Source organism: Paenibacillus sp. Dod16, from assembly GCF_049893405.1.
In the GTDB taxonomy this organism is placed as follows: Bacteria; Bacillota; Bacilli; order Paenibacillales; family Paenibacillaceae; genus Paenibacillus_AQ.
In genome coordinates this window covers 57,672-173,014 of the sequence record NZ_JBNDYG010000001.1, presented here as the reverse complement: position 1 = coordinate 173,014, position 115,343 = coordinate 57,672, and the positions used below count along the sequence as shown (strand labels likewise).

Annotated in this window: 95 protein-coding genes, 2 pseudogenes and 1 riboswitch (2 of these 98 cut by a window edge); of the genes and pseudogenes, 27 read left to right on the top strand and 70 right to left on the bottom strand. The window is 50.9% G+C overall.

The annotated features are described in order from the left end of the window. From ACPV3A_RS00730 to spoIIR, 6 genes are all read right to left on the bottom strand, one after another. On the bottom strand, positions 1-565 hold the 5' portion of the coding sequence (locus tag ACPV3A_RS00730; protein ID WP_339220347.1) for a TIGR01440 family protein. The gene continues 20 nt to the left of window position 1, outside the view; 565 of the gene's 585 nt are visible here — the first part of the coding sequence; its start codon is at positions 563-565; its stop codon lies off the left edge, out of view. An 81-nt stretch (positions 566-646) separates the two neighbouring features. After that, the gene (gene rpiB, locus ACPV3A_RS00725; RefSeq protein WP_194539941.1) at positions 647-1,111 is read right to left on the bottom strand and encodes a ribose 5-phosphate isomerase B; all 465 of its coding nucleotides are present in this window, start codon (positions 1,109-1,111) and stop codon (positions 647-649) included. 114 nt (positions 1,112-1,225) lie between these two features. Continuing rightward, positions 1,226-1,307, bottom strand: a riboswitch (ZMP/ZTP riboswitch). A 91-nt stretch (positions 1,308-1,398) separates the two neighbouring features. Then, complete coding sequence (locus tag ACPV3A_RS00720; protein WP_071218861.1) at positions 1,399-1,986, bottom strand: low molecular weight protein arginine phosphatase; 588 nt, start codon at positions 1,984-1,986, stop codon at positions 1,399-1,401. Positions 1,987-2,039: 53 nt separating this feature from the next. Further along, entirely contained in the window at positions 2,040-2,603 is a 564-nt protein-coding gene (locus ACPV3A_RS00715; RefSeq protein WP_426197972.1) for a manganese efflux pump MntP family protein, read from the bottom strand. Between the two features lie 82 nt (positions 2,604-2,685). Further along, positions 2,686-3,831, bottom strand: a complete 1,146-nt coding sequence (locus ACPV3A_RS00710) for an L-threonylcarbamoyladenylate synthase (protein WP_426197971.1) — start codon at positions 3,829-3,831, stop codon at positions 2,686-2,688. A 453-nt stretch (positions 3,832-4,284) separates the two neighbouring features. Beyond that, positions 4,285-4,980: a stage II sporulation protein R gene (spoIIR, locus tag ACPV3A_RS00705; protein WP_426197886.1), complete on the bottom strand. Its 696-nt coding sequence runs from the start codon at positions 4,978-4,980 to the stop codon at positions 4,285-4,287. 459 nt (positions 4,981-5,439) lie between these two features. Between spoIIR and ACPV3A_RS00700 the strand changes: the two genes are divergently transcribed. Then, positions 5,440-5,964, top strand: coding sequence for a hypothetical protein (locus ACPV3A_RS00700; protein ID WP_426197885.1), 525 nt, complete (start codon positions 5,440-5,442; stop codon positions 5,962-5,964). Positions 5,965-6,510: 546 nt separating this feature from the next. After that, positions 6,511-6,747, top strand: a complete 237-nt coding sequence (locus ACPV3A_RS00695; protein WP_426197970.1) for a transposase — start codon at positions 6,511-6,513, stop codon at positions 6,745-6,747. Between the two features lie 163 nt (positions 6,748-6,910). Here the strand turns inward: ACPV3A_RS00695 and ACPV3A_RS00690 are convergent, their stop codons facing one another. From ACPV3A_RS00690 to fni, 5 genes are all read right to left on the bottom strand, one after another. Beyond that, entirely contained in the window at positions 6,911-8,098 is a 1,188-nt protein-coding gene (locus tag ACPV3A_RS00690) for an FtsW/RodA/SpoVE family cell cycle protein (RefSeq protein WP_426197884.1), read from the bottom strand. Between the two features lie 449 nt (positions 8,099-8,547). Beyond that, positions 8,548-9,426 (bottom strand): peptide chain release factor N(5)-glutamine methyltransferase, encoded by an 879-nt coding sequence (prmC, locus tag ACPV3A_RS00685; protein WP_426197969.1) that lies wholly within the window; start codon positions 9,424-9,426, stop codon positions 8,548-8,550. Between the two features lie 13 nt (positions 9,427-9,439). Continuing rightward, positions 9,440-10,507 carry a peptide chain release factor 1 gene (gene prfA, locus ACPV3A_RS00680; protein ID WP_071218854.1) on the bottom strand — a complete coding sequence of 356 codons (1,068 nt, stop codon included), beginning with the start codon at positions 10,505-10,507 and terminating at the stop codon, positions 9,440-9,442. A gap of 213 nt (positions 10,508-10,720) precedes the next feature. Next, a complete protein-coding gene (gene ychF / locus ACPV3A_RS00675) occupies positions 10,721-11,821 on the bottom strand; it encodes a redox-regulated ATPase YchF (RefSeq protein WP_216534426.1) in 1,101 nt (366 codons plus the stop codon). Between the two features lie 185 nt (positions 11,822-12,006). Continuing rightward, positions 12,007-13,122 carry a type 2 isopentenyl-diphosphate Delta-isomerase gene (gene fni / locus ACPV3A_RS00670; protein WP_426197883.1) on the bottom strand — a complete coding sequence of 372 codons (1,116 nt, stop codon included), beginning with the start codon at positions 13,120-13,122 and terminating at the stop codon, positions 12,007-12,009. A 372-nt stretch (positions 13,123-13,494) separates the two neighbouring features. On the opposite strand from fni, the gene ACPV3A_RS00665 reads away from it, so the two are divergent. Further along, entirely contained in the window at positions 13,495-14,973 is a 1,479-nt protein-coding gene (locus ACPV3A_RS00665; protein WP_426197968.1) for a phospholipase D family protein, read from the top strand. A gap of 71 nt (positions 14,974-15,044) precedes the next feature. Here ACPV3A_RS00665 and cls read toward each other — a convergent pair whose 3' ends face one another. Continuing rightward, on the bottom strand, positions 15,045-16,547 hold the full coding sequence (gene cls / locus ACPV3A_RS00660; RefSeq protein ID WP_216534420.1) for a cardiolipin synthase: 1,503 nt from the start codon (positions 16,545-16,547) through the stop codon (positions 15,045-15,047). A 204-nt stretch (positions 16,548-16,751) separates the two neighbouring features. On the opposite strand from cls, the gene ACPV3A_RS00655 reads away from it, so the two are divergent. The 5 genes and pseudogenes from ACPV3A_RS00655 to ACPV3A_RS00635 all read left to right on the top strand — a co-directional run bounded on the left by ACPV3A_RS00655 (position 16,752) and on the right by ACPV3A_RS00635 (position 22,463). Next, entirely contained in the window at positions 16,752-17,348 is a 597-nt protein-coding gene (locus ACPV3A_RS00655) for a TetR/AcrR family transcriptional regulator (RefSeq protein WP_426197882.1), read from the top strand. Between the two features lie 105 nt (positions 17,349-17,453). Further along, positions 17,454-17,795, top strand: coding sequence for a DMT family transporter (locus ACPV3A_RS00650; protein WP_194539951.1), 342 nt, complete (start codon positions 17,454-17,456; stop codon positions 17,793-17,795). Beyond that, positions 17,795-18,109: a DMT family transporter gene (locus ACPV3A_RS00645; RefSeq protein ID WP_194539952.1), complete on the top strand. Its 315-nt coding sequence runs from the start codon at positions 17,795-17,797 to the stop codon at positions 18,107-18,109. Before ACPV3A_RS00650 ends, ACPV3A_RS00645 begins: the two co-directional genes overlap by 1 nt. A gap of 151 nt (positions 18,110-18,260) precedes the next feature. Beyond that, positions 18,261-19,196, top strand: coding sequence for a TetR/AcrR family transcriptional regulator (locus tag ACPV3A_RS00640; protein WP_426197881.1), 936 nt, complete (start codon positions 18,261-18,263; stop codon positions 19,194-19,196). Positions 19,197-19,242: 46 nt separating this feature from the next. Then, positions 19,243-22,463: pseudogene (locus ACPV3A_RS00635) on the top strand (efflux RND transporter permease subunit). Positions 22,464-22,541: 78 nt separating this feature from the next. Here ACPV3A_RS00635 and ACPV3A_RS00630 read toward each other — a convergent pair. Next, the gene (locus ACPV3A_RS00630; RefSeq protein ID WP_194539955.1) at positions 22,542-23,219 is read right to left on the bottom strand and encodes a TorD/DmsD family molecular chaperone; all 678 of its coding nucleotides are present in this window, start codon (positions 23,217-23,219) and stop codon (positions 22,542-22,544) included. Positions 23,220-23,560: 341 nt separating this feature from the next. Between ACPV3A_RS00630 and moaA the strand changes: the two genes are divergently transcribed. Further along, a complete protein-coding gene (gene moaA, locus ACPV3A_RS00625) occupies positions 23,561-24,565 on the top strand; it encodes a GTP 3',8-cyclase MoaA (RefSeq protein WP_426197880.1) in 1,005 nt (334 codons plus the stop codon). Between the two features lie 147 nt (positions 24,566-24,712). Here the strand turns inward: moaA and mobA are convergent, their stop codons facing one another. Beyond that, a complete protein-coding gene (mobA, locus tag ACPV3A_RS00620; RefSeq protein ID WP_426197879.1) occupies positions 24,713-25,369 on the bottom strand; it encodes a molybdenum cofactor guanylyltransferase in 657 nt (218 codons plus the stop codon). A 146-nt stretch (positions 25,370-25,515) separates the two neighbouring features. Here mobA and ACPV3A_RS00615 point away from each other — a divergent pair, with 146 nt between their 5' ends. Then, on the top strand, positions 25,516-26,796 hold the full coding sequence (locus ACPV3A_RS00615; protein ID WP_426197878.1) for an MFS transporter: 1,281 nt from the start codon (positions 25,516-25,518) through the stop codon (positions 26,794-26,796). A 141-nt stretch (positions 26,797-26,937) separates the two neighbouring features. Here the strand turns inward: ACPV3A_RS00615 and ACPV3A_RS00610 are convergent, their stop codons facing one another. Together ACPV3A_RS00610 and ACPV3A_RS00605 are read right to left on the bottom strand one after the other, a co-directional pair. Continuing rightward, the gene (locus ACPV3A_RS00610; protein ID WP_220687285.1) at positions 26,938-28,656 is read right to left on the bottom strand and encodes a glutamine--tRNA ligase/YqeY domain fusion protein; all 1,719 of its coding nucleotides are present in this window, start codon (positions 28,654-28,656) and stop codon (positions 26,938-26,940) included. Further along, a complete protein-coding gene (locus tag ACPV3A_RS00605) occupies positions 28,653-28,820 on the bottom strand; it encodes a hypothetical protein (RefSeq protein ID WP_220687284.1) in 168 nt (55 codons plus the stop codon). The genes ACPV3A_RS00610 and ACPV3A_RS00605 overlap by 4 nt, the downstream gene beginning before the upstream one ends. A 112-nt stretch (positions 28,821-28,932) precedes the next feature. Here ACPV3A_RS00605 and ACPV3A_RS00600 point away from each other — a divergent pair, with 112 nt between their 5' ends. Both ACPV3A_RS00600 and ACPV3A_RS00595 read left to right on the top strand, forming a co-directional pair. Continuing rightward, on the top strand, positions 28,933-29,187 hold the full coding sequence (locus tag ACPV3A_RS00600; RefSeq protein ID WP_071218900.1) for a DUF2164 domain-containing protein: 255 nt from the start codon (positions 28,933-28,935) through the stop codon (positions 29,185-29,187). A 39-nt stretch (positions 29,188-29,226) separates the two neighbouring features. Next, complete coding sequence (locus tag ACPV3A_RS00595; protein WP_113059576.1) at positions 29,227-29,775, top strand: GNAT family N-acetyltransferase; 549 nt, start codon at positions 29,227-29,229, stop codon at positions 29,773-29,775. A gap of 123 nt (positions 29,776-29,898) precedes the next feature. Here ACPV3A_RS00595 and ACPV3A_RS00590 read toward each other — a convergent pair whose 3' ends face one another. From ACPV3A_RS00590 to ACPV3A_RS00515, 16 genes are all read right to left on the bottom strand, one after another. Further along, positions 29,899-30,558, bottom strand: coding sequence for an MOSC domain-containing protein (locus ACPV3A_RS00590; protein ID WP_426197877.1), 660 nt, complete (start codon positions 30,556-30,558; stop codon positions 29,899-29,901). 229 nt (positions 30,559-30,787) lie between these two features. After that, positions 30,788-31,285, bottom strand: coding sequence for a GNAT family N-acetyltransferase (locus ACPV3A_RS00585; protein WP_216534402.1), 498 nt, complete (start codon positions 31,283-31,285; stop codon positions 30,788-30,790). 83 nt (positions 31,286-31,368) lie between these two features. Then, a complete protein-coding gene (locus ACPV3A_RS00580) occupies positions 31,369-34,746 on the bottom strand; it encodes a GH36-type glycosyl hydrolase domain-containing protein (protein ID WP_426197876.1) in 3,378 nt (1,125 codons plus the stop codon). Between the two features lie 40 nt (positions 34,747-34,786). Next, entirely contained in the window at positions 34,787-36,952 is a 2,166-nt protein-coding gene (gene bglX, locus ACPV3A_RS00575) for a beta-glucosidase BglX (RefSeq protein WP_426197875.1), read from the bottom strand. 198 nt (positions 36,953-37,150) lie between these two features. Then, positions 37,151-37,912 carry an alpha/beta hydrolase gene (locus tag ACPV3A_RS00570; RefSeq protein WP_426197874.1) on the bottom strand — a complete coding sequence of 254 codons (762 nt, stop codon included), beginning with the start codon at positions 37,910-37,912 and terminating at the stop codon, positions 37,151-37,153. A 24-nt stretch (positions 37,913-37,936) separates the two neighbouring features. Then, a complete protein-coding gene (locus tag ACPV3A_RS00565; protein WP_426197873.1) occupies positions 37,937-38,938 on the bottom strand; it encodes a LacI family DNA-binding transcriptional regulator in 1,002 nt (333 codons plus the stop codon). A gap of 41 nt (positions 38,939-38,979) precedes the next feature. After that, the gene (locus ACPV3A_RS00560; RefSeq protein WP_100540992.1) at positions 38,980-39,798 is read right to left on the bottom strand and encodes a carbohydrate ABC transporter permease; all 819 of its coding nucleotides are present in this window, start codon (positions 39,796-39,798) and stop codon (positions 38,980-38,982) included. A gap of 51 nt (positions 39,799-39,849) precedes the next feature. Beyond that, positions 39,850-40,737: a carbohydrate ABC transporter permease gene (locus tag ACPV3A_RS00555; RefSeq protein WP_374198260.1), complete on the bottom strand. Its 888-nt coding sequence runs from the start codon at positions 40,735-40,737 to the stop codon at positions 39,850-39,852. A 128-nt stretch (positions 40,738-40,865) separates the two neighbouring features. After that, positions 40,866-42,119, bottom strand: a complete 1,254-nt coding sequence (locus ACPV3A_RS00550; RefSeq protein ID WP_426197872.1) for a sugar ABC transporter substrate-binding protein — start codon at positions 42,117-42,119, stop codon at positions 40,866-40,868. Between the two features lie 447 nt (positions 42,120-42,566). After that, positions 42,567-43,820 carry an MFS transporter gene (locus ACPV3A_RS00545; protein WP_194539966.1) on the bottom strand — a complete coding sequence of 418 codons (1,254 nt, stop codon included), beginning with the start codon at positions 43,818-43,820 and terminating at the stop codon, positions 42,567-42,569. 388 nt (positions 43,821-44,208) lie between these two features. Continuing rightward, entirely contained in the window at positions 44,209-46,044 is a 1,836-nt protein-coding gene (locus ACPV3A_RS00540; protein ID WP_426197871.1) for a cache domain-containing sensor histidine kinase, read from the bottom strand. Beyond that, positions 46,041-47,621 carry a response regulator gene (locus ACPV3A_RS00535; protein ID WP_426197870.1) on the bottom strand — a complete coding sequence of 527 codons (1,581 nt, stop codon included), beginning with the start codon at positions 47,619-47,621 and terminating at the stop codon, positions 46,041-46,043. Before ACPV3A_RS00535 ends, ACPV3A_RS00540 begins: the two co-directional genes overlap by 4 nt. 94 nt (positions 47,622-47,715) lie before the next feature. Further along, positions 47,716-49,395, bottom strand: coding sequence for an extracellular solute-binding protein (locus ACPV3A_RS00530; protein ID WP_426197869.1), 1,680 nt, complete (start codon positions 49,393-49,395; stop codon positions 47,716-47,718). A gap of 67 nt (positions 49,396-49,462) precedes the next feature. Further along, positions 49,463-50,362 (bottom strand): carbohydrate ABC transporter permease, encoded by a 900-nt coding sequence (locus ACPV3A_RS00525; protein WP_339220386.1) that lies wholly within the window; start codon positions 50,360-50,362, stop codon positions 49,463-49,465. A 27-nt stretch (positions 50,363-50,389) separates the two neighbouring features. Next, positions 50,390-51,367 (bottom strand): ABC transporter permease, encoded by a 978-nt coding sequence (locus ACPV3A_RS00520; protein WP_426197868.1) that lies wholly within the window; start codon positions 51,365-51,367, stop codon positions 50,390-50,392. Positions 51,368-51,710: 343 nt separating this feature from the next. Continuing rightward, the gene (locus tag ACPV3A_RS00515; protein ID WP_426197867.1) at positions 51,711-53,798 is read right to left on the bottom strand and encodes a molybdopterin-containing oxidoreductase family protein; all 2,088 of its coding nucleotides are present in this window, start codon (positions 53,796-53,798) and stop codon (positions 51,711-51,713) included. A 257-nt stretch (positions 53,799-54,055) separates the two neighbouring features. On the opposite strand from ACPV3A_RS00515, the pseudogene ACPV3A_RS00510 reads away from it, so the two are divergent. After that, positions 54,056-54,235, top strand: a pseudogene (locus ACPV3A_RS00510) (hypothetical protein); the annotation flags it as partial. A gap of 150 nt (positions 54,236-54,385) precedes the next feature. On the opposite strand, the gene ACPV3A_RS00505 reads toward ACPV3A_RS00510, so the two are convergent. From ACPV3A_RS00505 to ACPV3A_RS00480, 6 genes are all read right to left on the bottom strand, one after another. Beyond that, a complete protein-coding gene (locus ACPV3A_RS00505) occupies positions 54,386-55,246 on the bottom strand; it encodes a formate/nitrite transporter family protein (RefSeq protein WP_339295061.1) in 861 nt (286 codons plus the stop codon). A 377-nt stretch (positions 55,247-55,623) separates the two neighbouring features. Beyond that, positions 55,624-56,871 carry an MFS transporter gene (locus ACPV3A_RS00500; RefSeq protein WP_426197866.1) on the bottom strand — a complete coding sequence of 416 codons (1,248 nt, stop codon included), beginning with the start codon at positions 56,869-56,871 and terminating at the stop codon, positions 55,624-55,626. A gap of 119 nt (positions 56,872-56,990) precedes the next feature. After that, entirely contained in the window at positions 56,991-57,575 is a 585-nt protein-coding gene (locus tag ACPV3A_RS00495; protein ID WP_426197865.1) for a TetR/AcrR family transcriptional regulator, read from the bottom strand. Between the two features lie 246 nt (positions 57,576-57,821). Continuing rightward, positions 57,822-58,415: a DUF4352 domain-containing protein gene (locus ACPV3A_RS00490; protein ID WP_426197864.1), complete on the bottom strand. Its 594-nt coding sequence runs from the start codon at positions 58,413-58,415 to the stop codon at positions 57,822-57,824. Between the two features lie 131 nt (positions 58,416-58,546). After that, positions 58,547-59,908 carry an FAD-dependent oxidoreductase gene (locus ACPV3A_RS00485; protein ID WP_426197863.1) on the bottom strand — a complete coding sequence of 454 codons (1,362 nt, stop codon included), beginning with the start codon at positions 59,906-59,908 and terminating at the stop codon, positions 58,547-58,549. A 486-nt stretch (positions 59,909-60,394) separates the two neighbouring features. Continuing rightward, complete coding sequence (locus ACPV3A_RS00480; RefSeq protein WP_426197862.1) at positions 60,395-60,874, bottom strand: glutathione peroxidase; 480 nt, start codon at positions 60,872-60,874, stop codon at positions 60,395-60,397. A 288-nt stretch (positions 60,875-61,162) separates the two neighbouring features. Here ACPV3A_RS00480 and ACPV3A_RS00475 point away from each other — a divergent pair, with 288 nt between their 5' ends. Then, a complete protein-coding gene (locus tag ACPV3A_RS00475; RefSeq protein WP_216534370.1) occupies positions 61,163-61,699 on the top strand; it encodes a hypothetical protein in 537 nt (178 codons plus the stop codon). Positions 61,700-61,723: 24 nt separating this feature from the next. Here ACPV3A_RS00475 and ACPV3A_RS00470 read toward each other — a convergent pair whose 3' ends face one another. From ACPV3A_RS00470 to ACPV3A_RS00460, 3 genes are all read right to left on the bottom strand, one after another. Further along, positions 61,724-62,977 carry a hypothetical protein gene (locus ACPV3A_RS00470; protein WP_426197861.1) on the bottom strand — a complete coding sequence of 418 codons (1,254 nt, stop codon included), beginning with the start codon at positions 62,975-62,977 and terminating at the stop codon, positions 61,724-61,726. 908 nt (positions 62,978-63,885) lie between these two features. Next, positions 63,886-64,236, bottom strand: a complete 351-nt coding sequence (locus ACPV3A_RS00465) for a DUF3243 domain-containing protein (protein WP_071218826.1) — start codon at positions 64,234-64,236, stop codon at positions 63,886-63,888. A gap of 94 nt (positions 64,237-64,330) precedes the next feature. Beyond that, the gene (locus ACPV3A_RS00460; RefSeq protein ID WP_426197860.1) at positions 64,331-66,025 is read right to left on the bottom strand and encodes a DEAD/DEAH box helicase; all 1,695 of its coding nucleotides are present in this window, start codon (positions 66,023-66,025) and stop codon (positions 64,331-64,333) included. A 192-nt stretch (positions 66,026-66,217) separates the two neighbouring features. Between ACPV3A_RS00460 and ACPV3A_RS00455 the strand changes: the two genes are divergently transcribed. Then, a complete protein-coding gene (locus ACPV3A_RS00455; RefSeq protein WP_426197859.1) occupies positions 66,218-66,784 on the top strand; it encodes a hypothetical protein in 567 nt (188 codons plus the stop codon). Here the strand turns inward: ACPV3A_RS00455 and ACPV3A_RS00450 are convergent. The 12 genes from ACPV3A_RS00450 to ACPV3A_RS00395 form a co-directional block, all read right to left on the bottom strand. After that, positions 66,781-68,451 (bottom strand): ABC1 kinase family protein, encoded by a 1,671-nt coding sequence (locus ACPV3A_RS00450; protein ID WP_220687269.1) that lies wholly within the window; start codon positions 68,449-68,451, stop codon positions 66,781-66,783. The two genes, ACPV3A_RS00455 and ACPV3A_RS00450, sit on opposite strands and share 4 nt — an antisense overlap. Beyond that, positions 68,452-68,769, bottom strand: coding sequence for a phasin family protein (locus ACPV3A_RS00445; RefSeq protein WP_071218823.1), 318 nt, complete (start codon positions 68,767-68,769; stop codon positions 68,452-68,454). A gap of 277 nt (positions 68,770-69,046) precedes the next feature. Beyond that, complete coding sequence (locus ACPV3A_RS00440; protein ID WP_426197858.1) at positions 69,047-69,709, bottom strand: PepSY domain-containing protein; 663 nt, start codon at positions 69,707-69,709, stop codon at positions 69,047-69,049. Positions 69,710-69,833: 124 nt separating this feature from the next. Beyond that, positions 69,834-70,496 (bottom strand): PepSY domain-containing protein, encoded by a 663-nt coding sequence (locus ACPV3A_RS00435; protein WP_426197857.1) that lies wholly within the window; start codon positions 70,494-70,496, stop codon positions 69,834-69,836. A gap of 88 nt (positions 70,497-70,584) precedes the next feature. Beyond that, positions 70,585-71,937, bottom strand: a complete 1,353-nt coding sequence (locus tag ACPV3A_RS00430; protein ID WP_426197856.1) for a sensor histidine kinase — start codon at positions 71,935-71,937, stop codon at positions 70,585-70,587. After that, positions 71,934-72,632: a response regulator transcription factor gene (locus tag ACPV3A_RS00425; protein WP_194539985.1), complete on the bottom strand. Its 699-nt coding sequence runs from the start codon at positions 72,630-72,632 to the stop codon at positions 71,934-71,936. Before ACPV3A_RS00425 ends, ACPV3A_RS00430 begins: the two co-directional genes overlap by 4 nt. A gap of 36 nt (positions 72,633-72,668) precedes the next feature. Beyond that, positions 72,669-73,307 carry a ThuA domain-containing protein gene (locus ACPV3A_RS00420; RefSeq protein WP_071218819.1) on the bottom strand — a complete coding sequence of 213 codons (639 nt, stop codon included), beginning with the start codon at positions 73,305-73,307 and terminating at the stop codon, positions 72,669-72,671. 110 nt (positions 73,308-73,417) lie between these two features. Next, complete coding sequence (locus tag ACPV3A_RS00415; protein ID WP_220687264.1) at positions 73,418-74,233, bottom strand: uroporphyrinogen-III synthase; 816 nt, start codon at positions 74,231-74,233, stop codon at positions 73,418-73,420. Positions 74,234-74,460: 227 nt separating this feature from the next. After that, positions 74,461-76,443 (bottom strand): methyl-accepting chemotaxis protein, encoded by a 1,983-nt coding sequence (locus ACPV3A_RS00410; RefSeq protein ID WP_426197855.1) that lies wholly within the window; start codon positions 76,441-76,443, stop codon positions 74,461-74,463. A 249-nt stretch (positions 76,444-76,692) separates the two neighbouring features. Then, positions 76,693-78,153 (bottom strand): catalase, encoded by a 1,461-nt coding sequence (locus tag ACPV3A_RS00405; RefSeq protein WP_426197854.1) that lies wholly within the window; start codon positions 78,151-78,153, stop codon positions 76,693-76,695. Between the two features lie 189 nt (positions 78,154-78,342). Next, positions 78,343-79,161: a winged helix family transcriptional regulator gene (locus tag ACPV3A_RS00400; protein ID WP_194539989.1), complete on the bottom strand. Its 819-nt coding sequence runs from the start codon at positions 79,159-79,161 to the stop codon at positions 78,343-78,345. Next, positions 79,137-79,532 (bottom strand): Fur family transcriptional regulator, encoded by a 396-nt coding sequence (locus ACPV3A_RS00395; protein ID WP_071218814.1) that lies wholly within the window; start codon positions 79,530-79,532, stop codon positions 79,137-79,139. The genes ACPV3A_RS00400 and ACPV3A_RS00395 overlap by 25 nt, the downstream gene beginning before the upstream one ends. A 201-nt stretch (positions 79,533-79,733) precedes the next feature. On the opposite strand from ACPV3A_RS00395, the gene ACPV3A_RS00390 reads away from it, so the two are divergent. The 4 genes from ACPV3A_RS00390 to ACPV3A_RS00375 all read left to right on the top strand — a co-directional run bounded on the left by ACPV3A_RS00390 (position 79,734) and on the right by ACPV3A_RS00375 (position 83,874). Beyond that, a complete protein-coding gene (locus ACPV3A_RS00390) occupies positions 79,734-80,747 on the top strand; it encodes a D-alanyl-D-alanine carboxypeptidase family protein (RefSeq protein WP_194539990.1) in 1,014 nt (337 codons plus the stop codon). Positions 80,748-80,861: 114 nt separating this feature from the next. After that, positions 80,862-81,557, top strand: coding sequence for a response regulator transcription factor (locus tag ACPV3A_RS00385; RefSeq protein WP_071218812.1), 696 nt, complete (start codon positions 80,862-80,864; stop codon positions 81,555-81,557). Continuing rightward, a complete protein-coding gene (locus ACPV3A_RS00380; RefSeq protein WP_194539991.1) occupies positions 81,550-82,647 on the top strand; it encodes a sensor histidine kinase in 1,098 nt (365 codons plus the stop codon). The genes ACPV3A_RS00385 and ACPV3A_RS00380 overlap by 8 nt, the downstream gene beginning before the upstream one ends. 114 nt (positions 82,648-82,761) lie before the next feature. Beyond that, positions 82,762-83,874, top strand: a complete 1,113-nt coding sequence (locus ACPV3A_RS00375; RefSeq protein ID WP_194539992.1) for a GGDEF domain-containing protein — start codon at positions 82,762-82,764, stop codon at positions 83,872-83,874. Here ACPV3A_RS00375 and ACPV3A_RS00370 read toward each other — a convergent pair. From ACPV3A_RS00370 to ACPV3A_RS00355, 4 genes are all read right to left on the bottom strand, one after another. After that, the gene (locus ACPV3A_RS00370) at positions 83,871-84,821 is read right to left on the bottom strand and encodes an aldo/keto reductase family protein (RefSeq protein WP_194539993.1); all 951 of its coding nucleotides are present in this window, start codon (positions 84,819-84,821) and stop codon (positions 83,871-83,873) included. The genes ACPV3A_RS00375 and ACPV3A_RS00370 overlap by 4 nt on opposite strands. Before the next feature lie 80 nt (positions 84,822-84,901). Then, complete coding sequence (locus tag ACPV3A_RS00365) at positions 84,902-86,011, bottom strand: Ger(x)C family spore germination protein (RefSeq protein ID WP_220687260.1); 1,110 nt, start codon at positions 86,009-86,011, stop codon at positions 84,902-84,904. Next, entirely contained in the window at positions 86,008-87,117 is a 1,110-nt protein-coding gene (locus ACPV3A_RS00360) for a GerAB/ArcD/ProY family transporter (RefSeq protein WP_426197853.1), read from the bottom strand. The genes ACPV3A_RS00365 and ACPV3A_RS00360 overlap by 4 nt, the downstream gene beginning before the upstream one ends. Next, positions 87,110-88,471 (bottom strand): spore germination protein, encoded by a 1,362-nt coding sequence (locus ACPV3A_RS00355; RefSeq protein WP_426197852.1) that lies wholly within the window; start codon positions 88,469-88,471, stop codon positions 87,110-87,112. The genes ACPV3A_RS00360 and ACPV3A_RS00355 overlap by 8 nt, the downstream gene beginning before the upstream one ends. Positions 88,472-88,680: 209 nt before the next feature. Here ACPV3A_RS00355 and ACPV3A_RS00350 point away from each other — a divergent pair, with 209 nt between their 5' ends. Both ACPV3A_RS00350 and ACPV3A_RS00345 read left to right on the top strand, forming a co-directional pair. Beyond that, positions 88,681-90,234, top strand: coding sequence for an FAD-dependent oxidoreductase (locus ACPV3A_RS00350; RefSeq protein ID WP_426197851.1), 1,554 nt, complete (start codon positions 88,681-88,683; stop codon positions 90,232-90,234). 174 nt (positions 90,235-90,408) lie between these two features. Further along, complete coding sequence (locus ACPV3A_RS00345) at positions 90,409-90,597, top strand: hypothetical protein (protein WP_071218804.1); 189 nt, start codon at positions 90,409-90,411, stop codon at positions 90,595-90,597. 126 nt (positions 90,598-90,723) lie between these two features. Here the strand turns inward: ACPV3A_RS00345 and ACPV3A_RS00340 are convergent, their stop codons facing one another. From ACPV3A_RS00340 to cidR, 10 genes are all read right to left on the bottom strand, one after another. Continuing rightward, positions 90,724-91,176, bottom strand: a complete 453-nt coding sequence (locus tag ACPV3A_RS00340) for a hypothetical protein (protein ID WP_426197850.1) — start codon at positions 91,174-91,176, stop codon at positions 90,724-90,726. A gap of 185 nt (positions 91,177-91,361) precedes the next feature. Continuing rightward, on the bottom strand, positions 91,362-93,233 hold the full coding sequence (locus ACPV3A_RS00335) for an ABC transporter ATP-binding protein (RefSeq protein WP_426197849.1): 1,872 nt from the start codon (positions 93,231-93,233) through the stop codon (positions 91,362-91,364). Next, the gene (locus ACPV3A_RS00330) at positions 93,230-94,957 is read right to left on the bottom strand and encodes an ABC transporter ATP-binding protein (protein ID WP_426197848.1); all 1,728 of its coding nucleotides are present in this window, start codon (positions 94,955-94,957) and stop codon (positions 93,230-93,232) included. The genes ACPV3A_RS00335 and ACPV3A_RS00330 overlap by 4 nt, the downstream gene beginning before the upstream one ends. A gap of 11 nt (positions 94,958-94,968) precedes the next feature. Continuing rightward, entirely contained in the window at positions 94,969-95,529 is a 561-nt protein-coding gene (locus ACPV3A_RS00325) for a MarR family winged helix-turn-helix transcriptional regulator (protein ID WP_426197847.1), read from the bottom strand. A 122-nt stretch (positions 95,530-95,651) separates the two neighbouring features. Beyond that, positions 95,652-96,764 carry a ribosome small subunit-dependent GTPase A gene (gene rsgA, locus ACPV3A_RS00320; protein ID WP_426197846.1) on the bottom strand — a complete coding sequence of 371 codons (1,113 nt, stop codon included), beginning with the start codon at positions 96,762-96,764 and terminating at the stop codon, positions 95,652-95,654. 398 nt (positions 96,765-97,162) lie between these two features. Further along, the gene (locus ACPV3A_RS00315; protein ID WP_194540001.1) at positions 97,163-99,451 is read right to left on the bottom strand and encodes an ATP-dependent DNA helicase; all 2,289 of its coding nucleotides are present in this window, start codon (positions 99,449-99,451) and stop codon (positions 97,163-97,165) included. 147 nt (positions 99,452-99,598) lie between these two features. Continuing rightward, positions 99,599-100,393, bottom strand: a complete 795-nt coding sequence (pdaA, locus tag ACPV3A_RS00310) for a delta-lactam-biosynthetic de-N-acetylase (protein ID WP_194540002.1) — start codon at positions 100,391-100,393, stop codon at positions 99,599-99,601. Between the two features lie 146 nt (positions 100,394-100,539). Beyond that, the gene (locus tag ACPV3A_RS00305) at positions 100,540-101,583 is read right to left on the bottom strand and encodes an oxidoreductase (protein WP_194540003.1); all 1,044 of its coding nucleotides are present in this window, start codon (positions 101,581-101,583) and stop codon (positions 100,540-100,542) included. Positions 101,584-101,779: 196 nt separating this feature from the next. Beyond that, positions 101,780-103,411, bottom strand: coding sequence for a catalase (locus ACPV3A_RS00300; RefSeq protein ID WP_426197845.1), 1,632 nt, complete (start codon positions 103,409-103,411; stop codon positions 101,780-101,782). A 99-nt stretch (positions 103,412-103,510) separates the two neighbouring features. Beyond that, positions 103,511-104,401 carry a cidABC operon transcriptional activator CidR gene (cidR, locus tag ACPV3A_RS00295; protein ID WP_071218794.1) on the bottom strand — a complete coding sequence of 297 codons (891 nt, stop codon included), beginning with the start codon at positions 104,399-104,401 and terminating at the stop codon, positions 103,511-103,513. A gap of 126 nt (positions 104,402-104,527) precedes the next feature. Here cidR and ACPV3A_RS00290 point away from each other — a divergent pair, with 126 nt between their 5' ends. The 6 genes from ACPV3A_RS00290 (at position 104,528) to ACPV3A_RS00265 (ending at position 112,299) form a co-directional block, all read left to right on the top strand. Next, on the top strand, positions 104,528-104,899 hold the full coding sequence (locus tag ACPV3A_RS00290; RefSeq protein WP_100541038.1) for a CidA/LrgA family protein: 372 nt from the start codon (positions 104,528-104,530) through the stop codon (positions 104,897-104,899). Further along, complete coding sequence (locus tag ACPV3A_RS00285) at positions 104,896-105,585, top strand: CidB/LrgB family autolysis modulator (RefSeq protein ID WP_071218792.1); 690 nt, start codon at positions 104,896-104,898, stop codon at positions 105,583-105,585. The genes ACPV3A_RS00290 and ACPV3A_RS00285 overlap by 4 nt, the downstream gene beginning before the upstream one ends. A gap of 269 nt (positions 105,586-105,854) precedes the next feature. Beyond that, entirely contained in the window at positions 105,855-107,714 is a 1,860-nt protein-coding gene (locus ACPV3A_RS00280; protein ID WP_220687253.1) for an LTA synthase family protein, read from the top strand. Positions 107,715-108,528: 814 nt separating this feature from the next. Next, positions 108,529-109,881, top strand: a complete 1,353-nt coding sequence (locus tag ACPV3A_RS00275) for a hemolysin family protein (protein ID WP_194540006.1) — start codon at positions 108,529-108,531, stop codon at positions 109,879-109,881. Between the two features lie 150 nt (positions 109,882-110,031). Next, positions 110,032-111,621, top strand: a complete 1,590-nt coding sequence (locus ACPV3A_RS00270) for a PTS sugar transporter (RefSeq protein ID WP_426197844.1) — start codon at positions 110,032-110,034, stop codon at positions 111,619-111,621. A gap of 123 nt (positions 111,622-111,744) precedes the next feature. Continuing rightward, on the top strand, positions 111,745-112,299 hold the full coding sequence (locus ACPV3A_RS00265; protein WP_426197967.1) for a hypothetical protein: 555 nt from the start codon (positions 111,745-111,747) through the stop codon (positions 112,297-112,299). Positions 112,300-112,410: 111 nt separating this feature from the next. Here ACPV3A_RS00265 and ACPV3A_RS00260 read toward each other — a convergent pair whose 3' ends face one another. The 3 genes from ACPV3A_RS00260 to ACPV3A_RS00250 all read right to left on the bottom strand — a co-directional run. After that, positions 112,411-113,445, bottom strand: a complete 1,035-nt coding sequence (locus tag ACPV3A_RS00260; RefSeq protein WP_426197843.1) for a hypothetical protein — start codon at positions 113,443-113,445, stop codon at positions 112,411-112,413. Between the two features lie 182 nt (positions 113,446-113,627). Further along, the gene (gene fumC / locus ACPV3A_RS00255) at positions 113,628-115,016 is read right to left on the bottom strand and encodes a class II fumarate hydratase (RefSeq protein ID WP_194540010.1); all 1,389 of its coding nucleotides are present in this window, start codon (positions 115,014-115,016) and stop codon (positions 113,628-113,630) included. Positions 115,017-115,255: 239 nt separating this feature from the next. Continuing rightward, positions 115,256-115,343: the end of a DUF2332 domain-containing protein gene (locus ACPV3A_RS00250; RefSeq protein WP_426197842.1), read on the bottom strand. 938 nt of this gene lie beyond the right edge of the window; only the last 88 of its 1,026 coding nucleotides appear in the window; its start codon lies off the right edge, out of view — the gene reads right to left on this strand; its stop codon occupies positions 115,256-115,258.

Below are 115,343 nucleotides of genomic sequence, written 5' to 3'. Positions count from 1 at the left end.
CATCCCTCTGCTCGAGTCGGTACACCGCACGTTCTCCGCCGATCAGCTTGGGGCGGGTATAAGCCGCAGTTACGCGCGCCTCCCCGATATAACGCTCGGTCGGCCGGAATGGAACCGCCACTCTCCGCAAATGCATGCCGATCAGCGTCTCGCCGATATCGACACCCGCATGGGCTTCAATCGATTCCGCAAGGCAGGGCTCCTTCATGCTGCGGTAAGCTGCAGAAGCCATCGACCCGCCCGCACCCGGAATGGGAACTGCCGCCACTTCCGTCAAGCCCAGCCGCTCGAGCAGCTCGCGTTCCATGACAAGCGCACGGTTCAGATGCTCACAGCATTGATAGGCCACCGCGAAACCGAATTCCGCTTGAACCGCGGCAATGCCCTGGAGAAGCTGCTGCGCCGTTTCAAGAGCGCCGCCCGTACCGATTCGGCGTCCAACCACTTCACTGGTGCTGGCTCCGATGACCAGCACTTTACCCGGGCCTAAATCGGCCGCTTCGGCCAGTTCGCGGACAATACGCGCTGTCTGTTCGTTCAAGGAAACCTTGGAGATATCCGTCATGTCACAGTCCTCCCGATGATTTTTTCACAGAAGATGCTTCAATCCCATATCACGATAGCCGCAGCTGTATTACGCGTTCACTTATCGCGATTCATTCTTCAGGTAACGCTCCTCGATGGCCTTGATCTTGTTCACGCGGCCGACATGGCGCTCGCCATGACTGAAATCCGTCGTCAGCCATGCGCTGACGATTTCGGCAGCAAGTCCGGGACCGACGACACGCTCACCCAGCGCAATCACGTTGCTGTCGTTATGCTCGCGCGTCGCTTTAGCTGAGAACACATCATGTGTCAGCGCGCAGCGAATGCCCGGCACCTTGTTGGCCGCAATGCTCATGCCGATCCCCGTACCGCAGATCAGAATGCCGCGGTCCGCTTCACCCGAGACGACCTTCTCGCACACCGGAAGGGCATAATCGGGATAATCCACGGAGTCGGAACAGCCGCAGCCCAGATCCTCCACCTCGTGTCCAAGACCCCGAATGACTCCCACGATTTCCTCTTTCAGACGAATGCCGGCATGATCCGTACCCAATGCAATTTTCATCTATGAAAAACCCCCTCGTATGTTCGCTTTTGCGTTTTAGCTTGTTTCATTATAACCCAAATCGGGCGCAAAAGACGAAAAAAGAGCAGTCGGCGCACGTATTGTGCTCCAAATGCTCTTTGCCCAGGCGACCGGCCGTATATTCCGATGCTCCATCGTGGTTTCATCCACTTCGTCGCCAGTTACACCGGATCATTTGTTTTTCAACTTCATCTTAAAGCAATACCATGCGAAAGGCAAGTGGCTTTTTAGCCCAATGGCAGGCTTTATATCTCTAAAAGCTAGACTTAATTATGTCGATCCGCTTCCAGCTTGTCCAAAAGACGGAACAACGCTGTCCGTATCTCTGCGGCCGTCGCTTCATATTCCTCCCGCGAGCCTCCGAAAGGATCGGAGATATCGAAGCTCGGGATGCGCTGACGCAGCTCGATCAGACGCTCCCGGTCACGGTCGCTGACATCGTGGCCCAGAGATCTGGCCAGCTCAAGCGCTGCATACAGACTATCCTGCTCCCGCAGATCGTCCAGCACCCGGCGGTCATCCTCAACAAACTCTTTCAGCGTGTGCATCTTGTCTGCGGCGTGCGGGAACTGCCTTATAGCATACTGCTTATGCGACTGGGTCAGCGTCAGAATCAGATCCGCCCATTCCACCAGGTTCGCGGTCAACGGCTTGGACACCAAGCGTTCCTGGATATCCTGGTCTCGCAGGATGGATTCCGCATGATGGGACACCGGCATTCCGTCCACGGCCGAGACGCCGGCGGACTTCGTTTCCAGCGGAATGCCCCGTTGTTTGGCAAGCTTGCGCAGCATGCCTTCCGCCATTGGACTGCGGCAGGTATTTCCCGTGCAGACAAACAGTATATTTTTCACGGTCCGTTCCTCCCGTTCGTAGGTTCTTTGGGGCTATTGTAACAAATATTGCGTCAAAAAATAAACATGGTGCCAAAGATAACCAAAATCAGTCCGCCCAGCATTTCACCGTACTCCCCCAGCTTATTGCTTACCTGACGGCCAAGCAGCAAACCGAGAATGGACAGCAAACCGCCCACGACCCCGAAGGAAATTACGATTAACAGCACATCATCCACAAACATTCCGAGCGAAACGCCTACCGAGAAGGAGTCGATGCTGACGCTAAACGAAAACAGCAGCATGCCTAAAAATGCGGTAGGATGTATTCGCTGCCCTTCTCCGCCCCGCAGGGCGTTATACATCATATGCCCGCCCAGTAAAAGCAGCAGCCCGCCGGCAGCAAGCCCTGTGACGTGGCCCAGTAACATGCCAACGTAGCGGCCGGCAAATAAGCCCAGCAGCGGCATCAGCATGTGAAACAACGCGATCATGAAGCTGATGCCCAGCATATGGCCTAAGCGCATACCGCCTCTCATTCCAACTCCGATTCCAAGCGAAAATGCGTCTAGCCCGAGTGCAATTGCCATCAGCAGAATCGCCGCAAGCTGTCCCGATTGGACAGACGCCTCCAGCATGCCCATTCCCCCAAGTCCCATGGTCTTGTACACCATATGCGGACAAGGGGTAAATGATGCCAACAGCGTTCATGCGGCTGCTTTAATTCACGTCGATGATGTGGTGTCCCGCGGCCTTCAGCAGCCGGTTCATGACGGCTGCTCCGAGGCCCTGCTCCGGGCACGCTTCGGCCAGGATGAAGGTTGCGCCTTCGTCATCGAACCGGCGCAGGCCGGCGTACAGCCGGCGGGCCGCTTCCTCCGGCGCGGCCAGGCTGCCGAGCGAGACGGCAACGTCCGCGCGGTAGTGACCGATGCGCTCGTCGAACGACAGCACGCCGGTCACCTCCCCGCGCCGGGCAGCCGCCTCAAGCTCGGCCGCGATGCGTGCCGACACGGCGTCGGCACGCGGGCCCTGCACCACGCACATCGCACCCTTCGGTGCGTAGTGCGTGTATTTCATGCCCGGCGAGCGCGGCGCCGGGCTCTCCGCCTCCCCGGCGGCGCGATGCAGCGCCGGGTCCATGCGCACGCTTGCCGCAACCGCGGCAAGCTGCTCGGCCGTGACGCCGCCCGGGCGGAGCACCGTGACGGCGCCGTCTTCGCCGACTTGCACCACCGTCGACTCGACGCCCACCCCGGCAGGGCCGCCGTCGAGGACGCCGTCGATCGCCCCGGCCAAATCCTCCAGGACATGGCTGGCCAGCGTAGGGCTTGGCCGACCGGAACGGTTCGCGCTCGGCGCAGCCAGCGGACGCCCGGCGGCACTGATCAAGGCCAGCGCCACGTTGTGATCCGGCATCCGCACGGCAACGGTATCGAGCCCCGCCGTCACACGAGGGGATACAGCACCCGGTTTAACGGGCAGTACCAGTGATAGCGGCCCAGGCCAGAACCTTGCCATCAAGGCCCTTTCCGTCTCATTCACATGAAGGACCAAACCGTCAAGCTGAGTAAGCTCCGAAATATGCACGATTAATGGATTGTCCGACGGCCGGCCCTTCGCAGCAAAGACACGCTCGACCGCTTCCGTATTACCGGCGTCTGCACCAAGCCCGTAGACTGTTTCCGTCGGAAAGGCCACCGTTCCGCCCCGCTCGAGCACCTGCCCCGCTTCCTCCAGCGCCTGCTTCGCTTCTTTCTCCAAACTCAAGCTCTCCCTGGAAAGCAAGTTCGATACATGCCACACTTGGGTTGATTTTTGAGCAGCCTGGCGGAAGCCGTTATCCCGCTGCTGGCTAGGCTCCATGCCATTCCCGTTCTGTTCCATTCCTATCCCAAACTTTCTGTATATGAAATATATAAACTCTAACGTGTGTGTTGCCTATGCCCCAAAATAAAAAGCGCTTTTCGTTCTTCAGTCCCGTGCCGGTTCCCATTCAAACCAGTCGCGCCAAAGAGAAAGCACTCTTCTAGAGGTTGTTCAAAAAGTCCGCTTTTGATAAGAAAACCAATCGAGGTCAATTCAAGGACGAGCGACCGCGATTTAAAGATAGGTTTTCTTGCGATATAGAATTTCATCAACTCCGTTGATAACTTATAAATTCTATATCTAACACGAAGCGAATCAGGTAGCAGCTCGGCATCGAATCTTGAATTCAGCTGGGCCTTCCGGTGCTGAAAATCCGACTTTTTGAACTCGCACTTCTACATCAAAGTTTATCATACCCGATCAGGATTGAAAATCAACTCGCTTATAATCCTAAAACAAGCTTACCACCCAGTTCCAAATGCCAAGGAACATATCCCACAAGAAGAAGCGGACCTCCGGTTCACTGTCGCCTGCATTCTTCGGAGCTTCCTCTTGGGAAGCCTCGCCGGCCTCTGCTGAAACCGTTTGGATACCTGCGTCAACAGGCTGCGCCGCCGCATCCCCGCTGCCACCATCGATGAAACAAAGCGGCGGGAACAAGACGCACCACCAGTTCTGCCCTTGACCTTCGCCTAACGTAATACGCAGCGCATCGTAATCGCCGGCCGGATACACCGTGCCCCCGTATAACTTCGTCGGGAACGGCACAACGCCAAGCTCTACGGTGTAACTGTATGTAATCCCTCTTTTCTTCAACTCTTCACCCACCAATTGGCGGATTTCCGGAAGATGCTGCCGGGTTAATTCTTTGGCGTCTTCCAGGCTTTGCGGGTTCTCCAGCTGCAGGACCCAGAGCTGCATTTGCTCAACGACCGAATCACGAATCTCTCTTTTGACCAGCTGATCGGACGGGCTATCGGAATTCGCCAGTATGCGAAGTCGTATCGATTCCTGAGGGATCGGACCGCCAACAACGGAAGCATCAATCTGCTGTCCTTCCCAAGCCATGATGACCATAAACATACAGGATAAGAGCACAACCATTTTTTTTGCGATAATACGGAGGGTTTCACTATAATTTTTCATCTCGGACAACCGCCTCTCTATGAACGAAACTCTATGATGCTATCAGTATGTCCGAAGTTAAGAGATTTAGACCTGCAAATATACAATTTTCATTTTAAAAATTCTGTTTTATACAAAGTTAGTCCAACTGTTATCTTTTAACCATTTCACACCTAAAGAAGCTGTGTCCGTTAAGGTATTCTGCTAAGGATGAAAACTATCAGTTTCATAAAATTATGAAAACTTTACTATAGCGATGAAGCCAATAAGGTCTATATAAACTAAGAACACGCTTTTCTAAATCTCAAAATAAATCTTTAGTTATATAAGTCGACAATCAATGTACAATTCAACCCTCCCTTTGACAACTATGTCTATAATTGTTAACCTATTAATAGGGAATATATACCAAAAAATATAATATAGAGGAGGGCAGGGTTTTATTTCAAAATAAAAAAATGTAGAAAGAGGTAGATTTTCATGAAATCAAAAAAACTTCTAATTTCTTGTATGATGGCTCTTTCAGTGATGACTATTTCGACTCACGCAGCTGATACTGAGATCGTTAGCCTTAAAAGCAGTCCTACTTCAGTAGAGACCAATAACTATTCATCAGGGATTGAAATAATTCCATATGGGACTAGTGCCCCAACATCTCTATGGAACTTAGGAAATGGCCCCTATGATGCAGAATTCGGAGCTTTGCGTAATATTTTATATACAAACTATTATTTCACACCCAATTCAAATGGAGAATTATTTATGCATGGACGTATATGGGAAGAAACAGGTGATTCTAGCGGCACCTACAAATATAAAATCATTTGTTATGATGCATCAACAAAGAGAGCAGTTACTGAGACTAGTGGAGTAACTAACGGATATGGAACTGATGTTAACATTCGCTTCTATAATCTTGACAAATCTAAGAATTATTACTTTGGATATCAGAATCTTGACGGCTCCTGGTCGACCTTAGGGGGCTATACAACAATTTCTCGTTAAAAAAGTACTTTCATTTGAATATAAATACTTAATTTGCTTTAATTATTATTAAAAGGAAAATAAGGGGGCGTCCCGAAAGATCTTAGATCTTGCGGGACACTCCCTTATTTTTTGCGTTGAAAGACGCTTCGTGTACGAATCGGCCCTTCCATCGCTAATATGAACGAGATCTGTCAAGTGGTTGTTTGAAACTCCCTTAGTCTTCCCAACAGTCGGGAAGATCCGTTGCAATCCAAAATGAAAAATAACCCCCCTCCAAAAATCCGTTTGGGTACTCCGTAAAGATCTATTGCGCCGGTTGCAAACCTACGAGTAGCATCAAGAAAGACTCGGGGATCGAACCAACTACAGCAAACCGACCCTGACGCGACCTTTATGCGTATGAAAGAAGACCACAAGCGCAATAGTCAACATAAGCCGGGGTACAGAAGAAGTGTGAAGAGAAGTCCGCTGGATCGACAACTGGACCTATGACGAAAATAGTGATACTAGCAACGCCTGGGCGGAAAGCCCAAGGAAACCGTGAGATCCGTGTGAGCCTGAAGTATTTGCTCCAGAAACAAAAAGCTCGGCAGCAGCTTAAAAGCGAGGAAGGATACCGTAATCACGGTACATGATCGAGCCGGAAAGTGTCTCTGGCAAATAAAGAACAACCGAAAACTCCGCCGGTTTCTGCTTCGAGGATTATCCAAAGTGAGTTTGGAGATCGTATTGCCTTCGCTTGCCCACAATTTGCTGAAGCGAGCAACCATTAAACAAAAAGGTCGAAGACCAGCGCTCTAATTGAGTCTGTCTTCGACCTTTTTTATGGGTACATGAATGAATTTATAGCTGTCTTTTAAAAAACAATATATATTTAGGACAGCCACTTCTTGGATAAATGATTATTTAGTTCGGTTGATATAGATCAACTCACATTCATTACACTAATCCCCGAGGAAAATACCTAAGCATGCTTAGGGGTCCGTGGGCGGTGAGCATGCGGATCCGGCATATCTTCCTCCACTTCCTGTCCATGCAGCTTCACGCTCATGGCTACTCCCAGACTGGCCATACTGATCACAAGGGAAGTTCCCCCGTAACTGATGAAGGGCAGCGTAATCCCGGTCAGCGGCATTAAGCCGATAAACATGCCGATGTTCTCGAAGATCTGATATAGGAACATGGAGACGATCCCAATTATGAGAAACGGACCGGCACGTTCGCGAGACTCGAGAGAAATCAGTATCATACGGTGAATCAAAATAAAATACAGCAGGAGTAGTATAGAAGAGCCAATAAATCCATATTCCTCAGCTATCTGCACGAAAATTGAATCCGAATAGGTGTACGGTACTCGGCCCGATTGCACCGATGACCCCTGCATATAACCTTCTCCACTCATCCCCCCGGAAGCAATAGCCAATTTAGCATTATGCGTATGATAGCCAGCACCAGCTATATCAGACTCTTCAGGCATAAGCCATGGATCAATTCGATCCAGCCAGTGCGAACGGCTCCCTTCCTTCATGAATGCTGAAATTTCGTCATGATAATGAATGTATGCTTGTATTCCACCGAAAGCTGAACCAGCTAGGAGAACCAAGCCAATCAAAGCGTGGGAAATTTTTACATTCCCAATCCAAAGCAATCCAAGCAGAATAATAACATAACTGAGCGCATTTCCGAGGTCATTGATCCCCATAACGAGTGCAAAGGGAATGAATGCAAGCAGACCGATCGGGATCACATCCTGAAAAAAAGACAGCTGCTGTTTATTTTTACGAACCAATACATATGTTAAAAAAATTATCAGGACTAGCTTGAACATCTCGGCAGGCTGCAAGCTCGTAAAACCGAGTTTAATCCATCCCTTTGATCCATTTATTTCTGCCCCAAAGAACATTACAAACACCAGCAATGCCAATCCTCCAAGGTAAATATATAGAGCATACTTCGTGAGAACCCGGTAGTCCAGCAAGCTCATTCCAAAAAAGGCTATAAACCCCACGATATAAAACAGAATCATATTTATATGATAGCCGTCCCATTTCGTTCCCTGGGTCGCACTGTATAATGACGTAATGCTGATACCCATCAACAAAACCAGTACAAAAACAATAACGTAATCCATCTTCTTAAATTTCCGAAGCATGCTTTTGGTCCCCCTGTGCCCGGAGCTTTTAATACTCCGATTTGCCTGTCCAGGCTATATAACGATTATTCGACAAGAAAGTTTGCGTGTATTTCTAGTGGTTACAGATTTTATGAACAACCCGGGAAACAGTGTGCCATTAAGAGTTTTCAGGGAACATGCCCATACAGCCCCTATTGATATTCTAAAAGATTTCTACCATGAACACAATTCATAAGCATCCTGTGGTTATCCCACTCCAAACACAAAAGAGATGCTGCTGTATTCGATAGCATCTCTTGATTTCCATAACATCGGCCCCCATAAATGTACTAAGCGTATATGATTAACAGCCTGTAATCCTATGAAGCCCACATTATAGAACAGAATCAATCCGTCCTCAACATAATTCGTAAGAGTTAGGAGACAAAATTCTCAGCACCCGAGAGAGCCTGAATTGGCAAAAACGTTCAGCGTAAAATTCCCAAGACATGCCTGTCAATGCCCGCCAAATCCGGCACCGTGACGATTTCCTTCCAGTGCCCTGCACTCCGTAAAAGCTCTGCCACATCCCTGGCTTGGCCTATGCCCAGCTCAAAGGCAATCAGCCGCGGCGGCGCTGACAGCAAGGGAAGCTGCGCCATCATGATCCGGTACGGATTCAAACCGTCCGACCCGCCATCCAGTGCCGTTCGCGGCTCATAGTCGCGGACTTCGGGCTGGAGCCCCTCAATATCCTCCGCCGGAATGTAAGGCGGGTTGGAGACGAGGATGTCCGGCGCCATGCCGGCGAACGGCTCCAGCAGGTTCCCCTGCCGGAACTCTACATCGGCATTCAGATGCTTCGCATTACGCGCAGCAACCTCCAGCGCATCAGGCGAAATATCGCTCGCCAGCAAATCCCACGCCGCCTCCTGCAATGCCAGCGTAATAGCAATGGCCCCGCTGCCGGTGCCGATGTCTATGGCCTTTAACCTTTTTGATCGCGGAGTGAGCTCCCGTCCATATTTCAGCACCGCTTCCACGAGCAGCTCCGTTTCCGGACGCGGAATGAGAACCGCCGGCGTAACTTCAAACGGCCGGCCGTAGAACTCCTGCTCGCCGATAATATACTGCGCAGGGACGCCCTGCGCCTTGCGATTGATGACGTCCTCCAAGGCGTGGCGGCGGTCCGCCGGAAATGGCTCCGCGAGCGCCATATAATATGAGGTTCCCGACAATTCCAGCACATGCTCCAGCAGCAGCTGCGCATTCCGCTGCGGCTCCATCACCCGCATGGCGTCTAAAAAAGAAGAAGCCTCCACAAAGGCTTCTCTTATGCTGCGCTGCGGCGTCAATTCAAATATCATCCGCTTCAAAGCGTTATACTCCTTTTTCCATCGCTTCAGCCTGCTCCGCAAGGGTCAGCGCCGAAACGATCTCTTCAATCTCCCCGTTCATCACTTGATCCAGCTTGTGAACGGTAAGTCCGATCCGGTGGTCAGTTACACGGCTTTGCGGGAAGTTGTACGTACGGATCCGCTCACTGCGGTCACCTGTACCTACTTTGCTCTTCCGCTCACCGGCATACTTCGCTTCTTCCTCTTGGCGCATCATATCAAAGATACGGGCCCGAAGCACCTGCAGCGCCTTCTCCTTATTGGAGTTTTGCGATTTGCCGTCTTGGCACGTAGCCACGATCCCCGTCGGGATGTGCGTTACGCGTACCGCCGACTTGGTGGTGTTAACGGACTGACCGCCTGCACCACTGGAGCAGAAGGTATCTACGCGGATGTCCTTGTCATGGATTTCGATGTCCACTTCTTCCGCCTCCGGCATAACCGCCACGGTGGAGGTGGAGGTATGGATACGCCCGCCGGATTCCGTTGCCGGAATACGCTGAACACGGTGCGCGCCGCTCTCGAATTTCATTTTGCTGTATGCGCCGCGGCCATTGATCATGAAGATCACTTCCTTGAAGCCGCCCAGATCGTTCGTGTTGACGTCCATCAGTTCAACCTTCCAGCCTTGAGTATCCGCATAACGGGTATACATCCGGTACAGGTCGGAAGCAAACAGCGCCGCCTCGTCGCCGCCGGCAGCGCCGCGAATCTCGATGATCACGTTCTTGTCATCGTTCGGGTCCTTCGGCAGCAGCAAAATCCGAATCTTCTCCGCCAGCTCTTGCTCGCGCTGGGTAAGCTCCTCGATCTCCATTTTCACCATTTCGCGCATTTCGTCATCCAACTTTTCGCCCTGCATGGTTTTGGCAGCTTCGAGCTCTTCAATTACATTTTTATATTCAACATAAGCCTCATAAGCAGGCTGTAAATCGGATTGTTCTTTGGAATAATCCCTGAGCTTCTTGGAGTCATTAGCGACATCGGGATCGCACAACAGCTCACTTAACTTCTCATAACGGTCCGCAAGGGATTGTAATCGGTCCAACAAAGGAATTCACCTCTCTAAGATATATTCCTGAAGATATGCCTTTTTGCACTCCATTTCGCATCACAATGAAGTGTAAACGACTTTTTATTTTACCATGAAACGACGCATTTGACTAGCAGGCAGTTGACCGCACGGAAAGGTTCTCCCCTTCAAAAAAACCACGGTCCCATGCACAAAGTGACATGGAGCCATGGCCTTTGAATACTTCAATTCCTACACATTGAAACGGAAGTGCATCACATCGCCGTCATTCACAACGTACTCTTTGCCTTCCAGGCGAAGCTGTCCGCGTTCCTTCGCGCCGTTCATCGATCCGGCTGCAACGAGGTCATCGTAAGCTACAACCTCTGCACGAATGAAGCCGCGTTCGAAGTCGGTATGAATCACGCCTGCCGCTTGCGGAGCCTTCGTTCCTTTGCGGATCGTCCAGGCACGTACTTCCTGCACGCCTGCCGTAAAGTAGGTGTACAATCCCAGCAGACTGTACGCCGCCTTGATGAGACGGTTCAAACCAGATTCCTCCAGCCCCAGCTCCTCAAGGAACATCGCTTTGTCCTCGCCCTCAAGCTCGGCAATCTCGGCTTCAACCTTCGCGCTGATCGGAACCACGAGTGCGTTCTCCGCAGCCGCGAAATCACGAACCTGCTGCACGAAAGGATTGCTGTCGGCTTCCGTAACGCCGTCTTCGCTCAGGTTAGCCGCGTATAGCACCGGCTTCAATGTCAGCAGGTGCAAATCACGAACAATCAGCTTCTCATCATCGCTCAGTTCCACGCTGCGTGCCGGTTGATCGTTGTAAAGAGCTTCCTTCAGGCGCTCCAGCAATTCTACTTCCTGAGCATACTGCTTGTTGCCGCCCTTCATGTTCTTCTTCGCGCGGTCAATCCGCTTCTCCACGCTGTCGAGGTCCGCAAGGATCAGCTCCAAATTAATCGTCTGGATATCGCTGACCGGGTTCACTTTACCGTCAACGTGGGTAATGTTCTCGTCTTCAAAGCAGCGAACAACATGAACGATGGCATCCACTTCACGAATATGGGCAAGAAACTTGTTCCCAAGACCTTCCCCTTTGCTCGCCCCGCGGACCAAGCCCGCGATGTCCACGAATTCAAAAGCGGTTGGTACCGTTTTGTTCGGTTGAACCAGTTCGGTCAGCTTGTCGAGGCGCTCATCCGGCACTTCCACAACACCGACGTTTGGATCAATCGTACAGAACGGATAGTTGGCCGATTCGGCTCCCGCTTGCGTGATCGCATTAAACAATGTTGATTTGCCGACGTTTGGCAAACCGACGATTCCTGCTTTTAAAGCCATTTATGTGACAACTCCTTATCAGGTTTACTTCTATATTTGTAAGTATTACACAGCTTCGGTTCTTACCGCCGAAGCTACTAATGGTAAGCTAAACAATCTTATTAATTATAGCAGATACCCGATAGACTTCAACACGAATATACTGCCATCGCTATAAAGTAGATCCCGCCAATCACCCCGGCCATTCAAACGCGAATCAGCCGTTGGGTTGACTTCAGCGCATCGATATTCTCCGCGCCGATTCCGAACATCGCCGTCCGCAGCTCCAACTCCACCTGGGCAAGCCGCTGATCCAGCGCTTCCACCGATTCGACGGCCGATCCCAGGAGTCCACGCCCGAAGCCTGCCAGATCGGCGCCAAGCGAGAGCGCTTTAGCCGCATCGACGCCGCTTTGCAGCCCGCCGCTGCCGATAAGCGCACAGGTTGGCGCAGCTTCACGCACCTCCACGATACATTCCGCGGTAGGATTGCCCCACCCGGCGAAAGCCTCAGCCGCAGCGCGGCGAACCGGATCCGGGCTGCGGAATTTTTCAACCTGGCTCCATGAGGTACCGCCCGCACCAGCCACGTCGATGAAGGCCGCCCCGATATTCAGCAGGCTCCGCGCCGTTTCACCATCGATGCCCCATCCAACTTCTTTAATGCCGACCGGTACCGAAAGCGTACGGCACAGATCCTCAATTCGCCTAAGCAAACGGCCAAACCGTGTATTCCCTTCCGGCTGAAACACCTCTTGAAGTCCGTTTAAATGAAGGACCAGCATGTCCGCCCCCGCGATATCCACCGCCCGCTGACAATCGTCAAGGCCAAAGCCATAGTTCAGCTGCACCGCTCCAAGGTTGGCGATAACCGGCACGCTCGGCGCACTCTCCCGGACACGGAAAGTGGGAGCAAGCTCCTCCTTCTCCACCGCTGCCCGCACGGAGCCTACCCCAAGTGCCCAGCCGCGCCGCTGTGCGGCTTCAGCCAGACGTCTATTGATCTCTCCGGTGGCCTTGCTTCCCCCAGTCATGGAGCTGATCAGAAATGGGGTTCGTACGGAAAAACCAAGAAATGCAGTGTCCAGCTTAATATCTTCAAAGTCGATTTCAGGCAGTGCGGAGTGACGGAAGCGGTAACGTTCAAAACCGGTGGTTACCCCTACGGAGCCAACTTCTTCATTCAGGCATAAGCGTACATGCTCTATTTTTCGCTCGCCCGTAGGCACTTCCGGCACCAGCCTGCCCTCGGGTCTTTCCAAACCTCTGCCTGAAATGGTTTCAGCTGGTTTACCCGCAGTCTCGTTATGTTCTGAATTCATCCCGTGCCTCCTTATCCACTACGCTCATCCTTTAGATAAGCCATATATAAGCATATCATTGGCATCAGGTTATCCCGCCTGCATGATATGCACATCATCCATTGCAAAAATATAAACGACTCGGTCTTGACCCATTCTACCGCATGTTTTGAAAAAACAAACCCGAATATCATTCTACCCCGGCTTCCTAGGATCAACTCCGTCTCCATATCTCACACTTGCTGAATTGCAGAAACGAAGAGTGCGTCAGAACGGGACTTTCAAGTTAATTAACGGTATACAACAGCGATAGGAGGATGGGCTATCTTGGGTTTCCGCCATTTCATTCATAACCGCAATTCAGAAAATCTACCTACAACCGATTCAGGCACGCTGTTCGTGTCAGGGAAACCGAATACCAAAAGCTCCCGAACGCGAACAACGATTTTCATCTGCCTTGTCCTTCTTATACTATGGCTCATCGGCGTGATGATCTATCAGACTCATAAGCCACTACCGAAAGGGATCTCCTATGAAAGCCCGCTGTACCAGAGCGACGTTAAAATGTGGACCGACCTGACCTACCCCGGACCGGATGGTCAACCGGTACATGATCGCGAAATCGGACCGCGCATCGGTCAAATTATCGACGAATCCCGAAAATTCCTGGTTATCGATATGTTTCTGTTCAACGGCTACGCTCATAAAGATCAGGATTTCCCCAAAGTTAGCGAAGAACTTGCCCATCGCCTTGTTGCCCATAAGAAGAAATATCCCGATATGGATATCTTCTTTATTTCCGATGAAGTGAATACCGGGTATGGCTCCTATTCGCTGCCGGAATTCGAGGCCATGAAGGCTGCCGGCATTCATGTAATCATGACCGATGTCGACCGGCTGCGAGACTCCACGCCCGCCTATTCTGCCGTATGGCGCACATTCTTCCAGTGGTTTGGCCAGTCGGGTACGGGGACACTCCCCAATCTGATGGCCAACGAAGCACCCGATATTACGGTGCGCTCCTATCTGAAGCTGCTGAACGTGAAGGCCAATCACCGTAAAGTCGTCATCAGCGAGAACACCGCGCTGGTCACATCAGCCAACATCCATGACGCCAGCGCGTTCCACTCGAACATCGCCTTCGAAACGAGCGGGGACATCATCGGGGATATGCTTGCAGCCGAGCAAGCCGCCGTTAACCTTACAAGCCCGATCAAACTGCCGGAGTATGAGCCGGGCTCTAAGCCACCCGTCCAGCCTTCAGGTCAAGCTAACGATGTCGATGTTCGTTATTTGACGGAAGGGAAAATTTATAAATACGTTCTGGAGGCCATCGAGCAATCACAGCCCGGGGACACGCTCTGGATGGGGATGTTCTATCTGGCTGACAGCAAAGTCATGGGCCAGCTTCTAAAAGCTTCGGACCGCGGCGTTGATATACGCCTCATCCTGGATCCGAACCAGAACGCCTTCGGCCGGGATAAGATCGGCATCCCCAACCGTCCGGCTGCGGCCGAGCTCATCAAGAAATCCAAAGGGAACATCTCCATTCGCTGGTACAACACCGGTACGGAGCAGTATCATACCAAGCTCATGTACATTGCCAAACCGACGGGAAAATCCGTCATTACCGGCGGGTCGACCAATTTTACCCAGCGGAATCTGGCCGATCTCAACCTGGAAAACAACTTGTGGATAGCCGCGCCTAAAGATCATCCGCTTACCCGGGATCTGGACCGTTACTTTCATCGAATATGGTTCAACGAAGGCGCAGCCTTTAGTCTCGAAGCCGAGGCTTACCAAGGAGAAACGACATGGATGAAGGACATCCTGTTTAAACTGCAAAAATGGCTGGGCTTCACAACCTTTTAACAATTCCTTCAATAGTATGTATGTACTCGTATGAAGGCGGTCTAGGCCTGAATGGCCAACCTCCGCTTGGCCTACAGCAGAGGTGACATCAGTCGGGCGGCCGACTCCAGCAGCCGGGTCATGATTCTCTTTTTACGGGTATGATTGCGATCGTATAGGAGGGCGGATTCCAGATCCTGCTCGAAATCGGATACCAGCCTGCCAACACTTTCCGTATGAACGAGTAAAGCGTTAACCTCAAAATTAAGGTGGAAGCTCCGCATGTCCATGTTAGCCGTGCCAATGGTTGCAACCTCGCCGTCAACAATCAGCAGCTTCGAGTGCATGAACCCTTTTTCATATTCATATACCCTTACCCCGGCGTCCAGCAGATCCGGAAAATAGGAATGGGAAGCCAGGAAGGGCAGCCATTTGTCCGGCTTCGACGGAAACAGAATCCGCACATCAAGACCGGACAGGGCAGCAACCCTGAGCGCGGTGAATATGTCTTCATCCGGTATAAAATACGGCGTAGCCAGCCATACCGACTTTCGAGCCGACACAATCATGGAGAAGAAAATGTTCTTCAGGGCTCTTCGCTCATTGTCCGGTCCGCTTGCGATAATCTGAACGGCACCGGCACGACTCTCCAGTAAATCCGGTGAATAATAGATCGGCTCACTCGGCTGCTCTCCCGTCATGTACTGCCAATCCTGCAGAAAGACAACCTGGAGCGTTCTGACAGCCTCTCCACGAACAAGCATATGGGTGTCACGCCAGAAACCGAATGCCTTGCTGCGGCTTAAATACTCATCCCCTACATTCAATCCCCCAACAAATCCGACACTCCCGTCAATCACAACGATTTTGCGATGATTGCGATAATTTACACGGCTCGTGAAGAAAATCGTTTTTGGACTGCCGAATACGGCGACCTGTACACCTGCATCCCTCATCTCCTGCAAAAAGGAAGGCGGCAGCTGCAAGCTGCCAACGGCGTCCACCATAAACCGCACGGCAACCCCCTCTCTCGCCTTCCGAATTAATATTTCCTGGATCTGCGTTCCGATCGCATCCGGACGGTAAATGTAATATTCCATATGAATGTGATGCGCCGCTTGCTCCAGCTCCGCAATCAAAGCTGCAAATGTCTCTTCCCCGTCGGTCAGCACCTTGGTATCGCTCGAGAAGGAAATCGGCGTGCGTGCCAGGCGGGTAGACAGCTGAAGGAGCTGCTGCACTTCGGGCTTAAAGCAGGAGATGTCCGGGGTGTTCTTGCGGAGCACTTCGCTGGTGTATACCAGAACGTCCTTACGTGCCTTTTTGTCGTATTTTCTTCGCTTGAAATAATTCTGTCCAAACAAAAAATAAAACACAAGCCCCACGATAGGGACTAACGCCAAGAGCAGAATCCAGGCCATCGTGCTGGTGGGATGACGGTTCTCCATAAAAATCATGAAACCGATGGATACTACGGTTAGCGTGGAGAATATCCCGATAATGGTCCCGGTCGTCTTCCCGAAATAATCCAGGCCAAAATAATAAAACGCGAACAAAAGCGCGGTAATCAATACAGCCTGTATTCCCTTTCTCATATCGTATACCCCTTGTTCTTCATCGTTAAATGTCTCTATGTATGTACGATGCTGGTCACACCATATTCTACATGATCTCCCCCAGGAACTAAAGACTGTTCTCCGCGAGCTGACAAGGGACCGATGCCCCTAAAATAAAATATTGACAATGGTAACGCCATTTGTTAAAAATATAACTAACGACCGTTAGTTAGGAGGAATGTTATGAGTGCCGCCGATATTAAACAATCCGCCCTTGCCCACTTTGCCAAAAACGGTTACGAAGGGGCATCGCTAAAACATATTGCAGACGACTGCGGGATCAAAAAACCGTCGATTTATGCCCATTTTTCGAGCAAGAACGATTTGTTTCTGCAAGTACTTCAGGACGTATTCCAGCGTCAAGAGGAGTCGATGGTGGCCTATTTTCTAAACCATGCCGATTGGCCGCTGGAGCAGCAGTTGCACGGATTTCTTGAAAGCCGTCTCCAAGCTTATCGTCTGGATGATGAAGTGCGGTTCTTCATGCGAATGGCCTTCTTTCCGCCAAGTACGCTGTATGACGAAGTGATGGCGATGGTGTATCCGGTGCTGGATCAACAAGAGCAGAACTTGTCGAGGCTGCTTGCCGCGGGCTGTCCGGAGCATGGACGTATCATCCGTCATCCGCGCAATGCGGCGATTGCCTTTATGACCTTGGTGGATGGAATCCATCTGGAAACCGTGTACGGCGGGGAAGAACGGGCCATGAGACGTCTTGCAGCTGCTTGGCCAGTGTATTGGTTAGGGGTAACAAAGCAAAGATATAACCACAAGAGTTAATGTCTCCTATTTTACGCATAATGAAGAGGCTTAAGGAGAATAGGAACAGGAATCGGTAACCGTGAGGGGTTACTGTTGTTTTCATAAAAGGAGTGAACAATCATAATGAATCGCAACTGGATTTTTGTGCTGCTTGGTGGATTGGTTGAAATCATATGGGTTATGGGTTTGAAGCATTCCTCTAACATCTGGGAATGGATTGGAACCATAGCCGCCATTGCAGTCAGCTTCTATCTTATTATCGAGGCAGCCAAACGGCTGCCGGTCGGAACGGTGTATGCCGTATTCACGGGAATCGGTACAGCCGGAACGGTCGCGTCGGAGATGCTGTTCTTCGGGGAACCGTTTAAACTAGTCAAGGTGCTTCTGATCTGCGTGCTGCTGGCAGGCGTCATTGGCCTTAAGCTGGTTACGGCTGATCATGCGGAACCGGAGGTGAGCAAGTAATGGCTTGGATTGCACTTGTGTTTGCAGGATTGTTCGAAATCGGCGGCGTCATCGGCATCAAAGGCGTGTCGGAGCGCAAGGGATGGCAATATGTACTGATTTTGGCCTTATCTTTTGCCGCCAGCTTCTCCCTCCTCTCCTACGCCATGACCGTACTGCCTATGGGTACCGCTTATGCCATCTGGACGGGAATCGGGACGGTGGGCGGCGCCATCACAGGGATGCTCCTGTTCGGTGAACCGAAGGAATGGCGGCGCGTGCTCTTTATCGCCATGATACTGTGCTCGGCTGTCGGTCTAAAATTGATCAGTTAATTACTTTTGTAAAATTTCATGAGTTTTCAGAACCTAACGTAAAGGACGACCGTAGTAAAGTTGAAACGGTCGTTCTTTTTCATATATAATAATTCTTGACCTTATGGTCAATCCAAGAACCACAAAGTTCTCAAGTGAGGTGAGCTATTGATTGGCTGATAAAACGGCAGAAAAACGACAGCAAATTCTCATCACTGCGATGCAGCTGTTTTCCGCGAAGGGCTCTTCGGTTACCTCCATGCAGGAAATCGCCGAAGTATGCGGGATGTCGAAAGGCAGCCTCTATCTTCATTTCAAGTCCAAAGAGGAACTGGAAAAGAGCATTTACGAGCATATCGCAAGCCGGATTAAGGACGAGATTCTCCGGGTCGACCACGATCCGCTTCTCGGACCCAAGGAGCAGCTGCGCAAGCAGACGGAAGTGCTTCTAATCCATTTTCTGGAGATCCGGGAATTTCTCCTGAAGCAGTTCCATGATCAGATGCCGGGGAAACCGCCTTTTGACAAGGAAAACATGCGACAGGAAATGCTGGCTGCATTGCAGTGGTTTAACAATAAGCTGAAATCCATTTATGGGCCCGAAGTAGAGCCATACACATTGGAAATCGGCATGTTTATGGGCAGTATGCTGGGTTCGTATATCCGCTTCCTGTTCATGCCCGGGTTCCATTTGAATGTGGGAATCACCGCCGATCACCAGATTCAGCTGCTCGATGATATTGTGGACAGTATTCTGCGCAGACGGCCCGAGCCCCTGATCCCGATGGAGGCGGTGGGGCAGTTGGGCCAATTATGCCAAACCGACATTCGTACAACTCGTCACCCGCTCATCGTCATTAAGGCGATGAAGAATGAACTAAAGAAGATTCAGGTAGAGACGGATGTCCGGGAAGATGCAATGGAGTCGCTCAATATTATGGAGAAGGAACTACTTGCCCTCCAGCCCAGCCGGGCCGTTCTGAAAGGAATGCTTGCTAACTTGGAGGGGATCGAGGACCTTGAAGCATTGTTTGCGGAGCTGAAGGGCACCATTGTTACCGTGCTTGAAAGCTATCTGACACCCGGTGGAATGATGCAGAGAAATTAGTCTAAGTTAGAGACATAGAGTTTTGGAGAGGAGAGAGAATCGCCTAATGAAAGGAATTATCAATTTCTCGCTGCGCAACAAGTTTGCGATCTGGCTGCTGACCATCATCGTCAGCTTCGGTGGGTTATACAGCGGACTGACGATGAAGCAGGAAACCATTCCGGATATTAATGTCCCGTTCTTAAGTGTCACCGCGATCTATCCGGGCGCAGCCCCTGAAGGTGTTGTGGAGGATGTTACCAAACCGCTCGAGACGAGACTCCGCAATATCGACGGCGTCAAGACCGTAACCTCCACTTCCATGGAGAATGCAGCCAATGTCATGGTTGAGTTTGATTATGGTAGTGATCTGGACAACGCTACGGCTGCTGTTCGTGAAGCCATTAACGAGGTAAAGCTGCCCGACGACGCTCAGAAACCTACCATATCCAAATTCAGCATGAGCTCCATGCCGGTTGTCTCCCTAAGTATTGCGAACAAAGACAACATGGCATTGGATGAATTGACACGCATCACAGAGAATGACATTGTTCCGGAGCTGGAGGATTTGGACGGCGTTGCTTCCATTCCATCCAGGTAGCCGGACAATTCGTGAACGAGGTACAGCTTAAGTTTAATCAGGACAAACTGAACGAGCTTGGCTTGTCGGAGGATACCGTCAAAGGTATCGTGCAGGGTTCCGCGCTGTACGTTCCGCTCGGCATGTTCGAAATGGACAAATCCCAGAAGGCCGTTGCTATTGATGGCGGCATTATCGGCATTGACGATCTAAAAAACATCGCTATTCCGGTTGTTCCGGGCGGCGGCGGTGCAGATGCAGCTGCCGGAGCCGGCGCTCCGAATACCGGGGCAGGTCAACAACCATCGCAGCAGCCTTCCGGTGATGCAGCTGGGGCAGGCCAACAAGGCGCTCCTGGAGCCGGTGCTGCTGCAGGCGGACCAAGCGGTGCTCCTGCCGTTCCAAGCGGCATTCCAACCGTAAAACTCAGCGAGATTGCCAAAATTGAAGTTATTGGAACCTCGGAATCCATCTCCCGCACCAACGGGAAGGAATCAATCGGTATCCAAATCGTGAAAGCCAACGACGCCAATACGGTGGACGTTGTCAATCAGGTGAAAGACAAGGCCGAGGAATTGAGAGGCCTCTATCCTGGCATGGATCTGACGATCATGCTGGACCAAGGCAAGCCGATTGAAGACTCTGTTCATACGATGCTCTCCAAGGCATTATTCGGCGCATTGTTCGCCGTTCTGATCATAATGGTCTTCCTGCGCAACATCCGTTCGACGATTATATCGATTATTTCGATCCCATTGTCCTTGCTGATTGCTGTGCTCTGTCTGAGACAAATGGATATCACCCTGAATATGATGTCACTCGGTGCCATGACCGTTGCCATCGGCCGGGTTGTCGATGACTCGATCGTCGTTATCGAGAATATCTACCGGCGCATGTCCCTCTCGACCGAGAAATTAACGGGCCGGGAGCTCATCAGCGCCGCTACACGCGAAATGTTTGTACCGATCATGTCCTCCACTATCGTAACCATCGCGGTATTCCTGCCGCTTACCCTGGTCAGCGGTATGGTCGGAGAGCTGTTCATGCCATTTGCATTGACGATGGTCTTCGCACTGCTCGCTTCTCTGGTCGTAGCGATCACACTCGTGCCCGCTATGGCGCACAGCCTGTTCCGCAAAGGCTTGAAGAACAAACATGATCATGCGGAGAAACCGGGCGCAATGGCCCGCGGGTATCGTTCCATTCTGAAATGGACGCTGAATCACAAAGCCATTACATTCCTGGCAGCCATCGCGTTATTGGCAGGAAGCTTGTTCCTGACGAAGTACCTTGGCGTTAGCTTCATTCCGGAACAGGAAGACAAATATGCCATGGTGACTTATTCTCCTGAGCCCGGCGTCATGCTGGAGGATGTGGAGGAACGTGCATTAAAAGCGGAGAAATTGATTCTGGATCAACCTGGAGTCGAAACGATGCAGTACTCCATCGGCGGAAGCAATCCGCTTGGTATGGGATCAGCGAATTCCGGATTGTTCTATATTATGTATGACCCGGACACGAAAAACTTCGAAGATGTTAAAAAAGCCCTTGTCGAGGATCTTGCCAAGGAAGTACCGGACGGTACTTGGTCCAATATGGACATGGCAGCCGGCGGCTTTGGCGGCAGCCAGTTAACGGTTAACGTCTTTGGCGATTCTCTGGAGCAGATCAAGCCGGTGGCTGATCAAATTGCTGAGCTTGCCAACAAGGATACAGCCACCTTCGAGAATGCAGAAACCAGCTTGTCCGAAGCGTTCGAGCAGTATACGCTGGTTGCTGACCAAGAGAAGCTGAGCTCCCTTGGCCTGACCGCAGGACAATTGGCAATGAAGCTGTCTCCCGTACGGGAACGTCCGGTCTTGACCGAAGTCAAAATTGAGGACAAGACTTACAATGTTTACATTGAAACGGACAGCAAAACCTATAAGAGCATCAAAGAAATTGAGAACGAAACCGTCACCTCTCCACTCGGTATCGAAGTGCCGATCAAGGATGTGGCCAAGGTGGAAAAAGGAACAACTCCTGACTCCATTATGCGCATCGACGGGAAAATGGTTGTGACCGTCACAGCCGATATCCTGTCCAGCGATGTTGGATCGGCCTCCACCAACCTGGAGACTGAAGTGAACAAGCTTGAGCTTCCAGACGGCGTATCCGTCCAGTTCGGAGGCGTTACCGAGCAAATCAACGAAACCTTCGGACAGCTTGGACTCGCCATGCTGGCAGCCATTGCGATTGTATACTTTGTGCTTGTGGTTACATTCGGTGGCGGTCTCGCACCGTTCGCCATCCTGTTCTCGCTGCCGTTCATTGTCATCGGAGCCATTATCGGTTTGCTTGTTACAGGCGAGACACTGAACGTGTCTGCACTCATGGGCGTACTCATGCTGATCGGTATCGTCGTGACCAATGCGATTGTATTGATCGACCGCGTGATCCATATGGAACGCGAAGGCATGAGCACCCGCGAAGCCCTGCTTGAAGCCGGCGCTACCCGTCTTCGTCCAATTCTAATGACGGCACTCGCAACGATCGGCGCTCTCCTGCCACTCGTATTCGGTTGGGAGAACAGCGCAGGCATCATTTCGAAAGGACTTGGCATCACGGTTATCGGCGGTCTGATCAGCTCGACGCTGCTCACACTCGTGGTGGTACCTATCGTGTACGAGTTCCTGATGAAGTTCAGCAAGAAAAGAATCGAAGATTAATTAGAACATCAAAGCCCCGGCTTCCTACATTAGGAGGCTGGGGCTTTTTTTGGATGACTATGATATTGTCCTGGCTCGCTAATGTACCAGCACAGCTTCCCTGGAATGCTTCCACGTCTTCAGCATGTTCAGATCCTGTGCGAGGAACTCCTCGAGCAGACTGAATACCGACTGATAAAGCGGGCTTTCCGTGGAGCCTTTTAGATCCTTGCAGAGGGATGGCACCCATGACAACAGATGCTCCTCCAGAAACTTCTCTTGAACCTCCATCAATTGCAGCATGCTATGTTCACAATACGTATTGTTCAGCATACGGTCATGAAGCAGTGTCATAAATTCCAGTTCAATGGCTATATGATCGTCCGCTTCCCCGTGCAGTTTATTAAAGGCAACACCGACGGATGCATAACAATCGGCTAAATCCTGAGCGCATCCATCCTTCGTGTAATGAGACTTTGCCGCCTGACGCTGTTTGGACTGCTGAAGCAATCGGCGGTATTCCGCCCCTTCGTATTCGCAAATCCGAACCAATTCCTCAGGTGAGCGTCCACATAAATAGGTCATCAGGTCCGTACCGGCCTTCGAACACTCCGCAGCCTTGCTAATTCCGCTTCCGCGGCTCCATTCCGCAATCATAGACAAGCTGGGCCAATTGCCCAAAAAATCGATGAGCAGCTCGTAGACCGTACCCCGGTTTTCAAGCCATCTGTGACAGACGTCAGGCACCTCCAAAGTTTGAACAGGTGATATCGCCAAATCGAACCTCCTATTGGTAACCTTTCTTGTTGGATGTGATATCCTTGACAGTATATCTTAGATGAACGTCTAATGAAAGCAGTTTGAAATGATTTCCGAAAATTTCGGAAAAATCAGGAAACTTTCGGAAATCTAGAATGTCACTACTCGCTTTCAAGGGGAGAAAGCTTTTGTCCACAGCTTCAATATACTGGATCCCGAAAGCGTTTTCTGTGATTCTTCTCACAAATCCTTGAACTTATCCACGCAGCTTGTCCGGCTGACATGACCCTTACAATGCATTGACTCCCGTTCGGGGAATGGCTACAATGTGACCATGCATGCTATAAAGGGGGATTTCCATGATCGAACCGCTTAAAGATTCTTTCGGTCGGGTCCATGATTATATTCGTATCTCGGTGACGGATCGATGCAATCTTCGTTGTGTCTATTGTATGCCGGAAGAAGGGATGGAATTCCAACCTCCCGATCAGATTATGAGTTATGAAGAGATCGCAGCGATCATGCGCGTCCTTGCCCCAATGGGTGTCTCCAAAGTACGCCTTACCGGCGGCGAGCCGCTGGTACGCAAGGACCTGGAATCCTTGGTCCATATGATTGCTTCCATTGAAGGAATTCAAGATATATCCCTGACTACCAACGGGATCATTCTCCCCTCCAAAGCTCGCCTGCTTAAGGAAGCCGGACTTACCCGAATCAACATCAGTCTGGATTCGCTTCATGAGGATCGCTACGCGCGCATTACGCGCGGCGGTCAAGTGCGTAAAGTGCTGGAAGGCATTGAAGCCGCTTATGAAGCCGGCCTGGATCCCATCAAACTGAACATGGTGCTAATGAAGGGCTTCAACGAAGACGAAATTCGCGACTTTATCGCGCTGACGCTCGATCGTCCCCTACATGTCCGCTTTATTGAATACATGCCGATCGGGCAAGCATCCGATGCCTGGCGAGATTCGTATCTGCCGCTCAGCCGGGTATCCGAAGTGTGCCAGGAGGCGGGTTGGACCATTCAGGAAGAGCAGGGGCCATCCGGCAACGGACCTTCACGAAATATGAAGGTGGTTGGAGCTACAGGAACCTTCGGTCTGATCCATCCGGTCAGCGATCATTTCTGCGATTCCTGCAACCGCCTCAGGCTGACGGCTGACGGCCACATCAAGGCTTGCCTGTACTGGTCCGACGAATTTAACGTGCGCCGCGTCGTCGATGATCCTTCCGCGGTGGCAAACCTGTTCCGCAAAGCGCTGGGTTCCAAACCGTTGAATCATGAAATGGCGCTCGCGCTCGAGAAAAAAATGCAAAGCCATACCCCAACCGTCCGGCGTATGTCACAGATCGGCGGATAAACCGTCGGCTGTGCGTATAATAGCCGAAGGCAGTCATATGGTTGATATTAAAATCCCCGCCAAGCATTTAGCTGGCGGGGTTATTTTTTTATGATGAATACCGTTTCGTCGTGCTTTTGCACACCTTTATTCAGCTATAGAAATCTACTATCTATCCTGAGGCAAGTCCGCATTCATCAGGCCGCCTGCTGCCTCGTATTCCCCAGGCGTGTTCATATTAAATAAAATTTTGCGCGGATCAAGACCCGTAATTGCCTCTAATTGCTCCTCGTGCACGAAGACGGCATTCAGCTCCTGCACCCACTCCACCATGCGAAGTTGTCCCTTGTTCAGCCTGCGTTCAAGGCCTTCTACGATTTCTTTGCGATATGCTGCCAGCAGGGGATGCACCCTGCCTTCTACAACAGGAATTACAGCATCGGCTGTGAGCTGCTGATTCGCCAGATTCAGCAACCCCCGAAGGAAACGCTCATGGATATGGGGCATGTCGCACGCAGCGACCATATTCCATGTGCTTTGGGATGACGTGAGCGCTGCATGAAGACCCGCCATCGGGCCTTGCCCGACATAAAGGTCGGGAACGCATTCCAATCCGAGAAATTGATAAGACTCGGGGGTATTGGTGGATAGGATGACGCGGCCGCTAACCTCGTCAAGCGCCTGGACCGTTCGCTCGATCAAACTCATTCCCTGCATGGGCAGGAGCGCCTTGTTTCTTCCCATTCTCCGGGAGGCCCCGCCTGCAAGTACGATACCCGTCACCTGATCCGGCGAAAAGCCGACATCTATGGATTGACCGCTCATATGTTCTACCAGCCTTTCTTACACGTTGTAAAAAAACTTGGTTCAGTTTATAGGTTAATAACCAGAATAATGGAAAATCATTTAAAAGATGGTTTGTATCCCTTTTCAATGCGTGATACATTGAAAGGGAAAGCGGCTTTTTTTCGATGCCGCGATTGTGGATTGTATTCGGTTTGAAAGGAATGACCCACTTGCGGAATATGGACAACGCCCAACCTTCGCTGATATCGCTCAAGCTGTTCAACTTCTTCATTTACGGAACCATGGTCATCTTCACCGGTTTCTTCCAGTTATATTTACAAGATATCGGCATGAGCAAAATTGAAATCGGCAGCCTGATGGCGATCGCGCCATTTGTGTCCATCTTCGCCAATCCGTTCTGGGGATTCTGGGGTGATCGGGCGGCAAACATCAAGCGGGTGCTGCTGATCATGATGACCGGTACGCTGCTGCTGGTTCAGCTTGTATTTCAAGCGAATACCTATGCAATGATATACATGACAATGATTTTCTTTTATTTCTTCCAGACTCCGATGTTCTCGCAGACAAATTCGCTGATTCTAACCTATATTGAGGAGACACAGCAAAAATTCGGCTCGTTCCGGCTATGGGGCTCGCTCGGATGGGCGCTGACGGCTATCGCTGCAGGGCCTGTCATCGACCGGCTCGGGTCGGGGCGCATCGCCATCGTGTTCTCGATTATGCTGCTGGTGGCGGCCGTGTTCATGTTTACGCTGCCCTCTATCCAGAAGACGACAGCATCGGCATCGGTCAGTCTTAGAGGACTCAGCAGGCTGTTCCTGAACTCCTATTTTGTCTGTTTTATCCTGTTAGGCATTATGGTATCCATCCCGAACACAGCCAATAACACTTTTATGTCCCTATACATCCTGGAGCTTGGCGGTACCAAGCAGATGGTGGGCCTTGCGATCTTCTTCTCGTCTATATTTGAAGTGGTGATCTTCATTCTGTTTGACCGCTTCCTGAAACGGAAAATCAATGTCCTGGTCGGCTGCCTGACGATTGTCAGCCTGCTCTTCGCCCTCCGCTGGCTGCTGATGGCGGAAGCCAACAGCGCGCTGGAGGTGGCCTTCATCCAGCTCCTGCATTGCGTAACCTTCGGCGGCTATTTCTATGTCGGCGTACAGCTGACGATGCTGTTTGTGCCGACGCCGTATCGCGCTTCCGGACAAGCGATCTATACCTTAAGCTGGAGCGGCATATCCGGCGTCATCGGCGGTCTTGCCGGCGGCTGGATGTTCCAGAACTTCGGGGCGCAGATCATGTACCGGACCGGCACGATGCTTGCCATTGTGGGTGCCATCGGCTTTGGCTGGATGTGGTACAACCTTCGCAAGCACGGGTATCAGCCGCTGCATCCGGACGATCTCGATAGCGACGAGATGGAGGAGTACGCTGCGAGTTAGACCGTGGTCCTGTACGCAAGCCATTCGGTACCATCGTAAATATAACAAGACTCGAATGAATCCTGTAACGGAATCTTCGAGTCTTGTTTACGTTATAGAGCACAGGAGACTTCTTCAACGCGCCTATGCCGTTATCTTGATTTAGTTCTTCGGAAGCTGGAACGAGCTCTTCAGGGAGACCACGCGATTAAATACCGGACGTCCTGGCTGCGAATACTTCGAGTCGACGTTGAAATATCCATGGCGGAAGAACTGGAACTTGTCCTGCGGCGCAGCATCCTTCATATTCGGTTCCACGAATCCCTGCACGATTTGCAGCGAGTTCGGGTTGATGTCGTCCAGGAAGGACTTCTCGGCAGTTGCTTCTTCCGCCTCGCCTGCAACCTCCTGCACCAATTCGGCTTCTTCCTCTTCGTCCTTGAACAGCGGTTCGAACAGGCGGAATTCAGCAGGTACGGCCTGCGTGGCTTCCACCCAGTGAATCGTTCCCTTCACCTTGCGTCCGGTAAAGCCGCTGCCGCTCTTCGTCTCCGGATCATACGTGCAGTGGATCTCGACGACCTTGCCGTTCTCGTCTTTAATGACGTCATTACACTTGATGAAGTACGCATGCTTCAAACGGACCTCGTTGCCGGGGAACAAGCGGAAATATTTGTTCGGAGGATCTTCCATGAAATCTTCCTGCTCAATATAAATCTCGCGCGAGAACGGAATCTGGCGAATCCCCATCTCCGGATTCTCCGTGTTGTTCTCGGCGTCCAGCCATTCGATCTGACCTTCAGGGTAATTCGTAATGACCACCTTCAGCGGGTCCAGCACAGCCATCGTACGCGGCGCCTTCAGCTTCAGGTCCTCACGGATAAAGTGTTCCATCACTTGGCGGTCCACCGTGCCGTACGCCTTCGAAATTCCCGTCTCAAACACGAAGTTGCGAATGGCTTCAGGCGTATACCCCAAGCGGCGAAGTCCGGAGATCGTCGGCATGCGCGGATCATCCCAGCCGTCCACCACATTCTCGTCGACGAGCTGCTTCAGTTTACGCTTGCTCGTAACCGTCTGCGCCACGTTCAGACGTCCGAATTCGTACTGATGCGGCGTGCTGTCCATCTCGCATTCGGCCACAACCCAATCATAGAACGGGCGTTGATCCTCAAACTCCAGGGAGCACAGGGAATGCGTAACCCCTTCAATGGCATCCTCCAGCGGATGGGCAAAAGCGTACATCGGATAAATGCACCACTTGTCGCCTGTATTGTGATGATGCGCGTGAGAGATCCGGTAGATGACCGGATCCCGCAGATTAATATTCGGCGAAGCCATGTCGATCTTGGCGCGCAGCACGCGCTCGCCGTTGGCGAATTCCCCTTTGCGCATCCGCTCGAACAGATCCAGATTCTCATCCACGCTGCGATCCCGGTATGGACTATTATGCCCTGGCTCGGTCAGGGTTCCGCGCGTTTCGCGGATTTGGTCAGCGGATTGGTCATCCACATAAGCTTTCCCTTTCTTAATCAGCAACACGGCACGATTGTACATCTCTTCAAAATAATCGGACGCGTACCGCAGCTCTTCCCAATCGAATCCGAGCCACTTCACGTCCTCCTTAATGGAGTTAACATACTCAATGTCTTCCTTCACCGGGTTCGTATCATCGAACCGCAAGTGCGTCCGTCCGCCGAATTCATCGGCCAGTGTGAAATTGATCCATATGGCCTTGGCATGTCCAATATGCAAGTAGCCGTTCGGCTCCGGCGGAAAGCGGGTAACGATTTCCTTAACTTTACCGGACTTCAGGTCTTCGGTAATAACATTTTTTATGAAATTGGAGGGGGTTCCCCGATGGTTCTCCACGTTGATCAACCTTTCGTCCTGTAATTTCTGTCTATCTCCTGTATAAACGTGTTTCCCTTAAATATACCTGTAATGCCGCGATTGTTCAAGGAATTCGGCACCTCCGTGCCGCAAGTTGCCAGCTTGCCATGAGGATTCGGCAAGCAGTCTGCTCCCAGCATCTTAACCCGCACACAGAAGATTCTCCCACAACCGAAAATGCCGGCGAAAATCGTTTTGACGGGGGCTGGTCAATAGGGTAGCATGGAGAGAAAAACAGCTATGAAGGAGGCCTGCAATCATCTTATGAAACCTACCAAATTCCCTAAAGAACAACGCGAACAGCTGATTGGACTGGTTCAGGAATACTTTGAGACCGAGCGCGGCGAAACCCTCGGCCATCTAGCCGCAGAGGGTGTTCTTGATTTTTTCACGGAGACCTTAGGGCCTCATCTATACAATCAAGCGCTCAGCGACTGCAGAACGGTTGTCAGTCAGCGTATGATTTCCCTTGAAGAAGATATTTACGCATTGGAGCAAAAAGTGAAGCGGACTCGTTAAAGCTACATACACTTCACGAGTGAACAAAGGAGATACCTTATGTTTGGATACACATTAGATGACCATGTTGAATTGCGCCCGCTTGCCATAGAGCATGCACGGGCGATGTTCGAGATTACCGATCGTTCCCGGGACCGCCTGCGCAAGTGGCTTCCGTGGGTGGATGCCGTCACCGAAGTCAACGATACCGTCAATTATATCAAAGGCGCCATGAAGCAAGCGGCCGAGAACGGCGGCTTCTCGGCCGGCATCTGGGTCCGCGAGGAGCTGGCAGGCACCATCTCGTTTCATGAGATCGATTGGAACAACCGCTCGGTCAGTATCGGATACTGGCTGGATCAGCATTTCACGGGGCAAGGCCTGATGACAAGCGCATGCCGCGCGTTCACGGATCACGCGCTGATGCGCATGGGCCTGAATCGGGTGGAGATCCGCTGTGCAACGGCTAACCATCGCAGCCGGGCCATTCCGGAACGGCTGGGGTTTGTGCTGGAGGGAGTCATAAGGGAAGCCGAGAAGCTGCCCCAAGGCTATGTTAACCACGCGGTCTACGGCATGATTCAGAGCGAATGGAAGCGGATGAGGTAACCTCTACATCCGGAATAAAACCGGCTTGAATCCCACGATAAGGACGCAAGCCGGTTTTGTTGTCTGTATGTGTTCTAGAATATAGGCTGACCTTGGCTTAGAAGCCCGGCAAGAACCATCGTCTCACTCCTGATTCTCCCGCAGGGTCTCCAGCCATTTGCCGAATTGCGACTTCAGGCTGGCTGACAGCACATCGATCTCCAGCATGCGGGACAATCCGCGTTCATCCTTCCGTCCATCCTTCATCATGCGAAGCACGTCCTGCACCGTTATGCCGGAAGCATGGGACTCAAGCTGAGTGACCGCGGAATCGGCACGGACATCCCCTTCCTCCAGGACTCGAAAGTAAAACCCGCTGTAGCCCGTATTCAATACTCTTGCCGGCATATCTTTCACGCCATGCTTTTGCGACAGCTTAAAGCAGGGATATCGGGGCTGGCTGACCTGTACCACCGTGTCGCCTATCCGGTATACATCCCCGATGCAGACCCGATCCTCCAGCATCCCCCGCAGCGTCAGGTTTTCGCCAAAGGCAGCATGCGCCATCTGTTTGCCCAAGGAGTGTTCCCAATAAGGATAATGCTCGAAGGGGTACGCGCACACCGCCTTATCCACGCCGCCGTGATTGACGAGATCGGCCTGACCATCCCCCTCGAAATTCAATGAACTTAGGAACAAGGGACCCTCCACAGGCTGCTTATAGATTCCCGTGGACAGGTCCTTTCCCTGGTAATCAACCGTTACAGGCTTTCCCACATTCAGCGATACAATGCCCATAGTCATGGAAAATAACCTCCGCCTTCTTTTCTTTTCATCTACTATATGCAATAGCGTGTGCCCTTGTCCAGAAGCCGTTTTAAGTGGCGGGCCAAATAACATTAGGCCAACCAGAAAACCCTGGTTGGCCTTAACATACGAAACAGCCCGGCAAGCTGCCGGACTGTTCAACCCTATGAACTTCATCTCTCTGCCGCTCGGTAAACGGCCTAGAGGGATATCATGATGTGATCCATCATGATAAGAAGCAGCACATTAAGATATCATCGACGTAACGTCCATCCACATAAAACTCCTGAATCAGCCTGCCCTCTTCCTGAAACCCGCAGTTCCTGTAAAAAGCCAATGCGCCAGGATTGCTGGACAGCACCCGCAGCCTCAGCTTCGAAATGCCCTCCGCGCGCGCCATGTCCTTCACGGCATCGATCAGCCGCTGCCCGATGCCCTGCCGTTGATAGGCAGGATGAACCGCGATGTTCAGCTCTAGCACATGACGATTACTGTGAAGGCTTGTGGGCGACCGGAATCCGATGTAACCGCACAGTTCCCCCTCATGCAAGGCCACGAGCTGTGTGCCTGGCGGACAATGCAGAAGATAATGATCTCTTGAGTTCCACTCCAATGGGGCAGGGGCCGTATTGCGATCCCATACCAGTTCGTCGAGTTCCATGAGTGCAGCAGCATCCTTCATCTCGGAGAACCGGATGGTCAATGTCTCTTGACCGGTCTTCATCGCCATCCCTCGCTTTGATAACCATTCCCTCTATTATATCAGACCGGTTTGCTTCTTGCAGACGAGTTTCACGGGGTCAAGAATTATTGTTCATGAATAGAGGCGTAAATATCCACGACGCAATCGGTGCCACCCTCTCCGGCCAATCGTTTGATATCCGCACCTGCAATACGAACGCCGCCTGTGCGATATCGGTTCCGGATCGTATCCGCTGCTACATCCTGCCCGTTAATCGTAATACGAGTTCGCTCGGAACGATCCACGTGATAAATGAACGTTACCGCCATCCCCGCGTAGTTGAATCGGAACTCCAGGCCATCCAGCGTCTTCGGCAGGACAGGATCAATCACCAGGTCTCCTCCCGCTTCGCGAATGCCAAGCGCATTAGAAATCAATTGATTCATGTAGATCCCCGGGCCGCTGGAATAAATCCGCCATCCGCCTTTGACAGGTACGCTTCCGCTGCGCAGCGCATCAAACGATTCCTGCGCTTCATAGCGTGTGTTGAACTTTCCGTCCGAGCTGCTGAAATACGCGTTGCTCTGACGCAGCTCCGCATTCGGCACAACCTCGGCAATGCCGATCGGATTGATGCGCTCAAGCCCGCTCCACACCTCGCTGCTCTTGCCGAGCTTGGCCATCGCCTCTACATAACGGATGTGCGCATGCACATATTGAAGGCCAACCTCCCGGCCAAAATTCGCCGCCTGCTCCGCCCGCTTAAAGTGCGTGCTGACGCCGCCGGCATATACGGCTGGACGGTTCATCAATCTAACGCCGTCCGGACAAAACAGCTGCTCACGGATAATCTCATAATGGCTTGCTGCCTGCTCCGGCGTCAACAGCTCGCTGATCATGCTGCGCGTCATCGGAAGCAGCCGGTACTGGATTCCCGTTTCCTGATCGGACGGATGCAGCAGGAATTTGCTCTGCTCTTTGCTCTCCATATAGACAAAGCCGGGAATAACTTCAGAATTCAAAATATACGTATTGAAATCCCGCTGAATTCCTTCCGCGAGATCCCCCATGGCATCGGACATCGCTTGGTCCACAGGCTCCATGACCTGGGAGAACTGTTTCAAGGTCTGATAGGTCAAAGCCACCGTCCAGCTGCTGACCATGAACTGCTTCAGCTGCGCGTTAGCCGGCTGAAGCGTATCATCCCAATCCCCGTCTCCATAAGAAGACAGATAGGTATCATGAAGGAAGTGATTTTGAATATAGGCCATTTGCTTCTTCACATGCTCAAGCACGGTGTACGTCTGCTCCGTGAAATCGAAGCTGTGCTTTCTCGTGTATGGAACGGCAGACTCCAGTATGCTGTAATCGTTAGTGACGGCCAAATAATCGCCCAGCACCTTAAGCGGCCATACGATAATGTCGCCGTGGCTCTCTTCCTGCTGGATATGGGCGTACTTATCAAACATGAACCACTGCGGCCAATTTCCGTCATCCTCATACTGGTGGGAGTACACTTCAAGCAGGATATCGCGTACCTGCTCGTATTTATGCGTAGCCATGAAATATTCTACAGGCCCTTGGCACACATCGCGCGTTCCCCACGCAGCGCCGCCGTATTGTTCCAGGCCGTGCGGAACCGAATAGTGAACGAGCATGTTATGCGTATACCACCAGGCCAGCGCATTCACCTTGAACAAGCCGTCTTCCTGTCCATTCTTCAGGCTCAGATGGAACCCGTTCATCACAGACGCGTAGAACGAGCGGTAGCTTGCAATCTCTTCATCGGCTACCCGCGCCGCAAGCGTAGCGTTCGCTGCATCAAGGCTGCCTTGTACCGTCATAGTCCATTCCACACTCTCACCAAGCTCAAGTACTGTTAAGGAGGCACTGCCGGGAGCGATGTTGCTTCCCAGACAAGTTTCATCCGTCACCTGCATATCGGCTCCCGTCACCCCAAGGCGATAATGCAAATCCTTATACACGGAAGCGCTGAGCGAAGCCGAATCGGCACGGAACGTAATGATGCCGTCTTCCTGAACCCTATGATACGGGACTTCATATTCGTTCACATCCATCGTGACCTGCATGGTGACCAAATAACGGTACGCTCTTCCGCTCTCGGAACGGACTTGGAGCGTAACCTCCGGTGCCGCGGCAGACGTGAAGTTCGTAATGATCAGCATGTCGCTTTCGGTCTTATAGTACCACCGTACATAGTTAAAGCCGATCTCGAACACGGACGGCATCGTCAAGAGGCGATATTCCCCGTCCATCTCGACATAAATCCGCTGTCCGGATGTCTTAGGCACGTTTAGTGCATTCCGCGCATGACTCATCATTTTGTTAAAATTCGTGTTCCCCGTCACCAGCTGGGAATTAAACACGCCATACATGTAGGAGGTTGTCGTAATGACAGGGCTGCCCAGCTTCACATTGTTGCCGCTCATCAAGATATGACCGTGCGGACGCTCCACGCGAAGCTCCTTCTCCTTCAAAACGATATGCTCATAGGTATCCGTGAAGAACGAGAGCAGCTCCTCCCCGTCACGCTCTTCTTGGCGGCGTACAGGATACAAAGCGTTCAATTCGTCTGCCGTCAGCGGCAATGTGCGAAGAGGTTCCCCGAAGCGCTTGGATCGCTCCGACCGAGGCAGCTGATGGCCCGTCTCCGTCAACCGGCTCGCTGCAAACTGGTGCCACACAGCCTGAAGCTCATCCTGGAATTCAAGCGACGTAACTGCTTCCGGATGATCCTCTTTAAACAAGCCGTAAAATACGAACCGAGCCGTGCCATTCAGAGCAACGAGAGGGGACTGCAGAGCCGTATAGGCAAACTCATATTGATACACCTCATTCGGCAGACTCTCCTTGGATAAAGCCACCGCCTGATTCGTTTCTTTATAGGAAAGGCCGAAGAACTGAAAGCCATCCGTTGCATACCCGACAGCAGAAGTCATCGCCCCCTGTTGAAGATACGGGAATTTGCCTCCCTGCGGCTGATTTTGACGTGAGCACACGACATACCCCAGATCTTCCTGCCGGAACACAGCATGGTCAATGTACTGGGACAAATAGGCCTCATTGTTACGAACGGCACCAGGTTGGGCGATGCCGATATCCTGTCCATACACGACGTCGGCTTGAATTCCTTCCCCCCGGAGCTCGACGTCCCAGAACCACGCGCCGGTATCCGTTGGGGTAAACAAAACCTTATAACCTACTCCCTTGACGCTGCCTTCCCACATCATCCGGTTATCCGCGTGAGTGACCACGCTGTTGGAGTGTACTCCGAGCATAGGAACGGCCTGAATGCCGCTCTCAGTATGGATTCTCAGAAACAAATTGTTAAGGGAGCCGTCAATCGAATTGGAGAGCAGTTGATTGATCATCGTCGTGCCGTAAGTGGCTTGATAAAGATCACCGCTAGGCAAAAAGGAAAACGTCAAATCTCCCGCCTGGAGTACAATCTTCGCATCGTTCATTACATGATTGGCTGTCACAAGTTTCACTTCCTATTCTGCATAAATGATGTTAGTCGAGTTATTTCCGAAGCCGAAAACGTCTTGTCTCCGTATCCCGGCTATTCTTTCCAACCATAATGTCGAACTCGCCCGCATCGCTGGTGAAAGACAGATCCGAGTGGTGATAGCGCAGCTGTTCTTCGGTCAGCGTAAACGTGATTTCCTGTCGTTCGCCCGGCTGCAGCAGCACCTTGCGGAAAGCCTTTAGCTCCCTGACAGGCCTAACGACCTCTCCGGATCGGTCGCGGACGTACAGCTGGATCACTTCTTCACCGGCCATATCGCCGGCATTCGTCACCGAAACCGTAATTTCAAGCGGCTGGTCCGGGAACATTTCATCCGCCGACAGCGTCATCTTCCCGTATACGAATTCCGTATAACTGAGGCCGAATCCAAACGGAAGCAGCGGCTCATTCGGAATGTCCAAATATTGCGATACATAGCGTACCTGCGCATCGGGCGCATCCTTCGGACGGCCGGTGTTAAAATGGTTATAGTATACCGGCACCTGTCCCACGGAATAAGGGAACGACATGCTGAGCCGGCCGGAAGGATTCGCCTCGCCCGTCAGCAGTGCAGCTACAGCCGCCCCGCCTTCACTTCCCGGGAACCAGGCTTCCAGCACAGCCTCCACTTCGTCCAGCACCCCATGCAGATCCAGCGGACGACCGTTGAACAATACGGCAACCATCGGCTTCTCCAGCGTTTTCAAATGCTGAATCAGCTCGAGCTGCGGTTGTGGCAGCGTTATAAACCCACGGCTGCCCGCTTCGCCGCTCATCTCGGAATCCTCGCCCAGCGCAAGCACAATCACGTCGGCTTCCTTTGCTGCCTTCATCGCCTCTTCCAGCTGCTGCCCGGTCATGGCGTTCACGTTACAGCCCTCGGCTACCGTCAGCAAACCGGAAGACAGCTTGGAGCGCAGTCCCTGCTCCAGCGTTACCGCGTCTTCTTTGGAGCCTGTCCAGGACCAGGGGCCAAGAATATCGCCGCTGGCAGCGAACGGGCCGATCAACGCTACGCGCTGCCCGCCGCGCAGCGGCAGCAGCGAATCGTTCTTCAGGAGCACGCAGGATTTCGCCGCAGCTTCCCGGGCCGCCTGACGATGTTCCTCGCAGAACACAATCTCCCGTTCCGCCTGCGGGTCGGCCCCCCGCACAGGGCGCTCGAACAGTCCAAGGCGCTTTTTCAAAGACAGAATGCGCAGCACCGCTTCATCGATCAGACTCTCGTCCACCCGGCCTTCACGTACCATTTCAGGTAAATGATGAACATAGCTGGAAGTCATCATCTCGATGTCCACGCCCGCTTCAATAGCTCTTAACGCTGCCTCTGCCTCATCCTCCGCTACCCCGTGTGGAATTAGCTCTTTGACCGCTCCCCAGTCGGAGATCAGCACGCCGTCAAAGCCCCATTCGCGGCGCAGCAAATCGCGCATCAGCCGTTTATTGCCCGTAGCGGGTATGCCATCCACCGTATTAAAGGCGGTCATGACCATCTCGACACCTTCGTCCAGCGCAGCCTTGTACGCCGGCAAGTAATACTCCCGCAGCTGACGCTCGGACATGTCCACCGTGTTGTAATCGCGGCCGCCTTCGCCTGCTCCATATGCGGCAAAGTGCTTCACGCAAGCAGCCAGCCGGTTGAGGTCGCCGCTCAGGTCCTCCCCTTGGAAACCTCTGACAAAGGCTCTGGCAAATTCACTGTTTAAGTAAGGATCTTCGCCCGTCGATTCCATCACGCGCCCCCAGCGGGGATCGCGCACCAGGTCCACCATCGGCGCAAATGTCACATGCAGGCCGGATACCGCGGCTTCGCGCGCAGCGATTTCCGCACTCCGCTCCGCTAGGCTGGGGTCCCAAGAGCTCCCCATGGCGAGCGGCACCGGAAAGATTGTTTTAAAGCCGTGAACGATATCAGCCATCATCAGCAGCGGAATCTTCAATCGATTCTTGCGCAAATGGGTTTCCTGGACGGCTATCACTTCCTCCGCACCTGCCAAACCCAGCACGGAGCCGGCATTACTTACGATGTCATCGGTGATGCCAAGCGACTCCATCGGTCCTGTAATCTGCCCCGATTCTTGGGCGCCTTCGAAAAAAGGGACGGCCAGTTGTATAAGCTGCGCAATTTTCTCCTCCAGCGTCATCTGCTCGACCAGAGAAAGTAGTTGTTGATCTGCCATTTCCCATCCTCCTATGTCATTACCATTCACTTTTCATTATTTCGAAACGTTATGATTCCCTCGAAAACAATCAATAATTTCCTAAAACCTTATATTTTATAAGCATTTATACTTACAAATTAACAATCTAAAAAGCGAAGAAATCAGCGCTAATTCGCATATAAAATCGAAACGTTTCAACACATGCGGACAAAAAATTCAGGGCAGGGGCAGCCAATCCAGCACCCGCTGAATTTTGCGATCCCAATATCCCCATTCATGACCACCGGGTTCTTCCTCATAGGTGATATGAAGCCCCAGGCTGTCCGCATAGTGTCTAAAGGTTTGATTATCGTTATACAAAAAGTCCTCTGTCCCACAGCACTGATACAGCATCGGTTTGTCGCCACTGTATGCCGCGAATTCCGAGGCTAAGAACAGCAAATCGTCCCGGCTTCCTCGCAATTGATCGACGCTTCCAAACAGGGTACGGATTTCTGCCTCCTGAAAGCCCGGTCCTGCAGCGCGGCTGGCGAGATCCAGCCCACCCGACAGGCTTGCGCCTGCCGCATAACGATCCGGATAACTCATGGCCAGCTTGAACGCTCCGTAACCCCCCATCGAAATTCCGGCGACAAAGGTATCTTCCCTCCGCCCGGACACCGGAAAGAACGACTGAACGAGCCGTGGAAGCTCCTCGCTCAGGAAGGTAAAGTAAGGAAAGCCGTTTGCCATGTCCATATAATAGCTTCGTCCGACTCCCGGCATCACGAGCGCGATGCCTTTATTCTCGGCGTATCTTTCGATGGACGACCTGCGCATCCATTCGGTCTGATCCGCTCCTCGTCCGTGAAGCAAATAAAGCACCGGCAGTTTCGAAGAAGAACCGTACGGCAGCAAAGCGGCTTGCGGCAGAAAAACCTCTATACCGGTAGACAGTTTCAGTGCTTCGGAATAAAAATCACACGTGATCCATGCCAAGTTCCTCATCTCCAATCCGGTCCATTAATTCTCTACTTTGCTCTTCCCTGCAGATGCCCGTTCCATCATTTCGGTCGTCAGCATATAAGACTGCTTCACGGATTCACCGGCCAATATCTGAAACAGCAAATGGGCTGCAAGCGATCCCGCCTCGCTCTTGGGCTGCTTGATCGTGGTTAGCGGCGGATTCACGTATTCGGCTAATTGTATATCGTCATATCCGATGACGGATACATCATCCGGCACCGATATGCCGCTCTCCTCAAAAGCCTTCAATCCTCCGATGGCCATCTCGTCGTTGCCGTAGAACACCGCCGACGGGAGCGCCCCCTGCATAATCATCATCTTGGTCGCATTGTAACCGCCCTCGCGCACGAAGTTGCCGCTGAGACGCCATTTCGACTGTTCCTCCAGCCCTGCCTCGGCTAGTGCCCGTAAATACCCCTGATAACGCAAATGGCTATCGTACGAATCTGAAGAACCGCTGATGTATGCCACATGCCGATGACCGTTCTCAAGCAGATACCGGGTAGCCGTGTATCCTCCTTGTTCCCCATCGACCAGCACATTGACCAGGTATTCGCTGCACAATGGACGATCCATCACGACAATCGGAAATTGGGGACCCGAGGTCTCGATCAGAACTTCATCCCGGATATTAGGTGCAAGTATGATGGCACCGTCCGCCCTTTTCTCTCTCAAAAATTTAACCGCCGTTGAATCTCTGCCACCCATCGAACTGCAGGCGATCAGATCATATCCGTTGGTTAAAGCGACTTCCTGTACGCTTCGAATCAGCTCGGAATAATAAGGCCCGGATAGATCCGTCAGAATAAGAGCGATTGTCTTGGTGCGGCTCCGCTTCAAATCCATGGCAAATCCGTTCTTCCGATAATTCAACTGCCTTGCTGCCTCGAGCACCTTTGATCTTGTCTTGGAACTCACTCTGCTGTCGCCGCTTAACGCGTATGAAGCCGTTGACAAGGCGACTCCAGCGAGCTTTGCCACATCCTTAATCGTTGCCATTTCCTTACGCCCCTTCTACTACTTAAAAAACTCTATCTATTTTATTTCATGCCAGAGATCGTATATCCTTCAATAATATGTTTTTGGAAGAAAGAAAATACGATGATAATCGGAACAACCATAAATGCAGCGCCTGCCATCTGGAGGCCGAAATCAGATCCGTGCTGTCCTTTCAGAAGCTGCAGACCCACCGAAAGCGTATAAAGCTTTTGGTCATTTGCCATGATGAGAGGCCACAGGAAACTGTTCCAAGCGCCGATAAAGGCCAAAATCCCCTGCACCGCAAATACCGGCTTCGTGATCGGAACGATCAACTGGAAGAAAATCCGCAGCTCTCCCGCTCCATCCAGCCTGGATGCTTCAATCAGATCCGTAGGGATCGTGGACATGAACTGACGGAAGAGGAAAATACCGAATGCTCCGACCAGGCCAGGCAGCACAATACCCGCCATCGTGTTAGTCAATCCCATGGCATTAATCAGCAGGTAGACCGGAATCATGGTAACCTGTCCCGGAATCATCATCGTTGCCAGCACGAGATAAAACAGCTTCTTGTTGCCGGGGAACTCATATTTAGCGAATGCATATCCTGCAAGCGCATTGAGGAACAGACCGACAAAAGACCAGAACACAATGATAAGCGTATTTTTCAGGTATACGATAAAGTCCAGCTTCGTAAATAAATCCACATAATTTTCAATTGTAAATTCTTTCGGTAATAGCGTCGGCGGAACTGCCGTAAATTCATTTTCCGGCTTGAATGAGGACGTGATCATCCAGATAAACGGAATCATCATCAGCAGTCCTCCTGCAATGAGCAGCACCGTCATGACTGTTTTCTCAATTCTTTTAGCTGCCATACCCTGAGCCTCCTTCAGTTACGATACGAAAACATCGGTTGAACCTGAAACTTAATATTCGACATCTTTTCTCTTGACTGCGAATTGTACGACCGTTACAGCGATAATGATGATGAAGAGCACAAACGATCCTGCAGCCGCATAACCAAAATTGCTAAGCTGGAAGCCATTGTTATAAATAAAGAGGGCCATCGACATCGTGGAGTTCAGCGGTCCGCCCTTGGTCATAACCAGCGGCTCCTCGAAGAATTGAATCCAGCCGATCAGCGTCGTTATCGTGACAAAGAAGGTGGCAAAGCTAAGGAGCGGAACCGTGATGTACAACAGTTTCTTCCATTTGCTCGCACCATCGATCTCCGCCGCTTCATAGTAGGAGCGTGGAATGCCCTGCAGCGCAGCCAGAAAAATGATCATATTGAGGCCAATCGATTTCCATACAGCCAGAAGAATAAGAGATAACTTGGCAAGTGTAGGATCATTCAGCCATTGCTGTGCGGGAATACCAAACCAGGATAACATATGGTTAAAGAGGCCGTAATGGCTGTTATACAGGTATCCCCAAACAACCGCGACCGCCACAATATTCGTAATGGAAGGCATATAATAAACAACGCGGAATGTCTTAAACAACCATCCCGTGCCATAGTTAAGCAGCAATGCAGCACCCATGGCAAGCATAACGACAAACGGAACACCGATAATAACATAGAACATGGTGTTAAACATCGATTTCAGAAAGATGGGATCTTTAAATACATTCATAAAATTATCGAAGCCAACGCCTTCAATGTTTGAATAATTAGCGAGACCAGCGAGGTCAATATCCGTGAAGCTGATGACAAGCGCAATGATGATCGGAATGATTGAGAACGTCAGAAGCAGCACCAGTGCGGGCGCAATAAACATATAAGGATACTTATATTGGTTAAAGCGCTTGATAAAGTTCTGCAATGTCATTCACCTCCTGCAAGTGTGGGTTTCTCAATAAAAGAATAACGCTCTTTGGAAGCAGTCAGGCTTGTTTCATCCTTCGAAGAAACAAGCCGGGCTGCGCTTAAGAAGCACTCTTATTTTTTGTTTAGAATTTCAGTAGCTTTCTGATTCAAAAGATCCATTTCTGCTTTGATGTCAGCACCGCCAAGCGTAATTTTCTCAAATGCGGCAATGGCTTCTTGGGAGATAGCATCCCACTCCTTAATGAACGGAACAGGCTTAGCGCTTTCGAGCTGTTTTCCGAAGGTAGCAAAAATCGGATCTTCAAAGCGTTGATCTTCCCATGCACTCTTAACAGCAGGCAGGTTTTTAGCCACATCATAGTTGGTCAGCTGCGATTCTTGTTCACTCATGAAGGATATGAATTTAACGGCTTCATCTGCATTTTCGGTTGTGTTGAATACCGACATGTTAGCTCCGCCGAGGAACGATGCATTGTTTTCTTTAGCTGGAAGTGTCGTCGTAGCCCATTTGCCTTCAATCTCAGGCGCTTTGTCTTTAACGCCCTGAATCATCCAAGGACCGCTGATAAACATCGGGAATTGTCCGTCTTTAAATGCGGCAAACAGATCCAAATCACTGGCAAGCGGCGTCATGCCCGTATCATAGAAGCTCTTCAGGTATTCCATGGCTCCCATGAATTCCGGCTCGTTAAAATGAGGCTTCCTGTTTTCGTCGATCATAGCGCTTCCATTCTGCCAAGCAAACATGGACAGATAGTTCATATCTTTAGCATCAATGGTGATTGCGTAATTGCCGTCTCCTCTAGCTGCCAGTTTCTTACCGGCATCCTTCATTTCATCCCAAGTCTTAGGACCTTCCGGATAGCCTACTTCAGCCAAAATGTCCGTACGGTAGAACAGCACGCGCGTTTCCACATACCATGGGATGCTGACAACTTTGTCATCATAACTCATGGTTTGCACAGCACCGTCAAAATAATTTTCTTGCTTCAAGTTTGGATACTTTTCAAGATAAGGCGTCAGATCGAGCAAAGCTCCAGCCTGAGCAAATTCCGGAATCCAGGTTGTTCCCATCTGCACGACGTCCGGGCCGCTTTTGGATGCAACCGCTGTAAGCAGCTTGTCATGGGCACTGCCCCAAGGAATTAATTGAACGCTTACCTTAACGCCTGGATTCTTCTCTTCATATTGCTTAATCAAGGTTTCGTCAGATGTGTCACCCATCAACCAAACTTTCAGTTCCTTCTTGCCTCCACCGCCTTCGCTACCTCCATCTGCTTTCTCAGACCCGCCCGAGCATCCGGCTAATACGACGGAGAACACCAGCAATGCTGCCAACGTCCACAATATTGATTTTTTTCTCATTCTACATTCACCCCGTTTTTAATGTTTACCACCATGCGAAACGTAATGCAAAACCTAATTGAAAGCACTTACTTCGAAACGTTTCGATTTTATTCAAAAAAATAAAGACGCCGGATAAAGGTTGCTTCTATAATCCTACTGTCTCTTCATTCCCCCTATAAAGCACCTTTTCATGGTTATCCTAGGGATAAACAAGCTGTTTCGTGTTCATAATAAAAATTTTCCTTGCTTAATTACTTTAAAAAACGCATTCTTTTTGAAACGTTTCGACAAGTTCATTATAGCTCCCCCTGAGAGCGATTTCAATATCCTTTTTATTTTTTTTGTAAGGCGTTTCTTTGACAAGTGGTGTAAGCCTTAAACCGTAGACAAAAAAAGCAGCACACCCCAAAGAAGGCCTGCTGCTTAATCTCTATCCTGAAATTATATCAACTATTAAAACTTGGGCTATGCATTAAGGTGACCTGCATTCTTGTCATGAGCGTCGTGATGCAGCGGGATGTCCTTACTAATCCGGGCATGCACGGCAAATGACAGGAATGACAACACGGCAACACCTACAGCCAACCATGCCACCGGCGTCAACCCGCCGCCGTCATACATCGTTCCCATCGCATAAGGCCCAATCACCCGGCCTGCGGCACCCATGCCGCCTGTCACGCCGATATAGAACGGAGCCGCTTGTCCTGCACGCTCCGAGATAAAAGCCGGGATCGCAGGTGAAATCAGCATTTCCCCCAATGTGGCCAGCACCATCGCAAGGATCATGCCCGGATAACTGTGCACTGTCACAATGACGACATAAGCTGCCAGATAGAACAAAGCGCTTGCCGTCATCTGACTGCTCTCCGTACGGGCCGCCCAACGCTTGATGGCATTCGTGAGCGGCTGCGCGGCAAAAATGAGGATCCCGTTCAGCGTCCATAAATAACCGTAGGCCGTCTTGGACATCCCCTCCGAGATGATGAACGGAGACACCCCTGTATTCCAGATGGAATTACCGAACCACAGAAACAGAGAACCCAATCCCATAAAGAGATAGATTCGGGTGTTCCCGAGCAATGCCCAAGCGCCGGGGCCCGCCGGCAGCGGACTCTTGGGCTGGGGATGATGGGACCCTTGCGATACGCCTGTTCCGCCCAGCTTCGTCAGATAGGACAGGAAGAAAATCGCAAATCCGAAGGACGTGACGCCGTTTAAGACAAAGCTTAAATGATACGATATCTCCGCCAGGAAACCGCTCATGGCCGTTCCTAAGGCTACGCCGATATTATTCGCAACATAGATGACATTAAACAATTCGCCCCGCCGATCGGCAAACCGGAAGCCGATAAATGCCTGTATGGCTGGCATCGATATCGCGTTACAGAATCCGATGAAACCCATCATCGCGATGAACAAGCCCCATAGTCCATTAATGAACGGAAGGGTGAACAGTCCGAGGGCATTCAGCAGCAGCGAGCCCACAATGAGCTTTTTCACCCCAACCCGGTGGTACAGCGCACCGCCAAGGAGTTGACCGGCAATTCCCCCCATGGATTGAATCAGTATGACAAAACCCGCATCCTTCATGCTTCGTCCCAGTTCATCGAATACATACATCGTTGTCAGCGGCCACATCAAGGACCCGCCTGCAGAGGCAACGAGACTTGCAACAAGAAAACCTTTTACTTCCTTAGGGTACTGCTCCAACCATTTCATGTTTATTATCTCCCAGCAGCCTCGCAGCAGTATATTTACGCATATAACCTAAAATAGCCCCACAAAGTGGAGCCTATGCTCCGATGCTTATTCCAAATACTTTGCGGGGACCCCAAAAAACTTTATAAATTCTAATATGTTAAAAAAAAGCCCATGCGGGCTTTTTCTAATTATTCTTCAAAAAAGAGGCGAACGCCATCTTTTTGCTGTCCCTATAATCCTGTAAGAATGAACATTGCTTGTCACTTCTTATCGCCCAAATCCTAGTATCGCTTGAGAGATCCATTTTTAGCAAGCACATTCATTGACGCTTTACCATAACAGCGAACAGGACGCTAAACAGCGGATCCTCAATTGTTGAAGAATCCCTTGGTTCAGAGCTCCCCGCCTACCCCGCCGCCTTCTTATCGGKGTTTGAATTTCTGGATCTTGCAGGTATGCGAATTTGAACCGAAGTCCCGATTCCGACTTTGCTGAAGATGGACACGCCGTATTCGCTCCCATAATGCAGCTTCACCCGCTGGTCAATGTTTCGAATCCCGCAGCCCGTGTGACTATGATCCTGGGGATCCAATATCTCTTGGATTCGTTCCTGCTTCATACCCAGACCATCATCTATGATTCTGTACAGGATATCATCGCCTTCCTTTTGGACTGAAACCCGAATATGAATACGATCTCCACTCCAAGCATGCTTCAGCACATTTTCAATGAAGGGCTGTAAAATCAGTTTTATAGTCTCGTAAGGCCATATATTCGTGTCGATATCAAAAGTGACTTCCATGCGCTGACCATATTTTACTTTTTGAATATCCAGATACGCATTGGCCTGCTCAATCTCTAAAGCGATGGGTATCAATATTCTGCCTGAATTTAAGGTAAGCCGATAAAATTGTGCCAGCTGCACCACCATATCCTGAAGTTTCTCCGTTTCCCCGAATTTCGCAAGCTGATTAATGGAGGATAGCGTATTGTATAAGAAATGAGGATTAATCTGCGTTTGCAGCATTTCAAGCTCTGCTTCCTTCTTTTGTAGCTGGGTTAAATACACTTTTTTTATTAACGCTTCGATATCCTCGCCCATCGCATTCAAGGCATTCGCAATTTGAGGGAACTCCCCCTTGCCCCGATAAGCGATCCGTTTATGCAGATCCCCTTCCCGAAATGCATTGAGTACCCCTACAATCTTCAGGATTCGTTTAGAGAAAGATCGGGAAATAACATACCCCGTATATGTAAATAACACTACGCAGATGATACAAATGACTATCAAAACGGTTCGTACTCTCTTCGCTTCCTGTTCAATAATATTAAGCGGAACTTGCGCAACGATCTTCCAGTTCTTCTGTGGCAAATCTTCTTCGATGATCAAATAATGCTTCTGATCGTGTGCTGTTAACCCCGTAGGTTCATTTACTTTGACGAGGGTGTCGTTATTATCTTCAACAGATGGGCCAGAGGTAAACACCACATTCCCAAAGGGATCCAGTACCGATAACATACTTCCGTCCCCAAGTTTCGCGTAATCTACACTATCGAACAGCTGCGACAAGCGCACACTGAACCGCATGATTCCCACTTCTTTAATTTGCAGCGGATTGTTCATATCCACCATTCGTCGAATCATCGAAATCCGTCCATCCCGCTCATCCTCTTCCACCTGCCTCCAGATCATGGTTGCATTGTATTTCTCTCCCGGCAGTGTGAAATACCAAAACTCATTGGAAACCCGGGTCATATGGTAAATATCATAGGTTTGTTCGTTGAAATCTTGGTTGATTTCGTGATTCCAATTTTTATACTTCTCGTACACCGTTTGATTATGAAAATAGACGGATAGCCTTAAATTAAGGCCAACCGCCTTTGCAGCGCTCTCTAGCTTTGGGAGAATCACATTGTTCATACGGACATGATTCTCAGCACCCGATAAATCCCGGCGGATGCTCTGAATGAATGCAGGATCATCATACAATGTCGCCGATGTCTGGACGATATCATCCACCTTATAGGCAACGTTATCCCGAATCTGCTGAAGCGTCCCCTGGATGTTGACGCGGGTCTGTTCGCGCATAGTCTCATCATACATCGAATGCGAAATATAAAAGTTTACAGAAACCAATAGCAAAGTAAAGACCGTAAAAGTCAGCATGAGCTTATAACCGACGGGTATATACCCCAGCTTCTTGCCGTCTGTTCCGGATGATGAAATCCAGTGATTGTTCATCCCAATTCTCTCTTTCGATATTCCATGGGTGTCATGGCGAATTTTTCTTTGAACTGTCGGCTGAAATAAGGAAGATAGCGGTATCCTACCTGATCGGCGACTTCATAAACTTTAAGGCCAGGCTGTTTTAGCAATTCACACGCTTTTTCCATGCGCAGTTGTACAAGCAGTTCATTAAACGTATTTCCTGACCGCTCTTTAATCAAAAATCCGATATGACTCGGCGAAAAAGAAAAATGCTGGGCAATATCCTTTATCGTTATATTCTCACTCATTCGTTCTTTCATCGTTTGGATGACACTGCGGATGAATTTACTATCCTTGGAATTGGATTTCTCATATAATCTTTCGGAAATTTCGAATATACGCTGGATGAACCATGAACGAATATCGCTGACGGTTTCGAACTGCATCAAGATATCCAGATGATGAATATCCATGCCTAACAGGTCAAACAAGTCTTCATTGCGACTGCTTAAATATTGTTCGAGCTTCCATATAATATAATTCGACATATTATGCACGGTAAAACGGGAGCGCAGACTCCTTATAGAGCCGAATAATTTTTCCAGTTCATCACAGATTTGAACCAGCTCGTATTCCTCCATTGCCTTTAAGAGGACGTTCATGCGTTCATCAAGCATCCTTGCATCCAGCATTCCCGGCTCGGCACAGACGTCTTCGTACTTGATAATACTTCCCTTGCCCAGAAACATCTTGCCTTCCACCGCTTCAACAGCCTGCCTATACGACAGGTGAAGTTGATCCAATGTGCGTACGGGTTCACCAATGCCCGTTGTCATGGATGTCATCAAATGCTGCTGAACGCTATCCATCAGTGTGCTTATCGTTGGAGTAGCGTTACTGTCCTCCAGCAGTATCGCTACTCGTTGCGAAGACAGCTTACAGTAAGGAAGCATGCCGCTCCCACTATCCGTAATCGCCTCTTGAATACGTTGCAGGAATATTCTCGCCAATTCCCTCTGTGAGGAAAGGCTCCCCGCCTGACGCCATGAAACATTATCGAGCTCCATGACTGCGACGCGAACCGGCCATTTCAACTGGTCAAATTCATAAGAGATACTCATCTTTGTCAGTAATTCTTCTGATTCTTCCCGCTCAAGCAGACGTATAAGAAAATCGCTTTTGACAATGGGGATCATCTCCTGATAAGCCATCTCCACCTCGCGCTGCTTGTTTTCTTCATCTAGATCCCGCTTTACCTTGATTAAGGAAGCAACAAGCTCCCTATCGTTCATCGGCTTGAGAACATAACTGTAAGCGTTCAATAAGAGTGCTTGCTGTACATAGCTGAATTCCTGATATCCGCTGACGAATATGATTCGCATGTTAGGTTTATGTTCAAGCGCAATCCGTGCCAGCTCGAGTCCAGACATATAAGGCATATTGACGTCACTGACTAAAATATCAACATCTTCGCTCTTGATAATTTCACATGCCGACAATGCATTATTGACACTCCCCACTAACTCCATATGCAGATCGGACCAAGGAATGAATCTTCTCATGCCTTCGAGATCTAGTTCTTCATCATCCACAAGCAGCACCTTGTACATAGAACCCCCTCCAGACAATTATGTTCGCAAAACAGAGATATCCCAAAGAACCTTATGGATTCTTTGGGAAGTCCCCCCTGACATTACTGTGTTATTATTTTCCGTTCAATTTAGCTAAATTCTCCTGCCATTTGATCGTCCGCCATTCCAGAAGCTGACCATAGCCCAAATCCATCAAATCCTTGTTTCCTTGATCGAGAATTTTATCAACCTCTTCGTCGCTCTTCGCCATGACGGACTTAGCATAGATTTCGAGGAAAAGTTCATCGACAGATGCTTTGATTATGCCTTCATCCGAATCTGGAGCCGGATTGAGGTTAACAAATTCTGTAACGTTCAATTGAGTTGGCCAAGTAATCGTTTGTTGGTAACGTGTTCTCCAGTCCTGCTCTTCGAAGGGGAGATTCTCCATGTATTTATATTTGGCAGGGTCAATATAACTCGTATTACCTACGAACATAACAGGCTCATTCTTGGATTGAATTTCTGCTACTTCTGCCGGATCATAATTCTCGGTGAAATTCGGCTTACCATCTTCATCGAATCCGTCCCAGTTCTTTCCTTCCGGACCGAAGAATTGGACGTTCATCCCTTCCGGACCTGTGTACCAGTCGAGGAATGCGAATATCGCTTCAGGGTCCTCAGCAGCCGTTGTAATATAGGCAGCATTCCATCCAAAGCTTGTGTAGGTGCCTGGATAAATCTTATTCTTATCCAGACCCGGCTTATGAATAGGCCAAATCATGAAATACCCGCCATCCGGATCTTGTTTGATCAATTCAGGGTGCGCTTCGCCTGCCATCGTTGTGGGACTTGCTCCTGCAAATACTGCCACTCTGCCTGTCATGACTTTCTCCAAAATCTGATCTTCCGTTTGGTTAAAGGCATCTTGAGAGATGAGCTTCTCTCTGTACAGTTTAGCAATATATTTCTGAGCCTCTCGGAATACCGGATCTGTAAGTACTGACGTCAGTTTTCCGTCTTTTGGAACCGCAAGCAAGCTAGCATTCAGATTCGTGTAACTTGCTCCCTCTCCGAAGGCCGTGTATAACACGCCAAGTCCCTGTCTTTCCTGTGCACGGTGCGGCTCGAACGGAATGATGCTGCTGCCGTACTTATCTTTAACTTTTACCAGATAATCATATAGATCGTCCGTTGTTTCGAGCGGAGGCTCGCCCAGCTCTTTATAGATTTTCTTGTTAACTACGTAACCGGCGTTACCGTAAGGATTGGATGAATACCAGTTAGGGAACATATACAGTTTGCCATCATCTGAACGTAACATGTTCAGATCGCCCATCCATGTCTTCAGGTTGGGATACTTATCCAAATAATCATCATAGGCTACCAGTTTTCCTTCTTTGCGGAGTCGCTCCAAGTCTGGATGGTTCTTGTCTGTCCAGATCATATCCGGCAGGTCGTCTGAAGCCATCATCGCACTCAGCTTTTGCGTATGTGCTCCAGCAGCCGCAATCATGTTGATTTTCACTTGTTTTTCTTCACTTAAATATTTACCGACAGGCGTGCTCTCCCATTTAGGGAAGTCCGAGTTCTCATAGTGAGAATATGCTGAAAACTCCAGCGGCTTCTCACCAAGGACCCATTTGCCGTCACGCTTCCCCTCTGCTGGCGGATCGGTTTTCTTCTCGCCATCATTGTTTGCTGCCGGTGGTGCTGGAGCTGGAGCTGCCGATTTTCCGCATCCCGCTAGAGCCGTAACCATTATCAATAGCAACGAGACCAATACGAGCAGCGGCTTTTTCGTCTTTCTCATTCACTTAACCCCTCTCATTAACAAAAATATATATGTTCAAAGCTGTTCGCCTTAAACCGTTCGTCAACTACTCCTTCAGCGAGCCTACCAGTACACCTTTGACAAAATACTTTTGCACAAAAGGATAGACAAGAATGATCGGTAAGGTCACCACGATCATCATCGCCATTGTGAGCGATTTTGAAGTGATTTGCCTTGCTTGATCCAGTAGGGCAACCGAAGCGCTATCGAGCACGGAGCTTGAACCCGATACAATATTGGCATTCAAGGTCTGCCGCAGAATCGTCTGAATGGGGAGTAAATAATCACTGGTGATGTAGATACTCGGCAGGAACCAGTCGTTCCAGTGTCCAACGGCAGTCAACAGAGCCAGCGTAGCGATAACCGGTCCGGACAATGGGAGAATAATCCGAAAGAATGTGCCCCAATTGCTGCAGCCGTCAATATGGGCTGACTCTTCCAGCCCTACGGGAAGACCTCGAAAGAAGGTCCGAAAAATGATCATGTTCCACACGCTGATTAAGGATGGAATAATAAATACCAGAAAGCTGTCCATCAGACCGAGTGAACGGATAAGGAGATACGTTGGAATCAATCCTCCACCAAAGTAGAGGGTGAATATAAAGAACAATGTGTAATATTTTCGTCCGATCAGATAAGTTCGGGTCATCCCGAATGCGAGGAGCGCTGTCATGAATATGGAGGTTGCGGTGCCGATTATGGTACGACTTATGGATATGAAGAACCCGTTAAGCAGTCGGTCGTCCTGGAGTATGATTTTATAATTTTCGGTTGTGAATTCTCTTGGCCAGAAGGTGACTCCGCCCTTTGCGGTATCGACACCTACGTTGAAGGAAACAGCCACCGCATTCCAGAAAGGATAGAGCGCCGAGAAGGCTAATAAACTGAGGAACACGTATATCACGATAAGCATGACCTTATCACCAAAGCTAATTCTTTTTAACATGCCGTACCTCCTGAGGGCTGCTGATTGTTACCATAAGCTATTACCAGATCTTCGAGCCAGATAGTTCGCGATCGTAAGCAGGACAACACTGATAATCGCCTTGAACAATCCGATAGCAACCGCATAAGAATAACGGTGTGACCCTAGGCCTACTCGATAGACATACGTATCAATAACATCGGATACCGGCCGCAGCACCGGATTGGATGCCAGGAGCAGGATGTCCTCAAAGCCTGCATTGAGCAAGTTGCCGATCGCAAGAATCATAAAGATAATGATGACCGGCATAATCGAAGGAAGCGTAATCAGGTAGATTTGCTTGGACTTGCTTGCACCGTCGATGTCCGCAGCCTCATAGAGAGCAGGATCAATACTCGCAATCGCAGCCAGGAATACAATCGAGTTAAATCCGATCTCCTTCCATACGTTGGCCGAAATCAGGATCGACCAAAAATACTCCTTTAACGAAAGGAAATTGATCGGTTCATCAATGGCCCCTATGCTCTCCAGCAGAATGTTGATGCTTCCGTTCTCCGTTGATAGCAAGGCGGTGGTGAATCCTGCCACAATAACCCATGATAGGAAATGGGGCAGGTATGTGATCGTCTGGATGACTCTTTTGAATAACATATGGCGAACTTCATTCAATAAAAGTGCCAGTACGATCGGTGCTGGAAATCCGATAAAGAATTTCAATAGACTGATCACARTCGTGTTGCGCAAAATTCTTTCAAACTCGGGGGCGGCAAAAAAAGCTTCAAAATGTTTAAAACCAACCCACGGGTTATCCCAAATTCTTGAGCCGGTGAACAGGTTATAATCCATAAATCCGGTTATTACGCCGTACATAGGCAGATAGGCAAAAATGAAAACTAGAATGACGCCGGGTATCACCATAAGCTGAACATCCCATTGCATCATGAATCGCCTAAGAAAACTTTTACTATGGACTTTTGGCTGCCGGGCAATGGGTGATGGTTGCTGTTCTGCAGTAGCTTGCGGCATATTTATCCTCCCGTTACGAAATGATGTAAAAGCACGCCGGGTCTCTGAATGTTTACCATTTTCGAAACCGCTTGCAATTGACTTATTATCATTCTACCTATGGAAATATTTTGAATCTATATAATAAAACCCCGATTTTTTATACTTCTACCGGAATGTTTCACCCTTTCCAGCCAACAAAAAAACGTCTATCGACGTACTCACTCAGTAGACAGACGCATTTAACGGAAGTTTCTCTTGCGAGATAAGGGGATGCTAAGCCTCGGATGTTTATACTTTCTTATCCCAAAAAAAGACTGCCTTGAGGTCATATAGACCAACAAGACAGTCAATGTATTCATCTTTATGCACCGGTTATTTTAGTCCTGACCTCGACCACCGTTGAGAAGAAGGTGGCCCCTTCACCCATATCCGACAGCCTGTCGGGTGTAAGGGCATTGGCGCGCTGCTTACGGCCCTCGCCTTCCCACCACAGGCCTTGGCTGACAACGGTGCCCGGCAGCATTTTATCCGTTACCTTGGCCCGAACTTCATAGGTTCCGCGGTCGTTGTATACCGTAACCATGTCTCCGTCCTCTATACCGCGTTCCTCTGCATCCTCCGGATGGATCTGCAGGGCAGGCTCCTTCTCCAGCTTCTGATGCTTCTCCACATTCGCAAAGCTCGAATTCAGGAAGTTGTGGTTCGGCGGCGAAATGAACATGAGCGGGTATTTGTGCCCGCGGCCGCGCCTTACGCCGTCATAACCTTCCTTCAGCGGCACGTAGGTCGGGAGAGGCGGAAGACCTGCTTCCTCCAACTGTGCGGAGTAAAGCTCGATCCGGCCCGAAGGCGTCGGCAAACGATCCAGATATGTTTCAAGCGGCGTCATATCAAGCTTCACATAGCGGTGTTCCTTTAGCTTGTCCAGCGTGACGCCGTTCAGATAAGGGTTACCCGGGAAGTCGAGCGCTCTTGCCATCATCTCCTCTTCCGTCTCATGGAAGGCCGGGTCAGTGAACCCCATAGCCCGCCCCAGCATGGAGAACAGCTCTACATTGCTCTTGCTCTCCCCAAGCGCCGGGATGACCGGCTCCTGCAGCTGGATGTACTGATGCCAATAGGAAGCGAACAGGTCGGTATTCTCGAACGAGGAGGTTGCCGGGAGCACGATATCCGCATACTTGGCCGTATCCGTCATAAACAGGTCATGCACAACCGTAAACAGATCCTCCCGTGCAAACCCTTCCCTTACCCGCTCGGAGTCGGGAGCGACAACCAGCGGATTGCTGCAATAGACAAAGACCGACTTAATCGGCTGTTCGGTCATGGCAAGCGCCTCGCCGATCCGGTTCATGTTAATCGTCCGCGCATCCGGATTCGGACGGAGATCGGGACGTTCGAGCGCATCGCTGTCCATGCTGTTGTAACCGCCGTTCGACTTGGCGGCCCCTCCGCCCCGCTTCAGCCATTGTCCGGTTAAGGCCGGAAGCGCCGCAATGCTGCGCACCGTCAAGCCCCCATTGTCATGATGCTGAAGACCGTTACCGATATGAATGTAAGAAGTATCTGCCCGGCCGTACAGCTCGGCCAGCTTCTCGATATCCTCAACTGGAATTCCGGTAATGGAGGATACATGCTCCGGTGTATAGTCTTTCACATGCTCACGCAAGGCTTCATGACCGATCGTATACTGCCGCAGGAATTCCTCGTTCACCATGCCGTCACGGAACAAGATGTGCATGAGGCCGACGGCCAGTGCCGCATCCGTGCCCGGAAACAGCGGAATGAACCAATCGGCCCATTGCCCCGTCTGGTTCTTATGCACGTCGATGACAACGACCTTGGCACCAGCCTTGCGCGCTTTCTCTGCCAACACCACCTGATGCATATTGGTGCTGACGATGTTGCCGCCCCAGACGATGATGACATCGGCATGAACGGTATCCTCCGGGACGGTGCCTCCATTAAACCCCATAACGGATTTCCAGCCCTCATTGCCTGCCGAATTACAGATCGACTGCTTCAGCCGGCTGGCGCCCAGCCTGTTGAAGAACCTCCGATCCATGCCGTCTACACTTAATATCCCCATGTTGCCGTAGAAGCTGTAAGGCAGAATGCTCTCAGAGCCATGCTCCTCGATCAGCTTCTCGTAGCGTTCGGCAATCTCCTGAACCGCTTCATCCCAGCTGATTCGCTCGAAAGCGCCCTGACCTTTGGGCCCTACCCTCCGCAGCGGATATAGCACGCGCTCCGGATGATACACCCGATGTGCCATATTACGGACTTTATTGCAGATGGCTCCCTGCGTAATCGGATGATCCGGATTACCGGTAACCTTCACGATTTTTCCGTTCTCTTTATGCAGCAGCAGGCCGCAAGTATCGGGACAATCCAACGGACAGACCGCCGGAAACACGCCGTTTTCCTGATGAATCATCGCTTGAGTCATTTCGTCTATTCCCCCTTGTACACGCTGAATCATATCCCTTTATCTTAAAAGAAAATCAGGGTTCCAGTAAAGTCTTACATTTTTTTCTGCATCGGTGATTCACTCTACTTCCTTCCGGGTATATTCCTATCAAGAGCAACGAAGAGGAACCCAGACCCTTTCTCTTCCTTGCCAAATCATGGACCACTCCCAAAAATTCGCCATGCCCATGTCTCCTCCCCCGAGACCGGCATGGCGAATTTGTTTTGTATGGCATTATCGATACCGTACAGCGAAAGGCAAGCGAATCCGACTACCAGGTTACCATGGTCATCCCGCAGTTCATCCCCAATAAGGGCTGGCATAACTTCCTGCACAATCAATCCAGCTTGCTCATCCGTGCACATTTGCTGTATCGGAGAGAAGTGATTTTTACGACTGTGCCTTACCATTTATAAATAGCGGGCTTGTTCCTTTTGCGACTTATGCAAAGAGTCCGCTCCGCCAACAACGACAAAAAAGCTGCGATCATCCGACCCTATCCCTTAGGGAGCGGTCGATCGCAGCTATTTTCTCGCCTTTATTTACCAGGCTTCAGTATAATATTTCTACGCAGAATGAACCTGTTGAGCAGTGCCGGTAGCCGGAGCGGAAGGCAGCGCAGCTTCTTGTTCGCCGCGTGGAATGACCTCAACCTTATCATTCTTCTTCAAATATACGGTCCCGTAGGCAGCTCCCACAAACAGCGCGCCTCCGACGAAATTGCCAAGCCATACCGGAATGAAATTTATGAAATACTCACCCCAGCTGTAATACCCTTCAAATATCGCGGCCGGAATGAGGAACATGTTGGCCACCACGTGCTGAAAGCCGATGGCTACAAACGCCATCGTCGGAAACCAGATCCCGAAAATTTTGCCACTCATCTGGTCCGATCCGTAGGACAGCCACACGGCGAGCGCTACGAGCCAGTTGCAGCCGATGCCCGACAAGAAAGCCTGCAGGAAGCTGTCGTCCAGCTTGTGTCCCGCCATATCCACCAGCTTCTCCAGATAAACTCCGCTGCCTGTCAGACCGGTCACATGACCGAAGAAGTAAGCGACGAACAACGCCCCCGCCATATTGCTTACCGTGACGAGAGCTAAATTCCGTATCATCTCCTTCGTGGAAATCCGCTTCTTGAATCTGGCCAGGGACACGGCCATCATGTTGCCCGTCAGCAGCTCTCCGCCTGCGAGCAATACAAGGATCAGTCCGACAGGGAATATCGCCGCGCCTATAAAACCGGCAATGCCTCCCCAAGCCTCAGACGCCCCGGCAATCACGCGAATATCCAGCAAAAAGCCGAGCGCGATAAAAGCCCCCGCCAAAAATCCTAATATCATTACGTTCATGACGGAGTTATGTGCTTTTTTCACCCCGTTCTCCACGGTGATCTCCGCAATGCGATCCGGTTTGTAATAGGCCATGGCCGTTCCCCCATTTCTCCCGCATTCCGTCCTGAAAATCTCTCGAATGCAGCTTCTGATGTTTCTGTTACAGTTACCCATATTGTACCGCAGCAGCCAAAGCAAGAACGTGAATTATATCACGACCCAGTACGTCAGGATCGGACATCCTTGTGTCCTGGCTGCCCTTGATCACGTTTGAGATCGATCATTCGCTCGATCTGAGCCAGCGGTACATATAAAAAAATGCGGTGCCCGGAGATAATCCCGACACCGCTTGGTTGGTGCTTTTACCAGCCCTCTTGTTCTAAACCAGCTAACTTATGCCAGTTTATAAGCAACACGTTCTAAACCAGCAGCCTATGCCAATTTACCAGCAACACGTTCTAACCACTATCCTATGCCTCGGCGGCAGTCTCTACTCTAACAGGCGTTTCCTTTTCCTGAGCCGGAACGTTCGAGATCGGAAGCTTCATGCTAATCAAGGACGAAAGCAGGAAGAGCGCGCCTGCCGTAAAATACACGACCACAATGGAGGTTACCGACATATACCATCCCGTAAACCCGGAGCCGATGAGCAGCATGCCGGTAAACATCGGCGTCATCACGCCATTCAGCCGACCGATGAATTTCTCTTCCACCTGCTGCATCATCACGGCCATCAGAACCGTCTGCGCCATCGCCATCAGCACCCCGGTTGCGAAGCGCATCGTGCCGGTCAGGATCGGCCACTGGGACAGCACCTCGACAAAGGTCGAGAGGCCAAGGAAGGCAAGCCCGGCGAACAACAAGTAGTTGCCTTTCACTCTCCCCGCAATGACAGCAGCCAGCACGCCGCCAATTAACATGCCTAGGCCCTCTAGCGCGGTGAACCACTGAACGCTGGACATTGCCAGTTGTAAACGCTCCGTGATGACAAAGATATCAAGCGGCTGAACAAGTCCGCTGCCGAGCGCCAATAAAACATAGACCACCAGCAGCACCTTCAACAGCCGGCTGGACCCGATATAAGTGATGCCCGCCTTCATGTCCTTCATAAAAGAACCGGTCGATTCCGAATTGTTAGAGGGTTCATCCACACTGGAAGGAAGACACATTAGCACGATCGCCGAAGCGCCGAATAGAACCAACAAGCTGATTAAAGACGCCTGCAATCCAAAAGCTTGATAAATCGTCGTACCGACCATCGGTCCCAAAATGATAAACAGCGACATCGAGGTCTGGGACAAAGCTGTGGCCGCGGGCACATGCTCATCCGGCAAGCAGCGCTTGATGAGCTTCATGGACGAAGGCTGCGAGAATTGAGATACAACAGCCGAGACCAGGGTCACCGCAAAAACGGCCTGCCAATATCCCGCATACACAACGAACAGGATAAGCAATATGGATAAAAAGCTGAGAATGTCCCCCCAGATCATCGTTCGCTTGGGACGCCAACGGTCCGCCAGCACGCCGCCAATCATGGAGATCACAAAGATCGGAGCGTATTCAATTACGGTAAGCAGCGATACGGCGACCGGATCATGGTTGCTCTTCTCCATAATGAAGAACAACAATGCCATGTTGCGGATCCAGATCCCGATATTTTGCATGAAATCCGAAACCATCAGCAGCACGAACGCGCGGTTGCCAAACAAATGCCTCATGTTTTATCCCCCTAGTTTAAACCGACTATTCGGTTTAAATATATTTATGCGGAAACGCCCGCCCCGCTTGCAAATCGAGAAGAAGCGTTTCCGATAAATCCTCCGGTTCACTACGATCCTCAACTCGATAACACACCGTTTAAAAAGTAAGTGACTCCCTTGCGATACAGCTGCCTTGATTCCTCCTGGGTCCGTTCAAAATACCACACCGACATCCCATCAAGCAGCGATGCGAATATGATGGATATTTCCTCTACATCCTCTGCCGGTATTCGCCCTTCGCTTACTCCTTCTGCGAAAATCTCGCGGTAGAGCGTGCGCGGACCTTGCAGGATGGCCAGCATCTCGCCCACAATCGTCTTATTCTCCGGCTGATTGATAAAGAATTCCTCCGCAATCTTGGTCAGCGGATTCTGGAAGTCGTCGACCATATGATCGGCAATGCCGTACAGCTTCTCCTCGAAGCTGGCGTAACGGGCTTTTTGATCGTTCCAGGCTTCCATCCATTCCTGATTCTGCTTCGCCAGCAGCTTGACGAACAAATCTTCCTTGCTCTCAAAGTGATAGTAGATGCTTCCCTTACTGGCACCCGTATACTTGACCAGTTCATCCATGGATGTTGCCGCATACCCGCGCTGGATGAACAGTTCCTTCGCTTTATCCAGAATCATGTCGCGCTTTCGCTGCGCTTTTTCTGAAGACATCGATGTAAGCACTCCTTGCTTGGAAATAATAGTGCGGAATTCACGTACCAAAACCTGGTTCTCTTAATAAAAATGAATCTGTGAAGATGATGAACACCATTCACAGCAATAAAACCGACTGTACGGTTTAATCATACTGAAAACATTCCCGCATGTAAAGCAGCATCTTCACAATCACATAGAAAAAAGGACCTTGCCTAAGCAAAATCCTCTCATCATTCGTACATCCGAAACCAATATTATTTTTTATTCCACTGCCCAAATGGCTCTTCCTTCTTTCATCGGATCGCCATAACTCAGCTGCAGTCCCTTAACCCCCTGCTTCACTTCGTACGGTATTTTACCTGTCAGCTCGCCGCCTGGGGCAACGGTGCCGTCCAGCATTTTCACGTCATCCGTAATGGGAACCGTATAGTTAAGATCGCTCGAATCCGTCAGGGAAAAAGACAGCGCGGAAGAGATGACCAGCGGCTCCTGGCCATTGTTCTTCACGGTAATGTCAACTACCTTAAACGTATGGCCGGGCTGGGGCTTCAAATATTCATCACCCTCGGATTCACGTACGCCGTTTAGCGTAATGACCGTGCCGTGATAATCCACCGTATCGCCCACTGCGGCAGGTTCGCCGATCGGCTTCACCTCTGCGTTGTCGGCCGGTTGGTCCTCACCTTGGGGTTCTGCAGGCGGCTGTTCTTCAGACGTCCCCGTCTGATCTGTCCCCCCACTGTCCACAACAGCCGGCGGAGTCTCTGCAGGCGGATCAGCCTGATCATTGGAACAAGCCGCCGTCAGCAGCATGGAGAACAATGCAGCTGTGGCCAGCATTACTTTTTTATTCATACTTTATCCTACCTCCTGAAAGTCGAAATCTACATGTCCGGATATTTTCCAATTCGCTGTCAAAATCCATAATCCTTCAAAAACAAGAAAAAGACCCCCAAATCAGGGAGTCTTCTTGGTGAATCGATTACTTATGAATGCACCGGTGTTTTCGTTTCGACCGCCGGCAATGCCTGCAGTCCAGCCGTGTTAAGGAAATTCCACGGTTTATTGTAATGCGGCTGGAAGAAGAAGTCGATGAAGGCCAATTGATCAATCGTCATCCGATTCTGTATGCATACCGACAGCGTGTTAATGGATTGCGTCATATCCACTTTGGAAATGACCTGTGCACCAAGCATCCGGCGGCTGTCTTGCTCATACACAACCTTCAGCGTAACCTCTTCGAAGGTAGGCATGAATTCCGGACGGTAATGATCCGTAATGGTGACCGTCTCCACCTTCAAGCCTTCGTCCTTGGCGGCTCCTTCGGTTAATCCCGTCGAGGCAATGTTGTGTTCGTATATTTTCAATCCCGACGTACCTTGCGTTCCCATATATGGCGTTGTCGGCGACACAAGATTGCGTGCAACGAGCGTACCCATCCGGACTGCGTTAGTAGCCAGTGGAATGTACATCATTTTACCGGTCGGGTTATAGTGCACGGAGCAGCAATCGCCTGCTGCATATACATCCTGCTTGCTGCTTTGCATATATTGATCCACGACGATGGCGCCATTTTTCAGCATTTCTACCTGCCCCTTCACCAGATCCGTATTCGGACGGAAACCGATGCAGAGGATCACCAGATCCGTGTCGATCTCACCTTTGTCGGTGATGACCTTGTTCACCTTGCCATCCTTGCCTTGGAAAGAAGTCACGGTCTGACCCAGGGCCATCTCAATCCCTTTTTCACGGAAGGATTCCTCGATTTTGCCGCTAAATTCAGGATCCAGATATTTGTTCAGAATGCGGTCGGCACTATCAATCAGGGTAACCTGCTTGCCGTTCTGTTGGAAGGCTTCGACCAGTTCTACGCCGATATAACCGGCGCCGACAACCGTAATGTGTTTCGCTTCCTGCGCTTTTTCAATGATCGCATTGGAATGATTGTAGTTTTTGCAGAGCAGAATATTATTCAGATCGATGCCTTCAAGCTTCGGTACGATTGGCCATGATCCGGTTGTGATAATTAGTTTGTCATAGGCATCATCAAAAATTTCCTCTGTAACCAGGTTCCGAACTTTCAAGCTTTTCTTATCCGTATCCACCGAAATGATCTCATGCTTCATCTTGGTTTCAACACCCAGCTCGTCGAGCTTTTGAGGCGAAGAGTAGAACAGACCGTCAGGGTCTTTTACAACGCCTCCGACGTAAAGCGCGATGCCGCAAGACAGGAATGAGATGTTATCATTGCGTTCATAAACGGTAATCTGTGCTTCAGGGTAAAGTTTGGCGGTATTCACGATGGCGGACGTTCCTGCATGGGTACAACCGATAACTGCTACTTTCATGGTTTTTCCTCCTCCAAGTATGAAGCTGTATATTTGATTAAGATGAGCTCTTTTGCCTGGATTCATGCTTGGTAACGCTTGTTGAGCATGAATGTGGTGATTGGTAATATTATTTGTGAATGTTTTCACTTCATGCTTTTATTATAATGTGATTAATTTCACAGTTCAATAGGTAATTGCATTATTCACATATTGTTCATAATTTCACATAGTTGGAATGATAAAAGATGTTGACCTAAAGTCATGATGTTCTCATCGCTAATACTCAAGATTAGATCAAGAATACAGGTTCCGTATCAGGGTAAGCTATAAGAATCCAGCCTCATGAAATTCAAGCGTTCACCCTAACCTATAAGTTCTGCCTTGGAGGATCTTGCTTCGACTAGTCTAACGGAATGTGCCATGAAAAATAAAAAAAGACTGTTCTCCCCAGAGGAATATCCCCGAAGAAAACAGCCCTGTTGATGTATTCGTTACTTTCTGCCACTAGCCAAGCAGAGATTCAATGGCGCCCTTCATCGATTCCGGCGTATCTCGCGGTTCGAATCGCTGAACCACCTTGCCCTCGCGGTCTACCAGAAACTTTGTGAAATTCCAAGCGATCTCTCCGCCTTCGTTCGGTCCTGGCTGCTCGGATTTTAAATATTGAAATAACGGATGCGTTTCTTCCCCGTTCACGTCAATCTTCGCAAAGATTGGGAAATTCACGCCATAATTCAATTGACAGAATGATTCGGCATCTTCACTTGTACCCGGCTCCTGTCCGCCAAACTGATTGCACGGGAAACCAAGAACCTGCAGTCCTTGCTGGCTATACTGGTCATACAGCTGCTGAAGCTCTCCATATTGCGGCGTAAGTCCGCACTGGCTTGCCGTATTTGCAATAATCAGAACCTTGCCCGCATACTGATCGAGCGAGACTTCCTGACCCTTGGTATTTGTTGCATGATATTCGTAAACTGACATCTTCGAATCCCTCCCGGCTTTGTTTTGAATGGATGGCATGCTTCCAAGCTCTACAGCCTAGCCAATCTCCTTCCATCATATCGAATAAATCGTCTTAAACCAAATTTTAGCCCAACGCCTCTACCCCGCAGCCCGGAAATCCATTATGATGAATGTATAACCTCTTCAAACAAAATTTACATAGGCTAATAACAGCTGTTTAATCAGCAAGTTAGCAGGGTAATGATTTAAGGTTTGGAGACATATTGCAATATTCCGTATTTCAACAATTGTAAGTGAGGAAAAGAAATGAAACTGTATCCCGAAATGTTTATATCCCCATGGCATCTCATTGTCATTGTGCTGGCACTGATTGCCTTCATCGGCTTAATCAAAGGGGGGTATGACCGAAAGACCGTGCTTCGCAGCACAGGGTTATCGACGCTGGCCTTCTATTTTATACTGACGATCCCCATTGGTCTTATCACCCAGGAATCGCTTTACAAAGAAGAAACGATGCTGACCGATTTGGATCAGAATTTTGAGGACAAGAAGGCGGGCTCCGAGCTCCAAAGCTTTGAAGACTACATCGTGGTCCATGCTGGGGCCTATAAAAACGAGGATGATGCGGACATTGAGATCTATGCCGGCAACTACCATGAGAGCCAAACATTTCATGGTCACATCACCCTTTTCGTGTACGATAAGAACGATGATGAAGTCTTCACCGAGATGTACAAGAACGTAACCCTGGCCCCCGGCGAGAAGAAAAAGCTCGACACCGCCTTTACCAGCCAGCCTATGGAAACCTACAGATACCGATACGAAACGCACCCCCAAATGTGAAGGGTGCGTTTTCTCGTTTTCGTATTAAGTTGACAGATGGTCTCCGGGCTGGATCCCCGGCTTATCGTTTTCAGGAAGACGCTGATACGCCCCCGGCATCGGCGGCAGATTCTTCGCATCCCGACCTTTGCGCACATGCCGGATGCCCAGATAGAAGAGACCGACCACAGGCAGTGACAGCATCGCTATAGCAAGGAGTATGCTGGACATTTGGTACGAGGGATCCGTTTCGATCTCGGAAAAATCCAAAAACATAAACGATATAAAGGTAATCAACGAGAACATGATGATCTGGAGCCAGCGCATCCATTTCACCAGGAAGAAGAACAGGATCGCGGAGATTGCAACAAGTAAAATGGGAACTAACGGCTGTTCCGGGTCCGCGTTACCCAGCTCTGCCTGGCGCGTCAGCCAATAACCGATAGCGAACTGAACCGGAAAAATCAGCCAAGCCAGCAAACCGGTTCCACGGAAAGCCGATCTTCGCTTTTGCAGCGCCTCTTCGTACTCGAGGAGTTTCATCTCGTATTCCAGCTGATTAAGCTCCTCTTCCGTCAATTCCCGGTCTTCCTCCTCATTTTCCTGTACCAGACGATCCAGGTAAGGCCGGAATTGCCGCTCCATATTGCCATCAAATTCGGCACGCTCTAAATCCTCGTCCTCGCGAAGCAAAGACGCAACCGATTCATCCCCAAGATCATGAATGATGATAGAAGACAGATATAAAGGAATGTCCCTTCTGCCGATAACCTCCAGCCACCGGTTGGCCTCCATCGGATCCGTGAAAGGAATGGCCACCGCCCGTTCCGTCTGCCCTTCTCCCGCAACCAGATACATAATCGGCATTAATTCCGCCATAGGCACGGATTCGGTCATTTTGCTCTTCTTATAAGCATAACTGAATTGAAAGATGTATCGCCCATAGTATATTTCCTTGATGTCACCGATCCTAAGGCTCCCCTTCAGGGAGTCTTTTGTTTCCGGGTCCCATCTCTCATATTCAATAAAATCTTCGTATAACAAATACTCGTCCAGATGCGTATTGTTCCAGATATGCCCTTTCAGGCTTCTGGACAGACGAATCATCATGAAGATACCGGCGGGTATGGCAACCAGACTCATCCAGGTCCAGACATTGGCCCAGAGGTACAGCAGCATCAAGGGACCCAGTGTCAGCGCCAGGCCAAGCAGTATTCCCAGCACGTGCATTTCAAATGTAATCACCCAATAAAAAGGCTGCATTTTGGGCTTTCTCTGCTCATGAATCACCAGAGACATTCAGGCAACTCCCTCCTACTATTCTTTCATTTGTTTCTATGGCTCACATGTAACGAGGACATTGGAGATCAAGATGGAGCAGTTCTCAGGATGTACCAAATAGTATGTTAGGCCAACGGTAGAGCGTGCGTCCGGCAGTGCGACAAAAGAGCTGTAATTGCAAGTCTTGCCGAGCGATGAATCAGCTTCCCGCGTTCACTCGCAGTCTAACCTAACGGACTCAGGAGACCTTATTTCGCAAAAAATGGGGTTTTAAGCGAATCGAACGGACAGGAGATCCGTTATTCATCTGGAAAGACGATATTTTGGCTGTTTTCAGGCCAAATAACGGCTCTGGTGTCCGGTAGAACGATAAATGGACCTCATTACAGGAAAATAACGTATCTGATGTCCGTTACCTCGGCGTTCAGTGGGGTTCTGGTCATCGTCATAGCGATTTCGTTGCACCTGAGTACCATTTCATTGCACCAAGATACCACATCGTTTCACCTGGATACCATATCATTGCACCTAGATACCATATCATTGCACTTAGATACCATATCATTGCACCTAGATACCATTTCATTGCACCTACCTAGATACGTCGCACCCAATACCACATCATTGCACCTAGATACCATAACGTTGCCCTAGATACCATATCGTTGGACTTAGATACCATATCGTTGCACCGCACCTCGATATGATACCAAAGCGGCGGCGGACCAGCACGTCTAGCTTGCATGCATATTATGTATAGAAATTAATATCCACCCCTACATCCCTACATCCTTACATCCTTACATCCTTACATCCTTACATCCTTACATCCTTACATCCTTATAAGTATGTTAATTACTACTCTTGAACCCAAAAATCCTTCCGCGGCAAGTCAGCCGGGAAGGATTTCCATTTCACGCTTTGCCTTATTGGGCCGTTCGTTTCTGAGCCAGCTTCACAAGCAGATGAGCCAGCTGATGCTGCTCCGCTTGGGTTCCGACCTTCCATAACTCCTGAAGAAGCTTCTCTTCGGAGTTACGGGGCTCCTCGTTTGCAGCCAGATAACCAGCCACCTTTTCTGCTGCCTGCGCCAACTGCTCTTCATTCAACCCAATGCTCTCGGCAAGCTGAATTCGCTTGTTCAAATAGGATTGGAAGGCATCAAAATCGGCCAGGATTCTCTCCTTCTCCCCATCATCAATCCGGTCCATTGCGTCACTGACCTTACTCACATCCAGCTCACCTTGCTTGTTCACTACATGATTATGTTCAGACATGGTAACGCCTCCTTGTCATTGACTGGGTAACGCTCTCTACTTAAACGGGATCTTCCGGATTGAAACAGATGCTTCCTGAAATTTTCTGGAACTTCTAACGGCCGCGTCCACCGCGCCGGCCACCACTCTGGCCTCTTGCAGCACGGCCTTCAGAGGATCGGGTACCGCCCTGTCCGCCGCGACCGCCTTGATTTCCACGCCCCTCGGTTCTGGACGGTCCACGGCTGCTGCCGCCGCGTGTTCCGGCCTGTGATGCACGGCCTTCGCCTGGACGTCCGCCGTCACGACTTCCACTGCTGCGGCCACCAGCCGACAATGGTCCGCGGCCTTCGCCTGCACGCCCGCCGTCACGACTACCGCTGCTGCGACCTCCAGCCGCAGATTGTCCGCGTCCCTCGCCTGCACGGCCGTCACGGTTTCCTGCCCGTCCGGATCCACGCTCATCCCTGCGTGACGATCCGGCCCTTCCTCTGCTCTGCTCGCTGCCGCGGCTCCGCCCGGAACCCGTACCGCGATCCGCCCGGCTTCTGCCTTGGCCGCGTTCTTGATCGGATTCAAGTGAAGAGATATTTCTAGCTTTTCCTGCTCTGCCTGTATCCCTGCCTGAGCCGCCGGTGCTTTCCCGAAGGCCTCCAGCACTGGAATCATAGCGGACTCGCTTCAAGCGCAGGGAAATTCCTTCCTCGATGCGCTGTAGATCATTAAGATCCTTACCGGCAGCAAACGTGATAGCCATCCCGTTCCCACCGGCCCGTCCGGTTCGTCCGATACGATGGATGTAACTTTCAACATCATGAGGCATATCGTAGTTAAAGACATGCGTCACGCCCTCGACGTCAAGCCCTCTTGCAGCAACGTCCGTTGCCACCAGCAGCTGCAGCTTGGCTTCCCGGAATCGCTTCATGACCGCTTCCCGCTTCGCTTGGGACAGGTCGCCGTGCAGCTCGTCCGATTGATACCCATGAGCCAGCAGCGCCTCATTCAATGTTGTTGCTCTGCGCTTTGTCCGGCAGAAGATAATCGCGAGAAAAGGGTTATGCTCCTCAATCATCGCACGCAGGGCATCCTGCTTGGAACGGTCTGTACACTCGACCACAACCTGCTGGATCTGCTCCAGCGGAATCGGGGAAGCCCCCTTAATGACAATATCGACGGGGTCTTTCATATAGTTGCCGGCAAGCTGCTTCACGCCGGCAGGCATCGTGGCCGAGAAGAGCATCGTCTGGCGCCGATACGGAAGCGCGTGCATCAGTGCCTCCACCTCATCCAGAAAGCCCATGTGCAGCATCTGGTCGGCTTCGTCCAGTACCAGCTGTTTCACGCCGCCCAGCTCAAGCGTGCCCCGGCGTAAATGGTCCAGCAACCGGCCCGGTGTTCCGATGATCAAATGTCGGCCGCCTTCGAGCTTGCGCAGCTGTTTCTCCACGTCCTGACCGCCATAGACCGCCAGAATTTTGATCCCGTCCGGCTCGCCGGCCGTCAGCTTCTTGGCTTCTTCCGTAATCTGCAATGCCAATTCCCGTGTCGGCGCAATAATGAGCGCCTGCGGGTACGCCCGCTTAGGATCGAGTTGCTGCAGAATCGGCAGCATGAAAGCCAGCGTTTTACCTGTGCCGGTCTTTGCCCGGGCGATAACGTCCTTTCCTTGCAGCAGCAGCGGGATACTCTCTTGCTGTACCGGAGTCGGCACCGCAATCCCCTGCTCCTTCAGTTTCCGTACTCTTTGTTCGTCAATGCCCAGCTGTTGAAAGTTCGGCAAACGTTCCACCTCATTTAAATTATTTAGCATCGTTGCGTCAAATCGATTGGATTTAGCAAACAAACATACTTACATATAAGTCCGACAAAATGTCGATCGAATTCGTTCTAAGAAAAACGAACGTTGTCGTTGTATTTCTTTTCAACTGACAAAAGACCCTGACTTTGGTAATGTCTATGATATAGAAATCCAGTTTACACCAGCTAAGGAGGTGTCCCCGATATGCATACCATACAGATCATTCTGTCAGCACTCATCCTGATGATTCTGTTCGGCCTTATCAATCTGATGATGAATTATATTTCAAGACGCGACGGGGAGCCTACCGTACCCTTACGAAAGAAGCTGTGGCTTATCCCGCTGTTGTCGGCCTTTATTATTATACCGTTAGAACTCTTTGCGATGTTATATGCCCGGTGGTTCCCCATATCAGATCCATCCGGATCAGGTGAAATCCTGGCTTACGGCGGTCAAGGCGTATGGCTCGGCTTCTCGCTCACCATCCTGATCGGGTTCCTGATCTTCGAAGGCATCCTTCATCCTTTGGTGATCACCCTGCTAAGACTGCTGCTTCGCAAGGATAGCTCCATCTATATCAAACAGGCGGTTACCGTTGTGACCGACACGGTTCTGCTGTACATAGCCTCTCTGATCGTGCCCGGCATTCCTGTCGGCGGCTGGCTGCAAGCGCTTCTCATTGCCCTATTCTTTCACCTCATAGAATGGATCCTCATCGGAGTCCAGACTTGGGTGCAGCAGCGCAAACGGGCAAGAGCCGAATCTACCTAGAACCTGCCGGATTTGAAAATGGCATATAGCAGCCATGCAACCATGAGCAAGGCTACAATGAATCCAACTTCAATCACGGGGAAACTCCACAGCATCATCGGCTCTCGACTGAGTGACGAACCGATAATCAGACCAACCATGATGATGCTGAAGGCCAGAAGCACAATGCTGAAGGAGAGCCGGTTACTGATCTGATCCAGCTTGCGCATCAGCGTTTGCAGTTCGGGAACACTGATCTCCACCCGCAGTTTCCCCTTGCTGATCAGGGCCGACAGCTGCCTGGCCTGTCCGGGCAGATCAAGCAGGCTCTCGGCAAGTCCGCTTACCCCGTCCAGCACCTTCCTGCTGATCCGGCGGGTATTATACCGCTTCTTCAACAGCTTTCGGCCAAAAGGCTCCGCCATATCGATAATACTCAGACTCGGGTCCAGCATCTCGATGACCCCTTCGAGCGTCAGCAATGATTTGCCAAGCAGCGTCATATCCGGTGGCAGCATAATCCGGTGCCGCTGGGCAACGGCAAACAGATCCGTCAATGCCTTACCGATACGCACTTGAGCGAAAGGCACATCATAATACTCTCCCCGCAGCCGGTCCATGTCTGACCGGAGCGCATCCATGTCGCAGTCGTCCGGAATCAAACCCATTCTGGAAATCGCCCGGATCATCCCTTCCGAATTCCGCCGCATCAAGGCAATAATGAGTCCGGACAGATGGTCCTTCATATCTTCGCTGAGGTGACCCACCAGCCCAAAATCCAGAAAGACCAGCTTGCCGTCCTCTCTGACAAGTAAATTCCCCGGATGAGGGTCGGCATGAAAAAATCCCTCAATAAAAATCTGCTGCAGCATGCCATCGATCAAATGTTCAGCGATCGCCTTCAGATCATGTCCCTTGTCCACGATCTCCTGCCTCCGGCTTAAGGTGAGGCCATCGACATACTCCATCATCAGAACTTTAGATGACGTGTACTCCCAATAAATCCGCGGAATGCGGATAAATTCATGATCCGGCATCTGGGAGGCTATCTTCTCTGCGTTTCGGGCTTCATGGCTGTAATCCAGCTCGGCCATCATCGCTCTGGCAAATTCGTCAACGATCCGGTCCACACGGTACTGCTTCACCCATTCCCAGTGGCGCTCGGCAATCGAGATTAAATCCCGCAATATTTCCAAGTCACGACCGATCATTCGGGCTACCCCGGGCCGCTGAACCTTGATCGCTACATGCTCTCCGGATTTCAGCTTCCCGGCATGGACCTGCCCAATCGAGGCGGCTGCCAGCGGTTTGTCTTCAAACTCACTCAACACTTCATCGATCGGCATACCCCACTCTTGCTCAATCAGCTCCCTTGCGCTCGTAGAAGAAAATGGAGGCACCCGTTCCTGCAGCTTCACCAATTCCTGGATAATATGGTCAGGCAGCAGGTCCGATCTTGTACTCGCCAACTGTCCGAGCTTCACAAAGGCGGGGCCAAGATCCTCAAGCACTCGCCGAATGCGTTCCCCGAGCGTAATCGTCTCCGGCTGTTCCCTGGAACTCCAGCGGACAGGCAGCGACAGAACATGAAACAGTCCCATCTCCTCCACCATATAGCCAAAGCCATGACGCATGAGCGCCATGGCGATTTCCCGGTAACGTCCGGCATGTCGAATTCGGACCGCCATCTATTCCTGCCGCGATCCTTCCAGTTCTACAACCTTCTTCTCCAGAGTAGCAATGCGCTGTTCCAGGCTGGCGACATCACTCTCTTTGGGAACATCCAGATCGGACAATACACGCTGCACCTGTTCATAAATATAGTTCTTGATCTGCGATTGCTCCTCTTCGCCGCGTTCAACGAGACGGTTCACAAGCGCTTTGGACTCCGCAGGAGCAAGCTCCCCGCGTTTGACCAGATCATCCACGATTTTCTCTACTTTTTCCTTGCTGACCACGGTAAGGCCCAATCCTAACGAGATGGCTTTCTTAAAAAGATCACTCACGGTATATCCCTCCCGGTCGTTGTCTGGTTCCATTATAACCTTTAACGCTGGTAAAAACATCTATCCTTGGACTTGCTTTCTTAAGTATAGAGAAGCTGCCTTATCAATTTCCCCTGATTTCACATGAAATATGAGGGGAATCCGGAATCGGATAACAAGAAATTGCATTCCAGCCATGCTTATTATGTAAAATACAATAAAAAAAGCGAACAGGCGGGAAAATAAATGATCCCGCTTGTTCGCTTTTGGTGTCATCTCATGCAGTTGAAGAAATGGCTTAGTCGTCATCCCCGTCATGATCATCGCGATCATCATGATCCCCATCGTGATGGTCATCATAGTCATCATCGTGGTCGTCATCGTCGTCATCATGGTCGTCGTATTTCTCATACTCTGCCTTGATCACTTTACCGCTGATCGCATGGACTTCTACGTCAGATGATCCGTTTGCTGTCTTCACTTCGACGTCATACACCCATCTGCCGTCATCTTGGTCCAGATCCACTTCTACAGCCGTACCGCCCTTAGCGTGTTTAACAGCGATAGCGGATGCCTTGCCGGCACCGATCAGATTGCCTGGAAGGTTATCACGATCATCATCATCGTCATCCCGGTCCACTCTTACACCAAGGGATTTGCCGTTATAAGCATCAATCCATACATCCACGTCCCGGTTATTCTGCTGGATCTCCACATCGTATACCAGCTTGCCCTTTTTCCGGTCTATATCAATGCTCTCCACTTTGCCGCTGGCAGCAGCCAGTGCCAATTGTTCCGCTTTTTCCATTCCGATCAGCTGCTGCTGTTGCTTCGCTGCTGCCTGTGTTCCCGCTGCAGTCGTCTGTCCTGATCCTGCCGCCTGTACAGCGTTATAACCGTATACTCCACTTGCCGCGATAGCTACGGACAGTGCGCCTGCCCACCATATTTTCTTCTTCATCTTCTTACGCCTCCTCATTATTCTCTCCTGTTGATCTCTACAAACCCAATATACCCTCTCAACATGAGAGCTTTCGGAGAGAAAGATTAGAAAACGATGAGAAAACGCGGACAAGACCTCTCATTTATTCATCGTCGTCCTCATCATCCCAAGTCACTGTCATGATCTTACCGGTAATGGCATGGACTTGAATGGTCGCTTCGCGCCCGTCCGCTCTCTCAATCTCCACCAGATAGTAACGGCTGCTCTTACTCTCGCGATATTCCACATCTTCCACCGTTCCCGGTACCTTCTCTAAAGAAAGCTTGATCGCGTATTCTTTGGTAATCATCGTTGCAGGTGGTTCCGAAGTGCCGCTTCCATTTCCACTTTCCCCGTCCCCAGCTCCCTCCGCTGCTCCCTTGCCACCGTTATCCGCTGGCTCGGAAGGAGGATTGTCTGAATCCGGTTCCGTTGGCTGATCCGGCTCCCTTGGCCCACCCGGTTCAGGATCTGGCTTCACAGCGGTCTTATCCCGCTGCTCTATGGACACGATATCACCTTGACGAGCATCCACCGTCATCTCATATGTTCCGGTAGCCGACTGAAGTTCTAATCGATACACCCCGCCGTCCAGCGCGGTCTTCGTTATTTCGCCGCCAGGATATTGGGAGAGCACCTCCTCCACCACTTCATCCATTGACATAGCGGAAGTAGAACGGCTAAAAGGACTCCATACCGCATTCACAATAATCATAACCGCTACCAGCATCACGATACCCAGCAGCAGACTGACTTTTTTACGCATCGAATCACCTCGGATACAATCTGTCTTTACCGTCAGTATAGCGCAGCATGGTTAGAATACGATGAGAAAAAGGAATGTTTTTGGCCTTTTATTTCGATTCTTGCAGCCGGATTGTGGCGGTTGTACCGACACCCSGCAGGCTATCCAGCTCGATCGAAGCCGAGATGGCCTCAGCGATATCCTTAGCCAAGGACAGACCAAGACCAGCCCCCCCGCCCCGGCGGGTACGAGCCTCGTCCACCCGGTAGAAACGGTCGAACACATGCTCCAGCTCCTCCTTGGCAATGCCGATTCCGCGGTCGATGACCCGAATATAAACCTCCGATGGCTTCCTGCCAACCTGAATGACAATATGTTCGTCACTGTACTTGCGCGCATTATCCAGCAGAATGAACAAGAGCTGTTTGAGCCTGCGGCCGTCCGTCCAGCCGAGAACCTCGCCATCGGTTTCAACCTCCACCGTGCGGTTATAGGCATCGCGGAAGGCACGCGCGGAAGACTCCGATAATGCCACGAGATCCACCTGCTCCATCTCGACCTGCCACTGATCCTGATTGCGGGCAAGCAGCAGCAGCTGCTCCGTCATCTCCTTCATCCGGATCGCTTCCGAATGGATCGCTTCCACGGACTCCATGAACAGCTCCGGCCGGTCCAGACCTCGCCGCTTTAACAAACTTGCGTAGCTCTCGATGATGGTAAGGGGCGTCTTTAACTCATGGGAAGCGTTGGACACGAATTGCTCCTGCCTCGCATGATTGCTCTCCAGCAGCGTTATCATGTCGTTGAACGCAGCCCCCATCTCCACCAATTCATCCTTGGATTTCTCCTTCAGCTCGATTCGCCGGAACCGCCCGCTTTGCCGGATCTCCCGCATCGTACGGATCAAAGCCGTAATCGGCTGGACGATCAAACGTCCCAGTATCCGCGTCGAAAGGATGACCGGAACCAAGGCAATCGCGGTTACGGCAACCAGTACGATTCGCAGCACTTGGAGCGTCTCCATCGTAGCGGCAAGACTGCGGGCCACCTGTATATTAACCACGATCCCGTCTCTCCAAATGATAGGCAGGGAAACCATCGTATACCGGATATTATCATACTCGACGACCTTCACCTGCTTCTGCGTATCGTACGGCAGCTTAAGCTCATCCATATCCTCACCGGAGGAAGTCACTGAAGTGGACGGATAGCTTTCATCCGGCCCGAGCAATTGAATTTTCCCGTCCAGAGGGACATAGCTTCGTAGAAGATCGCTCGTCGGGATACTATCCGCGGCTTTGGCCATTTCCCGCGAGATTCTGGAGTCCTCCGCTTCCGCTTGCTCCAGCTGGCTGTCCACCGTCATTTTGCTAAACACATAGTACACGGATAAGTTCATGACTATCAGAATGGCCGCCATCAGCACCGACGAATAGAGGTGGATTTTACTGCTCAGCTTCATGGGGTCTCTTTGAGCACGTAGCCGACGCCGCGGACGGTGTGAATGAGCTCATATGCGCTATCATGATCGATTTTTTTGCGGACGTATCGTATATATACATCGACGACGTTGGTGTCGCCGTAATAATCGTATCCCCATACGGCAGCGAGTATCTGCTCGCGGTTCAGCACCTGCCGTTTGTTCTTCAGTAAATAGACGAGCAAGTCAAATTCACGCGGCGTCAGATCGATCCTTCTGCCATCGCGAATGACTTCCCGCGTGCCTTCGTTCAATTTCAAATCCGCTGCCGTAAGCCACTCTCCTGCCGCCTGCTCTTCCGGATCCTGCTTACCCTGAAGCCGCAGCGCAGCACGAATCCGCGCCAGCAGCTCTTCGATCTGAAACGGCTTCGTTATATAATCATTGGCTCCTAGATCAAGCCCCGATACTTTATCCTCAACGGAGCTTTTGGCTGTCAGCAGCAGCACGGCTGTGTGGGAGTCATGGGCACGGATGCGCCGCAGCAGCTCAATTCCGCTCATCCCGGGGAGCATGACATCCAGCAGAATTAAATCCACGTCCTGACTGCGGTATGCCTCCAGCGCATCCAGCCCGTTGTCTGCCTTGGTCACCTGATATCCTTCACTCTCCAGCTCGATTTCAAGCAATCGGGATATTTTCGCTTCATCCTCAACAATTAATATCTTCCCGCTCAAGCGCGTCCCTCCTACCGATCCTATCGAAATGGCTTCTTAACCCGGAACGCGTGCAGCCCACTTGGCCGCTTGCGTAATCATCAAACGCAGCTGAGGCTGAAGAAATGACGGCTCGTGGTGGCCCGGCATCAAGAAAACCACGCGTCCGATGCCATACGTATGGCACCAGGCGGCAGGCCACTGCTTCCCTTCATATTCATAATGCAGCAGCACGGTTTTTTCCGTAAACGGACTGAATATGAAACGGTAAGGCTCCTCATCGAGCACAAAAGGCTCAACGCCTTCCGTAATATCGTGATCGGTCTCCCCTGGAACGAAATACAGCTTCTCCATGGGCGGGTGTCCGTCAAAACGGGCGCCGATCAGCTGCGCAAGCTCATAACGATTGGCCAGCGTAACGCCGTTATGAATCACGAGCAAGCCGCCGCCGCCGCTTACGTAAGACAACAGGCCTGCGGTCTGGCGAGGCGAGACGCGCTCATCCCATAGGTCGCTGTAGGCGATGCAGAGCTCGTAAGGGTAGAGATTGCTTTCATGCAGCATTTTATGATTTTCCGTGCACTGCACGGTGAACATGTCGTTCAGCAGGTGCGTCACTTGTTTGTCGATGCCTTGCAGCGGATGAAACTTCGGGTGGGTGTAGCTGCCAAGCAGCAATGCTTTTCTCTTATCCATCGGTCATCCTCCTATTTACTACTCAATATTTCACATGATCCTTATGAACATGCATGAAGAAGCTGGCATGGAATGAAATCTCCCCAACTTTATTACGTTATATCATGACATTATTCTTGGTTTTGAGCAAAGTAGCGGCCAAGCGCCACCATCATGCTGCCCATTCGCTCTTCCTCGGGAACCACCATGCGTTCAATGCCTTCTTCGCGGAGTCCCTGTGCCGTAACCTTGCCGACAGCGGCGGCCAGGACCGGTCCGCGGAATGCCTCAAGCACAGCCTCCAGCTTGCCGTGGGCACGTGCATAATCCGCAAGAAAACGGAACTGGGGCGCGCTTGTAAAAGCAACCGCATCAACCTTGCCGCCCACAATTTCGTCCACGAGCTGCGAAACATCCTCCTCCAGCGGCGGAATGTGCTTATACGGCAGGATCTGCTCTACTACCGCCCCGCGACTCTCCAGCCACTCCACCAGCTTAGGGGCAGATTCGCCGTGCAGCTGCAGAATGACGCGTTTGCCCGACAAGTCATGCGGCGCAAGTGACCGGATCAGCCCCGACGTACTGCCATCATCATCTCGGACGACCGGCGCCAGCCCGCGTTTTTTCAGCGCATTTGCCGTTTTGTACCCTCTTGCCGCAATCGAGGTGCGCTGCAGCGTTTCATTCAATGTATCTAAAAGGCCCATCTGTTCGGCCGTATCATATATGGCCTCCAGGCCGATTCCCGTCGTAAATATCGCCCACGGTGCAGGCGCTTTGAGCCAAGCTTCGATCGAACGACGCAATACTTCATCATCCAAAAATACGGTTCCCTGGGCCGGACGAAGCAGCGCGGTTCCTCCCATCTTCTCCACCAGCTTAGCCATGTCTGCCGCCTTGCGCGGACCAGCCAAAGCGACGATCCGATCTTTCATATGCTGTGCCATGTTATATGCCCCACTCTCATCATTTCTAGCTTGTAGATCCGTTAATCTTACGCTTCTAGCAGTTGACTCCAGTATAAAGGCCCTGCTCCTATAGATAAAGTCACTTTGGTCTTATTCTTCAAAAAGCCCCCCTTTCCTGCCACAAACCAAAAAGCAGCAAAGGAATATAAGTTCCCTTGCTGCTTCAACATGAAATATTCGAGACATACTGCACGCCCCGGAAACTCTTAAATCTTGAAGCGTTTCACCATCTCCTGCAGTTCTTCGGCTAACCGGCTTAAATCTGCAGCAGACGCGCTCACCTCTTCCATGGAAGCAAGCTGTTCCTCAGAGGCAGCCGATATCGTCTGAGTCTGGCTGGACGTTTGCTCCGACACCCCGCGGATATCTTCAACGGACTTTTTCGTGGAGGCCGTATCTTGAGCCAATTCCTTAGCCGCTTTCGAAGTGGTTCTTACCTGGCCGGACACCGTATTCACGGCCTTTTTGATACGGGAGAAGGAGCGTCCGGTCAGATCCGCTGCGTCAACGCCGTCCGACACCTTCTGCCTGGCGGCTTCCGTCACCTCCATGGTTCGTTCCATTTCTGCAAGTATCCCTGCAATCAGCCCTGATATATAATCCGCTGAGCTTTCCGACCTTTGCGCAAGCTTACGGATTTCGGCGGCCACAACCGCAAATCCTTTGCCCTGCTCCCCGGCTCTCGCAGCCTCGATCGAGGCATTCAGCGACAGTAGGCTTGTCTCCTTGGCAATGTCGGTAATGGCCGAAGCGATACCGCCGATCTCCTCGGTCCGCTCAGACAGCTGATGGATAACCCCATTCAAATCGTTCATCGCATGATCGATATCCTGCATCGTCGCTGCTGCGGTAATCACCGTCTTGTTCCCTTCCTGAGCTAATTCCTCCGTCTGGTTCATGGCATCTGTAACCTTCTCCAACACTTCTGCAATCTCATCGGCATGCCTGGATACTTGAAGGATGCGCTTCAGAATCTCCTCCGCGGCGTTCAACTGGCGTTCGCTGCCGGCGGCCACCTCCTGAATGGAAGACGTGACATGCTCGACGGCGCTTGTATTTTGCAGGGCGCTTGCGGACAATTCCTCGGAAGATGCGGAAACATTCTCCGTCATCGCCTTGACCCCGTGAACCATGTCTCTGAGACTTTCCACCATCTGCTGGAAGTGATCGGCCAATTCTCCAATCTCATCTCGCTTGAAGCCTTTCATGCGAAGCGTCAGATCCCCCCCGCTAATGACCTCGGTCGCTTGGCGCATACGGCGGATCGGCTTGATTACTGAGCTTACATTCCAAGTCACCAGAATTAAGGCGGTTAGCAGTGACACGGTCATGACCACAATCATCGTGTGGCGGATGCCATTGACGGCGTCGTCGACTTCCTGAACATACATGGTCCCGGCAATTTTCCAACCGGTTCGTTCATTTGTTATGTAATTCAATTGTTTCTCCATGCCGTCATGAACATAGTGAAAATGACCGGTCGGCTGCTCATACATCTTGGAGATCCAGGTTTCCTCAGCCAACGCGTCCGTCCCTGCTTCATAATCGGGGTGAAACAAATATTTGTGGTTTTGATCCAGCACCATCGTGTAGCCTTCTTTACCTACCTGCACCTCGACCAGACTCTGGATGCTGCCGAGGTTGAGATCAATGCCCACGACGCCTTTGCCGTCAGGCAGCATCTGGGCGATCGTTACAACAATCAGTGAGCCTGCATTCGAAGCATAAGGGGCTGTAATAATCGGTTGGCCCGATGCATTCATTGCCTCCTGGTACCAGCCGGTTTGTCTAGGGTCATAGCCCGGCGGCAGCTTTTCACTCGATGCCTTGATAATTCCAGCCTGCGCCGTACTGATAAATACGTCTACCGTATCCGGATGAAGTCCCAAGTACTGCTTCAGTGCATGGATAGTTGAACCTGCTTGCACTTTAAGTTCCTTGTCGATTTCCGCGGACTTCATCGTGATGCTTAAATAATTCAGGTCATCAAACTTGGATTGCAGCGTGTGGTTAATAATCTCATTCGCCGTATCAACACTCAGCGATGCACTGCGGAGAATTTCATCCTCGATCGTTCCCTTGGCGTCACGGTAGGTGATAAAACCGATGGCGCAGCTGGGCACAAGGAGCACGAAGAGAAATGTGAGGATCAGATTTCTTCGAATACGATTAGCACTTTTTTTCTTCATGGGTTTCTTTCCTTTCTAAACTGCAGTGAATCTCGCCTGTCTTCTATAAAAATACTCCCTTCAACTTATCGGCATCTCCTGAACCATTCATTATGCAGTAGGTATAGGTAATTAATTCCATAAAAAGAGGGATACCCTGTTAAACGGGTACCCCTCTTGTCGGCAATCCTAGATCACCGTTTATATAAAGGCCATCCATCCTGCACAGCGATAAACCAAGATGGCTGGCTCTTATACGTTTAGATTACGTTACTTCGACTGATTGGAAGGCATGAATGCGCTTAGGTCTACACCAAGCCCGGCAGCGAGTCTTACACCGTATTCGGCGTCCGCACGGTAGAAATTGCATACGGCACGGAGCTGAATATCGGATTTGACCTGACTCAGGTCATCAACCAGATTACGGATCAGATGATCCTTCTCCTGCTCGGTAAACGAACGATACAACTCTCCGGCCTGTGTGAAATCATCCGTTTTCTCGATACGCTGGCGAACGACACGCCCGTTGAGCGGTGCCTCGCTTTCACTTACAGACGGATCTTCCACAGGGCCTGTTGTATAACTGTTCGGCTCATAGTTTACCGGTGACGGATCTTGATTCACGTTCATCAAGCCATCGCGTTGATGATTACGCACAGGAGCATATGGGCAGTTAATCGGAATCTGCAAATAATTCGCACCCAGCCGATGACGCTGCGTATCCGGATAAGAGAATAACCGGCCTTGCAGCAATTTATCCTCCGACGGCTCGATACCAGGCACCAACGCACTTGGGGAGAAAGCGACCTGCTCCACTTCGGCAAAGAAGTTCTGCGGATTGCGATTCAAAGTCATGGTGCCGACCGTTACGAACGGGAAGCGATCCTCCGGCCAGGTCTTTGTAGGGTCCAGCGGATCAAAGGACAATTCATCCATCTCCTCCGGGGACATCAGCTGCACCTGCAGGCGCCATTTCGGGAAATTCCCGTTTGAAATGTGCTCATGAAGATCACGGGTGGCGTGATTGAAATCCTTGCCCTGGACTTCGACCACTTCGTCTGCATTCAGCGTATTCACGCCCTGTGCGGACTCCCACTTGTATTTAATGTAGGTCACTTTGCCTTCGCTATTCACCCACTTGAAGGCGTGAACACTGAAGCCATCCAACTCGCGATAGTTCGCCGGTGTGCCGTGATCGGAGAACACCCAGGTCATCATATGCGTGGATTCCGGGGACAGCGTCATGAAATCCCAGTACCGGCCAGGCTCCTGGATGTTGGTCTCCGGCGAAGGTTTCAAGGAATGCACCATATCGGGGAATTTGATTGCGTCCCGAATAAAGAAGACAGGGATATGGTTCCCTACAATGTCATAGTTGCCTTCCTCCGTATAGAACTTCACGGCAAATCCGCGCGGGTCGCGTGCCGTTTCGGGTGACCCCGTTCCATGAATAACCGTGGAGAAGCGAACGAACACAGGAGTTTCCTGACCGATTTCCTGCAGGAATGCCGCTTTCGTATAAGGCTTCATGTCATTCTCCACAACAAATGTGCCGTGTGCACCTGCCCCGCGGGCATGAACGACGCGCTCCGGTATCCGTTCACGGTCGAAGTGGGCGATTTTTTCGATCAGATGATAATCCTCAAGCAGCGTCGGTCCGCGGCGTCCTGCCGTTTTGGAGTTTTGGTTATCTCCGACCGGAGCCCCTTGATTGGTTGTCATTCTATCCATATATGAACCCTCCATCATTTCTATAATTGATTTTAGACTGAATCTAAATTTATGAATTGATTGTATCATTGGAGAATCCATCGGATCATGATTGTCGCATGAGTGTTATATGACCCTTTTATGATCGTAATATGAAGTTCGGATGAACCTTCTAGAGTGCGGTGAATGAACAAAAAAAAGGGAGGGGGATTAGTCCGCCAGGCGGTATCCCACTCCTCTAACCGTTGCAATATAGCGCGGGGCTCCCGCGTTGTCGCTCAGCTTTTTACGCAAGCTTTTGATATGGACGTCGACTACGTTGCTGCCGCCCATAAAATCCGTATCCCAAATTTTGCACATCAGGTCCTCACGCGTGCATACGGCTCCTTCGCTGTCCAGCAGGAGCATCAGCAAATGATACTCTGTCTTGGTCAAATGGATCGGAGTGCTGCCCCGGTGGATCGTCATTTTATCCCGATCAATGGACAAGTCTTTATAAACGAGGCCTCGCATGACCTCTTCTCCACCTGACAACCCGGCGGCCGGTGAGAACAATCGGATGGTTCGCTGCACCTGATACATCATCGTATCTTTGGAACGGGCAGGCCATACCATGAGCTCTTCGTTCAACAGGCTTGAGCCCGCATTGCTCATTAATTCTTCCCCTACAAGATACAGAATCGGAATAGAGGAATGCTCAGGCAGCAGGAGTTCCTTCTCCTTGTTGAACGCCGTCATATTCCGGCAGCCCGTCATATCGGCAATAATCAATCCTGTATTGAGTGCCGACTGAAGACGCGGTTCCCATTTGCGGAACATCATCACCTCGAAGCAGTTCTCGGTCAAGGTAATGAACATTTCATTCACCCGTCCGGGCGAACGGCTTAATAACGCAGCCCGCAGCGTTGTGGGACAAGCATCCCCTATCGCCATCGGCGTCGTCGGACGAACATACAGGTTGCCGGACTGGAAATCAGGAAACGAATAGACCGTTCCCAGTGCCGTCATTTCTTCCGTTTGGTTTGACATTCTGGACACACCCCCCCGAATACGACGTGAGCATGATGGATGACGTAATTGGTTTCACCGGCTACCGTAGCAGCCCAATCCTCTGGCACCTCCGTCATGACCTCGTCCACTTTACCGCATACTTCACAAATAATATGTTGATGATCGTCCGTACGGGCGTCGTACCGACTCGCGCTCTCGCCCAGCTTCAATTCTCGAATCAACTGCTTATCCGTCAAATAACGAAGGGAATTATAAACCGTCCCGTACGCCAAATTATATCCTTTCTCCACCAGCCGGTTCATGATGTCCGCAGCAGTCGGATGATCATGCGATTCCCGAAGGACATCGTACACCGCTTGGCGTTGTGTCGTCAGATTTAAAGATTTCAAGGTATTCACCCTTTTAATTTATTTTTAGATCAAGTATAAATCCTATTCTTCGCAAGGTCAACATCCATTGCCGAAATTGCCGCTGGTAATCTTTAAGATTTCTTTAGATTCAATTAAAAATTCCTTTAGCTTGTATGGTTAGAATTAGAACATACATAAACGATGAAACGTATAACCCGCCAAAGGAGGCGATCGACCGTCATGGAATCCATAGGCAAGTATCCCAATCAAGTACCGTCATCCCCCGAACGATCCCGTCAGCAAACCGGCACGATTCGAAGCAAACGAATGAAGCGGCGCAAGGGACGAGCACGTTTAAGTCTGCTCCTTCTGCTGTTTCTCGTCATTCTGTTGGTCGTGTTCATCGCGAAGATATTTATTCCGCCTCCCATCAAAGCGAGCTCGGCCATCCTGATTCATGCAGATACCGGCCGTGTGCTTTATGCGATGCATGCCGATCTCCCCCTTCCTCCCGCAAGCATGTCCAAAATGATGACGGAGCTGCTGGTGCTGGATGCCGTTCGTTCCGGGCAGCATGCTTGGGACGAGAACGTGCCGATTAGCCGATATGCCGCAGAGGTGCCCGGTTCGGCCATCGGCATGCATGAAGACGAACATTATACGCTGAGGCAGCTGTTCGAAGCGCTCATTATTCATTCGGCCAATGATGCTGCTGTAGCTATAGCAGAGCATCTCAGCGGGTCGGAAGCCCGCTTCGTGGAAAGCATGAATGCCCGGGCGAAGGAAATCGGCCTTTCTGATCGGACCGTATTCGCCAATGCATCTGGTTTGCCTGCCGCCGACCTGGTTCCTTTTGCCGAAGCGGCCTCCGAAGGGGATACCGTCATGACGGCCAGGGATTCGGCCATGCTGGCCAGATGGCTGGTGAACAAACATCCCGATCTGCTCGAGGTAACCAGCCAGCGCGATTTGCCTGTACCGCAGAAGAAGCTTTCCCTGCATACCACCAATCTCATGCTTCCTGGCGAGCCATTTTCTTACGAGGGTAATGACGGATTTAAGACCGGGTATACCCGCTCTGCCGGTTATTGCTTTACTGGAACGGCGTCGCGTGGTGGGAACCGACTGATATCCGTCGTGATGGGGACCGGGGATGCCGATCAGCGGTTTAAGGAAACACGGAAGCTGATGGATTACGGATTCGATCGTCAAGGCATTTTATCGAATCTCGTCGCCGGCCTTTTTAAACGATAATTGCACAAAAACTCGCTATTTTGAAGGCAAATCTGCACTTTATGCGGTTGATTTAGGGTACACTGTTCGTATGGAATCATCGTTTCCAATGGATGTTTTACTGGAGGATATACAATGAGAAGCGTATTAATCGTAGATGACGATAAAGAAATATCCGGGCTGATCTCCATTTATCTGGAGAATGAGGGTTACCGCGTAATCCAAGCCCATGACGGGGAGGAAGCACTGCTGGCGATGGCCACGCACGGTGGTACGGTGGATCTCGTGATTCTCGATGTCATGATGCCAAAGCTGAACGGGATTGACACCTGCCGCAGAATCCGGGAAACCTCGTCCATACCCATCCTGATGCTGAGCGCCAAGAGTGAGGACATGGATAAAATCCTGGGGCTGATGACCGGCGCGGATGACTATATGATCAAACCGTTCAATCCGCTGGAGCTGACGACTCGCGTCAAAACACTGCTGCGGCGCTCCACCCTGTACAATGCCGAACTGCTTCGGGAGGACAGCGACCGGATCCAGATCGACGGACTCGACATTAACCGGACAACGCATGAGGTAACGGCCAATGGCAAAGCGATCTCTTTGACGGCAAGAGAATTCGAGATTCTGTATTTACTTGCCCGCCAACCGGGGAGAATCTTCAGCGCCGAGGATATCTTCCAGCAGGTCTGGAAGGAGAAATATTACGTCTCCAATAATACGGTCATGGTGCACATCAGCAACCTGCGGGACAAGCTCGAGAAGGAGCTGGGTTATAAGCTCATTCAAACGGTATGGGGCGTCGGGTACAAAATCCATGCGTAAGCTGCAATGGAAAATCATCACGCTGTTTTTTGTCGGTGGAGCCCTGACCCTGTCCATACTGTTCCTCGCGCAGCAGATCATCCGATTGATCGGCCGGGAATACTGGAAGGAGCCCTGGGTAAACACCCTATTCAGAGTTGATCGTATTCTGGAGGATTTCTTCGGTTTTCCCATCATCCCGACGATCATCGGCATCGTGCTGTTTATCTGCATGGTATTGCTCCTGAGCCAGGGCACCATTCGTCAAATCAATCACTTAATGGAGGGTACAAAGCGTTTGGCAAAGGGCGAATTGGATCAAGAGATTATCGTCAGCTCGAATGACGAACTGGGCCAGATGGCAACGCAAATCAATCAAATGGCCAAGCAGCTGAAGCTATCGCTGGCAGAGGAGCGGATGGCGGTCCAGTCCAAGAACGAGCTGATCAGCAACGTATCGCATGATCTGCGTACCCCCCTCACCTCCATCATCGGGTACTTGCGGCTGGTCAATGAAGACCATTACAAGGATGAAGTCGAACTCCGGTATTATACCGATATCGCGTACGATAAGTCGCTGCGCCTGGGCGGACTCGTGAACGATTTGTTTGAATACACCCGGATGGGGTACTCCCCGATAAACCGGGTTGACATTAATTTGGTGGAGCTGCTCGCACAATTGGCCGTGGACTTTTCACTCACCGGGCAGCAGGAAGGAGTACAAGTCATCTTCACGCCTGAATCGGAGAAAATCATGATCTCCTCGGACGGGGATAAGCTGATGCGCACCTTCGAGAATCTGCTGTCCAATGCGGTACGGCACGGGCGAGAAGCCGGGGTGGTGGATTTGAAGGTATCAAGTGATGCGAAGTTTGCCGTCGTACAGGTAATCAATTACGGTCCCCCGATCCCCCCATATGCAATCCCCTATCTGTTCGAGCGGTTCTACCGGGCGGATGAATCCCGTACCGATCAAACCGGCGGCTCCGGCCTTGGTTTGGCTATCGTCAAAACCATCGTGGATGCCCATCATGGCACGATTCAGGTGACCAGTAATACGGAACGAACGATGTTTGAAGTTCTCCTGCCTTTAGAGGCTCCTCAAAATTAACAAAATAAAGCATTTAATATTCGACATACAATTCCATTTTCCGATAAAATAGGGGGTGAATGTCTTCATCGCCTTGCCGACCTTGTGCAAGGTACATGAAAGGAATGATCCCCCATGACTAATATACTATTTACCAACTTTTGTATATTTGTGACTTTCTTATACTTATCCGGACTGCTGTCTAAAAAATATGTAACAGGCGTTGTGACACCGTCCATCAACGTTAAGATCAACGCCGGACTCCTCTTTGGCATTTACGGGATCATCTTGATGTATTATTCTTTTCCGATTGACCCCCGGTTTTTTGCGGATTTGCGGCATCTGGCCATTGTCGTGATCGCCAGCTACCTGGGCTGGCTTCCGTCCCTAATTGCCGGCGTGCTGATTGCGCTCGGGCGGCTGATCCTGTTCGGCATGTCCGCTTCCTCTGCCATTGCGGGAGCCGGCATGCTGTTGATCGGGATCATCTGCGGGACGCTTTCTCGTACCCATTGGAATCGTTTAAGCAAAATGCTGCTCATGAGCGTATTGAGCATGCTGGTGCTCCTATGTATTATGTGGATGAATATCCCGGACCACCACAAGGTGTATACCATCTTTACGCAGCACCTCATCATATCCATGCTCGCCACGGTGGTCATTTACATGCTGACCGAGTATATCAACACGTCCAATCAACTATTTCTGCAGTTGAAGAAAAATGCGGAGACGGATTACCTGACAAGCCTTCACAATTTGCGCCAGTTCGAGCAGCTGTTGTCGGAACGTTTTCTCGAAGCCCAGCACTTCAGCGAACGGCTGGGTGTTCTTGTCGTGGACATTGATCACTTCAAAAAAATAAACGACACCTACGGCCATGCGGCCGGAGATGCCGTTTTGCAGCAGCTCAGCAAAGTGATGAGGGAGCATTCCCGTTCTTTTGACGAAGTGTCCCGCAACGGCGGGGAAGAATTCTCAGTGCTGGTTCCAGAAGCGACCATCGACGAGACGGCCGCTATTGCGGAACGAATCCGGGCTGCCGTAGCGGACCATATCTTTGTCCTGGAAGACGGAACTAAGATTCGGATCACCGTGTCGATTGGAGTTGCTGTGCACCCCGATACGATTCGGTCAAAAAATGCTAAGGAGCTGCTTCAGCAAGCGGACCGCGAGCTGTACCGAGCCAAGGACAGCGGGCGCAACCGCGTATGCTCCGCCCCCGAAATCAATGATTTGATTCTTTCTTAATTCGAATCCGCCTTCAGTATTTCATCAATGGCAGTCAGCGTATCCGAAGACAGCTTCATACCGGAAGCCTTCACATTCTCTTCCACCTGTTCCGGACGGCTGGCGCCCACCAGCGCACTGGCTACGTTGTTCTGACGCAGAATCCAGGCCAAGGCCAATTGGCCGACGGTCATACCCAGCTCGCTTGCAACGAGATCCAGAGCCTGCACCTTCTGAATGCGGTCTTCACTCATTTTGAGCCGGTCTGCTCCAATCTTCGATGCGCGGCTGTTCTCCGGCACGGCTTGCTTGGAGGCGTACTTGCCAGTCAGAAGCCCTTGAGCTAGAGGAGAATAGACCACTTGTCCAATGCCCTTCTTCTCGCCTAAAGGAATGATCTCCTCCTCGATCTTGCGCTCGAACATGTTGTACAGCGGCTGATTCACCACGATGCGATCCAGCAAATAGCGGTCCGCAACGGCCAATGCCGCTTCCATCTGGGCAGCGGTCCACATACTGACGCCTATATAAAGCACCTTGCCTTGGCGGACAAGGTCATCCAGCGCCCGCAGCGTTTCCTCTAGCGGTGTTTCTTCATGATATCGATGGCAGTAATAGATGTCGACGTAATCGGTACCCAGCCGCTTCAGACTCGCATCGCACTGCTCTCTGATATGTTTGCGGGAAAGTCCCTGATCATTGGGTCCGTCCCCCATCTTGCCGAATACCTTTGTGGCCAGGACATAGGATTCTCGTGGGAAAGCTCTCAAGGTTTCCCCGACAACCACCTCAGCCGCCCCTTGCGCATACACATTCGCCGTATCAAAAAAATTAACGCCGAGTCCATACGCGGTCTGAATCGACTTCACGGCATTCTCCCGTTCCACATATCCCCCGTACGTCAGCCAGCTCCCGAGACTGATATCGCTAACCTTCAGTCCGCTTCCGCCCAATCTTCTAAATTCCATATGTGAAACCTCCTTCATACAAGATAAATGCTTATTCTTTATTGTAACATCTTCCTGTACGATAGACAGTTGTACCTTGTCTAACGTTTATAACCGGTCGACTTTATCCTTAACCTGACCGATACATTAAACTTGACATGGGGGTAAATGGCACGCCATTCCTCCATCTCCGTCTGATTGTTCCAGTGCGTGCCTCCATATCGGAGGCCGAAACCCAGCGGGTCCAGGCCTGTTTTTTGAATCTTCTCCAGCAGTTTTTTTACCGATTGGGATATTTCCTTGCTAAATTGCTCTTCGATCTTACGCAGATCCTTCGGATCCAGTTGTTCGGGATCCTCCTTCTCCTCCAGAATGGCCGTTATCCGAATCTTGTAGTCAATGGTTTCTTCCCCTGCTTTATCCGTTATGATCTTATATCTAGCACGGGTCCTGTCCGTGTTCACTTCAAGCAATTGGCCCTCAACCCTCGTCCCGAAATTGGTGCTTAAGTTCCGGAGATCGAGCAGGTTATACAGCCTGGTTTCCTCCTGATTCAGAATCACCTTCACCTTGCTCTTATCCATCAAAGCTACTTTGTTGATATTCAGAACTTGGTCTTCGGTCGTTTCCACGACGGGCATAACCGGATCTTCTCCTTCCTCCATCATTCGGCGGGTCAGATCGAAGGAGTATGTCTTGGTAATGAACGGGGATTCCGTCCCATCCTCACTGAGCGCCAGAAATATCGCATTTCCGGCGATCCGCTCGGTTGGGGGTTCAGCCTTTAATACGGCTTCCGCTGTAGGAACAGCAACTCCTGGATACATCAGCAGCTGCATGTCTCGCCTCCGAACGGTCCAGTCTTGAATTTTACCGATATTTTCCCGGGCATATGCTTCCCCATACATAACTCCCTTGCAATGTCCGAAGTCAAGCTCCTTATCTACTTTCGATTTAACCTCCCTGATCGCTTCAGCGATGCTTGTCGCTTCCTGCGTAATAAGCAATGACTTCTTATCCCCGGTCTTCGGGTCTCCCGAAGGAATCGCGATTTTGAAGCTGAATCGGTTCATGCCGGGATTTTCCTTCGAGACATCAATGCCAATGGACACAACAAAAAGTCTGAGATCGATATCTCTAAAATCACATCCCGACAGAAACAAAAAAGAGCAGCACATGAGCCAGACCAGCCATCGTTTCAGGTCTTTCATGCCTTCTTCCTCCTTTTCCTCCATACCGCATAGAATAACAGGGCAATGAGCAGAAATTCCCCTGCGAACCGAACATCCAGAAAGACAATCGCCATATCATTTAATAAGTATTGATTCACGATAAACGATGTGCCGAAGGTAATCAGGGAAAAGAGGAGAATCACCCACCATTCGACTTTCCTCCTTTTTGTCATCGCTTTGCCCTTATCGACCTTTAATCCGAAGCTTCCCAGGATCAGTTCCTTACCCACATGCCAGTGGATGATAGAGTTCACGAGGGAGAGGCACATATACACCACGTAGAAGACATAAATCATCCGTTCAATGATGAAATAACGAATCCGAAGCGCGTCTACCGTCGAGAAGGCAGGATATACGTGTTGTCCGGCGCCCGCAGCGCCCAATATGCCAATGGGTGCAAAGATCGAAACCAGAAGGGTAAGCATACTGACCACCACAATCGCCCAAACATGGCGTACTCTGAATCGGTGAAATATCCGATTGAATACCACCATGTTCACGTAGCCCGTAAAAATAAAAGTTGCCGCCGCCACCGTTTCATAATTGGGCATATTCCATGCATAGGTTATGATTTGCCTTACGGAATCCCAGCTAAAATAGGGATTGCTGAAGATACGCCATGACATGTAGGCGATGATAGGCACACAGATGTACAGAATCATCTCCAGGGCATAAATAATGGACTCGGAATCCAGCCTCGCACTTAGTCCAACCACCACCAGAAATCCCACCAGAACAATATAGGGAGACACATCCGGACTGATGTAGCGAGAGGTAATATCAACGAAACTGACCAAGGTAATTACGCTGGAGAAAAACCACGCGATTCCGTATAAAAAAAGCAGAATGCCGGATATCCACTTGGACATAACCGAGTGGAAAATCTCCGGCAGCCCTTGTCCCGGAAATTTTTGAATCAGCTTCACGAAAGTAATCAACAGCAAGGTGCCGATTGGGATGGACACGAGAATCGACATCAGCGCACCGTCAAAGCGATCCGTAATCAAGATGCGGGGGACATAATTAATCAGGTTGATGGTTGCATTGAGCAGGAAGAGGTAATAAAAATATTTATTTCTAACCACTTCGCTGATCTCCTTTCTTGTTCCAGTCCACAGCAAACATCTTCAAGTATGGTTTACCGAAGGACCTGAGGCTCGTAAGGTACATAATCATGGCCACCATCCCCAAAACGATACCAACTAAGCCGAATAAGGTGGCCAGTAGAATGAACAAATACTTCGTGACACGGATGCCTGAGCTCATCGTCGTTATCGGGATCACAAAATTTGTTATCGCTACGGCGGAAACCAGGATGATCATGATGTTACTAACCAGTCCCGCCTCCGTAGCTGCGGTTCCCAGAATGAGACCCCCTACCGTGGTAGCGGTCTGACCAATCGCTTTGGGCAGCCGAACACTCGCCTCCGTCAGAAATTCCATCGCCAGCAGCATGAAAATCACTTCAAAGAAGGACGGATACGGCACCGTAGCCCGGCTTCCCGCAATAAGCAGCGTAACCTGCATCCTCAATATCTCCGGATTATAAGAGGTGAAGGCCACATAAAGGCTTGGCATCAGCACGGTGACAAACAAGGCGATATACCGGATTCCCTTGAGAAACCAGCCGATCGGGGGAAGTTGGATTTTGTCATCCATCGCCGTGAAGAAATCATTGAATATGGCCGGCAGCAGAAGCGCATACCCCGTTGAATCCATCAATACTGCAATCTTTCCTTGGGAGATATTCAATACGGCCCGGTCAGGGCGTTCGGTTAGCATGAGTGTTGGATACAAACGAAACTTAGGGTGCATCGTGTGTCTCTCAATTTCGGAGGCCGATTGCACAATATCGGTTTTGAGCTCGGACAATCGCTTTTTAAGCTCCTGCAATACCGTATCATCGACTTTGCAGGCATCGTACATAATGATGATTCGGGTCTGCGATAGTTTGCCGACGGTCATGAATTCCGTCTTTAAATTCGCGGTTTGATAACGGTGGCGAATCAGGTTCAGGTTCACCTCGATATTTTCCGTAAACGAATCATCGGGACCCTGAATGACATTCTCCGTACTGGCAGGCTGAATGGCGCCTGCGTTAACCAATACGGCGTCAAACAGGAGCACGCTGTCCCGGAGAAATACGGCAACGCAGCCCCTGAGTATATTCCGGAGCAACTCCTGTTCATCTTTCGGCTCCACGGTTGAGGGAAAGGACCGGAGGAATTGGTCATATAGATCCAAGGATTTCAGCTCATAAAAACGGTTAATCAAATTTTCGTTAACCATGATGGGATCGCACATGCTCTTAAGATAAATCAATAACGCGTGCTCCCCCTCATTCTTCAGCTCGCGCTGCTCGATATCTCCGATATTACGTAGATGTTCTTGCAGACACTTCTTGGCATCCTCCGCCTTTAAATATGGTTCGCTGGTCATCCGATACCACCCTCATTTCACTAAATTCCGAATCTCACGCTGTTTCCTTAGGTTCTGCACAAATGTCCCAAATTATTTACAATCATCCAGAAAACGTAAGAAAGCCGCGAATCGAAATCAGCTCGTTTCTAATCATTCCCATGTGGTAATAATGAAGACAGAGTCTGAGTTTAAGGGCAAGACCCCTAGAAACTGAGGAGGAATCGTGAATGAACCCATCCAATTCATCGTACCAAGGATTGCCGCAATACCCGGTGTCGCTGTGGAGAGCGACTACCGAGCTGCCCGACTTCCCACGCTTGGCCGAGGATATCGAAGCGGATGTGGCCATCGTCGGAGCCGGTATAACCGGAATCACCACAGCCTATCTGCTGGCGAAGGCAGGTAAAGATGTGGTCGTCGTTGATGCAGGCCGCATTCTGAACGGAACAACAGGTTTTACAACCGCAAAGGTAACGGCACAGCATGGGCTGATCTATCATGAATTTATGAACCATTTTGGAGAGGAGAAGACAAGGCTCTACTACGAAGGAAATCGCGAAGCGATCGAATTCATTAGGGATATTATTGGCGGAGACGAAGGGAAATTCGGGCTGAAGCTGGAGGATGCCTATATCTACGCTCAACAGGAGGACAAGTATCTCACAAAGCTCGAGGATGAAATCAAAGCTTATGAGAAGCTCGGCATTCCGGGAGAGTGGCAGGACAGCCTTCCTCTGCCTATGCCGATTCGGGGAGCCATCAAGATGCCCGGGCAGTATCGGTTCCATCCTCTGCAGTATTTGAAGCATCTGACGGAACAATTTCTGAAACTCGGGGGGCGGATCTATGAGAACACGACCATGGATGAAAAGGCCGAAACCGATGGACCGATCACGCTGTTGACCAAACGGGGCGGACATCGGATCACGTGCAATCACGCCGTGTCGGCATCTCATTTTCCGTTCGTTGACGAGAAGGGATTGTTCTTTACGCGGCTGCATGTGGAGCGCTCCTACGCCATTGCTGTCAAACCTGAAACCGCCTATCCGGGAGGGATGTATCTAAGCGTAGATCAGCCAACCCGTTCCTTGCGATCAGCTTCTTATGACGGTGAGGAGCTGGTTATCGTCGGAGGCGAGAATCACCCGACGGGCCGCAGCATCTGTACCCATCAGCATTACGAAAATCTGGAGCTTTTTGCAGGAAAGCTGCTGGGCGCTTCTGCCATTCCATATCGCTGGTCGACTCAGGACCTGATCACACTGGACAACATGCCTTATATCGGGCCGATCACGTCCAGTCAAGACCGGATCTTTGTTGCGACAGGCTTCCGGAAATGGGGAATGACGACCGGCACGCTAGCCGCGAAGATCATTAGCGATCAAATTCTGGAGAAAGAGAACCGTTACTCCGAGGTGTACAGCCCGTCCCGCTTCAAAGCGGATCCGAGCATCAAAACATTCGTCGTTCAAAATGCCTTGGTTGCGAAGGATTTTGTGTCCGGCAAGGTGGAAATGTCCCACGCCGATATAACCGAGCTAAAAGCCGGCGAAGGCGCCGTCGTCCGCCATAACGGTCAGCGCGCCGGAGCTTACAAGGATGATCAGGGGAATCTCCATCTCGTGGATACGACCTGTACCCATCTCGGCTGTGAAGTGGAATGGAACGAGGGCGAACGCTCCTGGGATTGCCCATGTCACGGATCACGCTATCGCTATAATGGCGAGGTGCTTGAAGGGCCGGCCATCGAGCCATTGAAGCAGCTGAATCCGGAGAGCTGAGCGGACGCCGCGATCCCTCTAGTGACGCCTTATCTAAAAGAAGTGAAGCCCATGCGAGCTTCACTTCTTTTTTTTATAACATGGGACAACATACCGGATATGACCTAAATCCAACCAAAAATAACATATTTCTGGTATAATGAGCTTACACATCGTTTACGGGAGGGACAGCCCATGGTTCTAGGCCCTGAGTATTTGGATCGAATTAAAGAGGACGTCTCGGAGAAAAAAGCGCAGGAGAAGCTGCGCGGTATCCGGCAGCAAAGCCTGCTTAGTGATTTTTTAATGACCCTTGCCGCTGCAGGTGCCTTCATTGTGGTGGCTGCCATCTTTGGTTTTATCTTGTATAACATACGATATTAGAGACCCTTCAACGATGCCTCCCAGGCAGTAAATCACTGAAGCTAATAGTTTCTTACCATTCCAAAAAGGCACCCTGACGGGTGCCTGTGTTATGTTATGACCTGGACCTGGATTACCTATGCAGGCCTAAGCGATTTCTGGTGCCGGTTCCTCGCGGTATGCCTCAAGCGAACAGTCCACGATGATCCGTATGAATTCCGGATCCATATCCTGAAGCCATGGCATGGCGTTATTCCAAGCATTTTCCTCGATTTGAAGCGCGATCTGCTTCTGCTCCCATTCATCCCCCGTTCGATCCATCCTGTCGCAGAGTTCTGTCAGCGTCAGGTCCATCGAATGGCCCAGCTCATGTGCAAATACCACCGCAAAATAGGCAGAAAACAGCTCAAGTGTGCCAAACAGCTGCAGACACTGCTGGCGTATGACTTCGGTATACATCGTCACGCTGTGCGAATTCATGACATATTTCCCGCCGATTAACCGGCCCCCTGGAAAATACGCCTCCATCTCCACGGTGACACTGCTGCCCGACCGACGTAGAAGCTCTTGCGTAATTCGGTTCAGTTCGGACTTATTCAATAATGATCATGGCTCCCTTTAAAGATATAAACATAAACATCATTATAAAAGAACCATATGAAAATGCAATAACAAATATGCCTGCCAGCTTACTCTCAACCTACTAAAACCTATCATAAATCTACCAAAAAAAAAGACCCATCCGCTACGGAGTGGGTCTCTTAGTTATAACATTACTTGCCTCGCTATCCAGCTTCATGCTGGTCACTGAATTGACTGTTATACAGGTCCGCATAGAAGCCGCCTTCAGACAGCAGCTCCTCATGGGTTCCCTGCTCGATAATGCTGCCCTTGTTCATGACCAGAATCAGGTCCGCATCCCGGATCGTGGACAGTCGATGCGCTATGACAAAGCTGGTGCGGTCCTTCATCAGCTCATTCATCGCTTTCTGGATATAGAGCTCCGTTCGGGTATCCACGCTGCTGGTTGCCTCGTCGAGGATCAGAATCGATGGATTTGCCAGAATGGCACGCGCAATCGTAAGAAGCTGCTTCTGCCCCTGCGATATGTTGGAGGCCTCCTCGTTCAGAACGGTATCGTAGCCGTCCGGCAGCGTCCGGATGAAATGATCCGCGTGAGCCGCTTCCGCCGCTCGGATGATCTCTTGTTCCGTGGCGCCTTCGCGTCCATATCCGATATTATCCCGGATGGTCCCGTTAAAGAGCCATGTATCCTGCAGCACCATCCCGAATAGGCTGCGGAGTTCGCCGCGCCGAACAGCGGTAATATCCGTGCCGTCTATCGTAATCTTGCCTTTATTCAGCTCATAGAACCGCATCAGCAGATTAATGAGCGTGGTTTTCCCGGCACCGGTCGGTCCGACGATGGCGACCGTCTGCCCGTGCTTCACGTCCACATTCATATCCTCGATCAGAAGCTGGTCTGCTTTATAGCCGAAACTCACGTTCTCGAAAGACACATCGCCAAGCGGCTTCTTGAGCGCTGCCGGAGCTGTATGCTCTGACACTTCTTCTTCCTCATCCAGCACTTCAAATACGCGCTCTGCCGATGCGACGGTGGATTGAATGACGTTCGCGATATTGGCAAGCTGGGTAATCGGCTGCGTGAATTGGCGTGAATATTGGATGAATGCCTGAATATCCCCGATCTCAATCGCTCTGCGGGTAACGAGCACGCCGCCGACGACACTGACGATCACATAACCGATATTTCCGACAAAACCCATCAGCGGCATGATAGTACCCGATATAAACTGGGCTCTCCACCCGGCATCATAGAGCTTGTCGTTGACCTCGTCAAATTGCTCCATGGATTGTCGTTCCCGGCCAAAGGCCTTCACGACCTTATGACCCGTGTACATTTCTTCCACATGTCCGTTCAGCTCACCCAAATGCTTCTGCTGAGCCACAAAATGCTTCTGCGAACGCTTGGCAACCACAATGGTGACCACCACGCTAAGCGGCAAGGTCAGAATAACCACCAACGTCAGCAGTGGACTGATCGTGAGCATCATGACGATGACGCCGACCAGCGTGACAACGGAGGTAATCATCTGCGTCAGACTCTGCTGCAGCGTACTGCTGATATTGTCCATATCGTTGGTCACCCGGCTCAGCGTTTCCCCATGCGTCCGAGCGTCAAAATATTTCAGCGGCAAACGGCCGAGTTTGTTGTAAACATCCTTACGCAAATCATACACGGTCCGCTGGGCCACACCAGCCATAACATATTGCTGGATGTATGCAAATAGAGAGCTTAAGAGATATAAGCCTGCAAGCCAGAGCATGATCGTCCGAATAGCGTCAAAGTCGATCCCGGCCCCCGGCACGCCTTGCATCTTGGCCATGAAGCCCTTGAACAGGATCGTGGTCGCATCCCCCAATATTTTCGGGCTCACGATGCTGAATATCGTACTGAGAATAGCTGCAATCAAAACGATCAGCAGCTTGCCGGTATGCGGTTTAAGATATCGCGTTAACCGGCGAAACGTGCCTTTGAAATCCTTGGCTTTCTCCCCCGCCATTCCGGGCCCGTGCGGGCCGCCAAAGGGACCGCCAGGTCCCCGGGGATGTCCTCCCCGTTTCTTCTCACTCATGCGATCTCCTCCTCTGACAGCTGCGAGGTAACGATTTCGCGGTACACATCGCTGGAAGCCATGAGCTCCTCGTGCGTGCCGATGCCGGCAATGCGTCCCTCATCCAGCACGATAATCCGGTCAGCGTCCATGACGGTGCTTACCCGCTGAGCGACAATCAGAACGGTAGCTTCCGTCGTTTCCTCGCGGAGCGCTGCCCGAAGATTGGCATCCGTCTTGAAATCCAGCGCCGAGAAGCTGTCATCAAACACATAAATCTCGGGCCGTCGAACCAGCGCCCTTGCAATCGAGAGCCGCTGCTTCTGACCGCCGGATACGTTGCTGCCGCCTTGCGAAATCTCGGCATCGTATCCGCCCTCCATGGAGGAGATGAAATCGGCGGCCTGAGCAACCTTCGCGGCATGCCGGATCTCCTCGTCTGTTGCATCTTCTTTACCGTAGCGGATATTCTCCGCAATGGTACCGGTGAAGAGCAGCGCCTTCTGCGGCACGAATCCGATCCGGCCCCGCAGGTCCTCCTGCATCATGTCCCGGATATCCGTTCCATTGACGAGAATCCGGCCCGAGGAAACGTCATAGAAGCGAGGGATCAAGCTGATCAGCGTCGATTTACCTGAGCCGGTTCCGCCGATGATCGCCGTGACTTCACCCGGCCCGGCATGGAAGGAAATATCCGAAATGGCGGGTTCCTCCGCACCCGGATAATAGAAGGTTACATCCTGAAATTCAATCGAGCCGTGCTCCACGCCGGCATCGCTCGGCTGCTCCGGATCATGGATCTCCGGCATCATGTTCAACACCTCATTGATCCGAACCGCCGATGCCTGTGCACGCGGAATCATGACAAACATGACGGATAACATGATGAGCGAGAACATGATCATCATCGCGTATTGGAGAAATGCCATAAGGTCGCCGACCTTCATATATTCGCCCTCTATGCGGTGGGCTCCGAACCAGACAATCGCCAGCGTGGCAAAGTTCATAACCAGCATCATGACAGGCATCATCGCCCCCATGATTTTATTGACTTTGATCGAGGTGGCCGTCAGGTCCTCGTTCGCGTCGTTGAAGCGGACAGTTTCATGGTCCATCCGGTTGAAGGAACGGATGACCCGGATTCCGGTCAGATTCTCCCGCAGCACGCGGCTCAGCGTATCAATCTTCACCTGGATCGCTTTGAAGAGCGGAATCCCTTTTTTCGCGATGAGGAAAATAGCCAGTCCCAGAATCGGCAGGACGATCAGAAGCACCGTCGTCAGTCCCGGGTCTCTCGACACGGCCATCACAATGCCCCCGATACACATCATCGGTGCTATCGCCATCATGCGAAGGATCATGATCGTGACCTGCTGTACCTGCGTAATATCGTTCGTTGTACGGGTAATCAAGGATGCCGTACCAATCTTGTCGAATTCCTGCAGCGTGAAATTCTCTACATGGGAAAAGACGCGTCCCCGAACAATCTTCCCGAATCCCGTAGCGGATTTGGATGCCAAATAACTCGCGGCAATAGAGCACACCATGCCCCCTGCTGCTACCAGGAGCATAAAGCCGCCCACACGCCAAATGTAAGGCACATCTCCCTCAACGATGCCATAATCCACAATGTCTGCCATCAAGGTCGGCAGGTACAGATCAGACAGACATTGGAAAAATGTGAACAGCAGGACAAAAATGACTGCGGTCCGGTACGGTTTCATGTAATGAAACAGTTTTAACAAATCCCCCACCCCTACTCGTTGTCTGATGTCGTTTCATTCGTTTTGCGTTTTTGGTCGTGAAAATGATACACCTTCGTTAACAGCTCCGTCAGTTTGACGCTGTCCTCTTCGCCTAGAAAATCCACCAGCTCGTTAAAATTGTTCTTGACGTTCTGATAGGTTTCCTGGACAACGCGGTGCCCTTCCTCGGTAAGCTGTACGCGAACCGCACGTCGATCCTGCACATCCATCACCCGCTCCACCAGACCCTTGCTCTCGAGAGCGTTAATAAATTGGGTGATCGTCGGTGACGTAACATTCATCATGCTGCTGATTTCGGACACTTTCATGCCAGGACCATCAGGCTCGATATGATGTTTGAGTCCCATCAGAACGCGGATCTCGCCGGGCGTATAGCCGGAAATCAAGTGCTGGTCCCATTCCTGCTTGTGGAACATGCGAATGCTGTATAAGAGCCTGCCGGCGACGCTATCTTCTCGGCTGCCACCCTTCATGCACAGCCCTGCTCGCGATTCCTTTTCCTCTTTCCCGTTGTTCTCATGATGTAAATCTGGATGCTTATCCTCTGCCATGGTCCACCTCTTTTCTGCAACCGCTTCAATAAATAGATAGTCTGCCAATTTATTTGGTTACCTAACTATATACCCGAAAGAAGGCCGAAGTCAAATCGACTCCGGACCTCCCGTAACATCCATTATTCGTCATCGTACAGGAGCTGCTGGTACGTACCCTTGCGGTCTCTGTCGCTCTTCCGTGAGGTCTTGCCTGAACTCTTATTCTGACGGCGAGTGCTGACCCTCTCTTTACGGGCGATATGGGCGAGCTCCCGCTCCGTCTTCTTGTAACTCGCGTATCGTTTCGCATCCAGTGTTCCGTCCTGCAGTGCTTCCCGGACCGCACAGCCGGCCTCCGTCTCATGACGGCAATCATGGAACCGGCACTGCTGGGCGAGCGTGGCAATGTCCGCAAAGGTTGCCTCAAACCCTTCTTCCGAATCCCACAGCTGCAGCTCCCGCATGCCCGGCGTATCCACCATAATCGCGCCTCCCGGCAGCACAAAGAGCTCTCGATGCGTCGTCGTGTGCCGTCCCCTTGCGTCCTCCTCACGTATCCCTTGAACCCGCTGCATTTCCTGACCGGACAGCCAGTTCAGCAGCGTCGATTTGCCGGCACCGGAGGTACCCGTAATGGCGATTGTTTTCCCTTGCACCAGATACTCCCCAAGCTGCTCCTTCCCTTGATCCATCAAGGAGCTCACCGCATGAACCGGCACGCCCGGTGCAACAGCCTCTACCTGCGCGACATAATCTTCCGGCGATTCACATAAATCCGCCTTGGTAAGGAGCACGACGGGTGCGGCTCCGCTCTCCCAGACCGCAATCAGATAGCGTTCAATCCGGCGGACATTAAAATCCTTGTTCAGCGCATTAATGATAAACACGGTATCCATGTTTGCGGCAATGATCTGCTCATCCGGGATGCTTCCCGCTTCCCTGCGCGTCACCGCGGACTTTCGGGGGAGCAGCTGATGAATGACGGCACGGGATTCTCCTTGCAGCGGCTCCACCATGACCCAATCGCCAACAGCGGGAAAATCGCTTTTGCTGGTCGCTTCGTATTCGTATTTGCCCGTGACTATCGCGGATTGCTCTCCATCTTGCGTAATAATGCGGTACTGCTTCGAGAATTGGGCTGTGATGCGTGCAGGTACCAGCGCTTTATCCTGCTGCGGGATCTGCCCGGCCATCAAACTCCAATGTTCATTCCATCCATAGGCTTGCAGCATGGTCATGTCTTGTTTAGTCAAATTCGTTATATCCCCTTATCGTTATTGGATTGGTTGTTATCAAACACAAAAAAACCGCAGATTTGTATCCGCGGCTAATCTGAATATATACAAGAAGAAGGCATCAAACCCCGTACGGCCAAGCCGATAAAGGTCATACCAAGCCCTTGCATAGACACAAAAAACCCGCAGGATACCAAGCACGGTCTCCTGCGGGCTCTTTCAGTATGGAGTTAAAGACAAGTATAGCTACATGCCTTATACCCCTATACCATTAGAATTTCCCGTCCAAAGAGACCAACGTCAATGCGACCCATCCACTATGCATCATAACCATTTGACATCAGCCTCCTTCAGCTTAATTAATATATCCGTATTATAGGTGCCCAATTTCCAGGTGTCAACATCTCATGAAAAAATTAGATGCGCCTGTAATGCCTCCACTCCTCCGGCAGCAGCATCCCGTACTGTCGATTCAGAAAGCGGTCATCGACGAGCGTCAGCGTCCCGCTGTCCTGCTCCGATCGGATCAAGCGCCCTCCGGCCTGCAGCACTTTGTTCATGCCGGGGTACACGTAGGCGTAATCGTATCCCCGCTTGCCGGTACGATCAAAATAATCCTTGATGATATCATTCTCGAAAGATAGCTGCGGCAGTCCTACCCCGATGACCACGACGCTCGAAAGCCGTTCTCCCTTCAAATCGATGCCTTCGGAGAAAATACCGCCCATCACGGCAAAGCCGATCAGCGGATCTTCCGCATCCGCCTGGAAGGCATTCAGGAATGCCTCCCGCTCCTCTTCGCTCATCCCATGCCCCTGGAGCAAAGTACGGGCTCCCGGATTCATTCTGGCAAACGCCTCATGAATGTCCTGCATGTAGGGATAAGACGGCAAGAAGATCAAGGTGTTTACCGGCTTTTCCTGAACCAGCGCACTCAGCATCCGGACGATGGCCTCGCTGTTGCGCTCCCGATCCTTGAAGCGCGTCGATAACGGTAAAATTCGAACATCCAATTGCTCGGAAGAGAAGGGAGAGGGAATCGAGAGGCTGTAGTCCTCTTCCTCTGCTCCCAGCATGTCGCGGTAATATCCGAGCGGCATGAGTGTTGCCGAGAAAAATACGCTGGAGCGGTAGTTTTTTCCCGCCTGCTGAAGCAAATAAGAGGGGTCCAGGCAAAACAGCTTGAGAAACACCTCGCTCTGACTCATCTCCGCATACGTGACAAATCGGTCGTCATACAGCTTGGAGATGCGCAGATACCCCTGCACCGCAAAATAGCACTCCAGGAGCGCATCGGCCTCATCCCCGCTCTTGCCGGTCATCAGTTCTGCCTCCGCTTGAAGCGAGAAATCCTCAAGAAGCTCAACCATCATCTCCGGCTGCTGGGACCCGACAATCCGCTCTTCCTCCTCACTGACCTTACGCAGCACTTTAAAGCGGTTATTCACCCGCTTCGCCGCGTTGTAAAGCGCGGGATTGCTCTCTTTGTAAGCCCGTTGCAGCTCCAGAAAAGCCGATTTATTCAGCTCGGCCGAGAACATTCCCCGCGCACGGTCTACCAGATTATGCGCCTCGTCAATGAGCAGCACGCTGCGTTTCTTCACGTCCTCCGGCATCCGCTTAAAGGATACGCGCGGATCAAACACATAGTTGTAATCGCAGATGACGGCATCGGCTGCATACGCGGCATCCAGTGAGAACTCAAACGGGCACACCGTATGCTTCCGGGCGTACTCTTCAATAACGGGTCTCGTGATCAATGTTTCATTCGAGAGCAGGTCCAGTATGGCGCCGTTAATCCGGTCGTAGTAACCCTCCGAGAAGGCGCAGCCCATCTGACTGCAGCCTTCCGCTTCACGGAAACAAATCTTGTCCTTCGCCGTCAGCGTGACCGTGTGCATGCAGAGTCCTTGACGCTCCATACGCGCCATAGCTTCCTCCGCGGTGGTTCGGGTGATCGTCTTGGCCGTCAGATAAAAAATCCGCGACAACAGGCCCTCGCCGATCGCTTTAACCGAAGGAAACAGCGTGGATATGGTTTTCCCTATGCCCGTCGGCGCTTTGGCAAACAATCTTCGTCCTTCCCCGATGCTTTTATAAACGGCCCCGGCGAGCTTTCGCTGTCCCTCGCGGTAAGCGGGGAACGGAAACTTCAATTCGCGGATGCTCAGGTCCCTCCGCTCGCCATGCTCCCGCAGCAGGTTGGCATAAGGCGCATAAGCCGCCACGACCTCCAAGACAAAGGATTCCAGCTGATCCAAGCTCCATTCCTGTACAAACTGCTTCCGCTCTCCGCTCGGGACCTGGAAGTAGGTTAATCTCACCGCCATCTTCGGAATCTCATGCTGCTTGGCGTACATATAGGCGTACATTTGGGCCTGTGCCCAATGAACGGGGTACGTGTGCTCCGTAATCACGCCCAAATCGCCGGAAGTCGACTTGATCTCGTCAATCACGATCCGCTCTTCCTCATGAATCAGACCGTCGCAGCGACCTTCCACGACAAACAGAAGATCCTCGTAAGGAATCTCGACTTCAAGCTGAACTTCCTTCTGATCATTCTCACCATAGTCGCGCTGCACCTGTTGATGCGCCCGGGTTCCCTCGGTCAGGGATGTCGCCGTGCGAAAACCCGAGGTAATGCTGCCGCTGCGAAAGACGTATTCCACCAGCGGCCTGACGGATATTTGGATAGTATGAGGCATGATGGTCTCCTTCGTTCATGTTCTATGAAGGGTATTATACCAAACATTCGTTCCTGAAAGCGAAGCATCCGAATTCATTCGAAACAAAAAAACGTGCAGAAGGCATCCTGACAGGATGGCGTTCTGCACGCTGTATGCAACATATGCTTACGGGGCTTTCTTCTGCATCTGATCCAAACTCTTGAACTCGTACCCCCGATTCCTGGCTTCGTCAATGATCCGCCCAAGCGCCTCGGTGTTGTCCTTGGAGATCGAGTGCAGCAGGATCACGGCGCCCGGGTGGAGCTGCGCGGTTACCTTATCATAAGCATACTGCGCACCGCGCTGGGACTTCACGTCCCAATCCATATACGCGAGCGACCAGAAGACATTGGTGTAACCCAGCTGCTTGCTGGTCGCCAGCGACCGCTCATCGAAAATACCCCGCGGCGTACGCAAATATTTCATATCCGGCTGACCTGTTATGCGAATAACCTCCTTCTTCACCCGTTCCAACTCCTCGGTCAGCTTCTCTGCCGAGATCGTGGTCACATCCGGATGATTCCAGGAATGGTTGCCGATAATATGGCCTTCCGCCGTCATCCGCTTCAGCAGATCTTCCTGCGTCTTCACGTAGTGTCCGGTCACGAAAAAGGTGGCAGGCACCTTCTTCTCTTTGAGCGTATCCAGGATACGGGAAGTATATCCGTTCTCATATCCGTTATCAAACGTAAGATAGAGCTCCTTCTGCTCAGCATCGCCCATGAAGATCGCATCGTATTTTTTCAGGAGCTCCTTAAAACCCTCCTCGTTGATGGAGGGCAGCTGGCCATTGACGCTTTTTTTGAACCCAAAATGAAACGGACCGCTTCCGCCCGCCAAAGCCGCTCCGGCGATGGACAGCATTACCGCCAAGCTCATAAGAAGCATAAGGGCCGGACGAAGGATACCACGTTGCTTCATATCCGTTCTCTCTCCTTCATTGGTGTGATATGGATCGACTCCCCTGATGAAATACCTACCAAGGGTAGCATCACCTAATATCCCACAAATCGGAGCAAACTATGTGTTAGCCAACCAGGACTACAATACCGTGATCCAGCGGCATCTCACGTGATCTTGATCAATCGGCCCTTCTGATGACTCTGCAATGCATACTCGATCATGCGAATAACATTGCGGGCTTCTTCAGGCTGGACGGGTAACGGGCCATCCTTCTGAATCGCTTCGGCCAGTCCCTGATAAAAGGCCTGGTAGCGGCCGGGCAGCGTCTCAATCTCGCCCTGAACCGCAAGCCCGCTCAGCTCGGTAGCAAGCTCCCCGTACTGGTCCGGCTGGTCTTCACCCCAGCCCGCATCCCCCGGGTGCATCCCCTGCTTCAGCTGTCCTTCCTGTGGGTCTGTTCCATACTTCAGGAAGCTTCCCTTATCCCCGTGCAGCTCGAATTTCGGGCCGGCTTGCCGGACCAGCGAACCGGAATGCAGAATAACGCGAAACGTTTTATAACCCAGCACCAGATGAAAATAATCATGGGTTTTGGACCCTTTGCGCTCCTTTCTCAAATCCGCCCACAGCGTCTCTGGCAGACCGAACAGGAACAGCGCCTGATCAAGCAGATGCGAACCTAAATCGTACAGAATGCCGGACCCGGGATTTCCCTGTTCCCTCCACCGCTCCGATTGCACCTCCGGACGGTAGCGGCTGAACTGTGCCTGATAAATGGAAAGCTTGCCGAGCGCCCCCGTCTCCAGCAGATTGCGGACGGTCAGAAAGTCATTGTCCCAGCGGCGGTTGTGATATACCGTCAGCAGGACTCCCTTCTGCTTGGCAAGATCAATCAGCTGATCCGCTTCGGCGGATGTTACGGTAAACGGCTTCTCGACGACCACGTGCTTACCAGCCTCGATGGCTAACCGGGTATATTCGTAATGCGTTGCATTCGGACTCGTAATGATGACAACATCAATATCCGGATTAGACAAAAGCTCATCCACGCTATCGACAACTGCCGTATCAGGCAAATCCTTATGAACCTTGTCCGGATCTGATGACACAACCGTGTGGACTTCGTAATCCGGCACGCTTCTCAGGATAGGTGCATGAAACACCGACCCGGACAGGCCGTAGCCGATGATTCCCGCTTGTATTGCCATAAAGCAAGCCTCCTCTTCCCATGGTTCTATGTTGATTCGATATGTATCGTTTTGATTCCTTGCAACATCTTAACATTCCGCAAATATTTTACAACCTCAAATGGTAAAGCCGCCTGCACATTAATCACTGTGCAGGCGGCTTTCTTTATTGCCATAGCAAATCATAACCTGGAGACCGCTCTCGGCCTAGCGAATTTTAGTAAGGATCCGCCTCATGGCCCATGCGGTTTGCATCCTCTACCGCCTGCTCCCGTACGTTCTCGTTCGAGCCCTTTCTGGCCTGCTCGAGTCCTTCCCGCACGCGGCGTCCATAATCCTCATCCGCATTCGTGAAATATTCCACCATCTTGTCTTGAATCCGAATATCGCATTGGATAAGCGCACCCACCAGGTTGCTAATCAATTCGTTTCGTTCCCAATCCTCAAAGGCTCTGTACGTATCCCCGGCCTGCTTGAAGTCCAGCGTGCGATCCAGCTTCTGCCGGACGAGGTTGGCATTATAATGGGGTTGATGAGGCTTCGCTGTCTGCGCGGCTTCCACCAGACCGTCGGTCATGGATGGCTCGTAATCCACATGCGGGCTTTGCCCTGGTGCCTTATCCACGTAATAAGACATCTGCCCGCCGCGCTGATTGGTAGCGACCCGCTTCTTCGGCGCATTGATCGGCAGCTGCAGATAGTTGGTGCCCACCCGATGCCGCTGGGTATCCGAGTAAGAAAATGTGCGACCTTGGAGCATCTTGTCGTCCGAGAAATCGAGACCATCCACCAACACGCCCGTGCCGAAGGCCGCTTGCTCCACTTCGTTATAGTAGTTCTCCGGATTGCGGTTCAGCACCATTTTGCCTACCTTCAGGAACGGGAATTGATCTTCCGGCCACAGCTTGGTTGCATCAAGCGGATCGAATTCCAGCTCCGGATGCTCATCATCGCTCATAATCTGAACGCATAGCTCCCATTCCGGATAATCCCCGCGTTCAATGGCCTCATATAAATCCTGTGTCGCATGGCTGTCATTCATGGCTTGGATCTTGTTTGCTTCTTCCTGCGTAAGGTTCTTAATGCCTTGCTTAAGCGGCTCCCAGTGATATTTGATCAGCACACTGTTGCCCTCTGCATTGACCCATTTGTATGTATTCACACCAGAGCCCTGCATTTGGCGGTAGTTAGCCGGAATGCCCCATGGGGAGAAGACAAACGTGATCATATGCGTCGCTTCCGGGGAACGGGATACAAAGTCGAACATGCCGACTGGACCCGGAACGTTGGATACTGGATCCGGTTTGAACGCATGGACCATATCCGGAAATTTGAGCGGATCACGGATAAAAAATATTTTCAGGTTGTTGCCGACCAGATCCCAGTTGCCTTCTTCGGTGTAAAATTTCACAGCAAACCCGCGCGGATCCCGAAGCGTTTCCGGTGAGCCGGCGCCGTGGATAACGGTGGAGAACCGGACAAACACCGGTGTGCGCTTGCCTTCAACCTGAAACAGCTTGGCCCGGGTATATTTCGAAACAGGCTCATCGCCCACTTTCCCGTAAGCTTCAAAGTAACCGTGAGCTCCAGCCCCCCTTGCATGCACAACGCGCTCCGGAATACGTTCACGGTCAAAATGCGTGATTTTCTCCAGATAATGATAATTCTCCAGGGTCATCGGACCCCGATTCCCTACCGTTCTCACATTCTGATTATCCGAAATAGGATGTCCCTGGCGGTTCGTCAGCGTATCCTCCCGCTCCGTCTCGCCCCGATTCTCGGCGTATCCTGCCCGTTCTTGGTTTATTCCGTTATTAGCATCATGATCTTGGCCACTCACGAATGTCATTCCTCCTTGGATATAAGGCTTGTAAAATGGGTTCTCTTACTATGGATATTATGTCCAAGGAGTGAAAATGTATGAAATGTCCTTTAATTTAAAACAAACTTAATCATGCTCACCCAACAGTGCGCGTGTAAAGCTGATCCATTCCCTGACGGCAAAGGACAGGTACCGGTCCTTCCTCCAGATCATCCCGAGCTGCCAGGGGATCGAGGGATTATCCAGCGGCAGTATCGTCACGCGCGAAGAATCGATTTCCTTACAGATCGTCTCTGGCAGCAGTGCGATGCCCAGATTCGCGGCCACCATGCCGCTGATGAGATCCCACTGCGAGCTTTCATAGACCACCCTTGGCTCGAAGCCCGCGCTGACGCATTCGCGGATAATCCGGTCATGCAGCGTAAAGTCCTCTCGAAACAATACAAACGCCTCATCAGCAAGCTCATTCAGGTGCACATGATCTCTGTCTGCGAGCCGGTGAGAAGGATGGACGAGCAAATTCAGCTTCTCTTTGACAAAGGAATAATAATGGAATACATCCTCATTGACCGGCAGCACCGCAACGCCGATATCCGTCTGACCGCTTTCCACATCCGCTTCGACCTTCTTCGCCCCATCTTCAATCAGCTGAATGGTAATCTTCGGATATTCCCGGTGGAACTGCCCGATCACTTCCGGGAAAAAGCTTGAACCTACCATAGGCGGAAGCCCAATACGGAGATGTCCGCGCTTCAGGTTCATAAGATCCTCCAGCTCGGCCGATACCCGCTGAAAGGAATCCACCATTTGCTGCGCCTGCTGATACATGATATGACCCGCGTCCGTCAGCTCAATCCGCTTGCCCTGCCGATAAAACAAGGTTACGCCCCACTCGTCCTCCATGTTGCGAATCGTTTTGCTGATCGTTGGCTGCGTAATATACAGCTTCTCGGCAGCCTTGGTGAAGCTCTGGTTCCTCGCTACCTCAAGAAAATACTCCAGGTGCCGTATATCCATCCGATACTCCCTCCGGTTTCTTCTATGTATAGATAAATGGAATGCATATCATTCGATATATGCATTTTACCTATGAAAATTATCGTTGTAAAATTTCATTACCAATGAAAATAAAGGAGGCCGGTCATGATCAATATGCTGAAAGGAACGCTCCAAGTGGCCGGTTTCATGCTTCTTTCCTTAGGGATGGATCAACTGGCCGCTTGGCTGAATATAGGAATTCCGGGCAGCATTCTCGGAATCGTTGTAGTATTCATACTTCTCGAAACCAAAGTCCTCCGCCTAGAGTGGATCGAACTTGGCGCTAATTGGCTGCTCGCCGAATTGCTGCTGTTCTTTATTCCTGCTGCAGTTGGCATCATGAAATATTTCCCGATGCTGGAGGCCGAAGGGCTCCAGATTCTAGCCGTGGTTTTGTTTAGCACCGTCATTGTGATGGTCAGCTCAGGACTAACCGCCGGCTTCATCTCATCCAGAAAGGAGCGAAAAACACCATGAACATCCTGTTGACGGTAATTCTCGGCTTATTGTTAACGATCGGGATTTATGGGGGGGCCAAAAAACTGTATCGCCGCCTGCCAAAGGTCTATTTGTCACCGCTCCTCATTACTCCTGTACTAATTGTTGTGATATTGACACAAACAGGCGTATCCTATGAATCATACAATGAAGGGGCGCAGTGGATCAGCAAGCTGCTTGGACCGGCTACAATCGCTTTTGCCGTGCCTTTGTACAAAAACTTCCAAACCCTTAAAAAGCATGCGGCCGAGATTATGCTCAGCGTGCTGACCGGATCGGTACTTGCGATGATATCCTCCGCATTTCTCGCAAAATGGATGCACCTGAACAGCTCGCTCGCCACCAGTCTCGTGCCGCGCTCCATAACAACGCCGATTGCCATGAACGTCTCGGAGGTCATTGGAGGGGTGCCGAACATGACCGCCGTTTTTGTCATTATGACCGGGATTCTAGGCTCCATGATCGGACCGGCCGTCATGCGGATCTTCCGGATTCGGGGCGATATCGCAAGAGGTGTGCTGTTTGGAACCAGCGCCCATGGAACCGGCACCTCCAAGGCATTCGAATTCAGCTCCCTTTCGGGGACGATCTCCAGCATTTCGATGATCGTTGCCGCTCTCTTCACCCTAGGAACCGCACCACTGATTATGTCCTTTCTTTATTAATATTGCTGAGACCCTGACAAAACCGGCGATGGCCGGTTTTTTTGGCTGTCTATTTTATGTTGTTATAAGAAGCTTGGGGACTTACTTTAACTCTTTGACAACCTCCTCCGAAGAGGTCATAATAAGTTCTGTTCATTAGTTTTGTAAAATAAATGGTATACGGAATGTATATCAACAGTAAGAATAACGTCTATCGATTCTTAAATAACGAATGGCCGCTGGAGTTCTAGAATTAGGTATACCGCGGCATTGAAAGGAAGGCGATACAGGTGTTTTCCACCTCGCGGTTTCGGTTAACGATTACGAAGCCTTTTATATTTTTCTCTGTCATTATGCTGCTCAAAAGCTACCTGGCCTGGATGGTCATTTTTGATGATGTCATGCCATGGAAGCCGCTCATTACGGAAATTCCTTTTATTTGGCTTGCATTCAGCTTAATCGAATGGTTCGCTTCCAAGCGAAAGCTCGCTGCCTATATGAGTGTTAACTTATTGCTGACCGCCATATTCTTCGCAGCCATTATGTATTATAAATATTACGGTGTCATTGTTACGTATCACGCGCTGGAGCAGGTCAATCAGGTAACCGCGGTAAGCAATAGCGTATTCTCCTTGATGGACCCTTACTATCTGCTGATCTTCACGGATATCATCGGTATGTTTTTTCTATTATGGCGAAGTGACCGCGTCAAAAAATGGAAGATTCGGCATGCCAAGAAGGAAAAGCGCAAGATTATCCCTATTGTTTTCGTTGTCTCTTTAATGCTGTGCCTGTTCCAGATTATGCCGAACCGCGCAAGCATGAACGAAATCGTGAAGGCGCAGGAGATGGGCATTCTTAACTATGAGGCCTATACGATTTTCCAGCAGGAGAACAAAGAGCTTGTGGATGCCAAGACCATCACGCAGGCTAAAGTCAACGAATTGAAGGGCCTCGGAGCGGCTGATCAGGAAGCCCTGCTTTCAGGTGTCGCCAAAGGGAAGAACCTGATCATTATCCAGATGGAGTCCTTCCAGGAGTTCCTGGTCGACCTCAAGATTGACGGCAAGGAAATTACGCCTAACATCAACAAGCTGGCCCGCGAGAGCCAATACTTCCCGAACTTCTACCAGAATGTCGGCCAAGGTAATACCTCGGATGCCGAGTTTGTGGTGAATACATCCTTCTACATTCCGCCGCGGGGAGCGGCAACGCAGCATTATGCCGACAGAGTTCTGCCAAGCCTGCCGAGATTGCTGCAAGGGGAAGGTTATGATACCGCCACTTTCCACACCAATGTGGTGGAATTCTGGAATCGTGGAGAGCTGTACAAGGCGCTCGGCTTCAACCGTTATTACGATAAAGCATTCTTCGGCGATGAAGATAAGCTGTTCTTCGGTGCCTCGGATGATGCCCTGTATTCCAAAACCGCAGCCGAGCTGAAGAAGATGAACGAAGCCGATAAACCGTTCTATAGCCATGTCATTTCCATGTCGGCTCACCATCCGTTCACGATTCCTGAAGATAAATATCGGATGACGCTGCCGGAGCGTTATGAAGGCACCTTCGTCGGCGACTACATCCGTTCGCAGAATTACGCCGATGATGCGCTTGGTAAATTCATTGAGCAGCTGAAGAAAGACGGCGTGTGGGATAACAGCCTGATTGTTCTCTACGGAGACCACCTCGGACTGCCGATTTATTCCTTGGACAACAAGGATAAAGAGCTGATGCACGAAATTTATGGCCGTGATTATAACTCCGGCGATATGATCAATATCCCGCTTATGATCCATGGAAAAGGCCTTCAGCCGGAAGTCAAGGAGCAAGTCGGCGGGCAGATCGACCTCTTGCCAACGGTGGCTAACCTGCTCGGCGTATCGATGGACAATCAGCTTCATTTCGGCCAGGATCTGATAAACAACACCGATAATAACTTGCTGCCGGAACGGTATTACCTTCCTTCCGGTACCTTTATTAACAATACGACCCTGTACATCCCGGGAATCGGCTTTGAGGATGGAACCAAGCATCCGCTTCCGAACGCGGACGAGAAGAGGACCCAGGCGACCAAGGAAGAATTCGAACGCGCGCTGCAGCTGCTCCATCTGTCGGACAGCTATATCAAACAGCTGCCATACCATAAATAGCCCGTTGCTTAATAGGACAACTCTTTCGATAAATCGAAAGAGTTGTCCTTTTTTGTGTTTGGCAGAGAATCGCCGGCATCCCTTGATGCATAAGGTTTTTCAACCCGAGGGCGACGGTTATTTGACATAGTGGCTTACTTTTTCTTATGATTAATAAAATAGCCCCACAAAGTGGAGCCTATGCTTCGATGCTTATTCCAAATACTTTGCGGGGACCCCAAAACTATAAATGCGATTAAAGAGTTGCTTACGCTTCGCTGAAAACTATAAATTTTATAATCTTAGCAATATACCTTGTTTTGAAACCCGCATTCGTGGTGAAATTACGTACAACAACTTAAATGACTCATACTCATACGCTGCTAATTAAGCCATATATTTTTTATGAACAAATCGATTATGAATTGTAGGAGTGACGATCCGACTTGGACCCCATACGAAGGATAAACAGAATTATATGTTCAACACTTGGCCTTCTTCTGATTGCTTCCTTTACGCATGTCCCCCTGGTGGACATTTCCGATTCCGCTGCTGCTACGCAGGGAATGGAAGCGTCTGAAGGGACTCTTCCATCGCCAACGCCGGTGCCCAAGAGCCCGGAACCCGTTCGGTTGATGCTGGAGTCAAAATTCCATGTGTCTCTGCTTTCCTTGCATAACGTTACATGCCGCACGGATACCGATATGTTTCTGCTCCTAAAGCACATGAAACTAGACCCTTTAAAATTCCGGTCGAATTATGTTGACAGCCATGCATAGTAAGTGATGGTTAATAAAAAACTAATTCGGATCAGATAAAAAAGGATGTGTTTTGTTTGGATGACAGTATAGGCTTAAATTTATTCTTAGTCGCTGTGCTTATCGCAGCTACCGCTTTTTTCGTTATGACGGAATTTGCTATCATAAGACTTCGCCCCAGCCGGGTAGACCAATTGGTAATGGAAGGGCGCAAAGGCGCGCTTGCCGTCAAAAAGGTAACTTCGAATCTGGATGGATATCTGTCCGCGTGTCAGCTGGGAATTACCATCACGGCGCTCGGTCTTGGTTGGCTCGGGGAACCGACCATCGAGAAAATTCTTCACCCGGTGTTTGATAGCTTTGCAATTCCTGCGGCCATCGGATCGCTAATCTCGTTTTTGCTTGCATTTATTATCATGACTTATATTCACGTCGTTATCGGTGAACTTGCGCCGAAGACGATTGCTATTAATAAAGCGGAAGCCGTGTCGTTCCTCTGTGCGACACCTATTATCTGGTTTAACCGGATCATGTACCCGTTCATCTGGTTGCTGAACGGATCCGCCAACAAAATCGTTCGTCTGTTCGGCATGCATCCCGCCAGTGAGCACGAGGAAGCTCACTCGGAAGAAGAACTCCGCATGATTCTGAGCGACAGTTATGAGAGCGGAAAGATCAACCAAGCTGAATACGGTTATGTAAGCCGAATTTTTGCTTTTGATGATATGCTTGCCAAAGAAATTATGGTCCCCCGTACCGATATGATCTGCCTGTATGTCGATAAGCCGCTTGCCACTAATCTGCAGATCATCAAGCGCGAGCAGTACACCCGTTTTCCGGTTGTACGCGGTGACAAGGACCAGATCGTCGGCATGGTGAACACCAAGCAGTTCTTTCTGGAGTTTGATGACAATTCCAACATCGACTTGACCAAGCTGATTCATCCGGCCATGACGGTATCCGAAGCGATACCGATCAAGAAATTGCTTCGGAAAATGCAGCAGGAAGGCACGCATATGGCCATCCTGATCGATGAATACGGCGGCACCTCGGGGATGATCACCATCGAGGATATTCTCGAGGAGATCGTCGGCGAAATCCGCGACGAATTCGACGAGGATGAAGAACGCGAGTTGACCCAACCTGAGCCGAACCGCATTATTGCCGACGGCAAGGTATCCATTAACCGGATCAACGATCTGCTTCACATCGACCTGAGCACCGATGACCTGGATACGATCGGCGGCTGGCTGTACGGACATAACTCCGAGCTTGCCAAAGGCGATACATGGACTTACGGTGAACTGACGTTTACCATCATCGAGAAGAAGACCCACCGCTACACGAAGCTGCAAATTGTTAAAGAAACAGCCGAAACAGCAGCGGAAGAAGCAGCTGCCGTCGCAGCTGCAAGCGAAAACAACGAATAGATAACAGATAGCCAAGCCGCCATGCAGCCTTACCGGGTTATGCATGGCGGCTTTTCGTATACCGGAATGGCATTTTAACACTTTAACAAGTTATAACTCTGCTGTAATATAGAAATAATCGAATTTTATACATATGGGGGGCAGCAAGTCATGAATCGTCAAATCGCTATCATTGGGAGCAGCGGGGGCAATCTGTACAATCTCGGCGGCAAAGACCCGCGCAAGCTGCTGGATGAGATATTGATGCAGCTGGAGAGCGCAGGCCTGTCCTGCGGGGCGCTGCAGTTTATTGCTGCCCAGGTCTCCATGGATGCAGCCAAGGATACAACGCCCGCCGCGCTTTTCAGCTGGAGCATTTCTCAAGGGGAGCCCATCGTTATTGCCGAGGGCACTCTTAAGCAGGTCAATCAGGCGGCTGAACGGCTGGACCGGGAGATTGCCGAGCAGATTGAACTCGGCGAGATTGACGGCATCATCGTTATGAGTGCCGACCCTGAGGGCAGCAACCGGCACGCCATTGAGGCTGCTGCCAAGTTCCGATTGCCAGTGACCGGTACTGGCGGAGCTTCCATGGCCATCATCCAAACCAAAGGCGCGCATGTCATCGCCGCTTCGGGTACCACCGGAACCACCAACCGAACCCGCGCGGTCACCTTTGTTACTTCCCTCAGCAAGCATTGGCGACTAACGTATCGGCCGGTCATCGGAAATGCAGCCGCGAACCTTCACGGAGCGTCCGGAAGCTCGTCGCCATGGCGGCGCATCAATATTCGGGGCATTATGATGGCATCCCTCCCCGGGTTTATCGGCATGGCCCTGATTCTCGCAGTCAGCAAAATCCCGGGGTTATCCTCGCTGACCGAAGTGTTTGATCTATTGATTAAGGCGCTGCCGGTCATCGTTGCTGTGATCGCTGCCAAACAGGTATCCGAACTGGACGAGGTATCCATCGTGGCAGGCATCGTGGCAGGTGTCCTCTCCGTCGAGGGGGGCATTATCGGAGGCATCATTGGCGGAATTGGCGCAGGTATCATCGTCCATTACATATTCCGCCAGTGCGTGGAGTGGCGTTTCCCCRCAACCACGGTCAACATTGTTGCAGGCGGTATATCGGGACTGATTGCCGGTCTGCTGGTTTACTTCCTCATTGCACCGATTGCGCTGAGTGCAGGGCAAGGCATCCGCTTCCTGATCGAAACGCTTGTCTCCTGGAGCCCGGCTATAGCCGGATTGATTGCCGGCCTGCTGATCTGGCCCGCGATCATTGGCGGCGTTTATCATGCGGCCATCCTGCCAATTGTACTGCTGGAGATGGAGACAACAAGCAACAGCTTCCTCGGCGCGGTGGATATGGTCGGTCTGGTGATGGTGTCCGCAGGAATCACGCTGGCCAACATTATCGCCCCGCGGGATAAGGGAGAAGCGGCCGTAGCGGCTCCCGGGTTTGCTATCAATATGGGTTTTGGCACCTTCGTTGAAGCCGCCTATCCCTTCATGTTTTCGAACAAACTCGTGTTTGCTGGAGCGATTGCTTCCGCAGGTCTTGGCGGCATGCTCGTCGGTTTATTCGGCGTTCGGGGAACCGCCTACGTGCCTTCCTTTATCGGTCCCATCACATCGAATAACACCATTGGCTTCCTGATCTCCATGGCAGCCAGCATGCTCTGCTCGTTCCTGATTACGTTCTTCGTAAACAAACTGTCCGGTTATCGGGATGCGAAAAACACCGTGAGCATGTAGGATATGGTCAGCTCCAATAAGCAGGATTTTAACTAACCAAATGTCCTGAAAAAGGGTTTATATTATAGATAGGCTCCTTGATTTGGATGCCTATACCCATTCGAAAAACGGAAGGAGGTTATGATGATCGTGAAATTCAGAAGAATATCGTTGTTCGCGCTGACAAGTGTCCTGCTGGCCGCTTCGCTAATCTGGAACAGCGAACAAGCAGCCGCTAACGATGCAGAGAACTATTCCGTGAAGGCAGCAGGCACCCCCATGACTAGCGTTCTTGTTCACAAAGGCAAAGCGTACGTTCCGCTCAAGTCCTTAGCCGATGCAATGGGGTATGAAATTTCCTATACGCTGAAGGAGGAGTTGGACAACTTTCATCAATATGACGTGAAGGCTGCGAACAGCCCCCCGGTATCGATATGGGGCAACGACAGATGGGGGTATACGATCGTTCGGCGGGCAACGCAAGAGATGAACGTGAACGATATCGATATTTATAAGCCGGCCAAGCTATGCCCCGAGGAATCGGACCATTGCAAGCTTGATGAGAGCAAGTATAACGGCCCTCTTTTTATCAAGAACACCCTCTACGTACCTGTCCGAAACATGGCCACAGCCTTAAATCTGAAGCTGACCATGAAGCAGACCCAGAAAGGGCGCATCATTCATCTGTCCCAGCGCTGAAGCTCCCATTTCCCCCTAACGAATACTTGAAAAAGCCAGGCAGAGTCACGAACTCAGCCTGGCTTTTAATCGGAATAGAGGCAATCCAATCCTTCAATTTTTCCATACTCCTCATTCCAGTCCTCTGATTTCAATGTCATCCGTGGACGTGATTTTCGAAATATCAAACTCCCTGAAAATATGGGTGCTCTGTTTCCCATTCATATCAAAATCCTGCTCTAGCTTCTTTACACGGTCCGGCGTCTTCAAATCCGCCCCATAATATTCAATGTGAAGGTCCGTCTCCCCCGGTACCGCCACCGAAGGCAGCCGCCGAATCAGCTCCAGCACCCGTTCCTTCTCTTGCGCCAGATTGTCTGCCGTCAGATCCGCGAATACGATTAAACTGATATTCTGACTGATATTCCCGTCAGTATTTACGAGTTGGTTATAATCACGCTCGATGGTGTCGAAATCGGAGTTAACATAAGCATTCGCAAACGCCTGGTCCGGATAAAGCTCAGCCAGCAGTGGTTTCAGCCGGTCTCTCAGCTGCTGTCCCCAAAGCAGATTCAAATATGTATCATTCGATATGCTGGGAGGGCTGGCTTCATTGCTACTAAGCGTGAATTCCAGCTCAGGCGACTGTACCGGATGGGCTCTCAGATTGTATGAGCCGATGGCCCAGGTATAGTCCACGTCCGTAACTTTAAAGGGTTCGTTGTACTTCTGTTCCAAATAGGACTCTGCCGCCTCCTGGACCTCTCGTTTCTCGGCGGCCGTCTTCATGAACGGAGCAGATCCCCAGGTATACCCCGCGTAGATGGACCCGGCGAACAGGGCAAGTCCAATCACCGTCCGCAAGACGATTTTCCAAGGAGAGGCGAGTTGGCGCTTCCGCTTCTCGTCGAACATCGGTTTCTTGGGTGATCGGTAGTTGAAATAAATAACCGGTATAATCAGACCTATAATATGTAGTCCAATAGCGAGCGGACCAATAATCAGGCCCAAAAATCCCAATGTCATGAAAAAAATAAACAAAGCCGCTCCCTGAAACGCCATAAGCATCGTTCCGCCTATAATCATACCCGGCGTCCCGATATAAAACATCCCGAGCCCGGTGCATATCAGAGAAAGCAGCGTGGCGATCCACTGATGTTTCTTCAAGTTATCATCCGTCCTTCATGCAAATGGTTTATCAATCATGGTCAATATCCTGACACCCTATTATAACCGCTGCGGAGCTTGGGAAAAGAAAAAATCTAAAAACCAAAACCCATTTCACCGTGGTGAAATGGGTTTTGGGTCAACCGAGGCATGTTTTCCGATCAAGCTCCAAACATACGCCCTTACTCCTTCGGATGGATCATTTCTTCCGGACGAACGATCCGGTCAAAATCCTCTCCGCTTAACAGCCCGCTTGCCAGAGCCGCCTCGCGAAGCGTTGTCCCTTCTTTATGCGCTTTTTTTGCGATGGCCGCTGCATTCTCATATCCGATATGCGGATTCAGCGCTGTCACCAGCATCAGCGACCGCTCCATGTTCGTACGGAGAACGTCAAGGTTGGCTTCGATGCCGACCGCGCAATTCTGGTCGAATGAATCCATCGCATCCGACAGCAGGCGTACGGACTGCAAGAAGTTATAGATGATGACCGGTTTAAAGACGTTTAACTCAAAATTACCCTGGCTTGCTGCAAAACCGATCGTGGCATCGTTGCCCATCACTTGGCAGACCACCATCGTCAGTGCCTCGCTCTGGGTTGGGTTCACTTTCCCCGGCATGATCGAGCTGCCCGGTTCGTTGGCAGGGATCGAGATTTCCCCAATCCCGGAACGGGGACCGCTTGCCAGCCAGCGAACGTCGTTGGCGATCTTCATCAGATCGGCAGCCAGCGCCTTCAGCGCCCCATGGGCAAATACTATCTCGTCATGACTGGTCAGCGAATGGAACTTGTTGCTGGCCGACGTGTAGCTTTTTCCGATCTGCATGCTGATTTCAGCTGCCGTCATTTCTCCGAATTTCGGATGTGCGTTAATGCCGGTGCCGACGGCAGTGCCGCCGATAGCCAGCTCACGCAGCGGTTCTACGGCGGAAGCCAGCATCAATTCACACTTCTCGAGCATCCGGTGCCAGCCGCTGATTTCCTGTCCGAGGGTCAGCGGTGTGGCATCTTGAAGATGCGTGCGGCCGATTTTGATCAGGTCCTTATATTCATCGCTTTTCTTCTCGAGCGTTTTCTTCAAGCGGCGCAGCGCGGGCAGCACATGATCTTCCACGGCCACGACCGCGGCCATGTGCATCGCTGTCGGAAACGTATCGTTAGAGCTTTGGGATTTGTTGACGTCGTCGTTGGGATGAACGCGCAGGGCGCTGTCTTTTTGCTCAAGCAGCTGATTGGCCCGATTCGCAATGACTTCGTTTACGTTCATATTGGACTGCGTGCCGCTGCCGGTCTGCCAAACCACCAGCGGAAAGTGCTCATCCCACTTGCCGGCCACAATCTCATCGGCGGCGGTCGTAATGGCATCGACCTTGTCTGCTTCCAGCTTGCCGAGCTTGCCATTCACGATAGCCGCGCTTTTCTTCAATATCGCAAACGCCCGAATGATTTCCTTCGGCATCGTTTCGGTTCCAATCCGGAAATTCTCGGAACTGCGCTGTGTCTGCGCTGCCCATAGCTTATCCGCAGGCACTTTAACCTCACCCAGGGTATCCTTCTCAATACGATAATCCATCCCAACTTCCTCCTTTGGCTTCCTTGAATTTAAGCGCTTATTATTCCATCTCCCCTATTATGACATAGACTTGCCCAAGAAAAAAACAGACCGGATGAACAGCAGCGACTTCCATACGTACAGCCTTGATTCGGCTGATTTCCAGGCTCGCTTGCTCGCCGTCACCTCACACGGAACAATGGCAGGTACCACACGATTCGCTGTGCTTCTTCAATCAAGCTAACGGCACTATTCCCAATTCACAACAGCCACTGGAACCAGCGAGCATGCCCATCCGTTCGCGCGACCGTAAACTCGCTTCGCACGCCCCCAAGGATATAGTCCGCA

Excerpts from the sequence above, each read along its gene's own strand:
- rpiB (WP_194539941.1), bottom strand. The coding sequence starts at position 1,111 with ATGAAAATTGCATTGGGTACGGATCATGCCGGCATTCGTCTGAAAGAG.
- ACPV3A_RS00715 (WP_426197972.1), bottom strand. The coding sequence starts at position 2,603 with ATGCTGGAGGCGTCTGTCCAATCGGGACAGCTTGCGGCGATTCTGCTG.
- ACPV3A_RS00710 (WP_426197971.1), bottom strand. The coding sequence starts at position 3,831 with ATGGAGCCTAGCCAGCAGCGGGATAACGGCTTCCGCCAGGCTGCTCAA.
- spoIIR (WP_426197886.1), bottom strand. The coding sequence starts at position 4,980 with ATGAAAAATTATAGTGAAACCCTCCGTATTATCGCAAAAAAAATGGTT.
- ACPV3A_RS00700 (WP_426197885.1), top strand. The coding sequence starts at position 5,440 with ATGAAATCAAAAAAACTTCTAATTTCTTGTATGATGGCTCTTTCAGTG.
- ACPV3A_RS00690 (WP_426197884.1), bottom strand. The coding sequence starts at position 8,098 with ATGCTTCGGAAATTTAAGAAGATGGATTACGTTATTGTTTTTGTACTG.
- prmC (WP_426197969.1), bottom strand. The coding sequence starts at position 9,426 with ATGATATTTGAATTGACGCCGCAGCGCAGCATAAGAGAAGCCTTTGTG.
- ychF (WP_216534426.1), bottom strand. The coding sequence starts at position 11,821 with ATGGCTTTAAAAGCAGGAATCGTCGGTTTGCCAAACGTCGGCAAATCA.
- fni (WP_426197883.1), bottom strand. The coding sequence starts at position 13,122 with ATGAATTCAGAACATAACGAGACTGCGGGTAAACCAGCTGAAACCATT.
- cls (WP_216534420.1), bottom strand. The coding sequence starts at position 16,547 with ATGAGAAAGGGAATACAGGCTGTATTGATTACCGCGCTTTTGTTCGCG.
- ACPV3A_RS00655 (WP_426197882.1), top strand. The coding sequence starts at position 16,752 with ATGAGTGCCGCCGATATTAAACAATCCGCCCTTGCCCACTTTGCCAAA.
- ACPV3A_RS00650 (WP_194539951.1), top strand. The coding sequence starts at position 17,454 with ATGAATCGCAACTGGATTTTTGTGCTGCTTGGTGGATTGGTTGAAATC.
- ACPV3A_RS00645 (WP_194539952.1), top strand. The coding sequence starts at position 17,795 with ATGGCTTGGATTGCACTTGTGTTTGCAGGATTGTTCGAAATCGGCGGC.
- moaA (WP_426197880.1), top strand. The coding sequence starts at position 23,561 with ATGATCGAACCGCTTAAAGATTCTTTCGGTCGGGTCCATGATTATATT.
- mobA (WP_426197879.1), bottom strand. The coding sequence starts at position 25,369 with ATGAGCGGTCAATCCATAGATGTCGGCTTTTCGCCGGATCAGGTGACG.
- ACPV3A_RS00615 (WP_426197878.1), top strand. The coding sequence starts at position 25,516 with ATGCCGCGATTGTGGATTGTATTCGGTTTGAAAGGAATGACCCACTTG.
- ACPV3A_RS00600 (WP_071218900.1), top strand. The coding sequence starts at position 28,933 with ATGAAACCTACCAAATTCCCTAAAGAACAACGCGAACAGCTGATTGGA.
- ACPV3A_RS00595 (WP_113059576.1), top strand. The coding sequence starts at position 29,227 with ATGTTTGGATACACATTAGATGACCATGTTGAATTGCGCCCGCTTGCC.
- ACPV3A_RS00590 (WP_426197877.1), bottom strand. The coding sequence starts at position 30,558 with ATGACTATGGGCATTGTATCGCTGAATGTGGGAAAGCCTGTAACGGTT.
- ACPV3A_RS00585 (WP_216534402.1), bottom strand. The coding sequence starts at position 31,285 with ATGAAGACCGGTCAAGAGACATTGACCATCCGGTTCTCCGAGATGAAG.
- bglX (WP_426197875.1), bottom strand. The coding sequence starts at position 36,952 with ATGGCAGATCAACAACTACTTTCTCTGGTCGAGCAGATGACGCTGGAG.
- ACPV3A_RS00565 (WP_426197873.1), bottom strand. The coding sequence starts at position 38,938 with ATGGCAACGATTAAGGATGTGGCAAAGCTCGCTGGAGTCGCCTTGTCA.
- ACPV3A_RS00560 (WP_100540992.1), bottom strand. The coding sequence starts at position 39,798 with ATGGCAGCTAAAAGAATTGAGAAAACAGTCATGACGGTGCTGCTCATT.
- ACPV3A_RS00550 (WP_426197872.1), bottom strand. The coding sequence starts at position 42,119 with ATGAGAAAAAAATCAATATTGTGGACGTTGGCAGCATTGCTGGTGTTC.
- ACPV3A_RS00545 (WP_194539966.1), bottom strand. The coding sequence starts at position 43,820 with ATGAAATGGTTGGAGCAGTACCCTAAGGAAGTAAAAGGTTTTCTTGTT.
- ACPV3A_RS00535 (WP_426197870.1), bottom strand. The coding sequence starts at position 47,621 with ATGTACAAGGTGCTGCTTGTGGATGATGAAGAACTAGATCTCGAAGGC.
- ACPV3A_RS00530 (WP_426197869.1), bottom strand. The coding sequence starts at position 49,395 with ATGAGAAAGACGAAAAAGCCGCTGCTCGTATTGGTCTCGTTGCTATTG.
- ACPV3A_RS00525 (WP_339220386.1), bottom strand. The coding sequence starts at position 50,362 with ATGTTAAAAAGAATTAGCTTTGGTGATAAGGTCATGCTTATCGTGATA.
- ACPV3A_RS00515 (WP_426197867.1), bottom strand. The coding sequence starts at position 53,798 with ATGACTCAAGCGATGATTCATCAGGAAAACGGCGTGTTTCCGGCGGTC.
- ACPV3A_RS00505 (WP_339295061.1), bottom strand. The coding sequence starts at position 55,246 with ATGGCCTATTACAAACCGGATCGCATTGCGGAGATCACCGTGGAGAAC.
- ACPV3A_RS00500 (WP_426197866.1), bottom strand. The coding sequence starts at position 56,871 with ATGAGGCATTTGTTTGGCAACCGCGCGTTCGTGCTGCTGATGGTTTCG.
- ACPV3A_RS00495 (WP_426197865.1), bottom strand. The coding sequence starts at position 57,575 with ATGTCTTCAGAAAAAGCGCAGCGAAAGCGCGACATGATTCTGGATAAA.
- ACPV3A_RS00490 (WP_426197864.1), bottom strand. The coding sequence starts at position 58,415 with ATGAATAAAAAAGTAATGCTGGCCACAGCTGCATTGTTCTCCATGCTG.
- ACPV3A_RS00485 (WP_426197863.1), bottom strand. The coding sequence starts at position 59,908 with ATGAAAGTAGCAGTTATCGGTTGTACCCATGCAGGAACGTCCGCCATC.
- ACPV3A_RS00480 (WP_426197862.1), bottom strand. The coding sequence starts at position 60,874 with ATGTCAGTTTACGAATATCATGCAACAAATACCAAGGGTCAGGAAGTC.
- ACPV3A_RS00475 (WP_216534370.1), top strand. The coding sequence starts at position 61,163 with ATGAAACTGTATCCCGAAATGTTTATATCCCCATGGCATCTCATTGTC.
- ACPV3A_RS00470 (WP_426197861.1), bottom strand. The coding sequence starts at position 62,977 with ATGTCTCTGGTGATTCATGAGCAGAGAAAGCCCAAAATGCAGCCTTTT.
- ACPV3A_RS00465 (WP_071218826.1), bottom strand. The coding sequence starts at position 64,236 with ATGTCTGAACATAATCATGTAGTGAACAAGCAAGGTGAGCTGGATGTG.
- ACPV3A_RS00460 (WP_426197860.1), bottom strand. The coding sequence starts at position 66,025 with ATGCTAAATAATTTAAATGAGGTGGAACGTTTGCCGAACTTTCAACAG.
- ACPV3A_RS00455 (WP_426197859.1), top strand. The coding sequence starts at position 66,218 with ATGCATACCATACAGATCATTCTGTCAGCACTCATCCTGATGATTCTG.
- ACPV3A_RS00450 (WP_220687269.1), bottom strand. The coding sequence starts at position 68,451 with ATGGCGGTCCGAATTCGACATGCCGGACGTTACCGGGAAATCGCCATG.
- ACPV3A_RS00440 (WP_426197858.1), bottom strand. The coding sequence starts at position 69,709 with ATGAAGAAGAAAATATGGTGGGCAGGCGCACTGTCCGTAGCTATCGCG.
- ACPV3A_RS00435 (WP_426197857.1), bottom strand. The coding sequence starts at position 70,496 with ATGCGTAAAAAAGTCAGTCTGCTGCTGGGTATCGTGATGCTGGTAGCG.
- ACPV3A_RS00420 (WP_071218819.1), bottom strand. The coding sequence starts at position 73,307 with ATGGATAAGAGAAAAGCATTGCTGCTTGGCAGCTACACCCACCCGAAG.
- ACPV3A_RS00415 (WP_220687264.1), bottom strand. The coding sequence starts at position 74,233 with ATGGCACAGCATATGAAAGATCGGATCGTCGCTTTGGCTGGTCCGCGC.
- ACPV3A_RS00410 (WP_426197855.1), bottom strand. The coding sequence starts at position 76,443 with ATGAAGAAAAAAAGTGCTAATCGTATTCGAAGAAATCTGATCCTCACA.
- ACPV3A_RS00405 (WP_426197854.1), bottom strand. The coding sequence starts at position 78,153 with ATGGATAGAATGACAACCAATCAAGGGGCTCCGGTCGGAGATAACCAA.
- ACPV3A_RS00400 (WP_194539989.1), bottom strand. The coding sequence starts at position 79,161 with ATGTCAAACCAAACGGAAGAAATGACGGCACTGGGAACGGTCTATTCG.
- ACPV3A_RS00390 (WP_194539990.1), top strand. The coding sequence starts at position 79,734 with ATGGAATCCATAGGCAAGTATCCCAATCAAGTACCGTCATCCCCCGAA.
- ACPV3A_RS00385 (WP_071218812.1), top strand. The coding sequence starts at position 80,862 with ATGAGAAGCGTATTAATCGTAGATGACGATAAAGAAATATCCGGGCTG.
- ACPV3A_RS00380 (WP_194539991.1), top strand. The coding sequence starts at position 81,550 with ATGCGTAAGCTGCAATGGAAAATCATCACGCTGTTTTTTGTCGGTGGA.
- ACPV3A_RS00375 (WP_194539992.1), top strand. The coding sequence starts at position 82,762 with ATGACTAATATACTATTTACCAACTTTTGTATATTTGTGACTTTCTTA.
- ACPV3A_RS00370 (WP_194539993.1), bottom strand. The coding sequence starts at position 84,821 with ATGGAATTTAGAAGATTGGGCGGAAGCGGACTGAAGGTTAGCGATATC.
- ACPV3A_RS00365 (WP_220687260.1), bottom strand. The coding sequence starts at position 86,011 with ATGAAAGACCTGAAACGATGGCTGGTCTGGCTCATGTGCTGCTCTTTT.
- ACPV3A_RS00355 (WP_426197852.1), bottom strand. The coding sequence starts at position 88,471 with ATGACCAGCGAACCATATTTAAAGGCGGAGGATGCCAAGAAGTGTCTG.
- ACPV3A_RS00350 (WP_426197851.1), top strand. The coding sequence starts at position 88,681 with ATGAACCCATCCAATTCATCGTACCAAGGATTGCCGCAATACCCGGTG.
- ACPV3A_RS00345 (WP_071218804.1), top strand. The coding sequence starts at position 90,409 with ATGGTTCTAGGCCCTGAGTATTTGGATCGAATTAAAGAGGACGTCTCG.
- ACPV3A_RS00335 (WP_426197849.1), bottom strand. The coding sequence starts at position 93,233 with ATGAGTGAGAAGAAACGGGGAGGACATCCCCGGGGACCTGGCGGTCCC.
- ACPV3A_RS00325 (WP_426197847.1), bottom strand. The coding sequence starts at position 95,529 with ATGGCAGAGGATAAGCATCCAGATTTACATCATGAGAACAACGGGAAA.
- ACPV3A_RS00315 (WP_194540001.1), bottom strand. The coding sequence starts at position 99,451 with ATGCCTCATACTATCCAAATATCCGTCAGGCCGCTGGTGGAATACGTC.
- pdaA (WP_194540002.1), bottom strand. The coding sequence starts at position 100,393 with ATGAAGCAACGTGGTATCCTTCGTCCGGCCCTTATGCTTCTTATGAGC.
- ACPV3A_RS00305 (WP_194540003.1), bottom strand. The coding sequence starts at position 101,583 with ATGGCAATACAAGCGGGAATCATCGGCTACGGCCTGTCCGGGTCGGTG.
- ACPV3A_RS00300 (WP_426197845.1), bottom strand. The coding sequence starts at position 103,411 with ATGACATTCGTGAGTGGCCAAGATCATGATGCTAATAACGGAATAAAC.
- cidR (WP_071218794.1), bottom strand. The coding sequence starts at position 104,401 with ATGGATATACGGCACCTGGAGTATTTTCTTGAGGTAGCGAGGAACCAG.
- ACPV3A_RS00290 (WP_100541038.1), top strand. The coding sequence starts at position 104,528 with ATGATCAATATGCTGAAAGGAACGCTCCAAGTGGCCGGTTTCATGCTT.
- ACPV3A_RS00285 (WP_071218792.1), top strand. The coding sequence starts at position 104,896 with ATGAACATCCTGTTGACGGTAATTCTCGGCTTATTGTTAACGATCGGG.
- ACPV3A_RS00265 (WP_426197967.1), top strand. The coding sequence starts at position 111,745 with ATGATCGTGAAATTCAGAAGAATATCGTTGTTCGCGCTGACAAGTGTC.
- fumC (WP_194540010.1), bottom strand. The coding sequence starts at position 115,016 with ATGGATTATCGTATTGAGAAGGATACCCTGGGTGAGGTTAAAGTGCCT.